Origin of the sequence: Burkholderia sp. NRF60-BP8, from assembly GCF_001522585.2 — a bacterium.
Lineage (GTDB): Bacteria > Pseudomonadota > Gammaproteobacteria > Burkholderiales > Burkholderiaceae > Burkholderia.
On the sequence record NZ_CP013372.1, the window covers coordinates 1,885,989 to 2,001,331 of the forward strand.

Genomic DNA, 115,343 nt, shown 5'->3' on the forward strand with positions numbered 1-115,343 from the left:
GCAACCGCACGAGCGCATACGCGGCCGGAAACGCGAGCGCCAGCGCGAGCAGCGTCGTGCCGAAGCCGACCAGCAGCGAATTGGCGAGCGGCGCGCCGATGCCGTTGGACCATACCGACGAAAAATGCTCGACCGTCGGCGCGGCCGGCCAGATCCGCAGCGGATGATCGAGGCGTTCAAGCGTCGGCATGAAGGCGGCACCTGCCATCCACAGGCACGGCAGCAGCAACAGCGCGAGTGCGACGATGCGCAGCGCCCAGGGCACCGCGCAACCGAATGCGGCGCCCGTTCGCGCGCGAGATATGCCCGCCGATCGCGTCGTCATGCGCGCCGCTTGCGAACCGTCTGCCATACGTACCCCGAGACCAGCAGCGCGGACGCCGCGAGCATCAGCACCGACGCGGCACTCGCCGGCCCGACGTTGAAGAAGCGGAAGCCCGTGTCGTAGATATAGGTCGACAGCGTCTGCGTCGCGTTGCCGGGGCCGCCGCCCGTCAGTGCATAGACCTTGTCGAACAGCTTGAACGTGTCGATCGAGCGCAGCAGCAGCGCAAGGCCGATCTGCGGCGCCGCGAGCGGCAGCGTGATGTCGCGCAGGCACTGCCACTCGCTCGCGCCGTCGGTGCGTGCGGCTTCGTACAGTTCCTGCGGGATCGACTGCAGCCCGGCCAGCACGATCAGGAACGCCATCGGCGTCCACTGCCACACGTCGACGAGCGCGAGCGACCACAGCGCGAGGTGCGGATCGGACAGCCAGCGCACGCCGTCGACGCCGAACGCCGCGAGCAGCGCGTTGAGGAAACCGTCGAAGTTCAGCCAGTTGCGCCAGATCGCCGAGCACACGAGCGTGGACAGCATCATCGGCAGGATCGCGAGCGGCAGCGCGATACGCCGCCCCGGAAACGCGCGCACGAACAGCAGCGCGAGACCGAAGCCCAGCGCGACTTCGGCGAGCGACGCGACGAGCGTGAAGCGCAGCGTGTTGCCGAAGCCGGCCGCAAACGCATCGTCGCCGAGCACCGCGCGATAATTCGCGAGCCCCGCGAACGCGCGGCGGCCGGCCGCGTAATCGACCCGGCAGAACGAGTCGATCAGCACCTGCGCGACCGGATACAGCGCGAGCGCGGCGAGCACCAGCAGCGCCGGCCCGAGCAGCGCGACGAACGGCAGGCTGCGGCCGAACGCTCTCATGTGGAACACCCGGCCAACGGATCGACGGGCGCGCTCACTTGCCGGACGCGGCCGTCGCCTGCGCGATCTTCTGCTGCGCCTGGCGCAGCGCGGCATCGGGCGCGGCCTGCCCCGTCAACGCGAGCTGCAACTGATCGCCGAGAATGCTCTCGACCTGCTGCCAGTCCTTCACGCGCGGCCGCGCGCGGCCCGCCTCGAGCGCCTTCAGTTGATCGGGATACCAGCGGTACTGACGCACCAGCGCCGGATCGTTGAAGACGCTGCGGCGAGTCGGCGGAATGCCGATGCCGGCGAGGCGCGTCTGCGTATCGCGCGCGCTCAGGTAAGCGAGGAAGTCCTGCGCCAGCTTCGCGTGCGGCGCGTCCTTCGGAATGCCCATCTGCCAGATGCCGAGCATCGGCGCCGGGCCTGCGGTCTGCCCCGGCGGCGGCTGCAGCGCGATCTGCCCGACCACGCGCGACTGCTTCGGATCGTCGAGCGCCGACACCCACGCCGGCCATACCTCGATCGACTGCGCGGCCGTGCCGCGCTGCAATGCGTCGCGCACTTCGGCCGCCCCGTACACGTCGACGTCCTTCGGTGCGAACGCCTTCAGCGCGAGGAACGTCTTCAGTGCAGCCTGCGCTTCGCGCGAATCGATCGTCACGTTGCCGGCATGGTCGAACACGTCGCCGCCGTACGCCCACAGGATCGGCAGGAACCCCGTGACGACCGGATTGCCCTTCGTGCCGCGGAACACGACGCCCGAGACGCTCTTGTCCGCGCCGCCGACGGTCTGCGCGATCTTCAGCACGTCGTCCCAGTTGCGCGGCGGCTGCAGCTTGTACTTCGCGAGCAGATCCTTGCGGTACGCGAACATCTCGACGTTGCCGACGATCGGCAGCGCGTACAGCGCGCCGGCCGCATTGCGGCCGAGCGCGACGGCGGACGGCACGAGATCGGCGTCCGCGAGCGACGCGGGCAGCGGCTTCAGCCAGCCGTTGCCGATGAATTCGGGCGCCCACGTGTCGTCCATCATCACGAGATCGTAAGCGCCCGTGCCTTCGCGCATCGACAGCTTGAGCTTCTGGTACAGGTTCGCGTTCGGCAGCTTGAGCAGTTCGATCTCGGTGCCCGGATGCAGCTTGTTGAAACCGGCGACGGCGTCGGTCAGCCCTTTGCCGTAGATGTCGTCGCGGCCTGCGATGACGAGATCGGCGGCCACGGCGTGCATGGCGGCGAAGGACAGCGCAAGGGCGGCGGACAGCGCGCGCAGGCGGCTCGGCAAGGTCATGAGGTCTCTCTCGTTCGGCGTGGTGGCGGGACGGCCAGGCGTTGCACACGTGTGCAACGCGGGGGACGCGGCTGGCCGCCTGATGCGAACGCCATTGTTCACGCCGATCGTTAAGAATTTGTGGCATGCGGCGAATGCCGATGCGCGGCATGTGCCGTCGTACCGCTCGCGCCGGCCGTATCGATCGCGCCGCGACGCGACGGAGGTCGGGGGGCGGCCCGGCGCGCCATGCTCGCCCGGCCGCCCGCCTCATGCCCGCGGCCGCACCCGCCGCCGTCAGAAGTTCACGCGAATCCCGGCCAGCACCGCCAGCTGCCGGCTCGAATTGCTGTTCGCGAGCACCGGAATCTGCGCATAGTTCGCCGCGTTGCCGTTCGCGTCGGTGCCGAGCCCCGTGCCGCTCGCGATCTGCCCGATCGCGACCGCATACAGCGCCGTGCGCTTCGACAGGCTGTAGTTCGTGCCGAGATTGATCTGATGGAACCGCGTCGTGCCGCGCCCGTCCGTATGCGCGGCGTTGAAGAGGTACGCGACGCCGCCTTGCAGCGCCGGCGTGAACATGTACGTGACGTTCAGCTCGCCGACGTCGAACGTGAACGCCTGCGTGCGCGGCTGCGCGGCGCTCGAGAAATAGCGGCTGTCGCCCAGGCGCGTATGCGTGTAGGTCAGCGCGAGCGTCGCCGCGCCGAACGTGACCGACCCGCCCGCGCCGAATGCGCGCATCGAGCCGGCATCCTGCAGCAGGCAATACATCGCGCCCGCGTTGCTGCACGCGAAATCGCCGATATAGCCGCTCGCGCCGCCGAGCGCCGCGTCGAGCGGCTGATGCAGGTCGAGGTAGCCGACCGAGAACGCCACCGGCGCACGCGTGTACGTCGCGGCCACCGCATAGCCGCGCTTCGCGGAAAAATCGCCGGCCTGCCCACCGAAGCTGAACGTGCCGCCGAACGTGAGCCCGTTGAAATCGGCGCTGGTGAATTTCACCGCGTTGTTGAAGTTGAAGGCGGCATTCAGGTTGTCGACGTCGCCGAGATGCGAGCCGTACGGCGTCGCCCAGTTGTTGCTCGACACGTACGCGCCGAGCATGTCGGTGTACGAGTCGTATTGCCGGCCGAGGCCGAGCGTGCCGATCCCGTCCTGGCGCAGCCCGACCCATGCCTGCCGGCTGAATGCGGTGCCGCCCTGCAGCGCCTGCCCGCTCGCCGACAGGAACTGCTGCTCGAGCGTAAATACCGCATCGAGGCCGCCGCCGAGCGGCTCGGCGCCCTGGAAGCCGAAGCGGGACGGCACGAGATTGCCGCCGCCCATCTGCCATGCATGGCCGCCGCCCGTGCTGCCGTCGGCGCGCGTGAACTGCTGGTTGGTCGAATAGATGATGCCGGTGTCCACGGTGCCGTACAGCGTCACGCTCCCCGAAGTCTGCGCGTGCGCGTGCACGCAACCCAGCATGACCGCGGCCGCGGTCAGTCGTCGTCCGTTCTTCATGTCCCGCCCCTCCATGTTCATCGGTTCGCAGTGCAAATCGATGGCGTTGTCGATATGGGTGGCAGGACTTTATCCAGCGAAAATTCTGGACCCCTATCCCAAATCAGCAAACGGTGACGAGGACGGGCGACGCACGACGGCGCCGTCGCGGCAGGAGAACGTCATTCGGGGCGCAAGGTTTGCGACGGCAGCTCGCCGAACAGGTCGCGATACTCGCGCGCGAAATAGCCGAGATGCGTGAAGCCCCAGCTCGCGGCGGCTTCGCCGACGCCGAGCTGCTGCACCGGCGTCGTGCGCAGCAGGCGACGCACCGCGTTCAGCCGGATCGTGCGCAGGTAGCCGACCGGCGTGACGTCGGCCACGCGTTGAAAGCTCGTTTGCAGTGTGCGGCGGCTGCAGCGCAGCGCGCGGCACAGCTCGAGCACGGTGACGGGTTCTTCGGGCCGCTCGCGCAGATGCTTCTCGCAGCGGCTCACGATATCGCTGTAGGTGGCGTGCGTGATGTCGCGGCGCTCGACGCCGATGCCCTGTTCGAGCGCATCGAGGAACATGCCGAGCATCGCGTCGCGAAACATCTTGCGGGTGGCCGCGTATTCGAGGCAGCCCGGGTTGCGCTGGGCATCGTCGATCAGCGCCGACAACCGCATGCCGAGCGCGACGCCCTGCGCATCGGACAGCCGTGTCACGTGCCGCAGCCTGCGCGCGGCGGCCGCGCCGAATTCGGCTTCGCACAGCTCGTCGACCATGTCGGACGCGGCGCTGATCCCGACGAGCCCCATCCCTTCCGGCGTGTGGAATTCGAAATCCTCGCCGGCGCGCAGCGCGAGCAGCGCATAGCCGTCGACCGGCTGCCCCTGGAACGTACCCGCGAGCGGCACGGACAGCGGCACCGCGAGCGACGTGCGCCCGAGCGGCGCGAGCCCCGTTTGCGCGACCCGCCGGTTGGTCGTCTCGCGGAAGAAGTGGAAATCGTCGTACAGCACCTGCGTGACGGTGCCCTTGAAGCGGCCCGGCGTCATCTGACGATAGACCTGATGCCAGCCCGCGATCGCGAGCCCGTGATCGTGCACGTCTTCGTGCGAGCGTGACTGGAACAGCATCGGCGTCTCCGGTAAAACCCTCGGGTGCTGGACGCGGCCGCCGGGTTCGCGCGGCACGCATCGCCACAGCTTACCCTCGCAAAATCCTGCGTAGTGCGGTTTCGAACGCGAGACAGGCCGCCGACAGCGCGGCGGCCTGCTCGTCGATCAGCCTGACATAGCGGCGAAACGACGGCATCCGGTTCACGACCTCGCTGCCGCCGAACGGCATGATCGCGAGCATCCAGCGGCCATCGCGCGCGTCGATCGCGCAGTCGGTCAGGTGCAGCGGCCGCAGCGCGTCGGCCAGCGCCGGCTCGGCGATCAATGCGGCCAGCGCGTCGACGAAGCGCGGGTCGCATCCGGGCGCGGGCGCCGCCTCGATGCCGGTGCGACGCAGCCAGCCGGTCTGTCGCACGCGCGCGCTGCCCCGCGCGGCCGGGCCGTCGGCGGCTGCCGTCACCTTCACGCCGACCGTATGCATCAGGAACTGGCGCTCGACGCACTCGTCGATGCTCACGCGCACGCCGTTCGACAGCCGCGCCGTGACGCCACCGACGCCGCCGTCGGCATCGCGCACGGCCCGCAGATCGGCGAGCACGCGCGCGGCGATCGCGCCGGGGCGGTGACCGGGCGGCGACGCATCGGGCGCCGCGCGCCACCGGGCGAGCACGGCCTTCACGGCGCGACGTGCTCGTTGCGCAGCACGTCCTCGACCGGCACCGGCTTGAACGGATGCCGGCGCTGCACGACGAGCGTCCAGAACAGCGCGTACAGCGCGGTGAGCCCGAGCATCGCGCCGAACGGCACGTAGATGTCGCGCGGGTTCATGCCGGGCGGCGTGATGTACCAGATCGCGAGCACGATACCGACGCTCGACACGATCTGCGGCAGCGGGAACAGCGGCGAACGGTACGGCCGCGGCAGGTCCGGGCGGCGGATACGCAGCATCACGACCGACGCGGTGACGAGCAGGTACGCGGTGCCCCACGCGCAGGTCGCGGCGAGCACCAGATGCAGGATGCTGTCGAGATTGCCGTTGATCAGCCACGCATGGAAGATCGGCACGATCGCCGACGCGACGATGCCGACCACGGGCGTCTTGAAACGCGGATGCAGGTACGCGAAGCAGCGCGGCAGCGCGCCGTCGATCGCCATCCCGTACAGGATGCGCGGCAGCCCGGCCATCAGCGTGTTGATCGTCGCGGCGCCCGCGCACAGGAACGCGATGCCGAACCACACGCGGCCGAACGGCCCGAGCACCTGCAGCGCGAACGCGGGAATCGCACCCGGCGTGTCGAGCAGGTGCGTGAGGCCGTCGGGGCTCACCGGCACGTTCGCGACCTGGCGGCGGATCGCCGCGCCGTACAGGAACATGCAGATCGCGACGCCGACGAGGCCGAGCGCCATCGCGCGCGGGATCGTGCGGCCCGGCGCCTTCATTTCCGGCGCGAGCGGCGTGACGAACTCGCAGCCGACGAACATGAACATCGCCATCCCGACCAGCGACAGCACGGTCGGGATCGACGTGCCGACTTCCGAGCCGCCGAACCAGCCGTCGAGATGCACGGCCGGCGCGGCCGCGAGCCCGAGGATCCCGAAGATCATCAGCGACAGCCACATGCCTGCCGTCAGCACGATCTCGAGCTTGCTGAACACCTTGATGCCGACGATGTTGGTGATCGCGAACGTGATCACGAGGCCGACGCCGACGAGCCATGAACTGTTGTGCTTCTCGAACGCGGCGTTCAGCGATTCGAAGTTTACGAGCGCCATGATGCCGCTCAGGATCGTCTCCGCCGTGCCGGCGAACACGTGCACGAGGAAATACGCGGAAATCGTGCCGGTGATCGCCCAGAAGCGGCCGAGCCCGCACGACAGGTAATCGTAAACCGAGCCGGCCGTCGGCAGCATCGCGGCGGCTTCGGAGAACGTGGTCGCCTGCGCCTGCATCATCACGAACGCGACGATCATCGCGACGGCGAACGCCCAGCCGCCCATCCCGAAGCCCGACGTCGCGGTGAGGATCACCGGGCTCGCCATGATGAGGCCGGCGGCGCTCGCCAGCGCGGTCGGGAAACCGACCGCACCGGCCTTCAATGCGGCGCCGCCGCCCGCTTCAGCCGGCGAGCCGGCGGGCGTATCGCCCGCGGCGCCGGTCATTCCCGACCATCCCGACATCGTTGTCTCCTTCGTAGGTGGGCCCGAACCGGCGCTTCGTCGGCGGCCGGGGCCGGATGCTCTGCGGTTGGCCCCGGGCGGTGCTTCAGCACGACGAGACCCGGGCCCTGTCGATCACAGCGTGATCCGATGTCGAAAAAATACGCAGGCAAAATAATCCGGTCATAGCGCAAATCGGCAAACCCGCGATGGCGTTTACCCTCCGCCGCGGGTTTGCCGCCATGCGGTCACGCCGTCATGCGAACGGTACGGCCTCGAAGCCGGCCGCGAGCGCATCGACGATCCGGTCGAGCTGTTCGCGCTGGATCACGAGCGGCGGCGACAGGATGATCTTCGTGCCGACCGGACGCACCAGCACGCCGTTCTCGCGCGCGACTTCCGCGACCGCGTTCGCATAGCCCGACAGCGGATCGATCGGCTCGCGCGTGTCCTTGTTCGCGACGAGATCGAGCGCGAGCATCAGCCCCTTGCCGCGCGCCTCGCCGACCGCCGCGAAGCGCTCCGCGAACGGCTGCAGCGCTTCGAGCAGATACGCGCCCTGCTTCGCCGCGTTCGCCGGCAGGTCTTCCTTCACGACGATGTCGAGGCTCGCGATCGCGGCCGCGCATGCGACCGGGTGGCCGGCGTACGTGTAGCCGTGCATGATCGCTCCCCCGAAATCGGCATTCGCGGCGAACGCGTCCTCGATCCGCGCGTTCACGACCGTCGCGCCGAGCGGCACGTAGCCCGACGAAATCCCCTTCGCGAGACACATGATGTCCGGGCGCACGCCCCAGCCGCGGCTGCCGAACAGGCTGCCGCTGCGGCCGAAGCCCGTCACGACTTCGTCGGCGATCAGCAGCACGCCGTAGCGGTCGCACACCTCGCGCACCAGCGGCCAGTAATTGGCCGGCGGCACGATCACGCCGCCCGCGCCCTGGATCGGCTCCGCGATGAACGCGGCGACGGTGTCCGGGCTCTGGAACTGGATCTCGCGCTCGAGCATTTCCGCGCAGATCCGGCCGAGTTCGTCCGGGTCCTGCGTGAACGGGTTGCGGTACGGCCACGGCGTCTCGACGTGGAAGCAGCCGGGCAGGTTCGGTTCGTAGTTGCGGCGGAACACCGTGTTGCCGTTCACCGACGCGCCGCCGAAATGCGTGCCGTGATAACCCTGCTTCAGCGAAATGAACTTCGTGCGATCGGCCTGGCCGCGCACCTTCCAGTACTGGCGGGCGATCTTCAGCGCGGTCTCGATCGAATCGGAGCCGCCCGAGCTGTACAGCACGCGGCGCATCCCTTCCGGTTCGAGCATGTCGATCAGCTTCTTCGACAGCTCCTCGGCCCGCGGATGCGAAATGCCGTCGAACAGCTGGAAGTATTCGAGCTCGTCGAGCTGACGCACGATCGCGTCCTTCACTTCCTGGCGGTTGTGGCCGACGTTCACGTTCCACAGGCCCGCGACGCCGTCGACGAGCTTGCGCCCCTCCTCGTCGAACACGTAGCAGCCGTCGCCGCGCACGATACGGATCGGCTTGCGCTGTTTCATTTCGTTCGGGTGCAGCATCGGATGCCAGAACTTCGCTTCGTTGTAGCTCATTGCAGTCTCCATGGTCGGATCGGTTGAATCGGTTCGTTCGGGTTCGAGCGCCGCGCGTTCAGTGCGCGATGCAGACGGATTTGGTTTCGGTGAAGCCTTCGATCGCGTACTGACCGAATTCGCGGCCGATGCCCGATTGCTTGTAGCCGCCGAACGGCATCGACGGATCGAGCGGGATATGGCAGTTCACCCACACGGTGCCGGCCTCGATCCGCGGCACCAGGTTCATCACGCGTGTCAGGTCGTTGCTCCAGATGCTCGCGGCGAGGCCGTACGGCGACGCGTTCGCGAGGCGCACCGCGTCGGCCGCGTCGTCGAACGGCACGACGACGATCACCGGGCCGAAGACCTCGTCGCGCACGATCGCGCTGTCCGGATGCGGATCGGCGATCACGGCCGGCTTCACGTAATAGCCGGGCAGATCGTCGGCCGGCGTGCCGCCCGCGAGGAACGTGAGACCCGCGCGGCGCGCGCCTTCGATGTGCTCGACGACCTTGTCGCGATGGTGCGCGGAGACCAGCGGGTTGATCTGCGCGGTGATGTCGAGGCCCGCGCCGAGCTTCATCGACCGCGCGACGCCCGCGAGGCCCTCCGCGAGCGGCGCGAACTTGCTGCGATGCACGTAGATGCGCGACGCGGCCGCGCATACCTGCCCCTGGTTGAAGAATGCGCCGGCGGCCACCCCGTCGAGCGCCTGCGCGACGTCGACGTCGTCGAGCATCACGATCGGGTTCTTGCCGCCGAGTTCGAGCGAGAAGCGCGTCATGTTCTGCACGGCCGCCGCGCCGACCAGCTTGCCGGTCGCGGTCGACCCGGTGAACGAGATCTTCGCGATCGACGGATGGCTCGCGAGCGCCGCGCCGCAGACGCGCCCGCCCGTGACGACATTGAACACACCGGGCGGCACGCCGGCGTCGAGCGCGAGCTCGGCCAGGCGCAGCGCGGTGAGCGGCGTTTCCGGCGACGGCTTCAGCACGATCGTGCAGCCGGCCGCGAGCGCGGGAATCAGCTTCCACACCGCGATCATCAGCGGGAAATTCCACGGCACGATCGCGGCGACCACGCCCACGGGCTCCTTGCGCGTATAGGCCGTATAGCGCGCGCCGGGCGGGAACGGGATCGACACGTCGAGCGTCTGGCCGGTGATCTTGGTCGCCCAGCCGGCCATGTAGCGCACGTATTCGACGCTCGCGCCGACCTCGATCGCGCGCGACACGTGAATCGACTTGCCCTGGTTCAGCGTTTCGAGCTGCGCGAGCGTTTCGGCATCGGCTTCGATCAGGTCCGCGAGTTTCAGCAGGATGCGTTCGCGGTCTGCCGGCCGCAGCCCGCTCCACACGCGCGCGTCGAATGCGTGTTTCGCGCTCGCGACCGCGCGGTCGACGTCGTGCGCGTCCGCATCGGCGACGGTCGCGAGCCGCTCGCCCGTGGCCGGGTCGTACACGTCGAGCCGCGCGGCCGCGTGCGCGGGCTGCATTGCACCGTCGATGAAGAGGCCGAAATCGCGCGCGACGAAAATGCGCACGGTGTCGCTGACGGCGACGAAGTTCGTGTTGCTCATGGGCGTCTCGTTGATGGTCGTGGCTGGACCGCGTGCCGGTGCGGCACGCGGGCGTCGGACCACTGTATCGACGGGGAATCGCGCCCGGTGAGCGCAAATTGGCAGCGCGTGGGACGCCGGGAAGGCGGGTTCGAACCCCGCGGTGACGCACGGGCGGAGCGAGGCGGTGACCCGGCTCGATATCGCCGCGGCAGGCCTGCCGCGTGCGGAGCGATTACAGGAACAACGCCCCGACCAGCTCCGTGCGGTTCGATACGCCGAGCTTGCGGTACATGCGCATCAGGTGTGTCTTGATCGTCGGTTGCCCGAGCGCGAGATCGCGCGCGATCTCCTTGTTCGAGCGGCCGTCGCGCACGAGCCGCGCGATCTGCTCCTCGCGGTAGGTCAGGCGTTCTTCGCAGCCGATCCGATGGATGCCGCGCCGCGCGCGCAGCAGCGGGCTCAGCGCGGCTTCGGCGACCGGCTGCAGCCGCGCGAGCGCATCGATCTCGCCCGGTGCGAACCGGCCGGCGCTGCCGTTGCCGTTCGAGTCGCCGATGCCGAAGCGCAGCAACGAGAACGCGCCGACCGTCCGGCCCGCGTCGCGCAGCCAGATCTCGACGACGTCGGCCACGTCGTGGCGCCGCAGAAAACGGGTCCAGTACGCGGACGCATCACGTCGCTCGTCGGGCAGTTGGGACGCGAGCGTGACGACCGCGCATTCGCCCGCCGCGCAGCGCGACGGATGGAGCGGATCGAGCATCCGGTAGCGGGCGACGTAGGTGCGATGCATCGATTCCGGCATCCCGAACAGCTCGAAATCGGCCGGCTCGCCGCTCTGGTCGAGCCGGTAGAACACGATCGCCGACGGGCTCGCGAACGCGTCGAACGCCTCCACGCACGCGCGCAGCGCGCGTTGCCAGTCGGCGGGAGCGTGGTCGGCGGGAACGGACAAGACGGGCATGGGGAATCGGCCGGCGGGCGGATGCATCGAATCTCGAAGTCCGGCCCAGCCTACCGGCGCCGAAAAGTGCCGGTGAGCACAAATCGGCAAATCGTCCCGGCCCCGGCCGCGGCGGCCGGTTCTACCGGGACGATATCGGCGCGCGACGGGGCACGCGCGTCGTTTCAGCGTGCGTTCGCGGCGAACGTGTCGCAGGCGCTCACCTCGCCCGACTCCATCCCGCGCCGCAGCCAGTACACGCGCTGCTCGCTGGTGCCGTGCGTGAAGCTTTCGGGCACGACGTAGCCCTGCCCTTGCTGCTGCAGCCGGTCGTCGCCGATCGCCGCGGCGGCCTTCAGCCCCTGCTCGAAATCGCCCGGCTCCATCAGCCGCTGGTTCGCGCGCTGCGCGTTGTTCGCCCACACGCCGGCAAAGCAGTCGGCCTGCAGCTCCATGCGCACCGACAGCGCATTCGCGCGCGCCTGGCTCGACCGCCGGCGCGCGGCGTCGACCTTGTCGGCGATGCCGAGCAGGTTCTGCACGTGATGACCGACTTCGTGCGCGATCACATAGGCCTGCGCGAAATCGCCGCCCGCGCCGAAACGCTTGCGCAGCTCGTCGTAGAAGCCGAGATCGATATACACGTTGCGGTCGCCGGGGCAATAGAACGGCCCCATCGCGGTCTGGCCGGTGCCGCACGCGGTCGGCGTCGAGTTCGTGAACATCACGAGCTTCGGCGGTTCGTACTGCGCGTGCAGCTGCGTGTTGAACACATCCGTCCACGTGCGTTCGATATTGCCGAGCACCTTGCGCGTGAACACCGCGCCGGGATCGTTGGCCGGCGCGCCCTGGCGCTGGGTCGGCGCGGGCTGCGCCTGCTGCTGGCGGCCCTGCAGCGCCGACGCGCCTTCGAGCACGACGCGCGGGTCGATGCCGAAGAAATACGATGCGGCGAGCGCGACCACGATCGTGCCGATGCCGATCGTCGCGCGTCCGCCGCCGAATCCGCCGGCGCCGCGTCGATCCTCGACGTTGACGCTTTCTCTTTCGTCGTCCAGCCTCATTGCCGGCCCCTCCCTGTTCTTTTGTCGATGGTCCGGCCGCGCGAACGCGCAACCGGGCGATACGCCGTGGCGACACGAGCCGTCGGCGGACGCGCTGCCTGCGCATCGGACGCCCGCTCGCGCCGATCCCGCCTGCCGCCCGATTCGTACGACGGAATCGGCAGGCCGACGCGCCGCGCGCCGTTGCGTGCATCCGCCCGCGCTATTTTGCCGGGCTTTCGCGACTTATCTCAAAAATGTGGAGGATAGAACGATTCGACGGCAAACATCGTCAGCCTTTGCAAAATGCGCGACGGCCGCCGCGCCCAGCCAGACGGACGACCGGACGGCCGGCATTCATCCTTTCGGCGGATACCGGTGTGCGCCCGCGCCGCATAAAGTGGCCGGAACGCCCCCTTTTCCGGAGAACGACATGACGCACCCGCCCCCCCGTACGATCGCGATCACCGGCGCAGGCACCGGCATCGGCGCCGCGTGCGCGCGCCGCTTCGCCCGTCGCGGCGACCGCGTCGTGCTGATCGGGCGCCGCCACGCGCCGCTCGACGCGCTGGCTGCCGAAACGGGCGGCCTCGCGCTAGCGGGCGACGCCGCCGGCACCGCCGACTGGGCCGGCTTCCTGCCGCGCATCGCGGAACGCTTCGGCCGCGTCGATGCGCTCGTCGCATGCGCGGGCGGCCACGGCATCGGCCGCGCGGACGAAACCGACGACGCGCAGTGGTGCGACGCGATGCGCGCGAACCTCGACACAGCATTCGTCAGCGCGCGCGCGTGCCTGCCCGACCTGATCGCGCAGCGCGGCAATATCGTGCTGGTCGCGTCGATCGCGGCGCTCGCGGCCGGGCCCGGCGTATGCGGCTACACGGTCGGCAAGCACGCGCTGCTCGGGCTGGCGCGATCGCTCGCACGCGACTACGGCCCGTACGGCGTGCGGGCGAACGCCGTCTGCCCCGGCTGGGTCCGCACGCCGATGGCCGATGCGGAAATGGCGCCGCTGATGGCCGCGCACGGCGATTCGCTCGACGCTGCGTATGCCCGCGTCAGCGCCGACGTGCCGCTGCGGCGCGCGGCCGACGCCGACGAGATCGCGGCCGTCTGCGCCTTCCTGGCGTCGCCGGACGCATCGTTCGTGACCGGCGCGACGCTCGTCGCGGACGGCGGCGCGACGAGCGTCGACGTGCCGACGCTCGCGTTCGACCGGCTTTGACGCCACCGGAAGGCGTCGCACGCGCCGGCCCGCACCCGAATCCATTAACATCGTCCCGATCCGCCGCCTGGCGCGGCACCGCCACACCGTTCGGAATGCGATGAACATCCGGTTTCTGGAAACCTTCGTCTGGCTCGCGAAGCTGGAAAACTTCCGGCTCACGGCCGAGAAACTGCACACGACGCAGGCCGCCGTGTCGAGCCGCATCGCATCGCTCGAGGAGGCGTTCGACGTGCGCCTGTTCGACCGCAACACGCGCTCGGCCACGCTCACGCCCGCGGGCCGGCGCATGCTGGCCTACGCGGAGCGGATCGTGCGGCTCGACGGCGAAATGCGGCGCGACATCGACGCGGCGAGCGATGCGGGCCTGATCCGGATCGGCGTGATCGAATCGATCGTGCACAGCTGGTTCCCCGCGCTGATGGCGCAGCTGCGCGAGCGCTATCCGCGCCTCGACGTCGAGATCACGAGCGACACGACGTTGCACCTGGTCCGCCTGCTCAGCACCGACGGCGTCGACCTGATTCTGCAGACCGACCCGGTGCCGGGGCCGGACTTCACGAACCTGCCGCTGTGCGAATTCCCGGTGCGCTGGGCCGCGAGCCCGCGCCTCGGGCTCGGCGGCCAGCCGCTCGACGTCGCGCGTCTGGCCGGGTTTCCGATCATCAGCTTCTCGCGCCACTCGGGGCCGCACGCGACGATCGAGCGGCTGTTCGCAGCCGTCGAACGGCCGGCCAGCATCAACTGCATCACGTCGGTCGCCGCGATGATCCGCCTCGTCGCGGACGGCTTCGGCGTGGCCGCGCTGCCGCCCGCGATCATCGGGCGCGAACTGCACGAAGGCACGCTCGAACTGCTCGACGTCGAGCCCGAGTTCCCGGCGCTACCGCTCGTCGCGACGTACCGCAGCCAGGGGCTGCCGGTCGCCGCGCGCATCGCGGAACTCGCGAGCGAAGTCGCGCGCCCGACGGCGGCCGCCGCGAACCTCGCGAAGCCGGCCGCCTCCGATCGCGTCGACGCAGCGCCCACGCGCAACGCAACCGGGACGACGACGAGCACGTCGGCGAAAACGAAGCGCACGGCGAAGGCCGCCTCGCCTGCCATACCTGCCGCGAAACGCCGCCCGCGCCGCTCATAAGAAAACCTGTTCACCGCGAATTTGTTTTCTTGTTGGACGGGCGCGGCCCGTCTTCGGGACACTGGGGTTCCCGACACCACCGTCACGAGGCACCCCGCGATGACCCGCCTTTCCCTTCCGCACGGCCAGCTTTGCGTCTGGACGGATATCGACCCCGCGCACGAAGCCGATTTCAACGCGTGGTACGACCGCGAGCACATGCAGGAGCGTGTCGCGATTCCCGGCTTCACGCATGCGCGGCGGTTTCGCGCGACCGACGGCGGCCCGCGCCGATACCTCGCGCTGTACGTGACCGACGCGCTCGACGTGTTCCGCGGCGACGCATACCGGCGCGCGTTCACGCAGCAGACCGCGTGGTCGCTGGCGAACTTCGAGCGCATGACGGGCACGCAGCGGCGCGTCGGCGAGCTGACGATCGAGGCCGGCGACGGCGAAGGCGCGCATCTCGCGCTGTTCGTGCTGCCGCCGGACCGCATCGACGTGCCGCACCTGCGCGCGCGCTTCGACGCCGCGCTGCACGAACCGGGCATCCATGCCGCACGCCTCTTCCGCACGTCGCCGGACCTGTCCGCGCCGATCGGCGCCGCGTCGGCCGCCCGTCCGGCCGCCGATGCGCTCGTGCTGATCGAAGGCAGCGACGCGGCGGCCACGCGTCGCGTGGCTGCAACGCTCGCCGGGCACGACGACGTGCGCACCTTCGACCTGCTGTGGCGCGCCGCCGCGCCGCTGCCTGCGCGACGACGCGACACCGCAGCCGACCCGGCCGCCGCTGCCGCCCTGCCTGCCTGAACGCTCGACGCCGACGCCCACGCCGGCCCCGCGCTTCATCCCGTCATCCGTCACGACCTGCCCGATACCATGAGCACTCTCGTCCAGCCCGCCGCCCACGCGCCCCGCCGTGTCCGCAACAGCCGACTCGCGACCGCGAGCATGATCGGCACGTCGCTCGAGTGGTACGACTTCACGATCTACAACACGCTCGCCGCGCTCGTTTTCAACCATCTGTTCTTTCCGTCGGTCGATCCGCTGGCCGGCACGATCCTCGCGTTCTCGACCTATGCGGTCGGCTACGTGTCGCGCCCGCTCGGCGGCTTCGTGTTCGGCAACCTCGGCGACCGCATCGGCCGCCGCGCGGTGCTGATGCTCACGCTCGTGCTGATGGGCGTGACGACCGCGCTGATGGGCGCGCTGCCGACCTATGCGCAGGCCGGCATCCTGAGCCCGATCCTGCTCGTCGCGCTGCGTTTCGTGCAGGGCGTCGCGCTCGGCGGCGAATGGGCCGGCGCGGTGCTGCTGTCGGTCGAGCACGGCGACCAGAAACGGCGCGGGCTGTCCGCGTCGTGGACACAGATCGGCCCGTCGTTCGGCACGCTGCTCGGCACCGGCTGCATCGCGCTGGTCACACTGTCCACCACGTCCGACGCGTTCCTGTCGTGGGGCTGGCGCCTGCCGTTCGCGGCCAGCGCGCTGCTCGTCGTGTTCGGCTTCTGGCTGCGGCGCGGCGTCGACGAAACGCCGCAGTTCGAGCAGCTCGCCGAATCGCACGCGACCGCCGACGTGCCCGTCGCCGACGTGCTGAAGTACCACTGGAAGCGCCTGCTGATCGCGGGCGGCTCGCGGATCGGCTCGGACGTGCTGTATGCGCTGATCGTCGTGTTCACGCTGACCTACGTGACGACCGTGCTGCACCTGTCGCGCCCCGTGGCGCTGACGGCCGTGATGATCGGCACGGCCTGCAACGCGCTCTCGGTGCCGTTCTTCGGCGCATTGTCGGACCGTTTCGGCCGTCGGCCCGTGTATCTCGCCGGCGCGCTTGCCGGCATCGTCTGGGCGTTCGCGTTCTTCGCGCTGCTCGATTCGGCGCGCCCCGCGGCGATCGTCGCGGCCGTCGCGATCGGCCTCGTGATCCATGCGGTGATGTACGGCCCGCAAGGCGCGTTCGTGACCGAACAGTTCCCGACGCGCGTGCGCTATGCGGGCGCGTCGCTCGCGTACACGCTCGCCGGCATCGTCGGCGGCGGCTTCGCGCCGCTCGTGATCGCCGCGCTGTTCCGGCAGACGGGCACGACGACGGCCGTGTCGCTGTACGTCACCGCCGCGCTCGTCGTCACGTCGATCGCACTCGTCGCCGCGCGCGAGACCGCGCACCGGCCGCTCGAGGATTGAACGCAGCCGCTCCCCGATTCACTCCTTCGCACTTCAAACGGATAGCCGCATGCCAACCCTGTCGTTCAACGTGATTTCCCCGCAACGCACGCCGGCCGCCGTCGCCGCCGACGTCGAACGCGTCGTGATCGCCGGCTGGGCCGGACGCGACCCGGCCGCGATCCGCGCGCACATCGACGAACTCGCGGCGCTCGGCGTCGCACCGCCGTCGACCACGCCGTGCTTCTATCGCGTGTCGTCCGCGCTGCTCACGCAGGCGCCGTCGATCGGCGTGCTCGGCGCACGCTCGGGCGGCGAAATCGAATGCGTGCTGGTCGACAGCCCGGCCGGCACGCTGGTCACGGTCGGCTCCGATCACACGGATCGCGAAGTCGAAGCGTACGGCGTCGCCGTGTCGAAGCAGGTGTGCGCGAAGCCGCTCGGCCGCGACGCGTGGCGTTATGCGGATGTCGCCGATCACTGGGATACGCTCGAGATGCGTTCGTGGCTGATTGCGCGCGATGGCGAACGGGTGGCGTACCAGCACGGCGCGGTCAGCGGCCTGCTCGCGCCCGACGCGCTGTGGCAGCGGTTCGACGATCGCCGCACGATGCCCGCACGCTGCGCGATGTACGGGGGCACGGTCGCCGTGCACGGCGCGATCGCGGCGATGGACGACGGCGATGCATTCGAGATGGAGTTGCACGATCCGGTGCTCCGACGCAGCTTGCGACACCGGTATGCGGTCGAGGTGTTGCCGGTCGTCGCGTAACGGCGAGCGGAAAGCGCATGGAACACGGGCACGACGGCTTTCAGCCGTCGCGCCCGTTCCTACCTGTACGACTCGAAGCAGTGGTAGTCCGGGAAGTTGAACTGCGAGTTGTCGCAGTACAGCACACCGGCCAGGTTCGCACACCCGCTCAGTGTGAACACGATTGCCCCCGCAACCGACATTTTCCATCCGAAATACCGCATCGCGCCCCCGTTTCCGCCCGATCTGTGTCGATCGACATGATGCGCATCGGACGCACGCGGGTATGTGGAGAATTGTGGTCCCGGGCGTTCTCGGGTTCGCCGTGACGCGTTGCCGTGCACGGGCGCAGCCCGGGCTGCCCGCCCGTGCTCACCCGAGACACCCGAGCCCCGCCAGCGTCGCCTCCACCGCGGTATCGAGCGGCGTCACCGGCTCGCGGCCGAGCACCGCGGTCACGCGCGCGTTGTCCATCCGGATCGGTTCGCGCCACAGGTAACGCATCTCGAGCAATTCGCGCAGCGTCGTGACGAACGGCGCGGCTGCCCACACGAGCCACCACGGGAAATCGCGCAGCGCCGGCCGCATGCCGTGCCGCTGCGCGACGCGTTGCACGGCCAGCGCCATCTGCATGCCGTCTTCGTCCCAATGCCCGCCCAGATGAAATCGCGCGAACGGCTCCAGCGTCTCGCGCCGCTCGATCAACTCGACCATCACGCGGGCCACGTCGGGCACATACGCCCACTGATGGCCGACGCCGCGGCTCGGCACGCGGACGGTCGCGACGGGCCGCCCCGGCTTGACCAACCCCTGGGAAAACCAGCTGTTGCCGAGCTGCGGCCCGAAGAAATCGCCGGCGCGCACGACGATTGCCCGCACGCCGTGCGCGCTGGCGTCCTGCAGCCGCCGCTCCAGCTCGACGCGGATCGCGCCCTTGCGGGTCGCCGGATGCTGCGGCGCATCTTCCCGCAGCACCGGAAACGCATCGGCGCCGAAGTTGTAGACCGTGCCCGGCAGCACGACGGTTGCCTGCGCGGCCCGGGCCGCCGCGATCGTGTTGTCGACCATCGGCAACACCTGCGTAGCCCAGTTCCGGTATCCGGGCGGGTTCACCGCATGCACGATCACGCTGCAGCCGCGTGCGGCGCGCACCACCGCATCGCGATCCAGCGCGTCGCCGCGCACCCACGCGATGCCGTCGCGCGCCACGACCTCGGCATCGAGCCCGCGCTTGAGCGCACGCACCTGCCAGCCCGCATCGCGCAACTGCCGCGCGACTTCCCCGCCGATTCCGCCGCTCGCGCCGAGCACGAGTGCCAGCCGTTGCGTCCCGCCTGCGTTCTTCGCCATTGCCGCTCCCCTTGAATGGAACCATCACGACACGCATTCTGGCGCGCCGCCGGCTATCAAGGAATTGCCTAACCCAACAGATCGGCTATACATTTATGCATGACTACCGATCTGAACTGGGAACGCTACCGCACCTTCCTTGCGGTGCTGACGGAAGGCTCGCTGTCCGGCGCGGCGCGCGCGCTCGGCATCACGCAGCCGACGGCCGGCCGCCATGTCGCGGCGCTCGAAGCGGCGTTCGGCCAGACGTTGTTCACGCGCTCGCCGTCGGGCCTGCTGCCGACCGAGGCCGCGCTCGCGCTGCGCGGCCATGCGGAGGCGCTGCGCAGCGCGGCGGCCGCGTTCGAGCGTGCGGCGGCCAGCCACGGCGCGGGCGTGCGCGGCATCGTGCGGATCTCGGCCAGCGACGTGATCGCCGTCGAGGTGCTGCCGCCGATGCTCGCGCAATTGCGACGCGACCATCCGGGGCTCGTGATCGAGCTGGTGCCGACCGACCGCATCCAGGACGTGCTGAAGCGCGAGGCCGATATCGCGGTCCGGATGGCGCCGCCCGCGCAGGACGCGCTCGTCGCGCGGCGCGTCGGCGAAATCGAGGTCGGGCTGTACGCGCGCGACGATTACCTGGCGCACCACGGCGCGCCCGCGACGATCGACGCGCTCGCGCATCACGCGCTGATCGGCTTCGATACGGTCACGCCGTTCATTCGTTCCGCGGGGCGCGCAATGCCGATGTGGAAGCGCGACGCGTTCGCGCTGCGCACCGACAGCAATCTCGCGCAGCTCGCGATGATCCGTGCCGGCTACGGGATCGGCTTCTGCCAGACGGCGCTCGCGAAACGCGACGCGCGGCTCGTGCGCGTGCTGCCGGGCGGGCCCGCGATGCGGCTGGAAACCTGGGTCGTGATGCACGAAGACCTGCGGACGAGCCCGCGCTGCCGGGCCGTGTTCGATGCACTGGCCAATGGGTTGCGTGCGTATGCGTCCGCGGCCGATGAAGTCGCCGAGTAGAAAGCGGCGTGCGTGAATCGCGCGAGCCGCGTCATTCGTGGGTTTTCCCGGCGAACAGGATGTCGGCGATGCGCCGCCACGGGTTCTCGGGCATGTCGTAGCAGCCCAGCCCCTCTTCCGACGCCTCGGCCCAGTCGATCATCGCCTCCAGGTATTCGCCGATCGAACGGTTTTCCCAGCCGAGCGCCGCATGGGCATACGGCGACAGCGGCGCATCGGCCTCGAGCTGCCGCTCCGTGCGCCAGTCATGGCCGAGCACCCGCAGGAAGTGGACCAGCGAGCGCTCGTCGACCACGCGCTCCAGCGCATGCTGCAGCTTCGCGGCCATCTGGTTCTTCAGTTCGTCGTCGTTCATGCCCGTAGCCCCCTGGCGCGCCCGTCGGTGACGCGCCGCCGCGCGATGCGCGGCATGGTGTTACATCAGCAGCTGACGCGACAGCACCTCGCGCGCCTGGGTGACGGTCTCGCGCTCGCCCGGCAACGGCGGCGTCAGCGAAAACACCGCGTCGGGCAAAGGCGGCAGCCGGTATTTCGTGCCGAGCCGCATCAGGCCGTCGCCGATCGCCGACGCGCACAGGCAGCCGACCCCGAGCCCCGCCGCGAGCATCGACTGCAAGCCCGCGACACCCGACGCGCTGTGCACGAGCACGTACGGCGTGTGTCGTTCGTCGAGCGAACGCACGGCGACCTGATGCATCATGCAGTCGTCCGGCAGCAGCACCAGCGGCAGCGGTTCGGGCAACTGTTCGGCGAGCGCGGGCGATGCGACCCACGACAGCGGTTCGCGCCGCAGCACCCAACGCGTGTCGGCCGACGCCGGCCGGAACGGCCCGCTCGACATGTTCATCACGACGCCGAGGTCGATCTGCCCGCGCGCGTGCGCCGCTTCGATATCCGCGCTCTTCATCGCGCTCACGTGCAGGCTCAACTGCGGGTAGCACTCGCGCAGCCGCGCCAGCATGCCCGCCACTTCATTCGTGCGGTAATAGTCGGTGATCGCGACACGCAGTTCGCCCTTGATCGCCTGCCCGCGCAACTCGTCGAACGCGGCCTCGTTCAACGCGACGATGCGTCGCGCGTGCTGCAGCAGCCGCGAGCCGGCCGGCGTCGGCTCGACGCCGCGCTTGCTGCGCACGAACAACGGCACGCCGGCGCGCGATTCGAGCTTGCGCACCTGCTCGCTGACCGTCGATTGCGACAGGTGCAGCAGCGGCGCGGCGGCGGTCAGGCTGCCGGCATCCGCGACCGCCGCGAAAGTGCGTAACTGATCCAGATCGAAACCGCGCATCGTCATTCCTTATCCATCGATTAACCAGATGGATGCTACCACTCTTTCCCGCTTTTCCGAACCATGACCGATGCTCAGAATAATGGGGCAATGGCCTGCCTGGGTCCCTCATCCATCGGGCCCTCATTTTTTCGGATTCTGCTTCCATGACCAACAACACCCTTGCCCCCTGCGCGCCGGCCGGCGCGGCTGCCGCGACGCTGCGCAGCCACCACGGCTGGGCGCTCGTGGTCCTGCTGGTCGGCGCCATTCTGCCGCCGCTCGACTACTTCATCGTGAACCTCGCGCTCCCGGCCATTCGCGACGGCATCGGCGCACGTCAGGCCGAGTTGCAACTCGTCGTGTCGGCCTATGCGTGCGCGAACGCGGTCGTCCAGATCACCGGCGGGCGCCTCGGCGACCTTTACGGACGCAAACGCATGTTCATGATCGGCATGGCCGGCTTCGTGCTCGCGTCGACGCTGTGCGGGCTCGCCGGCAACGGCACGGTGCTCGTCGGCGGCCGCGTGCTGCAGGGCCTGTTCGCCGCGATCCTCGCGCCGCAGGTGCTCGCGACGATCCGCAGCGTGTTCAGCCCGCAGGAGCAGGTGCGCGTGATGGGCTTCTACGGGTTCGCGTTCGGCCTCGCGGCCGTGATCGGCCAGCTCGGCGGCGGTGCACTGATCAGCCTGCATCCGTTCGGGCTCGGCTGGCGTGCGATCTTCCTCGTCAATCTGCCGATCGGCATCCTGGCGCTGATCGGCAGTTGGCGCTTCATCCCGGAAAACCGCGCGCCGCGCGGCCAGCGCATCGACGTGCCGGGCACGGTGCTGATGTCGCTGTTCCTGCTGATGCTCGTGTACCCGCTCACGCACGGCCGCGAAGCCGGCTGGCCGCTGTGGATGATCGCGTGCGGCGTCGGCGCGCTGCCGATGCTGGGCGCGCTGCTGACGGTCGAAGCGCGCCGGCTCGCGCGCGGCCACGATCCGCTGCTCGACGTGCGTCTGTTCCGCAACCCGGTCGTCGCGCTCGGGCTGCTGCTCGCGTTCCTGTTCTACATGCTGAGCGCGTTCTTCCTGAGCTACGGGATCTATCTGCAGGGCTGCCTGAACTGGTCGCCGCTCGCGTCCGGGTTCGCGATCCTGCCGCTCGGGCTCGGCTTCCTCGCGAGCCCGCTGCTGATGCCGCGCCTCGTCGCCCGCTTCGGCGGCTATCGTGTGCTCACGCTCGGCTTCGCGATGCTCGCGGCCGGCGTCGCGAGCGCCGCCGCGCTCGCCCGCGACGGCGCGCCGGGCCCCGGCTTCTATGCGGGCATCGCGGCGATCGGCATCGGGCAAGGGCTCGTGCTGCCGTCGGTCGTGCGGATCGTGCTCGCGGAAGTCGATGCGGCCCGCGCGGGTGTCGCGTCGGGGATGGTCAGCGCGATGCTGCAGATCGGCGCAGCGGTCGGCGCCGCGACGATCGGCGGCGTGTTCTTCGCGCGGCTCGGCGTGCATCCGGCCGCGCTCGATTACGTGCAGGGGTTCAGGACGTCGATGTTCACGCTGACGGTCGTGTTGCTGGTCTGCATTGCGCTGTCGATGGCGCTCGGGCCGCTGCATCGGCGGCTGCATGCGGATGCGTGACCGCTGACACGCGACGGAATCCGTACCGTCGAGGCGCGTAAAACGAACGCGGCGCATGCGCGGCGCGGCGATGCGCCGGCCTCCGGCTCATCGGTGAGGCTCGCGTTGCGCCTGCCGCGCCTCCCATTCGGCCAGCTCGACGCGATAGCGCGCGAGCGCCTCGTCGTACAGGTCGAAGACGCACGGCGAGCAGCCGCTGTTGCAGCAGTCTTCCAGTTCGGGTTGGATAGGCGGGGTCGGACGGGGATCGTCGACGGACGGATCTCCGGAAGCTTGGTTCGGCAAACGCTCGACAACATCCGCGACGTGCTGGCCGCACTGGGCGGGCAGATGCGCGACGTGATCTCGCTCGTCCATTACGCCACCGACATCGATACGTTCATGCAGACCGGCGACATCCGCGGGACCTACTTCGCCGAACCTTATCCGGTGACGACGACCGTCCAGGTCGAGCGTCTCTACCATCCTGACCTGCTGATCGAGATCGCGGCCATCGCCGAGATTCTGCTCGCGCGGTTTCGTCGTCCCGAGACGGCCGCGTGAAAGACGCCGGCCCCACATGAAGTCGCGCGCCGGTCGCGGCATTTCCAACCGGCGCGCGCTTGCGCGGAACCCGCTCGCTTATTTCGCCGGCGCGCCCGGCTTCACCGCCCCAGGCTTGTCGGCCAGCGGCTGCCACGCGGCGCCGAGCGAATACCAGTCGACGCGGCGCGTGAGCGTCATGATGCCGGCGAGAATCGCGAACAGCAGCAGCGAACCGAGTATCAGCGCATTGTCCTCCGACAGCAGCAGCCCGTAGAGCGCCGCGTACAACATCGCGAGCAGCGCGGCGAACGTCGCGCCGCGCCTCACGCTGTGCAGCACGAACGACAGGTAGAAGCCGAGCAGCCCGATGCATGCGCCGCTCGCCGCGAGATACGCATAGCCGAACGCAATGTGCTCGGACAAGCTCAGCAGCAGCAGGAAGAACAGCGCGAGCGACAGGCCGACCAGCGTGTACTGGATCGGGTGAATGCGCAGCCGCTTCACGAGCTCGTACATGAAGAAGCTCGCGAACGTGAGCATCACGAACAGCGCGCCGTACTTCGTCGCGCGCTCGGCCTGCAGATAGACGTTCACGGGTTCGATCACCGATACCGACGCCATCTCGATCCCGCCGTCGCCGTTGCCGGACGCCACCTGCTCGCGCGCCTTCGTGTTGAACGACGTCACGTGCCAGTTACTGACGAAGCCGCGCGCATCGATCGTGCGCTCCGCCGGCAGGAATTCGCCGCCGAAGCTCGGATGCGGCCACGTCGATTTCAGCGAAAAGTCGTTCTGGTCGCCCACCGGCGCGAACGCGACCGATTCGGCGCCCGCTAGCGGCAGGCCGATGCTGAACGGCACGACCGTCGCCCCGGCGTTTGCGTCCGCCAGCGCCGTGAGATCGACGTTCGCATGCACGCCCTGGCGCAGGCCGTCGAGCCGCGTGCCCTGCTCCACGTCGATCCGCTTGCCGCCGACGCGCAGATCGGGCTGCGCCTTCAGCCCGCGAAGGTCGCCAATGCCGAGCGCGACATAGGCGTCGTCGACCTTGAAGCTCACGTGGCCGTCGGTTTGCGGCAGCTTCTTCAGGTCCGGCAGCGGCAGCGTGCCCGTCATCCGGCTGTCGAGCCCGTACACGAGCGCCTTGTGAATGCCGCGATAGCGCACGCTGACCGACAGCGTGCCGTCGACGTTCAGCGTCTTCGGGAACACGAGCAGCCGTTTCTCCTCGCTTTTCAGGGTGGTTTTCGCCTTACCGCCGGCGCGCACGTCTTCGCTCACGCGCGTGACTTCCGTGTAATGGACGACGAGCACCGGCCCCGTCACCGTCTGCGGCCCCGCATAGCTCGCCCAGATACTCTGCAGCGCGCTTTGCCGATAGTCGGCGCGTTCCCGCACGATGCTCTGGACCATCTGCAGCGGGATCAGGATCGCCAGCGCGAGAAGCGCGGTAATCATGGACTTGAACAACAGGACTCGATTCATTGCTGGCATGTACCGGAGTGGAAGGTACGGCCAGCATGAGCGGCCCCGGTGAAGCGCGATTGAAGCCGGCGTGAAGCGAATGTGTGGCGGGTGTGAAGCGCGCGGTCAGCCCGCCGACGGCAACGTGAGCGTCGCGCACGCGCCGCCTTCCGCGCGGTTCGCGAGCGCGACCTGGCCACGGTGAAGCATCGCGACTTCGCGGACGAAGCACAGCCCCAGGCCCGTGCTGCGATCCTGCCCGTCCGGGCGCGGCAGCGAATAGAAACGTTCGAACACGCGCGACAGCGCATAGTCGGGCACGCCCGGACCGTCGTCCGCGACGCGCACGACCGCGACGTGCGCTCGGCCCGCCGGCTGCCGCTCGAGCGCGATCCGGATCGTGCTGCCTTGCGGCGCGAAATCCAGCGCGTTGTCGAGCAGGTTGCCGAGCGCCTGCCGCAGCAGGAACGGATCGCCGTCGACGACCGCCGCACCGCCCCCGTCGGCCGTATCGTTCGCATCGATGCGCAGGCTCACGCCGCGCTGCCGCGCGCGCGGCTCGATATCGTCGACGAGCTGCTCGAGCACCGGTTGCAGCGCGACCGGCTCGTGCACCGACAGGCGCTGCTTCTGCTCGACCTCGGCCAGCGCGAGCAGCTTGCGGATCATCTGTTCGAGGCGGCCGGCCTGACGGCGGATGTTCTCGGTGAAACGCCTGCGGTTCGCGACCGGCATGTCCTCCTGCAACAGCTCGGCCGCGCCGCTGATCGCGGCCAGCGGGCTTTTCATCTCGTGCGTGAGCGTGTGGATGTAGGTTTCGACGTACTGCCGGTCTTCCAGCCGCTGATGCATGCTTTCCACCGCGCGTCCGAGCTCGGCCAGCTCGTTCGCGCCCTGCAGCGGCATCGACGCGCGCTCGCCGGCCGCGATCGCCCGCGCATAGCGCTGCAGGCGCCGCAACCCGAGCACCAGCCACCACGTGCACGCGGCGCCGATCAGGATCGCGCCGCCCATCAGCAACGCGCCGTACAGCATGATCTTGCGCTGGCTGCGCGCGATGAACGGCGCGACCGTCTGGTTCGGCTTCGCGATCGTCAGCACGCCGATGATCTCGTTGCCGCGCCGGATCGGCGCCGCCACGTGCATCACGGTGCTGCTGTCGTCGTTCGGATCGCTGCGCGTGCTGCGCGCGCCGTATTCGCCGCGCAGCGTCCGGTACACGTCGTTCCAGCGCGAATAGTCCTGCCCGACCGCGCGGCCGGCCGAGTCGTAGCGCACGATGCCGTGTGCGTCGGTAATGTAGAGACGGTAGCCGATCGCGTTCTTCTGGATGCCCCACACGTTCGCGCTGACCGGGCGCTCGTGCAGTTTCCCGAGCTGCCGTGCGAACGCACCGTCGGCGATATGGCCGTTCGCCATGTCGTCGGCGGCCAGTGTCGCCAGCACCTGCGCGGTATCGACGAGCGTGTCCTCCATCGCTTCGCGCACGCCGGGCTTCACCTCCTGCACGAACACGCGCAGCGTGATCAGCGCGGCCAGGCCGACGATCAGGAAAAAGCCGAAGAAGATGCGCAGGCCGATATGCATGGGCGGTGCCGGTCGTTACGGTTGCAGCGAATAACCCATCCCGCGATGCGTGCGGATCGGGTCGCGCTCGGGATCGATCGCACGCAGCTTCGCGCGCAGCGTCTTGACGTGCGTGTCGACCGTGCGGTCGGTCGAATCGAGCGCCTCGTGCCACACGAGATCCATCAATTGTTCGCGCGAATAGATGCGCCCCGGATGCCGGACCAGCAGCGCCAGCAGCCCGAATTCGTAGCGCGTGAGGTCCAGCGCGTGGCCAAGCCACGACACGCGCGCACCGTCGGCGTCGAGCGCGAAGCCGGTGGCGACCGGTGCAGACACATGCGCCGATGCGGATACGGATGCAGATGCGGGCGCCGGTTCCGGCGTGGCCGCCCGGTGGAAGCGGCGCAGGATCACGCGCACCCGCGCGGCCAGCTCGCGCGGCGAAAACGGCTTGACGACGTAATCGTCGGCACCGATCTCGAGCCCGACGATCCGGTCGATCTCGTCGTGCCGCGCGGTCAGGAAAATCACCGGAATATCGGTGAACGTGCGCAGCCGCCGGCATACCTCGAAGCCGCTGAGGTCCGGCAGACCGACGTCGAGCACCACGAGATCGACACGCGTGTCGCGCAGGCGGTCGAGCGCCGCCTGCCCGAGCGTGCAGTGAACGGTCTGCATGCCGTCGGTGCCGAGGGCGTAGACGATCGTGTCCGCGATCGCCTGTTCGTCTTCGACGATCAGAATGGTGGGCTGAGTCATGGTCTCGGGGTCGGGTCGCGCAATCCGGTGCGACATTGTACGCACGGCCGGCGTTGGCGAGCCCCCTCCCCCGCGCGCTACGCGACGCGCCCGCTCACCGGAATCGACGCACCGGTGATCGCCTGCGCATCGTCCGACAGCAGGAATCCGATCGTCGCCGCGAGCTGTTCGGGTCGCACCCAGCGCGAGAAGTCGGCGTCGGGCATGTCCTTGCGGTTCGGCGGCGTGTCGATGATGCTCGGCAGCAGCGCGTTCACGGTCACGCCGCGATCGAGCAGTTCCGCCGCCAGCGCCTCGGTGAGCCGCGCGACACCCGCCTTCGCGGCCGCATACGCGCCCATCCCCACGCCGGCCTTGAATGCCGCGCCCGCGCCGATGTTGACGATGCGGCCGGCCCGGCTCGCCGCCAGGTACGGCAGCGCGGCCTTCGACGCGTTCAGCGCCGTCTTCACGTTCAGTTCGTACATGCGGTCCCACGTGGCGGCGTCGCCGTCGGCGATCGTCTGCCACGTGAATGCACCGGCGATGTTCAGCAGCGCGTCGACGCGGCCGAATTCGCGGTTGACCGTTTCGAGCGCCTGCACGGCGGCCTGCGGATCGACGAGATCGATGCCGCCGATGCGCAGCGCATCGGCCGGCACGCCGGGCAGCGCCTGCGCCGCCGGGGCCGCGCCGCGGCCGATCAGCGCGACGCGTGCGCCGCGCTCGCCGAGCCACGCGGCCGTCGCGATGCCCAGATGACCGAAGCCGCCGGTGATCGCGACTGCCTTGCCTTTCAGGTCGTGTTCCATCGATGTGTTCTCCCGGATCGAGGGTGATTGGATCAAATGCCGACAGCGTAGCGCCGTTCACGCGTTCGTGCGCCCGGCGACGAGGGTGCAGCGATACGGTTGGGCCGTCGTTTCGCCGTGATTATCGGGCACCGGCCGGCTGCGGCATCGCGAGACGGATCGCAAGCCCGTGCATCGCCGGCGAAACCCGACAAGCGCGCAGTCGGACGGCCGGGCATAATGCGCGATGCCCGCCACGCGCGGCGCGCGGCACGACAGCCGGGCCGGCCTGCCCGACGGCCCGTGTCGCCGCCGGCTCTCGCATCCCGAACCTCAACCCGTCAATCCCATGCAAGTACTCGTCATCGGAACCGGCAAGCTCGCCCACGAGCTGCTCGGCTCGCACCAGCTCGACCCGGCCACCTGTCGCGTGATGCCGTGGTCGGACAGCACGCGGACCGACGCCCGGTCGATCGTCGTCCATGCCGGCTCCGGCCGCGAACTCGCCGTGGCGATCGCGTTCTGCCAGGCCACGGCGTCGCCGCTCGTCGAGTTGTCGACCGGCTCCGACCTCGAAACCGGGACGTACGGCTTTCCGGTCGTGCTGTGTCCGAACACGAACATCCTGATGCTCAAGTTCATGAGCATGCTGGAAACCAGCGGCCACCTGTTTCGCGACTGCGCAATCAGCGTGACCGAGTCGCATCAGGCCGGCAAGACGTCCGTCCCCGGCACGGCCGTCGGCATCGCCCAGGCACTTGGCGTGCAGCCGGCCGCCATCCGCTCCGTGCGCGACCCGGCCGTGCAGCGCAGCGAATTCGGCATCCCCGACGATCAGCTCGGCCGCCATGCGGTTCACCGGATACGCATCGACGACGGCACATGCAGCCTGCAGTTCGAATCGCGCGTATCCGGTGCGACGCCCTATGCGGACGGCGTATCGCGCATCGTCGAGGCCGTCCGGCAGCACGAGCTCGAGCAACGTCGCTATTCGATCGTCGAATTCATCCGCAACGGCTGGCTGTAGTCGCGGCGGAGGCAGCGGCAGGCACGGCCCCGCATCGCGCGGGCCGCACGCCGACGCCGGCGCGGCCTCGCCGCAACCGCCGCCTCGCCGGCCCACCGCTACCCGTCCCCCAGCACCGCCCCGCTCTCCGGCAAGGTCGCCCCGCCGTCGACGACGATCGTTTGCCCGGTGATGTACGAAGCGTCGGCCGATGCGAGAAACAGCATCGCATTCGCGATGTCCTCGGGCTCGCCCATCCGTGCCAGCGGAATGTCGCGCGCGATTTGCGCCGCGACCGACGCGTCGCCGAGATTGCCGGCCGCCGGCGTGCGGATCATTCCCGGTTCGACGCCGTTGACCGTCACGTTGCGGCGCGCCAGCTCCAGCGCCGCCGCCCGAATGAAGCCGTTCACGCCGGCCTTCGACGCCGCGTAATGCGCAAGCCCCGGATAGGCGACGCGCGGCCCCGTCACCGACGACGTGACGAGCAGCCGCCCGGCCCCTGCGCGCTCGAACGCCGGCAACGCGGCCTGCGCGAGCCAGAACAGCGCCGACAGGTTGACCGACAGCGTGCGCTCGAGCGTCGGTTCGTCGATCCGTGCGAACGGCGTCAACGGAAAATACGCGGCATTGTGGACGACGACATCGAGCCGGCCGCCATCGCGCTCGACCGCCGCCACGAGCGCAGCCAGTTCATCCCGGCGCGCGGCATCGACCCGATACGCGCGTGCCGTGCCGCCCGTACCGGCCAGCGCGTCGGCCTGCGCGGCTGCCGCGTCGCCGTTCAGGTCGGCGAGCGCGACGAACGCGTCGGATTCCGCGAAGCGGCGGGCGATCGCCGCGCCGATCCCTTGTGCGGCGCCCGTGACGAGCACGACACGCCCGCTGAAATCTGCACGCACGCGGCCGCTGCCCGGCACGGCAGTCATCGCTGCCCCTCGCCGCCGAGCGGGTGCACGGTTTCGTTCAGCACCTGCGCGTAAGCGCCGATCGGGAAATTCGACAGCGTGCCGAAATCGCCGCCCTGATAGCCGAAGATCTTGCCGTCGGTCTTGCGCTGCGCGAGATCGATCAGCACGACGCCGAGCGTCGGCACCACCTTTTCGCGCCACACGAACAGATACAGCTCGTCCGCGATCCTGAAGTAATGACAGCGGTCGACGTCGGCCAGCCCGCGTTCGACGCCCTGCAGGCACTGCCACGCGTAGAAATTCTCGTTCAGATAGATGTGCTCGTAGCATTCGGTCGGGCTGTAGCGGTACATCGTCCGCTTGCCGATCAGCTCGCGCGTGGGCGCATGCAGCGGCCCCGGCCGAGCGTGGCCGCCGAGCGTGCCGTGCCGGAATTGCGCATCGACGGCCGTCAACGGCAGCCCGCGCGCGACGCGCGTGAACGCATCGATGCGCGTGTCGGCTTCCGTCGGCAGGGTCCCGACGACCGCCGTCCACACGCCGGTGTCGAGATCGATCACGAGACTCACCGATGTCGCGCGAGCGGTGGCATCGATGTAGTCGACGAAGTACAGGCCGTCGCGCAGCCGCGTCACGCGGCACGGCGCGCGGCCGCCCGTATCGGTCGCCGGATCGCGCCACTGCAGCGCGCCCGGCTCGAACGTATGGACGCGCCACACGCCCGCTGCGTCGCCGAGCGCCAGCGTCCGCCCGACGAGCGCGTCGACGGGTGCGAGGACGTTCGCTTCCGGCGCGAAGCCGTCCGCCAGTGCGCCCACCTGAATGAATACCGGATCCTGTCGTTCCACCTGCCGTCTCCCGCGCAGCTTCAGGCCCGGCGGGCCGTGTACGCTGCTCATGCGCACATGGTGCGGGCGGCGTGCGCCGCGCGGTATCCGCCAAAAGGATGAAGGGCGCGCGGCGCCGGAACGCGCTAGAGTGCACGTGATCCGCGCCGCGACCGGCGCGAGGAGCGCACATGCACCGTGTCATCCATTACCGACGCAGCGATGAAGGCATCGAGGCAATCAGCCTCGAATCCGATCGCGCGTTTCCGCGCCACGCGCACGACGAATTCGGGGTCGGCGTGATCGTCAGCGGTGCGCACCGGTCGTGGAGCAGCCGCGGGCAAGTCGACGCGCTGGCCGGCGACGCGATCATGGTCAACCCCGGCGAGATGCACGACGGCTCGCCGCTCGAGGCCGGCGCCGGCCGGCGCTGGCGGATGCTGTACCTCGCCCCCGCGCTGGTCGAGGGCGTCGCGGCGGAAGAAGGCCTCGGCGGCGTCGAGCTTGCGCACCCGGCCGTGCGCGACGCGCGGCTCGCCGCCGCGGTCGGCCGGCTGCATGCGCGCATCGTCGCAGGCGAAACCCAGCCGCTGGCCCGCGACGAAGCGCTCGTGATGCTCGTCGCCGGTTTGCTCGCCCGGCATGCCAACCGCACGCTGCCGGCGGCGGGCGTCGCGCCGGCGGTCCGCGTCGCCCGCGAGCGGCTCGACGCAGCGCCGGGCGCGCCCGTGTCGCTCGCCGAGCTGGCCGACCTGAGCGGCGTCAGCCGCTTCCAGTTGCTGCGCGGCTTCGCGCGCGAGCTCGGCATCACGCCGCATGCCTATCTGGTTCAGCAGCGCACGCGGCTCGCACGTGCGCTGCTGGCCGGCGGCCTGCCGATCGCCGATGCCGCGGCCGAGGCCGGCTTTGCGGATCAGAGCCACCTGACGCGCGCGTTCGCGCGCCAGTTCGGGATCACGCCGGGGCGGTTCACACAGGCGGGCTGAGTCGCGCTGTCGTCCGCGCAGTTCGAGGCCGTCGAGCGCCCTGCATTCGCAGGCGATTGCCGCCTCGACGGCGGCCGCGACCGATTGCGTCCGTCCATGTCGACGGCGCACCGCATTCGACGCCTCCCCTTGCTGCAATTTCGTTCAAGACGCGCGCTAGCCGGTGCGCGACGATGCGGCACATGAAGACACGACTGATCGGCTATCTCTATCTCGCCGCCGCGATGGCAGGCGTCGGCAGCACCGTCATCGCGAGCCGTCTCGCGGCCGGCGGCCTGCCGCCGTTCACGGCCACCGCGCTGCGCTTCCTGATCGCGACCCCGCTGCTGCTCGCGCTGATGCACGCGCAGCGCATGCGCTGGCCGCGCATTTGCGCACGCGACGCCGTGCTGCTCGTGATCCAGGCCGCGGCGGGCGGCGTCGGCTACACGGTGCTGCTGATCAGCGGCACGAAGCTGTCGTCGCCGCTCGATGCGGGCGTGATGCTCGGCACGCTGCCGGCGATGTCGACGCTGATCGCGGCCGTCGTGCTGCGCGAGCGGCAGACGCCGCGCGACTGGCTGGCCGCCGCGCTCGCCACGGCCGGCGTGCTGTTCGTCACGTTCGCGCCGGGCCACGCGATGCCGTCGCTCCAGACGCTTGCCGGCGATGCGCTGGTGCTGGCGGCCGTCGCATGCGAAGCGGTCTTCATCCTGCTCAACCGGCGGCTCGCCGCGCCGTTGCCGCCGCTCGCGCTTTCCACCGCGATGTCGGGCCTCGGCTTCGTGCTCGCACTCGTGCCGGCCGCGTTCGAATGGCATGCGCTGACGAGCGGCTGGACCGTCGGCGCGGTGTCGGCGATCGCGTACTACGCGTTGATTCCGACCGTGCTCGGCTACCTGTGCTGGTATGCGGGCTCGGCGCGCACGAGCGGCACCGAAGCGGCCCTCTTCACGGCGGTCGCGCCGGTTTCGGCCGTGCTGTTCGCGGTCGTCCTGTTCGGCGAAACGCTGACCGGCACGCGCGTCGCGGGCATCGCGCTCGTCGTCGCCGGCATGCTCGTCGGCGCGACGCGACGGCGCGAGCGGCCCGTCGAAGAATCACGCACGACGCTCGCCGCGCGGACCGCCACCGACTGACTCGCGTTCATCGCGCCCGCGGAAACGGCGGCGGCCCTCCCGTCGCGTCGCCGGTCGATCCCGCCTTCGCGCGACACGGCCGGCGCCTGTAGGAATGTGTCCGCGCACCGCAAAACCGTTGCGCGCGACTGCGCAAGATGCAATATTCGCGTGGCCGGGCCCTTTGACAACCATCGAACGACAATCCCCACGCAATGAACAGGAAGGAAGCCAAAACAAGAATCGCGGTGCTGCTATCCGCGGGAACGAGGAAGGCCGACGCGCTGGCCGAACTGTCCGGACAGGGGCTCAAGGATCGCGTGCTCGCGCAGTTGATCGCGTCGCGCCCGGATCCCGAACGCTGCCGCAAGAACAAGGTGCACATCCGGATCCTGATCGGCCTCGGCGTCGCCCAGTTGGTCATCAGCCTGATGCTTGCGTACTACTTCTTCGCGTCCGGCGCCGGCGGCGTCCTCGTCACCGTCTTCCTTGCGTTGACCGTCCCGCTGTCGCTGCTGTTCATCTGGGGCTTCGCGACCCATCGTGTCGGTGCGTATCACGCGTTCATCCTGCTGTCGCTGCTGCAGATGCCGAAGACCGTCGCCGATCTCGGGCGCGATCCGTCGTCCGCGCTGCCGAGCCTCGCGATCACGGCCGTGCTCGTCGGTTACGTGTGGTTCGTCCGCAACCGGTTGTTCCCCGACTACGGCTGGTTCACGCCGCGCAAGGTCGAAGGCCGCTACGCGTTCGTGGAACGCGCCTGACGCCACGACGTCGCGTCGGGCGCAAAAAAAGGCGCCAGGCCTTCCCGCCATCGCGGAAAGGCCCGGCGCCTTCTGCATTCCGGAACCGATCGGCTTACTTCGCCTTTTCGGCCGAATCGCTGATCGCCTGGCCACCCTTCGAAATATCCTGGCCCATGCCTGCGACCGTGTTGCAACCGGCGAGCGCGGCGGTCACCACCAGCAGCATTGCAGCAATCGTACGCGTCATTCTCATTCTCCTTCGAATCAACAAGCCCGACCGGGCGAATCGTTTGTGGCGTGGCGCCCGGCACGCTGCCGGACACGGGGCCTGACCTGATTATACGGAGGCGCGCGCCAATACGGCCCCGCGCGCTCGCAGATTTTTCTTGACTTCATCGCGCCACCCACTAATATACGCATCGCGTATATTTTCCGCCCAGGAGCCGCCGATGACCGTCCCCCAGCAAGCCTTCCTCCGCGACGCGATGCGCCGCCTCAACATGACCCGCGAGGCATTCGCGAATCGCATCGGCGTCAGCCGACGTGCGCTGGATACCTGGCTGCTTCCGGACGATTCGCAGGAATCGCGCGGCATGCCGGAGATCGTCGAGCGCTTCGTGTCGGAAATCGTCGAACGCTCGGCGCCGGACGGCGAAAACTATACGCAAAGCGTAGACAAACAAGGGCTCGCGAAGCAATTCCTGTTCGAAGGCAAGCCGCAATTGATCTCGGTCGACCAGTTCTCGCGGGATTCGGTCGAGGCGCTGTTCCGCGTGGCCGACGTCATGCAGCCGATCGCGCGACGCCACAAGATTTCGCGGGTGCTCGAAGGCGCCGTGCTCGGCAACCTGTTCTTCGAAGCCAGCACGCGCACGCGCGTGTCGTTCGGCGCGGCCTTCTGCCGGCTCGGCGGCTCGGTGTGCGACACGACGGGCTTCACGTTCTCGTCGATGGCCAAGGGTGAATCGATCTACGACACGAGCCGCGTAATGGCCGGCTACGTCGACGCGCTCGTGATCCGTCATCCGGAAAAAGGCTCGGTGGCCGAATTCGCACGCGCGACCAACCTGCCGGTGATCAACGGCGGCGACGGCCCCGGCGAGCACCCGAGCCAGGCGCTGCTCGACCTCTATACGATCCAGCGCGAGTTTTCGCGGCTCGGCAAGATCGTCGACGGCGCGCACATCGCGCTGGTCGGCGACCTGAAGTACGGCCGCACCGTGCACTCGCTCGTCAAGCTGCTCGCGCTGTACCGCGGGCTGAAGTTCACGCTCGTGTCGCCGCCGACGCTCGAGATGCCGGCGTACATCGTCGACCAGATCGCGACGAATGGCCATGTGGTCGAGCAGACGAACGACCTCGCGGCCGGGCTGCGCGGCGCGGACGTCGTCTACGCGACGCGGATCCAGAAGGAGCGCTTCACCGACGAGTCGTTCGAAGGCTACACGCCGGATTTCCAGATCAACCAGGCGCTCGTCGACTCGGTATGCAAGCCCGACACGCTGATCATGCATCCGTTGCCGCGCGACAGCCGGCCCGGCGCGAACGACCTGTCGGTCGACCTGAACCGCGACCCGCGTCTCGCGATCTTCCGGCAGACCGACAACGGCATTCCGGTGCGGATGGCGATTTTCGCGGTATTGCTCGGCGTCGAGAACCTCGTCCAGCATTCGATGCGCGACGCGACGTGGCGCCCGCCGGCGTACCTCGGGCCGGAGGATGCGGTGTTTCACGGCATCGACTGACGCCGCACCGGCGTGTCGCGCCCGCCTGCCATTGGCTGGCGCAGCGGGCACGCTCGCTCGGTTCGAAACGCGCCGCATTGCACGGCGCGTTTTTCGTTTCGGCGCGGTTGACGGAGGCTGGCAACCGGAAGCTACCGCGCCCACGGATCGATCGCTCTAAGCCCCACCGTCTCGAACGGCGCACCTCGCGAGTGGCCGCGATCACGCCGTTCGCCCCGGCCGATCGGCCATTTCCGCCGACCAGCCGCCGCCACCCCTCCGCAACATTCGTCAACGATTCCCTTACAAACGATAACAAGAACGCTTCTCATTCAACCAAAAATTACATAGAATGCCGCCTGAAAACAAATCGTAATAATTCCCGGCGGCATGCACATTTCCGCAGCGTCCCGGGGCCACACCGCGAGGTCGAAGCGCACCATGAAGTCCCGTCCCGACGAGCTGAAGCTCGGTAAATTCACCACCCTGTGCAGCGTGCTCGCCGCGAGCCCCGCGTTCGCCGACGGCACGCCGCCCGCGGCGCCCGCCAGCACCGAAGGCCACCTCGCGCCGATCGAGATCCAGGGCAAGACCGAGCACAGCTACAAGGCCGACTTTTCCGCTTCCGCGAAATTCACCGCGCCGCTCGTCGACACGCCGAAATCCGTCACCGTGATCCCGCAGGAACTGATCCAGAGCAGCGGCGCGGCAACGCTGACCGAAGCGCTGCGCACGGTGCCCGGCATCACGTTCGGCGCCGGCGAAGGCGGCAATCCGCTCGGCGACCGTCCGTTCATCCGCGGCTACGACACGCAGGGCAGCATGTTCGTCGACGGCATGCGCGATACGGGCGCCACCACGCGCGAGATCTTCAACACCGAGCGCGTCGAGATCACCAAGGGTTCCGACGGCGCCTACGGCGGCCGCGGCGGCGCCGGCGGCAGCATCAACCTGATCACGAAGGCCCCGCATCTGGGCACGACGGCCGCCGCGAGCGCGGGCCTCGGCACCGACCGCTATCGCCGCTTCACCGCCGACGGCAACTGGCAGTTCGCCGATCACGCCGCGTTCCGCCTGAACCTGATGAGCCACAACAACGACGTCGCCGGCCGCGATGCCGTCAACAACGAGCGCTGGGGCGTCGCGCCGTCGATCGCGTTCGGCCTCGGCACGCCGACGCGCGTGACCGCGAGCTACTACCACCTGCAGACGGACGACATGCCCGACGGCGGCATCCCGTACTTCTACACGACGTCGAACAAGCCCGCGAACGTCGGCACGATCTATCCGGCGCCCGTCGATCGCCACAACTTCTACGGCCTGATCGACCGCGACTTCCGCAAGACCACGTCGGACATCAGCACGATCAAGATCGAGCACGACATCACGCCGAACCTCACGGTGCGCAACACCACGCGCTACACGGAATCGACGCAGGACTACATCTGGACGCAGCCGGACGACAGCCAGGGCAACGTGGTGAACGGCAAGGTCTGGCGCCGCAACAACAACCGCGACAGCTCGATCAACAGCCTCGCGAACCTGACCGAGCTGTTCGGCGAATTCCGTACGGGCCCGTTCAAGCACAGCTTCACGACCGGTATCGAGCTGACGCGCGAATGGGGCAAGCGCGATTCGTACACGGTCGCGACCGACAAGGGCACGATCTGCCAGAAAGGCATCGGCGCGCCGTCGGGCTACAACTGCACGAGCCTCTGGTCGCCGAACCCGAACGATCCGTGGGCCGGTTCGATCACGCGCAACAACGACTACGCGCATGCGCGCACGACGACGAAGTCGATCTACGGCTTCGACACGATCGAGCTCACGCCGCGCTGGCAGGTGAACGCCGGCGTACGCGTCGACGACTACTCGACCCGCTTCACCGATACCGCGGCCAACGGCGGCAAGACCTATACGCGCGACGACACGCTGTTCAACTGGCAGGCCGGCCTCGTGTTCAAGCCCGCGCAGAACGGCAGCATCTACGCGTCGTATGCGACGTCGTCGACGCCCGCCGGCATGCTGCTCGGCGAAGGCAGCGAAACGCAGTCGCTCACGCCGGGCCGCGGCGGCGTCGGGCCCAACGCCGACCAGATGGCGCCCGAGAAGAACCGCAGTATCGAGCTCGGCACGAAGTGGAACGTGCTGAACGACAAGCTGTCGCTGACGGCCGCGCTGTTCCAGATCGATACGACGAACGCGCGCGTGACGCTGCCGAACAATCAGTACGCGATGGTCGGCAACAAGCGCGTGCAGGGTCTCGAGCTCGGCCTCGCCGGCCAGATCACGAAGCAATGGCAGGTGTTCGGCGGCTACACGTACATGAAGAGCGAACTGCGCGACAACGGCAAGGACGCCGCGAACAACGGCAACCGCTTCCCGAACACGCCGAAGCACAGCCTCACGATGTGGTCGAACTACGACGTCACGCCGAAGTTCACGGTCGGCGGCGGCGCGTTCTACATGTCGGAAGTGTTCGGCGATCCCGCGAACCTGCGCGCCGTGCCGTCGTACTGGCGCTTCGACGCGATGGCGCAGTACCGGATCAACAAGAAGCTCGACCTGCAGCTGAACGTGAACAACCTGTTCAACCGCACCTACTTCGATCAGGCGTATCCGGCGCACTATGCGTCGATCGCCCCGGGCCGCTCGGCGTTCGTCACGCTGAACGCGCGCTACTGATCGATGGAAGCCGTATCGCTGAAGGCGCTCGCGTCGGTATCGCCGCGCGCGTTCGCCGACATCCTGGCCGGGCCGCCCGAGCGCGCCGCCGCGTGGGTCGCGGCGGCGGCCGACCACGGCATCGTCGACGCGCAGGCCGTCTACGGGCAGTACCTGCTCGACGGGCACGGCGTCGCACGCGATCCGGCCGCCGCGCTCAACTGGTTCCGGCACGCGGCGCGGGCCGGCCACCCGATGGCGATGAACATGCTCGGGCGCTGCTACGAGTTCGGCTGGGGCACGGCCGCGTGCGCGCCGGTCGCCGTGTACTGGTACCGGCTCGCCGCGCACGCGGGCCTCGACTGGGGCATGTACAACTACGCGACTGCCCTTGCGCTCGGCAACGGCGTCGACGAGAACCGCGCCGACGCGCTCGACTGGTTCCGCCGCGCGGCCGCGCTCGGCCATGCGAAATCGATCAACCTGATCGGCGGCTTCTACGAGGACGGCTGGGTCGTACCCGTCGACACCGACGCCGCGTTCGACCACTATCGCCGCGCCGCCGTTGCTGGCGACTTCCGCGGCCAGTTCAACTATGCGCGGCTGCTCGCGGAGCGCGGGCGCGTCGACGAAGCGCTCGTCTGGCTCGCGCGCGTGCCGGCCACTGCGACACCCGCGTTCATCGCGAAGATGCGCGCGTATCTCGCACAGTCGCCGGTCGACGCTTTTCGCGCGGCGGCCATGCAACTGGCGCCGCCCGCAATGGAAACAGCACCATGATGCTTCATATCCCCGGCGTACTGACCCGAGCGCAAGTCGCGCAATGCCGCGACCTGCTCGATGCCGCCGAATGGGTCGACGGCAACGCGACGTCCGGCGCGCAGTCGGCACTCGCGAAACGCAACCGGCAATTGCCGGAAGGCTCGCCGGCCGCGCGCGCGGTGGGCGACGCGATCCAGGACGCGCTCGCGCGCCATCCGCTGTTCTTTTCGGCGGCGCTGCCGCTCAAGGTGTTTCCGCCGCTGTTCAATCGCTATGAAGGCGGCGAAGCGTTCGGCACGCACGTGGACAACGCGATCCGGCTGCTGCGCGGCACGGATTTCCGCGTGCGCAGCGACCTGTCGGCGACGCTGTTTCTCGAGGATCCCGAAGCGTACGACGGCGGCGAGCTGTGCGTGGAAGACACGTACGGCGTGCATCGCGCGAAGCTGCCGGCGGGCGATCTCGTGCTGTATCCGGCGTCGAGCCTGCATCACGTGACGCCGGTGACGCGGGGCGAGCGCGTCGCGTCGTTCTTCTGGATTCAGAGCATGGTGCGCGACGATGGCGATCGCACACTGCTGTTTCAGCTAGATACGCAGATTCAGGCGCTTTCCGCCGAAAAAGGGGCGAAGGATCCCGTGGTCATTTCGCTCACCGGGATTTATCACAACCTGTTGAGGAAGTGGGCGGAGGCGTAGCGCGAGCCGGTCACGCCCCGGCGCTTGCGCCGCGTCGAAAGGCGGGTCTAAAATGACCATCGTCAAATGACCATGCTCATATCATGATGCCGCACGCTCCCGTATCGAAATCCGAATTCAAGGCTCGCGCACTCGAGTACTTCCGGCTCGTCGAGGCGTCGGGCGAAAGCCTGATCGTCACCGACCACGGCAAACCGACGCTCGAGATCCGGCCGTATCGCTCGCGCGAAACTCAGCCGTTGGACATATTGCGCGGGTCGGTCATGCGCTACGACAATCCTCTCGATCCGATTGCGGAAGATGATTGGGAGGCGTCGCGGTGATCGTGCTGGATACGCATGCATTGGTGTGGTGGGTAGCGGGCGACCCTGCGCTCAGCAGGAAGGCGCGAAGCGCGATCGATCGTGCACGGAGCGAAGGCGCGCTCGCCGCATCCGCCATCTCCGCGTGGGAAATTGCGATGCTGGTTCGCAACGACCGCCTCGCACTGACGATGGATGTCGACGCATGGCTCGCCACCGTCGCGCAGATCGACGGCATGCGCTTCGTGCCGGTCGATGCCGACATCGCCGCGAAATCCACCGACCTGCCCGGCACGTTCCACAAGGATCCGGCCGATCGCATGATCGTCGCGACCGCGCGGCGGCTCGGCGCGCCGCTCGTCACGCGCGACGAAAAAATCCGCGCGTACGCGCACGTCAAGACGCTCTGGTGAGCGTTGCCCGCCCGTGGGTCGAACCGCACCGCACGCTCCGCCGGACTCTGGCATATTGGCGATTCGTCTGACCAAAACGACCGCGGCCGCCCCACTCGATATCGGCGCGTGGCCCGCAACCGTCCTCGCGCCATTGGCCCGCTACCGTGATACTGCTCTCCGATCCCGCCGTCCGGTCGATCGCCCTGCGGGAGTCGCACGAAGGGTTCGTCGATCTCTCGTTCGGCGATCGCCATTGGGCCGTCATGCAGAACGAATCGCATGCAATTTGCGGTCCTGTCGACGAAAGCATGCTCGACGTATCGTCGCGATGACGGTTTTCCCGATCCGACACGCGTGACCCGGTAACATCCTCACTTGCCGATCCCCGCGTGCTCCCGCACAATCGCAGCACCTGCCTCACTCCCTCGCGCCGATGTCCTATGCGTCACTCGCCACCGGCGTCCTGCTCGCCGGCGGCCTTGGTCAACGCTTCGACCCGAGCGGCCTGCACAGCAAGCTGCTCGCTCGGCTTCCCGACGGCACGCCGGTGGCGGTCGCCGCCGCCCGCCGTCTCGCGGCCGCCACCGCCGACGTGATCGCCGTCGTGCGTCCCGGCGCCGAAGAGCTTGCGATCCTGCTGAACAAAGCCGGCTGCCAGGTCATCTATGCACCCGACGCGTTGCGCGGCATGGGCGCGAGCCTCGCGGCCGGCGTCCGCACCACGCCCGACGCGAGCGGCTGGCTCGTCGCGCTCGGCGACATGCCATGGATCGCGGCGTCCACTTACGAAACGGTCACACGCGCGCTCGAGGCCGACCACGCGTCGATCGTCGCGCCCGCGCATCGCGGCGTGCGCGGCCACCCGGTCGGTTTCGCCGCGCACCATTTCGATGCGCTCGCCGCCCTCGACGGCGACACGGGCGCCCGCGCGCTGCTCGCCAGCGCGCCGGTGACACTGCTCGACGTCGACGACCCCGGCATCCTGCGCGACGTCGATACACCGGCGGATTTGCGCTGACGTCGATTGCGCAGGCCGGCAAGATCCCGACCGAACACCGCCAATGAGCGGATTTCGCCGACGATCGACCGCCCGCCGCAAGAATCCCGCTGCAAACCCGCGCCCGATTGGCTATAACGGAGACGAGGCGCGCCCGCCGCGCCGCCGCCGTCACGCACCGCGCGAGTTCTCCATGAGCGATCACACGACCCCGACGCCCGAGCCACCGGCCGACCCGAACCGCGATCCGGAAGACGATCCGTTCTCGTCGCCGCCCGGTCATCACGACAACCCGCAGCAGCCGGACGGACCGCCGAGCAAGGATCCGGTCTAGCCGCGCGCGGCCGCTCCGCGAACGCGCCTTGCGCCTTGCGCCTTGCGCCTTGCGCCTTGCGCCTTGCGCCTTGCGCGACTGCGGTCTAGCGTGCCGTATAGCCGCCGTCGATCGGCAACGATACGCCGCTGATCATCGACGCCGCCTCGCTCAGTAAAAACAGGATCGGCTCGACGACTTCGTCCGGCTCCGCGAACCGGCCGAGCGGGATCGCGGCCAGCATCGGCGCGCGCTTCTCCGGTTCGCTCCATGCGAACTGCGCCATCGGCGTGAGCGTGACGGTGGGGTTCACGCTGTTCACACGAATGCCGTGCGGCCCGAGCTCGATGCACAGCACGCGCGTGATCGCGTCCATCGCCGCCTTCGACGCGCAATAGCTCAGATGCGCGGGCAAGCCGACGAGCGCGGCCTGACTCGACACGTTGACGATGCTGCCCCGTGCGTGCGCCGCGCCGCGTCCGTCGCGCTCGATCATCTTTCGGGCCACGGCCCGCGCGACGAGCGCCGCGCCGCGCGCGTTGACGGCCATCACGCGATCGAAATCCGCGGCGCCGACATCGAGCGCCGGTTCGAGCGACGCGATCCCCGCGCAATTGACGAGGCCGTCGAACGCATCGTACGCGGCGAGCGCGGCATCGATCGCGTGTTCGTCGCCGCCGACGTCCACGCGCAACGTCTCGCACGCAATCTCGCCGGCGAGCGTGTCGAGCGCGGCCATGTCGCGCCCGGCCGCGACGACGCGCGCGCCGGCGTGCGCCAGCGCGACCGCGCATGCGCGGCCGATTCCGCTCGATGCGCCCGTGACGAGCACCGTTGACCCGCCGAAATCGAATCGTGTGTTCATGATGGTGTGCCCAGCCTGTGCATGATCGGCTTGAGTGCCGGATACAGCGCCGTGTACAGCGAAAAACGCGCGTCGTACGTTTTCGCGCGGTCGGCATCGGGCCGTGCGCGCTCGACGAGCGTGACCCAGCCGCCTTGCGCGTCGTCGCGCGACACGAGCCCCGCGCCGACCCCCGCGAGCAGCGCAGCGCCCATCGCGGCTTCGACGTCCTGCTCGATCGTCCACACCGGGAAGCCCGTCACGTCCGCGATGATCTGCATCCACAGCGCCGAATGCGCGGCGCCGCCGACGACGATCAATCGATCGTCCAGCGTCACCGCGCCGCGGCGGCCGGCCTCGATGTTGTGGCGCAACGCGAATGCGACGCCTTCGAGCACCGCACGATAAAGATGCGCACGCGTATGCGCGAGACTCAGCCCGACGAACGCGCCGCTCGCCTTCGCATCCCACACCGGGCTGCGCTCGCCCATCAAATACGGCAGGAACAGCACGCCGTCGGCGCCGGCCGGCACACGCTCGGCCGCCTCCTCGAGCAGCGCGTGCGGATCGCCGTGCGGCAGCAGGCGCGCCGCATCGATTTCCGCGTGGCAGAACTGGTCGCGAAACCATGCGACCGACGCGCCGGCCGCGATCGCGCCGCCGAACACGTACAGGTCGCGCTGCCCGTCGAATACGTGCGGCATGCTGACGAGGCCGTGCCGCGCATCGACGTGCCGGTTCACGTAGCCCCAGCACATGCTGGTGCCGATCATCGCGACGTGCTGCCCGGCACGCGTCGCGCCGGCCGCGAAGGTCGCCACCGCCGCGTCGACGCCGCCCGCGACGACGGGCGTGCCGGCCGGCAGCCCGAGTTGCGCGGTCCATTGCGACAGCAGGCCGCCGACGATGTCCGTCGAATCGACCAGCCGTTCGGGCATCATCGTCGCCGGAATGCCGAGCATGTCGAGCGCGTCGTCGGACCACTCGCGGCGCGCGACGTCGTACACGCCGCCGATATTGCCGGCCGAACTGTGGTCGACCGCCACTTCGCCGGTCAGCAAGTAGATCACGTACGCGTTCGGCGGCAGGAAATAGCGCACGTTCGCCCATACGTCCGGCCGCTGGTCGCGCAGCCACAGCATCTTGGTGAACCCGTAGTAGCTGTCGACGCCATTGCCGGTGATCACGCGCAGCCGCTCGACGTTCACGTGCTCGTCGACCCAGTCGACTTCCGCGGTCGCGCGCCGGTCCATCCAGATCAGGCACGGATGCAGCGGCCGCATGTCGATGTCGACCGGGATGCCCGAGCCGCCGTACAGGCTGCTCACGCACACCGCACGGATCGCATCGGCCGGCACGCCCTGCACGCGCGCGTCGCTCACGCAGCCCGCGATGCAGTCGAGCACCGCGTCGAACCACACCTGCGGCCACTGCTCGGCCCACAGCGGGCGCGGCGTATCGGGCTGGTAGCCGGCCGAGCGCCGCGCGACGATCGTGCCGTGCCGGTCGACCAGCAGCGCCTTGGTGCTCTGCGTGCCGATGTCGACGCCTATGACGTATTCCATGATGTCTCCGGTGAGGCGCACGCCGGCCGTCAGCGGGCCGGCTTCAGCAGCACCTTGATCGATTCGGGCGATTTCGCGATGCGGATCGCGTCGTCCCAGTCCTCCAGCGCGAAACCGTGCGTGACGATGCCCTTCGACGTGACGAGCCCGCGCGCGAGCAGGTCGATCGCGACCGGATAGCAGTATGGCCCGAGATGCGCGCCGCGCACGTCGAGCTCCTTGCGATCGCCGATGATCGACCAGTCGACGGTCGCATCCTCGCCGAACACGCTGAATTCGACGAAGCGGCCGAGCTTGCGGATCAGGTCGAGCCCCTGGTTCACGCCGACCGGCGCGCCGGTCGTCTCGATGTAGACGTCGCACCCGTAGCCGTCGGTGAGCGCGCGGACGATCTCGCGCGCATCGTCGCGCCGCGGGTTGATCGTCACGTCGGCGCCGTACTGACGCGCGAGTTCGAGCCGTTCGTCGATCAGGTCGATCACGACGAGTTTCTTCGGCGTCTTCAGGTGCGCGACCTGCGTCATCATCAGCCCGAGCGGGCCCGCGCCAGCGATCACGACGACGTCGTCGAGCTGGACGTCGCCGCGATTCACCGTATGGATCGCGCACGACAGCGGCTCGATGATCGCCGCATCCTCGAGCGATACGCCAAGCGGGATCTTGTGGACGATGGCGGTCGGCGGAATGCGCATGTACTCGGCCATTCCGCCGTCGGCGACTTCGCGCTGGAAGCCGAAGATGTTGTGCACCTCGCACATCCAGTACTGGCCCGACTTGCAATAGCGGCACTTGCCGCACGGCACGATCTGCTCGGCGATCACGCGATCGCCGATCGCCACGCCGAAATGCTCGGCCGCGCCGTCGCCGAGCGCTTCGACATTGCCGAAGAATTCGTGGCCGGGGATCACCGGCGCCTTCACCCACGGGCTCGGTCCGCCCCAGAACATCTTGGCGCCGGTATAGCACTTGCAGTCGCTCGCGCAGATGCCGCATGCGGCGATGCGGATCACGAGCTCGTTCGTACCGGGGCGCGGCTTCGCGACCTGTTCGACGCGATAGTCCTCGGGGCCGTGGCAGACGACCGCGGTCATGCGCGGCTGGGCTTCGGGTGTCGTCATGAGTTGTCTCTTTTCCAATTGATTCGGATGACCGATGGATCGATCTTTACCGCGATCGCTCGCGGCTGATGTAGATCGCGAGCAGGATGATTCCGCCCTTGATCACGTTCTGCACGTACGGGTTCACGCCGATCATGTTGAGCCCGTTGTTGAGCACGCCGAGCAGCAGCGCTCCGACGAGCGTGCCGAGGATCGCGCCGCGCCCGCCGGAGATCGACGTGCCGCCCATCACGACGGCCGCGATCGCATCGAGCTCGAAGCCCACGCCGGCGTTCGGCTGCCCGCTCATCAGGCGCCCGGTCAGCACGATCGCGGCGAGCGCCGACGTGACGCCGGCCAGCGTGTAGACGATCAGTTTCACGCGCGCGACCCGCACGCCGGTGAGCCGCGTCGCCTGCTCGTTGCCGCCGATCGCGTACACGTAGCGGCCGAACGGCATCCGGTCAAGCAACAGCCACGCGATCGCATAGATCGCCAGCATGATCAGCACCGGCGCCTGGATGCCGAGTACCTTGCCGCTGCCGAAGAACGCGACCCAGTCGGGCAGCCCGTCGATCGGATAGCCGCCCGTGTAGATCAGCGCGAGGCCGCGCGCGATGCCCATCGTCGCGAGCGTGACGATGATCGGCGGCATCCCCGCGAACGCGACGAACACGCCGTTCAGGAAACCGAAGCCCAGGCCGACCGCGATGCCGATCCCCAGCGCGGCGGCCGCGTTGACGCCCGCGACCATCAGCCCGGCCGCGAGCGTGCCCGACAGCGCCATCACCGAGCCGACCGACAGGTCGATGCCGCCCGTCAGGATCACGCAGGTCATGCCGACCGCGATGATCGCGTTGATCGAGACCTGGCGCAGCACGTTTTCGAGGTTCGCGGCGGACAGGAAGCTCGGGCTCGCGATCATCATCGCGATGCACACGACGACGAGGCCCACGAGCGGATAGAACAGCGTCGAACGGCGCAACTGCGCCCACATCGCGCGGGGCGGCGGCGCATCGGCGGCCGTGGCCGCGAGCGTCGTGGAATGCGTGGAAGAGGAATCAGGCAGGTTCATGGGTCGCTCCTCGCGTGCCGGCCGTGGCATAGGTCATGACCGTGTCGGGATCGATCTCGTCGCCGGCGAGCGTCGCCTCGATGCGGCCCTGCCGGAACACGGCGACGCGATCGCACATGCCGACGATTTCCGGCAGTTCGGACGAGATCATGATGATGGCGTAGCCGCGCGCGGTGAGTTCGCGCATCAGCCCGTAGATTTCGGCTTTCGCGCCGACGTCGATGCCGCGCGTCGGCTCGTCGAAGATCAGCACCGACGTGTGATGGTTCAGCCAGCGCGCGATCACGACCTTCTGCTGATTGCCGCCGGACAGCGTCGCGACCTCGGTATGGATCGACGGCGCCTTCACGCCGACGCGACGCATTACGTCGTGCGTGGTGCGCGCCTCGCCGCGCCGGTCGATCAGCCAGCGCATCGACCAGTACTTGCCGAGGTTGTTCAGCGAGATGTTGTCGCGGATCGAGAACGACGTGACGAGCCCTTCCGTCTTGCGGCTTTCCGGCAGGAGGCCGATGCCCGCGCGCAGTGCGTCGGCCGGATCGGCGAGCTTCGCCGCCGCGCCGCGTACGCGCAGTTCCTTGCGATGCGCGCGCGTCGCGCCGATCACCGCGAGCGCGGTTTCCGTGCGGCCCGAGCCGACCAGCCCCGCGAAGCCGAGGATCTCGCCGGCGCGAAGCGCGAAGCTGTTCACCGGACCGTCGCGCTCGATCTGCAGCGCATGAACCTCCAGCACGACCGGCGCGTCGGCCGGCAGCGTCGGCTTCGGCGGAAAGCTGCTTTCGATCCGGCGGCCGACCATCATCCGCACCAGTTGCTCGACGTCGGTGCGCGCGACATCGGTCGTCGCGACGTACTGGCCGTCGCGCAGCACCGTGATGCGGTCGCACACCGCGAAAATTTCGTCGAGGTGATGCGAGATGAAGATCATCGCGACGCCCTGCCGCTTCAGCTCGCGCATGATCGCGAACAGGTGCTCGGCCTCGGCCGGCGTGAGCGTCGCGGTCGGTTCGTCGAGGATCAGGATGCGCGCGTCGAGCGACAGCGCCTTGCCGATCTCGACGAACTGCTGCTGCGCAACCGACAGCGCGCGGATCGGCGCATCGAGATCGATCGCCACGCCGAGCCGCGCGAAGATGGCTCCCGCCGCCGCGCGCATCCGCTTGCGGTCGCGGGCGCCCCAGCGGTTGCGCAGCTCGCGGCCGAGGAACAGGTTGTCGACGGCATCAAGGTGCGGAATCAGGCTGAATTCCTGGAACACGATGCCGACGCCGGCCGCGACCGCGTCGCGATAGTCCGCGAAATGGCGCGCGGCGCCGTCGATCTCGATCGTGCCGGCATCCGGCTGGTGGATGCCGCACAGGATCTTCATCAGCGTCGATTTTCCCGCACCGTTCTCGCCGAGCAGCGCATGGATCTCGCCGCGCGCGATCTCCAGATCGATGTCGGACAGCGCCTTCACGCCGGGAAAGCTTTTCGTGATGTGGCTGAGCCTGAGTATCGTATCCATCGGCTTCTCCGTACGAAGGGCGTCGGCCACGCCGCCGCCCTTCGCGTCGCGTCGCACGTCGTTCACCAGCTGAAACCCTTCGCGTTGCCGCGATCGACGACCTTCACGTCGACGGGGATCGCCTTCGGCACCGTCGCGCCCCACTTGCGCGCGATCGCGATGCCGAGCGCGATGCGCACCTGGTCGGCCGGGAACTGCGCGGTCGTCTCGACGAACTTCGAGTTCGGCTTCTGGATCGCGGCGATCGCCTCGGGCGCGCCGTCGACGCTCGTCAGCTTGATGTCCTTGCCGGCCCCCTCGATCGCGGCGAGCGCACCCATCGAGCCGCCGTCGTTCACGCTGAAGATGCCCTTCAGGTTCGGATGCGCGGAAATCATGTTTTCGGTGACCGACAACGCGGTCGCGCGCTCCTGCTTGCCGTTCTGCGTGTCGACGAGTTTCACGTTCGGGAATTTCGCGAGCCCGGCCTTGCAGCCGCGCACGCGTTCGAGAATCGGCACGACCGGGATGCCGTCGAGGATCGCGACCTCGCCGCTGCCGCCGATCGCCTTCGCGAGGTATTCGCACGACATCACGCCCGCGTCGTAATTCTTCGAGCCGACGAACGAATCGACCGGGCCGTTCGCGTTCGCGTCGACGGCCACGACCACCGCGCCCGCCTTCTTCGCTTGCGTGATCGCCGACTGGATGCCGGTCGAATCGGTCGGGTTCACGAGCAGGATGTCGATCTTCTTCTGCAGCATGTCCTCGACGTCGCTCACCTGCTTGCTGACGTCGTGATGCGCGTCGGTGACGACGACCTGCGCGCCGATCGACGCGGCCGCGTCGTTCAGCGCCTTCTGCATCGTCACGAAATACGGGTTGTTCAGTTCCTGAAACGTCATGCCGATCCGCAGCGGCGCGGCGTGCGCGGCGGCGGGCAGCAGGGCCGCGACGGCGAGCGCGGCAACGGCCGCCAGGTGGGCGGCGCGACGGGAGGATGAGGCGGGCGATGCGTGCGTCATGACGGTGTCTCCTGAATTGTGTGCGGCTTTTTCGTGGGTGAATGCGCCCCTCGCGACGTGAGCGACGCGATCGGCTGGGTAAAACGACGGAGCAAACTCGGGCGGGCGGCGGCCCGGCGATCATCCGGGCTGCGGCGCGAGTTCGGGTGCGCCGGGCGTCAGCACGCGCGGCGGCAGCGGGTTACCGGTGGGCGCCGCATGCAGCGCCAGCTCGCGGCTGCGCGCGTTCAGCCGTTGTAACGCGCGGAATTCGGACGGCGCCATCCCCTTCACCGCGCGGAACTGGCGGTTGAAGTTCGACACGTTGTTGAAGCCGGCCTGGAAACAGACGTCGGTGATGCTCGCGTCGTTGGCAAGCAGCATCTGGCATGCGGATTCGATCCGCAGACGATTCACGTACTGGACGAACGGCATGCCCGTGTGACGATGGAACGCGCGTGAGAACGCGCTGACGCTCTGCCCAGTCAGTTGCGCGAGATCGGATTCGCGCAGCTCGGATGCGAGGTTCTTGCCGATATACGACAGCGCGTGACTGAGCCGCGTCGGCGTGACGTCGGCCTGATCGTATGCGGGGCTCGCGAGCAGCGTGCGCTCGGCCGCACCGCACAGCCGCTCGAGGATCGTCATGAACAGCGCGATGCGGTGCATGCCGCGCGCGGTCAGCAACGCGTCGAACAGCGGGGCGATCGCGGCGCTCGTCGCCGCGTCGAAGCCGACCCCACGCCGCGCATCGTCGAGCAGCGTCTGCGCGTCGCGACATTCGGGAAACGCGTCCATGCAGCGGCGCACGAACGAAGGATCGAACTGGATCACGAGATTGCGCCGCTCGACGGTTTCGCCTTCGGCCATGTCGCTGACCCAGTTGTGCGGCAGGTTCGGGCCGAGCAGCACGAGATGGCCGGGGCCGAACGAGCCGATGTGATCGCCGACGAAATACTTGCCGTGCGTCGCGACGATCAAGTGCAGCTCGAATTCGGGATGGAAGTGCCAGCGGATCGTGCGATACGGATAGCCGTGCGACCAGACCTTGAACGACTCGTCGCGTCGCACTTCGACCACTTCGAGATCGGGGTGCATCATGTTGGCGTCTCCATTCCCATGTATCGCTGGCCGGCCTGTTCGGCTCGTTCGCGCGTCCGCCGGCGGTTTCGCGCGGCGGTGCGGACCGGTCGCATGGGAAGCAATGTAGGTCGATCGAGCGCGCGGCTCCACCAACTTTACGCCTGATTTCCGATACTTTTTTGCACGATCCGGCCGGAAACGGCGCCGGACGGCAAATTTGTTGCGGCGCGCAACGGCGCGGCGGCCGGCCGCACCGGCTTACGTCGCCGCGTGCTCGCGCGCCGTGCGCGCCTCGTACGTCTTCAGGTGGTTGTACGCGATCCGCAGCAGCGACAACGCATCGGCCGCCTGCGGGTCGCGCCGCGCGAGCAGGTCGCCGATCACGTGATCGGCTTCGACGCGCGCATGATTCTCGACGTCGCGCAGCATCGACGCGGTCAGCGGCGACGGTGTCAGCACCATCCGCTGCATCCGCTCGCTGGCCGACGAGTCGGGCCGGTGGCCGTTGTGTTCGGCGATCGCGCTGCATTCGGCGAGCATCGTTTCGAGCAGGCGGCGGCCGTCCGGCGCCGCGAGAATGTCGCCGATCGAGCCGCGAAACAGCGACGTGCTCGCGGCGAGCGTCGCGAGGAACACCCACTTCTCCCACATCCGCGCGGCGATATCGTCGCTGAGCGTCGCGTCGAAGCCCGCGCCGCCGAGCACGTCGGCCACCGCGCGCACGCGCGGCGATTCGCCGCCGGCAAGCTCGCCGAACGTCACGCCGTGCGTGTCGTTCAGGTGCACGATGCGCTGCTCGCGATCAAGCGTCGCCGCGATCACGCACAGCCCGCCGAGCACCTGCGCGGCGCCGAAGCGCTCGCGCAGCACGTCGAGGTGACGCATCCCGTTGAGCATCGGCAGGATCAGCGTCTGCGGGCCGACGAACGGTGCAAACGATGCAATCGCGTCGTCGAGGCTGTACGCCTTGCAGCTCAGCAGCACGAGGTCGAACGGCGCGACGCCGGCGCCCGCGTCGCCCGCGCGCACGGTCTGCACGTTCGCGAGCGTCAGGTCGCCGCGCGGGCTGCGGATCAGCAGCCCGTCGCGTGCAAGCGCAGCCGCGCGACCGTCGCGCACCAGGAACGTCACGTCGCGCCCCGCCGCGGCCAGCCGGCCGCCGAAGTACCCGCCGACCGCGCCGGCTCCTACTACCAGAATCCGCATCGTTGCCTCCTTTCGGTTTTGTTTGGTGTCGCACCGCGGCCCGTGCGGGCGCGGCGCATACGCCATTGCCCGACAGTATAGCGGCCACTTTTATGCATATGCATAGATGCCCGCGCCCGCGTCGCGGGCATCGGGAAACGATCTGCTTCTAAGGGATTTCCCGTCTACGGCGACGCGCCTCGTGCGCCGTCAAGACACTTACCCCGTCACGCCGTCCCGGCGAGCTTCCTCGACTGACCGACCTCATACCATGCGCAATCTTTCCCTGAATCAGAAACTCGCCTCGATGATCGTCATCCTGTGGCTCGGCCTGCTCGTGATCGCCGGGCTCGGCGCATGGCAGACCCGCGCGTCGATGATCGCCGACCGCCGCGACCAGCTTGCGTCGCTGGTCGCACAGGCCGCGAGCGTGACCGACCATTACTACAAGCTGTCGCAGCAGAACGCGATGCCGGAAGCCGACGCGAAGCAGAAGGCGCTCGAGGCGATCGCCGCGATGCGCTACGGCGCCGACGGCTATATCTCGGTCAACGATTCGAAGCCGGTGCTCGTGATGCATCCGATCAAGGCCGAGCTCAACGGCAAGGACGTGTCGAATTTCACCGATCCGAACGGCAAGCACTTGTTCGTCGAGATCGTGAAGGCCGGCAACGCGGAAGGCGGCAAGGGCTTCGTCGAATATCTGTGGCCGAAACCGGGTGCGGACAAGCCGCAGGAGAAAACCAGCGCCGTGCAGCGCTTCGCGCCGTGGGACTGGTATCTGGTGACCGGCATGTACATGAACGACGTGCGCTCGGCGGTGCTCGCGAGCATCGGCCGCTGGCTCGCGATGACGGCCGTGCTCGGCGCGATCGCGACGGCCGTGATGGTGTTGGTGCTGAAAAGCGTGCGCGCGAGCCTCGGCGGCGAGCTCGAAGCGGCGCTCGACGCCGCTCGGCGCATCGCGCAGGGCGACCTGACTGCCCGCGTGAGCGTGAAGCACGACGATCGCGGCAGCCTGCTGCATGCGTTGCACACGATGCAGGGCGGGCTGATCGACATGGTGTCGCGCGTCCGGGCGGGCACCGAGAACATCAACGTCGGCGCGAGCGAGATCGCATCCGGCAACACGGACCTGTCGCAGCGCACCGAGCAACAGGCGGCGGCGCTCGTGCAAACCGCGTCGAGCATGGACGAAATGACCGCGAACGTGAAGCAGAACGCGGACAGCGCCGAGCAGGCCGCGTCGCTCGCGGGCCAGGCCGCGCAGGTCGCGACGCGCGGCAGCGCGGTGGTCGACGACGTCGTGCGCACGATGAACGAGATCACCGACCGCTCGCACAAGATCGGCGACATCATCGGCGTGATCGACGGGATCGCGTTCCAGACCAACATCCTCGCGCTGAACGCGGCCGTCGAAGCGGCGCGCGCGGGCGAACAGGGCCGCGGCTTCGCGGTGGTCGCGGCCGAAGTGCGCTCGCTCGCGCAACGCTCGGCAACGGCGGCCAAGGAGATCAAGTCGCTGATCGTGTCGTCGAACGAGACGGTCCAGCACGGCGCGACGCTCGTCACGCATGCGGGCGAGACGATGGCCGAGATCGTGCAGTCGGTGCGGCGCGTGAACGAGATCCTCGACGAAATCAGCCACGCCTCGCGCGAGCAGAGCGCCGGGATCGAGCAGGTCAACCGCGCGGTGGGCGAGATGGATCAGGTCACGCAGCAGAACGCGGCACTCGTCGAACAGGCCGCGGCGGCCGCGCATTCGCTGCGCGATCAGGCCGAGGCGCTGCGCGACGCGGTGACGCGATTCGCGCTGCCGGCCTGACGGCGCACCGCCCCGCCCTCACGCCGCGCTGCCCGCCCGCAGCGCGGCCTCGCCGCTACCGAGCCCCAGCCCCGCCGCGCGCTGGATCAGCTCGACGTCGTTGCTCGCGCCGAGCTTCTTCATCGCGCTGATCTTCTGCGCGCTGACCGTCTGCTTGCCCTTGCTCAGGCGCTGCGCGATCGTCTTGATCGGCACGCCCGACAGATACAGGCGAATCACCTCGATTTCGCGCGCCGACAGCTTCACGGGCGTGTCGCCGCGCGTGCCGAGCGCATCGAGCGCGCGACGCACGGACGGCGACAGGTAGGTCGCGCCGCTGTAGCTCGAATGAATCGCCGTGACGATATGGCCGACCTCGTCGAGCTTGCTGACGACGCTCACGCCGCCGATCGCGAAGATCGACCGGAAGATCAGCGGGTTCTCGTTCGCGACCAGCACGACGATCCCGACGTTCGGCCGCGTGCGGCGCAGCCAGTCGAACAGCGCGAGGCCATCCATCTGCTCGTCGCCGCGAATCGCATAGTCGACCAGCACGACGTCGCAATCGACGCCGCCGAGCGATGCGACCAGTTCGGCCGCGCTCCGGTAGACCGCGGCGAGCTCGATCGCGCAGGCGCCGCCTGCGATCTGCTCGATACCGGCCAGCGTCAATGGCCAGTCGTATGCGAAGACGATGCGAACATTGAATTTCCTCATGCGGAGTTCCTGGTGGTTCACCGGCCGCGCCACGCGGAACGCGCGCACCCGGTTGAGCGTTGAAGGACATTCAGGCGATTTTTAGCCTGGATGTCGATTCTATGAACGTATGCCCGCGCGCGATATCGGACGGCGTACGAATTGGCTGCCGAAGGCGTAATACGGGTTTGATATTTGCGCCGGTTCAACGCCCGGCGGCCGGCGCACGACCGTCGCGGCATCGGCCCGATGGCCAGCCTGGCGCGCCGCACGGCCGGCCAGCAGGTAAAATTGCGCGTTTGCATGCCACCCCGGCGCGCCGGCGGCGAGCGACGCGCCGATGCCGGCCGCGCGCCGCCGCCCCGACACCGGCTTGCCCGACCTCCCCGCTTTCCTCATGACCGATTCCGACCTGCAATCCGACGACACCTCCATCCACGAAGACGGCCTCTGGCGCGACAACGGCTGGACGGCCCGCATCATCAAGAACGAAGACGACGACGGCTGGGCCGTCGAGATGGTCAAGGACGGCGAGGCCGAGCCCGCGCTCGTCGGGCCGTGGACCATGGGCCGCGACAAGAAGAACCCGAAGCCGATGGACGCGAATGCGTTCCGCACGCTCGTGAAGACCGCGACCGAAGTGCTGATGCGGCACGAACAGCAGCGGCGCGCGATGCTGCACAAGGAAGTGACGGTGCAGGACGAAGGCGGACAGGATGTGTCGGTGACGCTCGACATCGTGCCGGACGAGTTCGAGCCGTATGCGCAGCTCAAGGCGTTCGATCCGTATGGCGAGCTGCTGGCCGAAGCGAAGGTGTCGGCCGGGTTCAAGCTCAACAAGGCCAGCGCCGAGCGCTGGGCCGCATCGGGCTTCGAGCGGCCGGCCTGACGGCGCGATCAGGCGCCGGCGCCCCGCTCCGCGCGCGCGAGCCGGCGGGCGGCCAGCTTGCGCCGCACGAGCGCCTCGAACTGCGGCGTCGCTTCCTCGGGATCGCGCGCGGCCAGGCCCTGCAGGTTGCGCGCGAGCTGGATCGGCGTCAGCACGATGCCCCACGGCAGCCCCCACCAGCCGAGCGTGGCCGACGCGAGCAATGCGATCGCCTGCTTGCGGCGGCCGCAGCGGCGGCAGCACACGTGGCGCCGCGTGGCCCAGCGCGTGACGAACACGAGCGAGACGACGCGATGCGACGCGTGGACGTCGACCGGCTGCCCTTCGCGCAGGCAGACCGGACAGGGCCCGTAGCGCCAGTCGTCGACGTACTGCCGGACCTTCGCGTCGGGCACGCGTTCGGCCTCGACGACGACCGGATGCGCCTGTGCGCACACCGAACCGCAATAGCGGCGGCCGTCGATCGACCGCCCGCCGACCAGGAACGTCCTGCCGCACTGACTGCACTCTGCCACGATGACCTCGGATGAGCGTGATGCGCCGCGTGCCGGAACGCGCGCACGTCGATGCACGCGTTCCGGCCGGGCCGTTTCATGTTTTAACGGCCGCCGCCGCGCGGTCTTGAGCGCACGCGCGCAGCGGCGCGTCAGCCATGCAGCCCGTGCGCGGTCATCAGGCGGTACAGCGTCGCACGGGAGATGCCCAGCTCCGCCGCGACGTCCGCATGCTGGTGGCGGTGACGCAGCAGCGTTGCCTCGATCGCGTGCCGCTCGGCCTGCCGGCGCGCCTGCGCGAGCGTCGGCGGCCGCAGCGACGTGTACGGACGCAGCTCGAGATCGGCGGCCGAGATCAGCGGGCCGTTCGTCATCACGACCGCGAAGCGGATCCGGTTGATCAGCTCGCGCACGTTGCCGGGCCACGAATAGTTGTGGATCGCCTCGATCGCGCACGGCGTGAAGCCGCGAATCCGGTACGCGCCGTCGCCGCGATAGCGCCGCAGCACGTCATCGGCGAGCAGCATGATGTCGCGGCCGCGCATGCGCAGCGGCGGCTCGTCGATACGCAGCACGCACAGTCGGTAGTAGAGGTCGGCGCGGAATCGCCCGGCCCGCATCGCGGCTTCGAGATCGACGTGGGTCGCCGACACGATCCGCACGTCGACCGGAATCGACGCATGCCCGCCGAGCCGCTCGATTGTGCCCTCCTGCAGGAACCGCAGCAGGCTCGCCTGGCTCTCGAACGGCATGTCGCCGATTTCGTCGAGAAACAGCGTGCCGCCGTGCGCGGCCTCGATGCGGCCGATCTTGCGCTGGTGCGCGCCGGTGAATGCGCCGCGCTCGTGCCCGAACAGTTCGGCCTGCACCAGCATCGTCGGGATGGCCGCGCAGTTCACGGCGACGAACGGTGCGTCGGCACGCGACGACTGCCGATGGATCGCCGCCGCCGTCAGCTCCTTGCCGGTGCCGGACTCGCCGGCGATGAACACGGTCGCGTCGGTGTGCGCGACCTTGCGGATCGTCGCGAACAGCCGGCGCATCGCGTCGCACGCGCCGATCATCGCGCCGCCGGGCGGCGGCGCCTCCGCGGCCGGGCCGCCGTCCGCGAGCTCGAGCATCCCGTATGCGTGGCCGACGAGATAGCCGATCGTCGTGTAGGCCGTCGCATGGCGCACGTAGTCGAAGCAGCAACGGCGGATCAGGCGCGCGATCGTGATGTTGCGCAGTCGCTCGCCGTCGGCGAGCGCGACCCAGCCGACGCGCGGGTCACGCAGCAGCGCCTCGAACGACGCGACGTCCGGCGACGCGAAACTGCCGAAATCGACGATACCCGCATGCGGACGGTTCGCCTTGGCGAGATTCTGCGCGTCCGCCACGGTTTTGGCGCACCACACCTCCCAGCCGCGCGACGCGAGCGAATCGACGAGCGCGGCATCGTGTTGCCGCGACAGGTAGACGAGCGGCCGCGACGGCGCGACGGGACTGCGCCGGACCGCGACGAACGGCGGCGTGCTCGCCTGCCGTTCGTCGTCGTGCGGGCCCGGCATGCCGAGCTGACAGCAATGGTTCACGATTGCCTCGCCGCATAAGGTTGTGTATCGAAGCGGCCGTTGCCGATCGCGCGTGGCGGGGCCCGTGGTCCCGCGGCGCGGCGCCGCTCCGTCCTCGAATCGACGCCGCGCTATCGACAGAACACGACGCGCTGCGTGTAGATCTGCGGCTCGACGGCGGGCTTCGCCGCGCCGTTGAGATCGTCGCGATAGGCGCGGTAGGTCTTCCCGTTCACCGTCACGTCCGCCGCGCGGGCCGTCTCGATCCTGGCGAGCCCGCTGTACCGCCATTCGTTCACCCGGTCGGCCGCCGCGACGCTCGACTCGCCCGCGATCTTCTGCGTGATCGCGCTGCCGTCGCTCCATGGTTGCGTCTGCATCGCCTCGGTGTGCTGCGTCGCGTCGACCGTCTTGCCGGTCGACTTCGGCCCGCTCTGCGCATCGAACGGCGCACCGCGACCGTATACCGGCGCTTGCCACGACGGCGCATGGCCCGCTTCCGGCATCATGTAGATCATCTGCGGGTCGCCGATCATCACCATCGGCGCGCATGCGGTGTTGTCGGGACGGCCGAGCGTCGACAGCGCCTGCTGGACGCTCGCGGCGTTCGCGAGGGTCTGCTCGTTCAGGATGACGAAGACCGCGGGATTCTGGAAAAGCGACTGCGCAGCGGCTTGCACGCTGGCCAGCAACAAAGCGACCAAAAAGATCCTCATGATTGCGGCCTCCTCGCATCCTCGTCACGCAAAAAGAGGTGTTGACCTCGGGGAGGGGAACAACACCCGTCAAACCGGAAAAAACCGTCGGGCATCGGGCCGAACGCCTGCCGTGCGACCCGCGCTCCGGTCGCACGGCAAACCGGCCCGCATGCTCACGACGAGGTACTCGTCGAGATGACGGCCGGCGCCGGCGCGACCGGTGCAGCCGGTGCCGCCTGCTGGTCGACCGTGGCCGGCGACAACGCTTGCGCCGGATCGGTCAGCGTCGGCACGTCGGCAGGCGGCGCAGTCGTTGCGGCTGCATCCGGCACCTTCGCGTCCGCTGCGGGCATGTCGGCGGGCGCTGCCGCGACGGCAGGCAGCGCGGCCTCCGGTGCAGGCGCTTCGGCGGCTGCCTGCGGCGCCGGCTCGGCAGCCTTCGCATCGGCAGCCGGCGCCACGGCGACGGTTGCCGCCGGCATCGGTTCGGCAACCGGCTCGCCTGCGGCCTGCACCGGGTCGGTCGCGGCCGGCATCGGCTCCGGTGCGTTGGCGGCGACGGGCTGGGCAGGCTCGGGCATCTTGTCCGCGACGGCCGGCACAGGTTCGGACGCCTTGTCGGCCACTGCCGGCACCGGCTCGGGTGCCTTGTCGGCCACTGCCGGGGCAGGCTCGGGCGCTTTGTCGGCGACCGGCTGCGCGGGCTCCGGCGTCTTCGTCTCGGCGACCGGCGCGACAGGCGCCGGCGAAGCCTTGTCCGCCACGGCCGGTGCGGCGATGACGGCCGCTGCCGGCACGGTGGCCATGACGGCAGCCGGTACGATCGACGCTGCGGGTGCGGTGGCGGCGACGGCAGGCGCGGCAGTCGCCGCGGCAGCCGGAACTGCGGCGGCAACAGCCGGCGCTGCAACTGCCGGAGCGGCGGCGACAGCCGGCGTCGCAATTGCCGGAGCGGTGGCGACAGGCGCCATCGTCGGCACAGGAACCGGCACCGAAACCGGCGCAGCGCGCACCGACGTCGTCTCGATCGGGCGCGTCGGCGCGGACGCCGGCGCGGCCGAGCCGAGCGGCGGCAGGCCCATCCGGTCGCGCACGATCGGATCGCGATACTTGATGTCGTCCGCGACGGTCGCTTCGACGCTGGGCGCCACGTTCGAACGCGCGAGCGGCGCGGTCGTGCCCGGGCACAGATGCCCGGTCGCCTCCACCGCGCGCCGGTTCGCATCGCTCTGGCACAACAGCGCGAGCGCCACGTCGGTCAGGCCCATCGCACGGAATTCGCGCGCATCGAGACGCCGCACGCAGGCCTGGTCGACCAGCGTCGTGCCGCCCGTCGCGCCGAACCCCGGGAACGACACGCCGACGCTCACCGAACCCATGCAGGTATCGGACAGCGTGGTCGTGAGGCCGGGCGCCTGGATCGACGGGTTCGTCTTGATCGTCTGCGTGCCCGAGTAATTGACGTTTTCCGAGGTCTGGGTGTTGTACGGGTTGGTGCCGGGCGCGCCGGACGACTGCAACGAGTTCACGCTCTGCGGCGTCACATTGCCGCCGGCCGTGCTGGCCGGCATCGTCACGTTGACGTTCACGCTCGAATTGCCGCTGCCGCGCACCCCGCTGGAGCTGGTGGCATTCCCCCCACGCGAACTCGTCGTATTCGTGTTCATGCTCGAGCCGCCGCCCTGGCTGATCGCCGTCGACGAGGTCGACGATTGCGCGCTCGACGTCGAATCGGCGGTTTGCGCGTGGGCGCCGATCGTGGTCATCGCGAACATCGCCGCACATGCCACCTTGATCCTGTTGCTGTTCATTTCACTCTCCGGACGAGGTTTGACCTCCCACCCAGGCAACCGTACTAATTCCCCTGAATGCCTTCAGTTTTCGCTGCTCCCCCGAACTGCTTCCAGCCGCTGCCCAGCTGGGACCACGATCCGGCCGACATGCCCTGCCATTGCTGGGCGTCCGGTCCGCCGATGGCGCTGCCCGACGAAAGCGTTTGTTGTTCTGACGGTTTGGTTGTCTGAGAAAGGTTGTTTGACGTCTGCATATTCGATTGCCCACCATCGGCAGCACGGTCAGCGCCATACGCCGTCAGAGACGCGAGCATCAGAGCGGCGGCAATCAGGTTCTGCTTCATGCCAACTCCTTACGTGACAACGATGCGGAAAAGAGACCAGCGTCGCTGGGAAACTGGTCCCCCCACACCTGACTAATGACTGCTCCCGGTCGCGCTCGAGTCACCCTGGCTTCCGCCCGACGCGGACGGCGAACCGGCCGGACCGGTACTCCACACGCTCGACGAGTTGAAGTGATTCGAGCCCGCGATCGCGCCCGACCCGCCACTGCCCGTCCACCCCGCGGCACCCGCGTTGGCAGTGCCGTGATCGTTCGCGCCCGTGGCCGTGTAGTGGTTCGCGCCGAGTACGATCGTGGCGGTCACCCCTCCCGACAGCGCATTCGCGTTCTCGTTCGTGCTGCCGTTTCCGGCGAACGAGCCCGCGGCGCCGATCCCGCCGCCTGCCGCGAACGCGCCCCCGTTCGTGCCCGAACCGCTGGCCGTCGAAGTCGAGTTGTGAAACGCGGACGCCGTGCCGGCGGAGCCGGCGGGTGTCACGGTACTTCCTGCATTCGCGCCGGCCGTCGAGGTCGAATTGCTGGTATAGCTGCCGGAGCCGACCAGCACCGAACCGGAAACACCCGCCGCAACGGACTGCGTCTGGTTGGTCGTGGACGATCCGGCCGCCAACGCAGCGGACGAAATGACGGTGAGCGCTGTCGCTAACATGACTTTGGCTTTCATAGCAATTCCTTGCTGTGAGGAAGTTCGACGGTGGCGGAGCCGGGCCTGCCCTGGCGGGACAAAGCCCGGCATCCGTACCGCCAGCCAATGACGAACGCTACGCGTCGCGGCTTAGTGGTGATACGTCCAGCCGGTCGAGCCCGCGTTCGCGCCGCTGCTGCCGCCTGCTTGTGCGCCGCCGAAGCCGAAGCCGCCGACCGTCGACGTTTGCGTATGGTTCGTGTACGAGATCGAACCGCTGCTGCCGCCACCGGCCGTTGCGCCGGCTGCGCCGAGTGCCGAGCCGGAATCGGTTGCGGTGAAGTGGCCGAACCCGGCGACCCCGGCCATCGTCTGGCCACCGCTCGACGAGTTGCTGCTCGAGATCGTGCCGCTCGCTGCAAACGCTGCACCCGAAACCGCCAGAACTGCTGCTGCAATCAGAAGCTTCTTCATGGTCGACTCCATAACGGCGTGGAGAGAATGAGCATGGAAGATCGCACGCCATCGACCTTCCCGCCTCGAACAATCCTCAAAAAATAAGGATTGCTATCGAATAAAGAAATTATTTCAGGCTCGTAAATTGGCTTTTTATTTTTTTGGCCAGCCGAAGTCTAGTTTTATGTTTATAAGTTGTCCAAAATTTATGAGTAGGTGTTTTCTATCATTTTTATGAACATTGGAATTCACTCCAAACACCATTCATTAAATTTACCGGAATGACGCACACATCTTTCCGGCTCGCGGTTTTCAATACCCCGTCCCAAACGGATACCGGCACCGGCACCCGTTTCCGGAATTGAAAACTGGCGAATGTATCGACTACCGCAAAACGCAGCGCCCGCTCGACACGCGCCCTTCAGCCGGGCGACGACGGACTTGCATTGCAGCCAGACGACATGTCTGCTCCCTGAGCTGACGAAGAAAGGCCTTCCGGATAACCCGGCCGACGCGCGTTCGATCTAGCCCAGCCGGCGCCGGCACTGGCCCGGCGCGATCGAAACGGCTCTACACGGTTGAAGAGGAATCGGCGCGACGCTGTCCGGCACGAACAGCGCGCCCCACCCGGAAACGCCGAATGAAGTCGAGCATCGCTGTCGCCAGGTTGTCGCGCGAAACGACAAGCGCTCCAGCACGCGATGCGCGCGGAGGGCGGGCAATCGGCAAGGCGCCACCGACGACGCTGGCACTGCGTCGCAAGCGCTACCCCCATCGATCCGACTACCCCTATGGTGCGCGAGAAACGCGCGGATCAAGCCACTGCTTATAGTGTTCATCGCCGCTTCCCCGACTGGCTCGTGACGAACTGGCCGCCCCCACATCGTTGTTGCATCGTGTCGACCGCTCGCCGGTGCGTCCACTCTCGCAAACGGCATGCCATGCGATATTCCACTGCGCATTGCGCGGGGCTCGAGGCCGCCAGCCCCGCCCATTTCGCCAGGAACGGCATTTTTCGTTTCACGAATGTATCGCGATAACGATCCCCGCACGGCGGCGATCATTGAACACGACGACGCAATGCCTTGATTTGACGGACGAATCGGGCAAACCGGGGCGCGCCGGACGTCCCCGCCGACGGTTGTTTCAAACTTGAGAGCCGTCTCTCGACGCAGGGCCCGTGGTTCGCGCGTTTCCGCTGACAAACCGCGTGTTGCGGCAGGCCGGCAACCGTCCGTTACCTCGGAGCGAAAGGGGTTCCGGCCGCTCGATGCCCCGCGCCGCCCGGCCGCCGATACGGCCGGAACACGGGTTTCCCCCGAAATACGAAATGAATTTGATTCATCCGTGAAAATAGCCACACGATCGTGCGGGGGAAAAACCTTGCCATCCGGCACGCTGCGGGCGTAACAATTAAAACAAATGTAAACACGAGATCCGGACAAAAAACGCGCCCGTCGCTTTTTCATTTCGATTCGACCAGCCATTTCATGAATCCCCGACGATCGATTCATCGAAGAAACGTTTTCGAGAATTTATCCGGCTTTTCTCATCACTGAAACATGACGACCCAAAACAGCATGCACATCGTCAATCTCGTAAAAACCTGATTGGGCGCGCGTTTCGTCGCATCGAACCGTATCGATCCCACGATCGCCGCGGGTGCTTCCCTGTCCCCACGATTCACGCACGAAACACCGATGCGTGCACCGAACGGTCATGACCCGGCCGCGCCCGCATGCAGCGGGACTTCGCCGTTCATGGCATGCCGGTTGCCCGATGTCCGGCTTTCGACGAGCAGCCCGTCACGGCGCACGAAATACAGGCGGCGGCCCTCTTGAACCGGCATGTCGTGGAAAAGGCGATGAAGGTCGCCACCGGTCGATACTTGCGTCGTTCAAGCATCAACGGGGGTGTCGGCGAAACCGGAGCGCCCGTCGCGACGCTTCGTCGACATCGCCGGAGCGTTCGCATGAAAGCACGCGTCACACGAGCAGCCGGCCATATCGGCAGCCATCCGTTCAAGGCGCTCGCGAAAACCGAACACGAGCCGTGTCGCATACGACGATCGCTCGCCCGGCCATTGCGACGCGGGCCGCGGCGGGCCGCGCGTCGCGGCCGATATCCTCGACCGCAACGCGCCGTCATCGCGACATGACGATCGACGACCGGCCGGCTGCCCGTCAGCCGAGCAGTTCTTTCTTGCGCAGATGCACGACGTCGCGCATCGGCGGCGCGCCGAACAGCCGGCTGTATTCGCGGCTGAACTGCGACGCGCTTTCGTAGCCGACCACGGCCGCCACCGACCCGACGTCGCCGCCCTGCCGCAGCAACAGCCGTCGCGCCTCGTGCAGCCGCAACTGCTTCTGGTACTGCAGCGGGCTCAGCGTCGTCACGTGCTTGAAATGATGGTGCAGCGACGACACGCTCATGTTGACCGCCTGCGCGAGCGACTCGACGCGCATCGGCTCCGCGAAGTGATCGCGGATCCATTCGATCGCACGCGCGATCCGGTGCGTCTGGCTGCCGGCGATCGCCATGTGCCGCAGCCGCGTGCCCTGCCCGCTCGTCATCAGCCGGTACAGCACTTCCTTCTCGATCAGCGGCGCGACGACCGCGATGTCGGCCGGCGTATCGAGCAGCCGCAGCAGCCGCAACGCCGCATCGAGCAGCGGCGGCGTCAGCTCCGCGAGCGCGATCCCTTCGCCTTCCGGGCCCGCGTCGGGCTCGGGCAGCCGCATCTCGGCCGCCAACTCGACGATGCGCTGCGGATCGAGCGTCAGCGACAGGCACAGGTACGGTTCTTCCGCCGACGCACGCGTCACGCGCGAGAGGATCGGCAAGTCGATCGACGTAATCAGGCAATTGTGAGCGTCGTATTCGTACGCGTGGCCGGCCACGATCACGCGCTTCGCGCCCTGCGCGGCGATCACCAGCGCGGCGCGCGACACGCCGCAACCGAGATCGACCGGCCGCGTGTGCCGATGCAGCATCAGGCCCGGCACGGCCGTCGAGTGCGAGCCGTCCGCCGGCGCGAAACGGCCGATCAGCGACGCCAGCTCGCGCCGCCCGGATTCGCGCGACGCCACGATATCGGTCATGTCCATGACGCATCCTCGAATGATTTCCCGTGTCGCGCGAGCATAGCGAAACGGCTCGCGGCGCGCAGGGGATTTGCAGGATTGTTCAATAAATTTGCAGGATTGGGTAGACGCAAAAACCGGCGGCTCGCGCACACTCGCGCTAATCCGGCCTACGCCGGGTTTTCCCCACGGAGACAACCCAAAATGCCTACCTCGTTTGTCCTGAACGGCAAGAACGTCACGCTCGACGCCGATCCGTCGATGCCCGTCCTCTGGGCGATTCGCGAACACGCGGGACTGATCGGCACGAAATTCGGCTGCGGCATGGCGCAGTGCGGCGCGTGCACGGTGCATCTCGAAGGCCAGGCCGTCCGCTCGTGCGTGCTGCCGCTCGCCGGCATCGCGGGCAAGCACGTCACGACGATCGAAGGCCTGCAGAGCAAGCCCGCGCAGGCCGTGCAGGCCGCGTGGGTCAAGCTGCAGGTGCCGCAATGCGGCTATTGCCAGTCCGGCCAGATCATGTCGGCCACCGCCTTGCTCGAACAGAATCCGAAGCCGACCGACGCGGACATCGACGCCGCGATGAACGGCAACCTCTGCCGCTGTGCGACCTACGCCCGCATCCGGGCCGCGATCCACGACGCCGCCGCGACGCTGGGAGCCTGACCATGACGATCGAACTCGACCACACCGATTCGGTGCGCCCGTCGCGCCGCACGTTCCTGAAGGCCGCCGGGGCAGCCGCCGCCGTCAGCCTGACCATCGGCTTCGACTGGGCCGGCCTCGGCCGCCGCGCGCTCGCCGCGACCGCGCCGGCCGGCGATTTCGCGCCGAACGCATTCCTGCGCATCACGCCCGACGGCGCCGTCACGGTGATCGCGAAGCACGTCGAAATGGGCCAGGGCGCGTATACGGGCATCGCGACGATCGTCGCCGAGGAGCTCGACGCCGACTGGTCGAGCGTGCGCGTCGAAAGCGCGCCGGCCGATGCGAAGCGCTATGCGAACCTCGCGTTCGGCACGATGCAGGGCACGGGCGGCAGTTCGGCCATGTCGAACTCGTGGCAGCAACTGCGCGAAGCGGGCGGCAAGGCGCGCGCGATGCTCGTGTCGGCCGCGGCGGCCCGCTGGAAGGTGCCGGCCGCCGAGCTGACCACCGCCGACGGCGTCGTCACGCACGCGAAAAGCGGCAGGACGGCCGCGTACGGCACGCTCGTCGCCGATGCGTCGAAGCTGCCCGTGCCCGACAAGGTCGCGCTGAAGCAGCCGGCCGATTTCAAGCTGATCGGGCACCGGATTCCGCGCGTCGACGCGTCGTCGAAATCGAACGGCACCGCGCACTTCACGCTCGACACGACGTTTCCCGGCATGCGCGTCGCGCTGCTGCAGCGGCCGCCGCGCTTCGGCGCGACGGTGAAATCGTTCGACGCGACGGCCGCGAAGGCCGTGCCGGGCGTCGTATCGGTCGTGCAGGTGCCGGGCGGCGTCGCGGTCGTCGCGACCGGCTTCTGGGCCGCGAAACAGGGCCGCGATGCGCTGAAGATCGAATGGGACGAAACGAAGGCGGAGAAGCGCGGCTCGGACGAGCTGATGCGCGAATACCGGCAACTCGCCGAGAAGCCGGGCACGTCGGCGCGCAAGGACGGCGATGCCGATGCGGCGATCGCCGGCGCGGCGCGCAAGATCGGCGCGACGTACGAATTCCCGTATCTCGCGCATGCGCCGATGGAGCCGCTCGACGCGGTCGTCAAGCTGACGGCGGACAGCTGCGAGATCTGGGCCGGCGACCAGTTCCAGACGGTCGACCAGGGCAACGCGGCCAGGACGGCCGGGCTGAAACCCGAACAGGTGCGGATTCACACGCTGTATGCGGGCGGCAGCTTCGGCCGGCGTGCGAATGCGTGGTCGGACTACGTGGTCGAGGCCGTGTCGATCGCGAAGGCGCTCGGCGCGGACGGCAAGCCCGTCAAGCTGCAATGGACGCGCGAGGACGACATCCAGGGCGGCTTCTACCGGCCGATGTACTTCCACAAGCTCGACGCGGGCCTGACCGCGGACGGCCGGCTGGTGGGCTGGCGCCATCGGATCGTCGGCCAGTCGATCCTCGCCGGCACGCCGTTCGAGGCGTTCATGGTCAAGAACGGCGTCGACGCGACGTCGGTCGAGGGCGCGGCGAACCTGCCCTACGCGGTGCCGAACGTGTCGGTCGAACTCACCACGACCCAGGTCGGCCTGCCGGTGCTGTGGTGGCGCGTGGTCGGCAGCTCGCACACGGCCTATGCGGTCGAGGCATTCATCGACGAAGCCGCGCATGCGGCCGGCAAGGATCCGTATGCGTTCCGCCGCGACCTGCTCGCGAAGGAGCCGCGCATGCGCGCGGTGCTGGACCTGGCCGCGCAGAAGGCCGGCTGGGATCCGGCCAAGCCGCTGCCGAAGGGTCGCGGGCGCGGGATCGCGGTGGCCGAGGCGTTCAAGAGCTATGTCGCGCAGGTGGCCGAGGTATCGGTCGACGCGGACGGCAAGGTGAAGGTCGAGCGCGTGGTGTGCGCGGTCGACTGCGGGATCGCGATCAATCCCGACATCGTCGCCGCGCAGATGGAGGGCGGCATCGGTTTCGGGCTCGGCGCGGCGATGCACAGCGCGATCACGCTGAAGGACGGCCAGGTCGAGCAGCGCAACTTCGACGGCTACCACGTGCTGCGGATGGCGGAGATGCCGAAGGTCGAAGTGCATATCGTGCCGTCGGCGGAAGCGCCGACCGGCGTCGGCGAGCCGGGCGTCGCGCCGGTCGGGCCGGCTGTGGCGAACGCGATCTTCGCGGCGACCGGCAAGCGGCATTACGTGCTGCCGTTCGATTCGGCGGATAGCGCGAAGGCCTGATACGCGGGAACGCCGGCTGCCGGGCGACGCATGCCCGGGGGCCGGCGTTTTTCAATGCATCGCGAGCCCCCCCCGCTTATCCGGGCCAAAGTCCGCATGACATGGAGCGGCCCGGCGTCGCTCACGCTTGGTCGACTTCAGGCCAAAGCCTCGGAAACAGAATTCGTGGCACGCAATTGCGGCACGAGCGCAGTGGCCAGCGGGGTATCGCCGATGGCAAGTAACCGCCGCGAAGAATCGACCCGCTCGGCGGCCTGCTCGAGCTGCGGATCGAGTACGCGATCTTCGGGAAACAACGGTTCGAAGGTAGCGACGGTCGTCATGCTTTCTCGTACGGTTCCATGTAGGGTTCGATGTCGGCAGTTATAGTCACTTATGTCACTGATTTATATTGAATTTTCATTGTCGTATGTAGGGTTCCATGTCGGGTTTCCGGGGCCCGCCGCCCACCTCGGTCGAGCGCGTGGCGCCGGCGTCTCCCTCACGTTACGTCGGACGTAACGCCCGTAACGTCGCGACGCGATGCTACGTAACAATCCTTCAGCGCCGTTCCGCCCCTTTCATCGATCGCCCAGCGGCTTCCCGTTAAAAATTCTTTTAAATTCAAGGCTGCCGCGCCGTCCGCGCCGCGACCGCCCGTTATTACCGTCTGACGATCCGCCCCTGGCCCGGAAGTTGCAGCACAAAGCCCGCAAACACTCCTTTACGGACATGCGAGGGCCACCATGGATTGCAAATACCTGTACATCGACAATATAAAAATCAACTTCGTGCGCCGCACGATCGAAATCGACAACAAGGTCGTGGACGTGACGCCGCGCGAATTCGACGTCGTCGAATTCCTGCTCGACAACATGAACAAGATCGTGCCGCGGCAGGCAATCCAGGAGGCCGTGTGGGGCCGCGAGCTCGGCGTGTCGTCGCGCACGCTCGACACCCATATCTCGCGGATCCGTTCGAAGCTGCAGCTCGAACACGACAAGAATCTGCGGATCATCCCGATCTACGCGGTCGGCTATCGCCTGGTGCTGTTCGGTGCGGCGATGACGCACGTCGAACGTCACGACGCGACGCCGATGCAGCGCACGGCGCCGCAACCGTCGATGGCCGCCGACTACGCTTGACGCGTCATCCGCGCGCCGCTCGATCGCGGCACGCCGGCAACGCTTCCCCCACCGCGCCGCGCGGATTCGCAGCCCCTCGCGACCGGCCGGCCGGACGCGGCCTGCACGCCGCCCGGCCCGCCAGCCGGTCGCACCCCAACCGCCGCCTCCGGGCGGCGGTTGCTTTTGAGCGCCCGCCGCGGCGCCGCCCGCTTCATCGCGCTCCACCGCCGTCCGCCGTCGTTCGTCGCGCTTCGTAGCGCCCCGCTCGCGCCGTCTTCGCGCGACGGTCGCGACTACGGATTCCGGCGCGGCACGCGACCATCGCCGTCCCTACAATCGACGCAGCAGCCGCGCGCCCCTCCGCGCCGCCGGCCCCAGAACAATCCGTCGAACCAACGCCGAATCCGCCCCGATCCCGCCGTGCCTGCGCTGTTCCTGACGAATGCCGACGCCGGCGACGCCGCGAACCGGGCCATGCCCGCCGCTTCCCCGCCGCCCGCCGCCGCGCCGGCCGCGGTCGCGCTCGACGCGTCGCCCTATCTGCCGCGCCTGTCCGCCGCCGCCGCGCGCGGGCTGTCGCATGCGTACTGTGCGACCGGCGCCGTCCCGGTCACGCTCGGCGAGCATGCGTACGAGGTGCGCTGGCGCGTCGACGCCGAGCCGGCCGCCGATGCGCACGCGTACCGGTTCGTCGTCGGCCCGGCGGCCGGCACGCTGTGGATCGACCCGGTCGCGGAAACCGAATGGCTCGGCGATGCAGCCGACCCGGCGGTCCCGGCCGTGATCCGCGCGGCGCTGCTCGCCGACCTGTGCGCGCCGCTCGCGGCGGTGCTGCAGGCCGCGACGCGGCAACGCGTGGAACTGCTGCCGCCGCCGGACGGCGCCCCGGCCTCGCACGCATCGCCGGCCGCGCTGCGGTTCGAGCTGCGGCGCGCCGACGCCGCGTGGCGCTGCCACGGCGCGCTGCTGTTCGACGCGCCGGATGCGCTGGCCGTGTTCTTCGCGGCCGCGCCGGCCGCGCTGGCCGACGCGCGCGCAGCCTACGCAACCCTGCCCGTGCCGCTCGTGTTCGAGATCGGCCGTACCGAGCTGACGACGGCCGAGCTGGCCGATGTCGTCGGCGGCGACATCATCGCGATCGAGCGCTGGCAGGCGCACGAGCAGAACCTGCTGTGCGTCGCGCGTCTGCCGGCCGCGCCGGCGTGGGAGATCACCGGACGGCCGTCGGGCAACCGGCTGACCGTCGAACGAATCAGGGAGATGCCTTTGGAACCGACCCGCACCGACTCGCCGCCGACGACGCACGACGCGCCGGCCGCCGACGCGCCGCGCTCGCTCGACGGCCTCGCCGTCGACCTGCGCTTCGAGCTGCCGCCCACGTCGATGCCGCTCGGCGAGCTGAGCGCGCTGCAGCCGGGCGCCGTGATCGAGCTGCAGCAAGGGATCAACCAGAGCGTGATCCATCTCGTCGCGAACGGGATGCTGATCGGCACCGGCCATCTGATCGCGGTCGGCCAGAAGCTCGGCGTGCGCGTCGTCACGCTGACGCAACCCGCGCCGCGCGAGCGCTGAACGATGGGCAATCTGCCGAATCCGGTCGCGCTGATCGCGGTGATCGCCGCGCTCGGCATCGCGCCGTTCGCGGCGCTGATGGTGACGAGCTACACGAAGCTGGTGGTCGTGCTCGGCCTGCTGCGCTCCGCGCTCGGGATCCAGCAGGTGCCGCCGAACCTCGTGCTGAACGGCATCGCGCTGATCCTGTCGCTGTTCATCATGGCGCCCGTCGGGATGTCGATCCGCGACGCGCTGCAGGCGCGCCACTTCGATGCGTCGGGGCAATTGTCGACCTCGGACATCGGCGCGCTCGCCGATGCGGCGCTGCCGCCGATCAAGGACTTCCTGGTATCGCATACGCGGCAGCGCGACCGCGAATTCTTCGTGCGCACCGCGACGTCGGTCTGGCCGAAGAACCGCGCGGACGGCATCAAGGACGACGACCTGCTCGTGCTGGTGCCGAGCTTCACGCTCGCCGAGCTGACGAAGGCGTTCCAGATCGGCTTCGTGATCTACATCGTGTTCATCGTCGTGGATCTGCTGGTCGCGAACATCCTGCTGGCGCTCGGGATGCAGATGATCTCGCCGACGACGATCTCGGTGCCGTTCAAGCTGCTGCTGTTCGTCGCGCTCGACGGCTGGTCGCTGCTCGTGCACGGGCTCGTGCTGTCGTACCGCGTCGCGGGGGCGGGATGAACGCGCGCCGCCTGCAAACCGCCGCCGCCTGCCTGTGCGCGCTGGCCATGCTCGCGCTCGCGTGCCTGCCGGCGCGCGTCGCGCAGGCGGCCGGCGGCGGCGCCGGTTTCGCGCAACTGGCGCGCGCCTGCGCGCCGAACGTCGATCCCGCGACGCTCGCCGCGCTCGTGCGCACCGAGTCGGGTTTCAATCCGTACGCGATCGGCGTGGTCGGCGGGCACCTGACGCGCCAGCCCACGTCGCTCGACGAGGCGCGCGCGACCGCGCGCGAACTGTCGTCGCGCGGCTTCAGCTACAGCGTGGGCCTCGCGCAGGTGAACGAACGCAATTTCGCGAAATACGGGCTCGACGAAGCGACGATGTTCGAGCCGTGCCGCAACCTGCAGGCCGGCGGCGCGATCCTGACCGAATGCTTCGCGCGCTCGTCGGGCGCCGGCCACGCCACGCAGGCCGCGTTGCGCGCGGCGCTGTCGTGCTACTACAGCGGCAACTTCACGACCGGCTTCTCGAGCGGCTACGTGAGCCGCGTCGTCGCGAGCGCGCAGCGCAATGCGCGCGAAGGCGGCATCGAGCCGATTCCCGTCGTGACCGACACGCCGCCGCCGGCGCGCCAGCGGCGCATGGCCGCGGCCGCCGCGACGCCGCCCGAACGCGCGCGCCGCCTGCCGTCGGCCGCCGCATCCGCAGATGCGCCGTCGTGCCATGCGCGCCCGGTTCTGATGATGTGCCGCGGGCTGCCGGCGAACCAGGCGAAGCGGCTCTGCGTGCGGTGTCTCGATCAGTGACGACCTGCGGCGCTGGCCGCCGTGCGCTGATCGAACGCCGCGCCGTGCGCGCCTCGTAGCACGCGTTGCGCACGCCTCCCGACCGCGCCGCCACGCTACGAAACAGCGGCATGCCAGCCGCGAGGCGTCTCCTTACACTTGAAAGCTGACGGCGCGACGTACCGTGCGCCGGGTGCTCCGCGCATCGCGCGGCTCAACGGAGACGAGCATGCTGTTGATCGACGGACTGGGACTGGGCGTCAACTGGCAGCGCTTCCTGTCGGAAACGCTGAATCCTGTCGTTGCTCCTCCTCCTCCGCCGCCGCCACCGAAACAGGACGATCCGGCAGCCGGCCCGGCGAACCCGGTCACCGCCCCGCCGATTCCCGTCAATGCGTCGTTGGCCACCGACCCGTCGAAGCCGACCAACGCGGAGATCGCCGACGCGACGTCGCTGATGCAGCGCATGGCCGCGCAATACACGGCGCCGCCGCCCGACATCACCGTCGAGAACAAGACGACGCAAGCGGTGCGGCAGGCCATCCAGGACGCGCAGACGAAATACGACGACGCGTCTAAATCGCTGCAGGGCGCGCAGAACGTGCTGCACGTGGTCAACCGCGATCCCGAATCGACGCCGGAGGCCCGCAAGGCCGCGCAGGCCGATTATGCGAAAGCGCGCACGGCGGCCGACACCGCCCAGCGCGAGCTGAACGTGACGACCGACGCCGGCTACACGATCCTGTATCGCGAACAGGCCGACGCCGACAAGCCGTCCGGCATCCAGATCGACGACGACGGCAAGGTGACGAACCCGGGCGACGCGCAGAACGCGGCCAACGACAAGCTCAAGGCGCTGCAGGCCGCGTTTCCCGACCACGCGAACGACCCGAACTGGATACCGAAGCCGGGCGACTGCAAGAACGCGGAGCAGTCGAAGCGCTACGACGACTGGAAAAACGCCGACGCGCAAGCGGCTGCCGGTACCGCGAAATACTTTTCCGATCTGTCGAACGCGTACCTCGCCCGTACGCAGCTCCGATCGTATCTCGTCGATCCCGACTACAAGGCGGCACTCGACGCCGGGATCGGCCGGCTGAACAGGGCGTTGGCGGATCAGGATCTGCAGGTGAACCTGCCGGAGGCGCCCGAATCGCCGGAAGCCGCGCAAAAGGACGTCACGGCCGCGGCAAAATCGGCGAACCTCACGAACGCGGCGCTCGCCGCGGCCAACGACGCCATCGCACTCGCGCAGGCACAGCAGAAATTCGACGTGGTCGCCGGCAAGCAGGGGACGGTGATCGTCGCGCCGAACTCGGCTTCGGACGCGAACGCCGCGCTCAAGCGCGCGCAGACGGCCGCGAACACGAGCGGCGGCTATCTGCAGATGCTGGCCGCGCAGCAACGGGTCGACGGCGCACAGGACGGCTGTGCGCTCGCCCAGCAGGCGTCCGACAAGTGGCACAAGGACAACCCGCGGCCGCCGCATCTGCCGCCCGTCGACGCGAAGGTCGATCTCGATCTCACCGCCGCGTACGCGAAGCTCTACAAGGCGAAACAGCAGGCGAGCATCGCGCACGACGGCTTCGTCGCCGCGTACGGTGCGACGCTCGCACAGCAGTACGACGATCAGGCGTCGAAGATCAGCGCGCAGGTGAAGGCGCAGCAGCCGCTGCTGAAGCCGTTTTTCCAGCAACCGCCGCAACTGACGTCGACCGCCGCACCGCCGGCGCCCTTTTCGTCGCTGTCGACGGCCGCGGGTGCCGCGCCGGGCGCGAGCCCGTCGCTGCCCACGGCCTTCGCGGCGCCCGTACCGACCGGCAGGCATGCCGCATCGTCAGCGCCGATCCTGTCGCTGACCGACCCGTCGCGATCGACGATGCCGCTGCCGGCTGCGGCGAACGGCCCGACGCAGATCGACGCCACACGCCTGCAGGTGGTCGCCGGCGCGCTGAGGATGGCCAGCAACCGGCTGTCGGACGACGTCAATTCGCGTGCAGCCGACGTCGCACTGAGCAACGCGCAGGACGACGTCGATCAGGCAAAGCGTGCACTCGCCGCCAAGCAGAAGCAGTACGACGAATGGGCCGCCGCCAACCCGCCGCCGTTGCGGCTGCGCACGTTGCCGGACGGCGACGTGATGCCGGCGCCGTCGTATCGCCCGAACCCGTACCAATCCGAGCTGAACGACGCGCGGGACGCCGTCACGAAGGCGGAGAACGCCCTTCCGCAACTGCAGTTGCTGCGCGACACGTCGCGCCAGCAGGTTCTGCTCGACCGGTTCGACGCGGGCCTCGAGGAGCGGCTGCGCTATGTCGACGAGAAATCCGACGCGGCCGACGACTACAAGAAGGCGATGCATGACTTCTACGAAGCGCATCGCACCGAAATGTCGAATTCGATGCTCGACGCGGCCAGCCTGAGCACCGGGAACGGCGGCACGATCGCGTTCGGCTCGCTCGGCGAGAATCGGCAGCGCAACCTGATCGGCATCGCGCTCGGGCAACAGCCGGACGTGCCGGCCGATGCTTCGTCGCCATCCGTCTCGGCTGCCGAGGATTCGACTGCGCGCTTCGTCGACAAGGACAAGCTGTCGGTCATCGACGCCGTGCGCGACAAGCTGCTGTCGGTCGGCGGCGGCAAGGACACGCAGATCAGCGTGCTGCCGATGGTGTATGCCGCGAAGGAAACCGGGACGACGACGAGCGCGCTGTTCAAGGTAACGGGCAAGGACGGCAAAACGCACTACATCGACGAATCGGCCGGCAACTACGACAGCATCGACGATTATCTCGACAGCAATCAGCTGTCGTCGGACGGCACCGTCGACATCCTGACCGGCCACGACGAGAACGGCGCGCCGCAGCTCGTGTCGAAGGCCGCGCACAACGACAGTACGTTCGACTCCGTGCTGAATTTCTTCACGGGCACCGGCGTCAACATGGGGATGCTGCTCGGCGGGATGGCGCTCGAGGTGATCGGCACGGCGCTCGACGGCACGGTGATCGGCGCGGCGATCGGCGTGCCGCTGAACATCATCGGCGCGGGGATGACCTACACGGCGATCGGTTCCGCGATGACGAAGGCGGGCCTCGATCTCGCCAACCGTGTCCAGCACGACCAGAGCATCAGCCCATTCGACGCCGGCGCCCGCGCCGACTACATCAATCTCGTGCCGATGGCCGCCGGTGGCGCCGCGAAACTCGCGGGCACGAAGCTGTTCGAGCGCGCGGTCACGACGAAGGTCGCGTCGGTCATCGCCAAGGGTGCGGAACGGACGGCGTTCGCGACCGGTGTCGCCGGCGCCGGCGAGGCGTTCGTCGAATCCGGCGTCGACCTGTGGCAAGGCAATACGAAGGCGGCCGGCGAAGCGTTCGAATCCGGCGTCATCAATACCGCGCTGATGAGCGCGGGGGCGGCGAAGCAACGCGCGGTCACGGGCATCCGCACCCGCACCGGACGACCGATCGCCGCGCACACGACGGATGGCAACGTCGTCAAGATCGACGACCGGACGATCGGGCAAATCCTGAACAAGGACGGCGCCGCGTCGCTGTCGGCCGACCGCACACGTGCGACGCTCGACGGCGAGGCCGTGAAGGTCGCACCCGACGGCGTACTGATGTTCGGCGACAAAGTGCTGACCTACGAAGACCAGCCGATCCGCGTGCTCGACAAGACGTCGGCCAAGCGGTTGCCGCCCGGCAAGTCGGTGGTGCTCGGCCAGGACGGCACGCTGTCCGTCGTGTCGGCTTCACCGAAGGCCTGGACTCACGGCACGCGGGTCGACAGCGTCACGGACACCGGCGAACGCCTGACGTTCGGCCCGGACGGCGCCATCGGCACGACGTCGAACATCGTCGCGAAATCGCGGCTCGACAGGCTGGACGAGGTCATCGATCAGGGCAAGGACCTGCACCGCCAGTTGCGCGACGCCGCGGCAAGGGAGGCACGCCGCGTCCAGCAGGCCGCCGCCGAAGGTGAAAGCGCGAATGCGGCCCACGATGCCCACAGTACGCAGCGCACGAGCGAGGCGCGCGCGCAGGCCGACCGGCAGCACGACGACATCGACGCGGACCGCACGACGGCCACCCGTGGCGCCGCTGCACGCGCCGCCGAGAGCGACGAACCGGCCGGCGCCGGCACGCGCACGAAGCCGGACGGCACGCCGCCGCGCGTCGATGTACGGGTCGTCGACCTGACGGACGCAGCGCCCGCCACGCGGCCGGCGACGTCCGACCCGGCCGGCATCGCGGTGCCGCGCGGGCCGAGCGTCGAGCCGATGCAGGTCGGCGAGCGCACGGTCTATCTCGTGCGAAATGGCGCGAGCCGCGATCCGGGCACGCCCGCCCCGAGTCCGCAGGCACTCGACGAGCCCGTGATCGTCGTCGCCGGCGAGCACGACGCGGCACTTGCGCCCGAGCTGGCGAACCGCTGGCAGAAACCCGTCTATGCGGCCGCGCCCGACGCATTCGGCGCCGATGGCCAGTTGCGCGCCGATGCGCGGGTGCTGCGTTTCGACCCGGAACCGGAAGCGGTGGCGATGGAAAACGGCCCTTCCGGAGCCGCCGTGACTGAAGAAGCATCGCCGGCGCCGTCGCGCCCCGCGGCGCCCGACGAAACGCTGATCGTGCTCGCGGGCAAGCGCGGCCCGAACGAGCCGGCGATGCCGCGCGCGGTCGCCACGCCCGAACCCGTCACCGCGCACGACGGCATATTCAGCGCGCCGAACCGCGTGCTCGTGGTGGTCAAACCGGACCACCCCGCCGTTGCCGAAGCAGCGGCCCGACCCGCAGCGGAGCGCGGGACGTCCGCCGCATCCCGCGGCGACGAGACGAGCGCCGAAGCCACCGGCGGCAAGACCGCCCGCACGCATGCCGGTGACGAACGCCCGCCCGTGCCGACCGACGATCCGGCCCGCGCCGCGCCCGCGGAAACGCCCGGCACCGCGACACCCGATTACGCCACCCCGCATCCCGGCTGGATCACGCGGATGCAGATGCGGCTGGGCGGCGCGCCGCTGCCGGAAGCCGTACAGGCGCTTGCGATGCAGTCGGGCACGCTCGCGACGCAGTTGCGCATGCTGCAGGACGCCGGCTGGCGCGTGACGATCGGCAAACGCGGCCGCGGCAGCCACGTCGATACGCGCAAGCGCCGCGTGACGATCGACGGCGGCCTCCGCGATGCCGGCAGCATCACGTACGTGCTCGCGCGCGAATCGCGCAAGGCCGTCGAAGCGATGGCCGGCGTGCTGGACCACGACTCCGGGCAGCGCGGCGGCTTCACGCGCAAGGCGCTCGAGGCCGAGGCGCGCGCGCAGATCAGCGCGTTCGAGGCCCGCTACGAAATCAGGCTGGCCAGCGGCACCGACATTGCCGCGCACCTCGCTCACCCGGACGCAATCGCGCGCGAAGGCGCGAACTGGCGCGGGCGGTCGCACGACTACGCAGGCACGGTCGACCGACTGGCGAGCACGCTGGGCGACGTGCACACGTCGGGGGCGGACGGCGCGACCTATCGCGCGTTCTACAACGACGCGTGGTCGCGCCAGAAGGGGCGCGGCGGCATGCCGCGCCGGATGCCCGCGCCGCGGATGGACGAAACCGGCACCGCATCGCGCGGCGTCGCCCGCTTCGATGCGCGCGTCGCCTGGAGTCGCGCGCATGCCGAAATCGCGTCGCCGTACCGCGCGGGCGAGCGCCCCGATGCCGCCGAGCTGGCCGCCGCGCGCACGCGTCATTTCACGATCGACCCCGGGCGCCGCGTGGTCGTGCTGCACGCCGACACGCGCGCGGACGGCACTCTGCTCGTCGACGGCCGGCCGGTCAGCGCGCACGAATACCTGCTCGAGATGGCGCCGCCGTTCGTGGTGCAGGAAGGCTATGCGATCGTGCTCGCCGCGAAGCACGACGGCGCCGCGCATGCGGCGCGGCTCGCGAACCTGTGGCAACGGCCCGTGTATGCCGCGCCCGCGGAAGCGGTTGGCGCGCACGGCGCGCTGCTCGATACCGGCACGTTCCATCGCCTCGATCCGGCGCCTGCCGCGCCGCACGATCTCGGCCCGCTGAACGCCGACCCGCTCGGCGTCTATGCGCACGGCGACCGCAACGCGCGTGTCGACGTCGCGCACGAAGCCGGCGAACTGCTCGGCGCCGGCGGCGAAAAAACCGTATTCGCGCTCGGCGACGACGCCGCGCTCGGTATCTACGATCGCCACGCCCACACGGAATCCGGTCACGTGCGTGCGGCGGTCGACGAACGGCTCGCACTCGACGATCTGCGTTCGTACGGACTACAGACGGTCACGATGAGCGGCCCGTTCTCGGTGCTCGGCCGCGTCGGCGTACTGTATCGCCCGCTCGGCGTCCTGCATACGCACACGATGGCCGCGACCGGCGCGCTGCCGAGCGTCGTCACGCGGGCCGCACTGGAACACATCCGGAAGATTCGCGCGGTCGTCGAACGCGAACGCCTCGCGTTCGACCTTCAGGGCATCTTTACGCGCAACGGCGACTTCCTGCTGAGCGATCCCGGCCCGGTCTCGCGCGACCCGATCGAACACCTGCGCACGCTCGAGAAACTCACCGAACTCGAACGGCTGCTCACGCACGGCCTCGAACAAGGCGACATCGCGATCGCGCGCCCGGTCATCGCCGACACGCTGCCGCCCGACGCGTTCGTTCAGAAGCCGTCCATCATCACGCGGATCCGGATGCGGTTCGGCGGCGCGCCGCTGTCGAAGGAAGCGCTCGCGCTCGTCGACCGCTCGACGCTGCTGAGCGGACAGCTCGCTCAGGCGCAGGCCGCCGGCTGGAAGGTCGTGGTCGGCCGGCCCGGGCGCGGCAGCCGGATCGATACGGACCGGCAGCGCATCGTGCTCGACGGCCGGATGCGCCACACCGGTACGCTCGTGTACGCGCTCGCGCACGAAGCGCAGCATGCGGTCGATGCGATCGCCGGACGCCTGCTGCTCGACGGCGCACCCGGCGACACGCTGGTCGATCGTGCGCTGATGGCCGAAGCGCGTGCGCAAGCGAACGCGTTCGCGGTACGCCGTGCACTCATCGACGACATGGGCATCGACATCTCGAAGGATGTCCTCCTGCCCGACGCGATCGCGCGCGAAGCCGACCGCGTGATGCCCGGCGACGAAGCCGGCCTGCGCCGGCTCGCGGACGCGTTCGGCGACGCCGAGCCGTCGGTGCCCGGCTACGCGACCTACCGCGACTACTACGCGAGCCAGATCGCGCACATGCAGGCCGGCGGCGTGCCGCGCGAAATGGCCGCGCCAGCCTCGCCGGCGCCTCGGCCGGCACGCGGGCTCGCCGCCCGTAAGGCCGCCAAGCGCGAACAGCGCGCGCTCGATCTGCTCGCGTCGCACGGCAAGCGCGACCTGTTGCGCGTCGACGGCGACCAGCTCGACAGCATCGACGCGATGAAGGCAGCATTCGGCACCGACGCGCACGTGCTGATCGCGCTGCGCACCGACCGCCCCGCCGACCGGCGCGACGCGATCCATCCGCAGCCCGAATTCATCGCGAGCTTCCGGACCAACGCACAGGGCAAGTTCGTCGACAAGAACGCGGCATCGGCCGATATCGATCCGCACCTGTTGCAGGACGCGTTTCTCTCACTGAAGGACAAAGGCGCCGCGAGCCGCGGGAATTACGATTACTACGTGTCGCCCGTCACGCTCGCCGAGTTGCACAAGTTTGGCGGCGCCGCGCGCGTCGACGCGTATTTCGGCGAACGCCGCGCATGGGATGTCGAGCCGTCGGACACGGGCGTCGACGCGGAGGTCGTCGCAAACGTGCACGAGCTCGACAGCGCGCCGCGCTTCATGCGGCCGAAACCGGCGGCGCGACACGATCCCGGTGCGGGGGCGACGGTCTATGCGGTCGAACGCAAGACCGGCAAGGTGCTCGGCTACGCGACGCGCGATGGCGCAGGAAAATGGACGTACGTCGAAAAGACGTCGCTCGGCGATGCCACGATCGAATCGCGCGAGCTCGCCGCCGCGTTCCGGCGCCGCTGCTGGGCGTTGCCCGACGGTCGCCGCGGCGTGCAGTTCGTCGTCGCGAAGGTCGCGCACGACGTCGTCGAAAGCTATGGCGGCTTCGCGCCGGCCAAGATGCGCCGCCCGATCGGCAAGCCGAAGGCGCCGCTGTCGAAGCCGGACGTGTCCGTGCAGCGCGCGCTCGGGAACATGCATCCGTCGCTGCGGCGCCAGAACCGCGCGGCAGCCGAGGCGGACCTGCCCGACATCCTCCCGACGACGGCGGACGGCGCGCTCGACTTCAACGCGCACCACGCCGACGAGCTGAAACGCGCGCTCGAGATGGGCAAGATTCCCGACGGGCACTACGTGTACGTGTACGACCACGAAGGCACGGTCACCGATGTGCTGACCGGGTCGCTGACCGGCCTCATCGCGGTCGAGAACGGCACGGTGCGCTGGTACGACGACGTCGGCCAGTTCCGCGACCCGGACAATCCCGGCCTGCCGCTGGAGCGGGCGACGATCGGCCGCGGGCCGTATGGCGGCAATCAGCATTTCCTGCTTTCCAGGCTCGCCCCCGACGTATTCGAGCCGCGCGCGGCCGCGCTCAAGGCGGCCGCGCTGCAAGCCGCGCAGCCGGCCGCAGCGGCGGCGCCCCCGCCCGCCGCGAGCCAACGCGGCACCGGCACGCAAGCGGGCAAACGCGGCAAGGCCGGCCGAAAAGGTCGCAAAGGCAAGCAGGCCGCGCGCGGCACCCAGCGAACGCAGCCGGCCGCCGCCGCGCCGGCCACGCCGCCCGCCGCGCCGCCCCCGAAACCGATCGCGCTCAAGCCGTTCCAGCCTGCGTACGTATCGGGCGCGATCGTCGAATCGGTCACGCGCTACGGCAACGCGAAGATCGCCGATTTCGCGTCGACGCTCGAGCGCCTCACCGAATGGGGCAAGCGCGACGTGGGGCGCAAGGAAGGCAACGGCCTCACGTTCACCGACGCGCCGAAGGCCATCCTCGCCGATGCCGTACTGGCGAAGAAGATCTTCGGGACGCTGCACATGTGGCGCGAGGCATCGAGCCTGCACCCGCACGGCGCTTTCACCCGCGTCCCCGCCCGGCACAACCTGTTCATGCGGGGCGCGCACTGGATCGGCGCGGCGCGCAGCACGGACAGAAAGCTGATCAGGCAATACGTGAAGCTGGCCACGCAGGCCAAGCTGACCGATCTCGCCGACCGCTTCGTCCCGATGTCGCGCTCGTTCTCGCTGCGCGACGATCCCGAGCAGATGAAGCGCTACATCAAGCGGTATGGCGGCGCGCTGCCGGCCGTCGCGCTGCAGGTCGACCCGTATTCGCTCGCCGCCGCGATGGGCGCGCTGCAGGATCCGGGGTTCATCCAGCGCGCCAAACGCTTCGGCGATCCGTCCGGCGCGCGCTACGACGACGATACGGCGACGCTCACGCGCACGGACGCCAACGGCACGCAGCACACGCTCGAACTCGACGATCTCGCCCACTTGCACAAGTGGCTCACGGCGGCCTCGGAATACGGCTTCCTGCTGCGCATCGAAGCCGCACCGTCGCGGCCCCGCGTGTCGCTGGAAGACGGCCATGCGATGGCCGGCACGAACAACGGCTACGCGGAAATGCGGCGCATCGGCGAGGCGCTCGAAACATGGGCGGCGCAGAACGGCGGCAAGCCGTCGCCGCTCGTGCTGCTGACCTTCCACGGTTCGGACGCCGTGCTCGAGCCGGTGCCGGGCGAAGGCCACGTCGCGTTGCTCGACGCGATCCTGAGCCGCAAGCAGCTCGACTGGGTGCATGTCGGCCTGTCATGGGGCACGCACGGCGACGACTTCATCGCGAATGCGGACCTGACACGCGCGCTGGCGGCGAAGATCGCCGACTACGGAAAAAACGCCCCTGAAAAATTCGCGAGACTGCATGGCGGCGATGCGCTGACGCGTGTGTTCGAACCGGTCGGCATGCAGGATTTCGCGAACCAGCAGCGATTCCTGTTCTCGGAAATCGAGCGCATCGCGAAAAAGACGCACAAGATGTCCGACGCCGAGATCGTGGCATTACGCGACGCGCTGTACGAAGGCAACACGTCGACACTGCTGAATCAGGCTCGCCGGGCGACGAACGAGACGTCACAAGCGCAATGGAACAGCAAGGCGCCCCACAACCGGCTCGCCAGGCTCGCCCACGAGGCCGGCAGGAAATGGCTCGACAGCCATGGCGGCGGCGTGGCCGGGCGACCGTCGCTCGCATCGGTATCGGCGGCCGACAGCCGCGTGTACTGGAACGACGTCACCGGCCAGAAAGCGCTGCAGTACGACGCGTCGCTGCCGATCGGCGACGCTCGCAAGGCCATCGCGCAGCCCGATATGCCGAGCGCCACGATGGACGAGGCCAGCGCACGGATCAACGCGCTGCGCGTGCACCGATTGTCGAAAGCCCGCTCGGACCTGCGGAACGCATGGCTCGCGGGCGGGGCCGTCGTCGGCCTGTCGACCGGAATCGGCCTCGGGTTCCATCAGCTCGATACGACCGGGCTGGGCAATGCGTCGTCGTCGCTTCTGCTGGTGTCGCGCGTCGGACGCGTGTTCCAGGTCATGCACCAAGGTGCCATCCGCAGCCTGCAGTCGGGCGACCCGAGGGCGGCGGTGGCAGCCATCACGAGCCTCGGCGCGACGCTCGAGCGCCAGTTCAACTCCACGACGCACGACTACGGTCCGCATCGACTCGCTCAACTGAAGTCCGCGGTACGCCATGCGCAGGCGAAGGCGGCGCAATACGTCGAGCAATACCAGCAGGGGACGATGAGCTTCGACGACGCGAAGACGAACATCACCGCGCTCGCCGAGGACGTGCTCACGCAAATGCAGGGGTTCGTCGGCGGCACGTCGCTGCAGCAACTGCACGCGGGCAATCCACGCAGCGGGCTGGGCATCACGGCGCGCGCGGGCATGACGGTCGCGTCGGTTGCGACGGTCGCGACCGGCATCCTCAAGACCTTCTATCCCACGCACCCGCTCACGGGTTTCGACGTCACGCTGGGCTGGACGGCCATTGCCAGCGGCGTGATCGGCACAGCCTACGCCGGTACGTCGCTCCTGATGGTGTCGCGACGCGTGAACGCGGACAAACGCAGCCGCGTCGTGCGCCTGCTCGATTCGGCGGGCGACTTCGCGTCGGTCGCGCTCGGCGGACTCTCCACCGTGTCCCAATGGCAGCAGGGCGAGCACAGTGTCGCCATCGCGACCGGCACCATGACCTCGTTGCTACTCGCCGGCCGGCTCAATACGCACTTCCCGAACGCGACGCCTTTCGTCAAGCGGATCCCGACTGCGGTGGTCATGATCCCGGTCGCCGCATTCGGCTACAAGTTCGCGGTCGGCATCGCGCCCGTGATCGGCGGGTTCTTCGACTGGCTTTTCGGCGGCGGATCATCGCAGTCGAACGTCGCGCCGGGCGCATCGTCGAGTGCTTCGCCGAGTGCGTCCCCGAGCGCGTCGCCATCGCCGTCGCCGAGCGCCACGCCGAGCGCCACGCCGTCCCAGCCGCAACCGTCGCCGCCTGGCACGCCGTCGAACCCGCCTTCGCCGTCGAACGCCGCGCAGCCCTATATCGTCGTCGACGGCGATTCGCTGTGGGTGATCGCGGACCGGCATCGCCAGTCGCTGCTCGACGCCGCGCACGTGTCGCGTGCCGATCAGCAGGCGATGACGCGCGGCGAGCAGGATGCGCGTGCGCTGAACGAGATCCTGCAGCTCAATCCGTCGGCCGCGCGCGATCCCGCGCACCTGCCGATCGGCACGCCGCTGGTGGTCGGATGAGGGTCGGCCCGCCGCGCACCGCGCGCGGCGGGCGCGAGCCTGCCGTCACCCCGCGCGCTGCGCCTCCAGCCACGCCTGGAACATCAGCACCGTCCACAACGGGTGCTGCCAGTTCATCCGGCCCGTCTGGTGCTGGCGCCACAGCCGCTCGACCGCCGCCGCATCGAAGAAGCCTTCGTCGCGCAAGCGCGACGGATGCAGCAGCGCCTCGGCCCAGTCGCGCAGCGCGCCGCGCAGCCAGTGGTCGACGGGCGCGCAGAAGCCCTGCTTCGGCCGGTCGATCAGCGCGGACGGCACGTACCGGTCGAGCAGCCGGCGCAGCAGCGCCTTCGGCTGCCCCTCCGGCAAGCGCACCGATGCCGGCACGCGCCATGCGAATTCGACGACGTGATGGTCGAGGAACGGCATGCGCGTCTCGAGGCTCACGGCCATCGCGGCCCGATCGACCTTCGCGAGAATGTCGGTCGGCAGGTACGTGAGCGTGTCGATCGCCATCGCCTGCTCGGCGAAGCTCAGGTGCGCCGGCCACGCGGACACCGTGTCGAGCGGCGTCGGCGGCTCCTGCCCCGCCAACGCGATACGCTCGGGATGATGCACCGACGACATCAGCAGCCGGTACAGCCCGATGCGGCTCTCCGCCGTCATCACATGGCCGAGCTTGTGCAGGCGATCGCCGATGCGCGACGACGATTCGCGCGTCTCCACGCCGCCGCCCCACGCGCCCTGCGCGACGGCCGCGAGCTGGTCCGCGTGATCGGGCCGCAGCGCATGCAACGCGGCGGCGATCCGCGCGCGCACGACGGCCGGCACGCGATGCAGCTTGCGCCACAGGCGCGGCGTGAGGAAGTAGCGCGTATAGCCGCCGAACAGCTCGTCGCCGCCGTCGCCGGACAGGCTCACCGTCACGTGCCGGCGCGTCAGCTCGGAGACGAGAAAGGTCGGGATCTGCGACGCATCGGAGAACGGCTCGTCGTAGATCGACGGCAGCTTCGGCACGACGGCGAGCGCATGGTCGGCCGTCACGTAAAGCTCGGTATGGCGCGTGCCGAGATGGCGCGCGACGGCCTTCGCGTATCCGGCTTCGTCGTAGCCGGCCTCGTGAAAGCCGATCGTAAACGTGTCGACCGGCGTCGCCGATTGCGCCTGCATCAGCGCGACGATCGTCGACGAATCGATGCCGCCCGACAGGAACGCGCCGAGCGGCACGTCCGCTTCCATCTGCCGCGCGACGGCCTGGCGCAGGACCGTGTCGAGCTCGCCGACGGCTTCGTCGGGGCTGCCCTCGAACGGCTGCGCGCGGCCCGCCTCGATCGTCTGTTCGAGCGTCCAGTACGCCCGCACGCGCGGCGTGTCGCGCGCATGCTCGAACTGGATGTACGTGCCGGGCGGCAGCTTGCGGATGCCGCGATAGATCGTGTAAGGCGCGGGCACGCTCGACTGGCGCAGGTACAGGCACAGCGCGTCGCGGTCGACCGCGCCGTCGAAGCCCGGATAGCCGCGCAACGCCTTCAGCTCGGACGCGAACACGAGCGCGTCGCCGACCCGGCCGTAGTAGAGCGGCTTCTCGCCGATCCGGTCGCGCGCGAGCGTCAGCACCCGCGACGCGCGATTCCACAGCGCGAACGCGAACATGCCGGTCGCGCGGCGCAACGTGGCCTCGACGCCCCACGCGACGATCGCCGCGATCAGCACCTCGCTGTCGGAGTGGCCGCGCCACGCCGGTGCGCGCCCCGCGCGTTCGAGCTCCGCGCGCAGTTCGCGATGGTTGTAGATTTCGCCGTTGAAGACGAGGACGTAGCGGCCGCACGCGGAAGCCATCGGCTGCCGGCCGTGCACCGACAGGTCGACGATCGCGAGCCGCCGGTGGCCGAGCGCGATGCCGGCTTCCGGGTCGACCCAGATCCCCTGCCCGTCCGGCCCGCGATGCGCGAGGCTCGCCGTCATTCGCGCGAGCGTGCCGCGCGCTGTCTCCTCATCGAAGGCGACGCTATTCAGAAAGCCGTCGATTCCGCACATTGATTTGTCTGCCCCTGTTGACCTGTTCCGTCACGCGCGGCCCAACCTCGCGGCCGGCCGTCGGGCATGACGGTCGAGCCATATTACGAAGAAATAAATCAGCAATAATTCACCAGTGAATGTTGGCAGGGTGCGGAAAAAAATAGACGTCAAGCGCCGTGTGCGCATGGCGGCGCGACGGGGCCATATCGAATCGGCCAGTCGCCCGCAGCCGGTCGCCCGCAGCCGGTCGCCCGCAGCCGGTCGCCCGGTGACACCGGCAAATCGAAAAAAGGGCCGCATTCCGACGGCGATACCGCCCCCGCGTCAACCCGCGCCGGTCGCCCATTTCAGCAACTGCGCGACCTCGCGGAAATGCTGCGGCTGGATCGTGCCGTTCTCGGGCGTCGTCTCGTACAGCGCCTGCGCGAGCCCGACGTTCGCGAGCGTCGGGCGTAGCGCGTCGCGGGCCAGCCGCACGATCCGCTCGGCCGCGTCGCCCTCGCCGCGCGCGAGCACCCACGGCAGCGAGCCGATCCCGCCGTAGTAGAGCGCGACGGCGACACGCGGCGAATAGACGACCACCGACGCATAGCCGATCCGGTCGGGCAGCGACGCGAACTGCACTTCGCGCGCGAGCTGGCGGCGCTTCGCCTGGATGTGCGGATCGCCTTCGTCCTCCTTGTGCTCGCGCCGCACTTCGTCGATCGACATCTTCATCTTCTGGTTGAACTCGTGCCGCTGGTGCACGATGTCGATCAGCGCCATCACGATGTAGATCAGCGCCGCCCAGCCGAACAGCAGCATCAGCAGCTTCACGATCAGCGCGAGGATCGAGACCGGCCGCGTGAAGCCCGACTGCACGGACGGGTCGAGCGATTCGACGATCAGCCAGCCGAGCGTCGCGACGAGCAGCACCGTCTTCAGCAGCATCTTCGCGAGGTTGACGAGGTTGCGCAGCGACCACAGGTTCTTCATCCCCTCGGCCGGATTGAGCCGCGACAACTGCGGCACGAGGCGGCTCCACGCCATCACGCCGCCCACCTGCACGAAGCCCGCGAGCAATCCGGCCAGCAGGCCGGCGGCGACGATCTGCGCGGACAGCGTCGCCCAGTCGCGCGCGGCGCCGTCGATCAGCACCGCGAGCCGCGCGGACGGATCGGCCGCGCCAACCGCGTCGAACACGAGCCGGAACAGCGCCTGCAGTCGCGCGAACAGCGAACCGATGCCCACCGCGAGCGCCACGCACACGCCGACGAAGAACGCGGACGACACCGTTTCCGCGCTCTTCGGCACGTCGCCTTTCTCGCGCGCTTCGCGCAAGCGTTTCGCGGTCGGCTTCTGATCCTTTTCGGCCATGTCGGCTCCGGCGCGCTCAGCCGCCGCCGTGCGCGGCGAACAGCGCGCGCAGCAACGCCATCAATCCGCTGTCGGGGCTCAGCAGCGAATGCAGCGACGCGTACACCACCGGCAGGAACAGGATCATCATCAGCACCGCGAGCGCGCTCTTCAGCGGCTGCGAGAACACGAAGACGTTGAGCTGCGGCACCGCGCGGCCGACCAGGCCGATGCCGAGCTCGACGAGCACCAGCACGATCGTGACCGGCGCGGCGAGCTTCACCATCCATTCGAAGATCGTGTCGGTCTGCCGCACGATGAAGGTCTGCAGCATCGACGAGAAATCGGGGCCGAGCGAGCCGATCGGCCACCATGCGTACGACTGCGCGAACAGTTGCACGAGCACCTGCAGCCCGCCCGCCGTGACGAACAGCGCGATTGCGACGAAATTCAGGAATCCCGATGTCGGGCCGCCCTCGTGCCCGCCCATCGGATCGAAGAAGGCGGCGCTGCCGCTGCCGGTCTGGAAGTCGATCAGGTAGCCGACGCCCTGGATCGCGAACAGCACCGCGCTGAACGCGCCCGCGAGCAGCATGCCGACCATCGCTTCCTTCGCGACGAGCACGCACCACATCAGGAACGGCAGCGCGGCCACCTGCGCGGCATCGATCGTCGGCGCGACGAACGCGGCGATCACGACCGCGATCCCGTTGCGCACGAGGCCCGTGACGATCTGCTCGTTGAACACCGGCACGACGAACATGATCGGCAGCAGGCGCGGCATCACGTAGAGCAGCGGCCGCAGCATGCCGGCGACGTCGTTGAAGCCCGCGGCCTGGTCTAGCATCGGCGCTCCGCGACGGCGGGCGGGGCGGGATCGTCGGATGCGGCGCCGGCGTTGGCTTCGGCGTCGGCGGCGAGATCGGCGCCCGTTTCCGTTTCGGTCATTGCCGCATCGAACGCGGCGGCGGCCTGCGGCGGCGTGGACGCATGACCGGGCGCATCGCCCGCGCCGGCCACCCAGGTGCAGCCCGTCGCGAAGCGCCGCACCGCGTAGCCGTCCGCGACTTCGTCGGCGGCGCGCTCGACCCGCGCGGCGCGCGCGTGCAGCGCCTTCTCGCCGGCTTTCTCCAGCTTGTCCTCGGCGGCCTTCGCCTTGCGCGCGGCGCGCTGCAGGTCGGCGAGCGTCGCCTCGTGACCGCGATGCACGTGCGCGGCCTCGCTCACCGACGCGTTCGCGGTGCCGATATGGCGGTCGAACGTGCGCGTATCGGCCGCCGCGTTCTGCAATGCACGCGCCTCGCGCACGTCGTCGGCGAGCCGCGCCTGGATCGCCGCCTTCGCCGCGACCTGCTGCGCGAGCTGCGCCTGCGCGGCCGCCAGCGCACGCCGGCTCTGCGCGGCGATGCCCTGCTGGCGCGCGGCGGCGACGCGCGCGATCTGGCTGCGCATCTCGCGCACGCGCTTGAGGCGGGCGAGCGTCGCGAGCACGAGGCGGTCGTCGGCTTCAGACATGATCGTTCGCCAGCTTCGTCAGTTTCGCGAGCAGCGCGTCGAAGCGCACATCCTCGTCCGACGCCTGCGCGCAGAACGCGCCGATCGCGTCGCGCGCGCGCAGCGCGAGATCGCCGAGCCGGTCGCTGCCTTCGCGATACTCGCCGATCTGCACGAGCAGCTCGATTTCCTGGTATTTCGCGATCAGCTCGCGCACGCGCGCGGCCGCATGCTGGTGCGCGCGGCTCGCGACGAGCGGCATCACGCGCGACAGGCTCGCGAGCACGTCGATCGCCGGATAGCGGTTCGCGAGCGCGATCTTGCGCGACAGCACGATATGGCCGTCGAGGATCGAGCGCACTTCCTCGGCGATCGGGTCCGATTCCTCGTCGCCTTCGACGAGCACCGTATAGAGCGCGGTGATCGACCCGTGCGCGCCCTGCCCCGCGCGTTCGAGCAGGCGCGGCAGCACCGCGAACGTCGACGGCGGAAAGCTGCGCCGCGTCGGCGGCTCGCCGCTCGCGAGACCGACCTCGCGCTGCGCGCGTGCGAAACGCGTCAGCGAATCGACCAGCAGCAGCACGCGCTTGCCCGCATCGCGGAAGTGCTCGGCGATCGCGGTCGCGACCAGCGCGGATTTCACGCGCTCCATCGCCGGGCGATCCGACGTCGACACGACGACGATCGACCGCGCGCGCACCTCGGGCGACAGGCTGTGCTCGATGAATTCACGCACCTCGCGGCCGCGTTCGCCGACCAGTGCGATCACGTTCACGTCGGCCTGCGCGCCGCGCGCGATCATCCCGAGCAGCGTGCTCTTGCCCACGCCCGACGGCGCGAAGATGCCGACGCGCTGCCCGATGCCGAGCGTCATCAGGCCGTCGATCACGCGCACGCCGGTCGGAAACGGCGTGTCGATCATCTTGCGCGCGAGCGGGTTCGGCGGGTCCTGCTGCGTCGACACCCATGCGGCGCCCGTCACCGGCCCGCGATCGTCGAGCGGCCGGCCGAGCCCGTCGAGCACGCGGCCGAACAGCCCCTCGCCCACCGGAAATACGTGCTCGCGCCCGGACGGCACGACGGTCGTCTCCGGCGACAGCCCCGCGACGTCGCCGAGCGGCGTCAGCAGCGTCGTCTGCCGCGAGAAGCCGACCACCTCCGCGAGCAGCGTCGGCTGGTTCGGCGTGCGCAGCTCGCAGATTTCGCCGAGCCGCGCGCGAATGCCCGTCGCATTCAATATCTGTCCGACCGCGTGGTTGACGCGGCCCTGCACCGACACCGGCGAGAAAAACGCGAGCCCCGCGTCGAGCTCGCCGACGAGGCGGCCGCGATCGAACGGCACGCCGTCGTCGTCGCCGCTGCCGAACGGCTGCGTATCGTCGAGCGGCGCGTTCATCGCGCGGCGCCCTTCAGCGCGTCGCGGCGGATCGCCTGACGCAACGCGTCGATCTGCAGGTCGAGGCTCGCGTCGATGCGCCCGGACGGCGTCTCGACCGTGCATGCGTGGCGTTCGAGCTGCGCGTCCTCGACGATGCGGATCTTCTGCCGGTTCGACTGCCCCGCGAACGCGCCGCCGAGCGCGTCGCGCATCTCCTCCGTGCGGCCGGGCGCGACGCGCACGATCAGGAACGCCTCGTCGCGCACGAGCGGCGCGATCCGCGCGAGCGCGGCCTCGTACAGCTTCTGCGTGCTCATCTCGCCGACGATCGCGCGCACGGCCTTCACGACGATATCGGCCATCGCGTCCTTCATCGTCTCCATCGTGCGCGTGGCGGCGAGCGCCTGCGTGTACGCCTGCGCGGCCTGCTCGCGCTGCGCGCGGCGCATGCCTTCGTCGTAGCCGGCCGCCTGGCGCTTGTCGAATTCGCGCTGCGCGTCGGCGACGATGCGCGCCGCCTCTTCATGCGCGGTCGCGATCACCGCCGACGCGTCGAGCAACGCCGCGTATTCGCGCTCCTTGAGCACCTTGCGCTCCGACAGCAGCTGCAGGTTGTCGCTCGTGATCAGAAAAGCCAGTCCCATGACGCGAGCCTCTCGGGAATCAGAAACAGGAACATCAGTTCGCCGAACTGGTCGCGCTGCGCGCGGTTCAGCCAGTACGGCGCTTCGTCGTCGATCGCGCGGTTGAATTTCAGGCGCACGCGCCGCGCCACCGCGTCGCCGGCCACGCCGATGAAATCCGCGAGCAGCCGGCCGCCGCGCGCGCGGATCACGGCCGGCAGCGCGGCGGGATCGGCGCGCCACGGTTCGAGCGTTTCGGCGAGCGCGCCGAATTCCGGCGCGCGTTCGAGCGCGAGTTCGAGCGCATCGCCGCCGAGCCGCGCCGCGACTTCCGCGCGGATGCGCCGCCCGGCCAGCGCGTCGCGCAGCCATGCGCGGTGCAGCAGCAACCCCGCATACGCGGCCAGTTGCTCGAGCGCCGCGCCCGGCAGCAGCGCGAGCCGCGCGCACGGATTCGCCACGGCGAAGTCGTGCCGGTCGGCCACGCCGTGGACGTCGAGCAGATGGCGCGCCAGCAGCTTGCGGCCGGCCGCGCCGAACGCGTCCGGGGAACGGTAGCGCGCGGGCCACTCGGCCGGCACGCGCGTCACGTGCAGATAGCGGTCGGGCCGAAGGTTGAAGTTGCAGACCAGCGCATGAAACGCGGCAGCGCGCGCGGCGGGCGGCGGCGCAAGCGGCTGCAGCCACGGCAGCAGCGACGCCTCGGCCGCATCGCCCGGCGCCAGCGCGTGCGGATCGCTCATGCGCCGTCGCGCGCGCCGTCCGGCGTACGCAGCCCGCCGCCTGCCTGCTGCGCGGCCGCGCCGCCCCCGTTCGCGCCGCGCGGCGCGCCGAGCAGGCCCGCGAGCCGCGCGCCGAACATCCCGCGCCGGGCCGCCGACAGCGCGATCACCGCGCAGGTCAGCAGGATCAGCGCGAACACGAGCCAGCCGAGCGGCGAGCGCAATCGCAGGATGTCCGACACCGCGCTGCCGATTCCGTCCACGCGCGTCGCGCGTGCGGCGGCCGGCTGCAGGAACAGCGACACGTTGTCGTACTGCAGCCCCTCGATGCTGTGCGCGACGAGATCCTTGACCATCGGCGCCATCGCGCGCAGGTCGACGCCCTGCCGATACCGGATGTACACCGCGGCCGACGACGGCTTGATCTTGTCCGCGAGCGGATCGTTCTCCGGAATCACGACCTGCACGCGCGCGACCACCACGCCCTCGATGTCCTGCAGCGTGCGCGACAGATCCTGCGACACGCCGTACAGGTAGCGCACGCGCTCCTCGGCCGGCGTCGATACGAGGCCCTGCTTCTGGAACAGCTCGCCGAGGCTCGCATAGCTCGGCTTCGGCAACCCGTTCGCCTGCAACACCGTGAGCGCCGCCTGCATGTCGCCGTCCGCGACGCTCACGAGCCACGCGTTGCGGTCCGACGTGTCGCGCGCATCGTTGTCCTTCGACGCGCTGATGCCCGCGTCGCCGAGCACCGCGACCATCTGGTTCGCGTCGCGCTCCGACAGGCCCGAGTACAGTTCCTTCTGGCACCCGGCCAACAGCACGAGCAGCCCCGCGAGCAGCGCGCGCGCCACCCGGCTGCGCCACGCATGCGTGCGCGGCGTCGAATCGATCGTCGTCATCGTTTGTCCGCTTCAGGGCGCGTGAGGCCGCTTGCGGCCCGCACGAGCGCCATCACTCCTGCGTCTTCAGCACCGTATGCGTGAAGCCGTTCGCCGCCTGCGCAACCGACAGGCTCAACTGGTATTCCGAAATCGTGGTGGTTGCCGTCCACTGGAAATCCATCGCCTTCACCATCGTCATCAGCGGGTCGCTGCGGCTGTCCGCCATCGACGTCAGCATCTCGCTGCGGTGCTTGTCGATGTTCGCGTACCGCGCGTCGAGATCGTTGCCGTACGTGCGCAACCGCTCGACGAGCGACGACTGGTTCGCCTGCGCGGGCGTCATCTGCACGGCCGGCGCCGCATCCGCCGGCGCGCGCGACATCGCGACGCCCGACGAAGACGGCGGAGCGGCCGGCGACGCGCCCGGCTGCATCAGTGCATCGAACTGGCGCACCTGCGCCGGATCGGACGTCGCGCCCGTTTGCTGCGCGGCACTCGCGAGCGCGGCTGCGCCCGGCGGCGCCGCGCCTACGCCTGTTACCGACATGATCGTGTCCTCCTTGACCGGCAGAGCCGGAAACGGGCCGGCCGGCACGCACCCACGCCGCACCGGGCGCCCGTCGCGGGCGGCCCCGGCATCCGGCGTCGCGCGGCACGGCCGGCGACCGGCGTCACGCGCGGCCGGCGGAACTCAGGTGTTGCGCAACCTGGGCATTCGCCGTCCCCTCCTGCGCGGTCACTGCGTTGCTGGTTTCGAACGTCGCAGTCGATTGCTGAACCTGGAAGTTGATCTTCGTCAGTTCGAGCTGCGTCTTGGTCAGGTCGTCGGCCTGTTGCTGGACCTGCTTCGTGTCGGTGGCGCTACCTGCGGCGGCAGTCATGTTTCGCTCCTTTACGTCAAGTTCACTTGCGTTGCCGGCGGCAGCCCCATGCCCCGCCGATGACGTGACGCGCCGCCTGCCGGCGACGTGTCGCGTAATGCGCGCACCGCGAAACGCGTTGCGCCTGATCCGTCGCGGCGCTAATGCGCCGCCTCCTTCGTCGATGCAGTCGATGCACCGGCCGCGGGCGAGCCCGGCAACAGCGTCGGCCCCGGCACCGGCTGCGCGACGCCCGCCGCCGCGCCGCTCGCGAGCGGCGGGACGGGCGGCGCCGGCGCCTGCTCGGGCGCGCTCGCCGACGCACCGCCGAGCGGCATCGTGATGCGCTGGCCGTTGCGTTCGAACACCACGGCGTCCGGCCCGATCGACACGACGGTCGCGCCCTCCTTCAGCCGCGCGCCTTCGAAATAGCGGCTGCCGTCGATCGTCTCGATGTAGCGCTGGTCGCCGTCGCCGGCGAACACGGTCGTGATCTCCGGAATGCCGGCCGTGCCGCCGAGCGTCGTCGCCGTACGCGGCGCGGCCGCATCGGCATCGCGCACGTGATCGACCACCTCGAGCGCCGGGCGGGCGTCCTTCATGTAGTTGCGGATGCGCGGCTCGATCTGCGCACGCGCGGCCGTGCCCGTCAGCTCGATCCGCCCGCGCCCGAGATACGTGACCGTCAGCGCCGTGTCGCTGAAATAGGTCTGCGCGGTCGCGACGAGATCGCTGACCACGTAGATGTTGCCCAGCGCCGCGTTGTCGACGCCCGCGACGATCTGCGCGACGCGCTCGCGCGCGGCCGGGTCGCTCACGTAGCCCGACACGATCACGCCGTCGTCGCGCGGCGCGACGGCCAGCTCCGGATACGCGTGCAGCAACTGCTGCAGCCGGTGCGTGCGCGCGAGCACCGATTCGTGCTGCCACGGCAGCCGCCCCGACCACGCGACGAAGCCGTAGCCGAGCGCGCCGAGCAGCACGCCCAGCCACAGCGCGACCAGCGCGATCACGAGCCGCCGGCTGCCGAGGCGGCGCAGCCCGCCCGTGAGCCAGCCGAGCCACGCGGCCTCGCGCGCGGCGTCCGGCGCATCGGTTTCGTCGGGCACCGCGACGCTCGCCTGCGCATGCCGCGCGATGCCGAGCCGGATCGAGCCGACCGTCACGACGTCGTTCGGCGTCAACGAGCGGCGCCCGCTGCCCAGCGGCTCGTCGTTGAACAGCACCGGCGCGCCGGTGTCGCCGCCATGGTTCTGCACCGTCACCGCGAGCGCGCCGACCTGCAGGCACACCTGTTTCGCGCCGATCTCGCGATCGGGCAGGATCACTTCGCAATCGGCCGCCGTGCCGACCCAGTTCGCGCCGCGCGCGAGCGACATCGTGCGGCCGTACATCGGCCCGCTCAGGAAGCACAGGTTCCACGGCGACGCGAGCGCGGCCGAACCGGCCCCTGCGCCTCCCGCGCCGCCGGGCAATGCGCCTTCGCCGTGCGGATCAATGATGCTCGTCGACATGCGTGACCACTCCTGCGGTCGTCGCCGGCTGCGCCGCCGCATCCGGCGGCGGCGGCAACGCGGGCGGACCGAACTTCGTGCCGGGCAGCGGCCTCGGCGTCAGCGGGACGGCGATGTCGTTGTCCGGCGGGCGATACATCGACATCCCTTCCTGGTTCGCCGGACCGTCGACGCCGGGGTTCACGGGCGCGCCGTCGGGTGCATACATCGACGCGGTCGTCACCACGCGCGGCGTCAGCAGATAGAACCGCTCCATGTGGTTGCCCGACTTGTCGGTGTACTTGAACAGGTTGCCGATCAGCGGGATGTCGGACAGCCAGGGCACGCCGCTCTTGTTCAGCCGCACCTCGTCGTCGTTGAAACCGGCGATCAGGAGGCTCTTGCCTTCGTCGATCATCGTCTTGGTGACGATGTTGCGCTGCTGGATCACCGGCACGTTCGACACCGCCTGTCCCGGCACGATATTGCCGTCCTGGATGTCGATCGACATCATCACGCTCTGCGGATTGCCCGAGACGGCCGCCGCATTGCGGATCGCCTCGTCGACGATCATCGGCGTCACCTTGATGCTCGTGCCGGTCGTCACGCTGTACAGCGACGAATCCTGGTAGCCCGGCACCTGCACGTAGAACTGCGTGAGGTTCTCGAGGATCGCCTCGGTGTTGTCGAGCGCGAGCACCTTCGGCTTCGAACGCAGCTGCGCCTGGCCCTTCTGCGCGAGCGCGTTCACGCGCGTGAGCAGGTAATTGCGCAGCGACCCGCCGATCGATGCGGTCAGCGCGATGCCGGTCGGCATGAAGGTGCCGGTCGACCCGGTTTCGGACGCGCCGACGCCGAACGTGAGCGGCGGATTGCCGGCGCCGTTGTACTGCGTGTTGCCGTTCAGCGGGTTCGCGCCGTTGCCGATCTGCACGTCGCCGTGCGTCGTGTGCAGGCGCCAGTCGATCCCGAGGCTGTCGAGCGAATCCTCGTTGATGTCGATGATCGTCACGTTGATCTCGACGATGCGCGGCCGCTCGTCGAGCTGGCCGATCAGCGACTGGTAGCGGTACATGTTCTCGGGCAGGTCGCGCACGATCACCGCGTTGATCGCCGGATCGGCGACGATCTGCGGCAGCGTGTCGCCGCCGTTGTTCGAGAACGGCGAGAATCCGCCGCCCAGGCTGCCGTCCGCACCGCCGTAACCGCCCTGCCGCGGGCCGCCGGAAATATCGGGGAAATCGAGCCGCGGCACCGCGATCGTCAGCCCCGAGCCGAGCTTCACCTGCCGCGCAGCCTGCCCGAGCGGCGTGCTCGACGGCGCCGCGGTCGTGCCGCCGCCCTTGCCGAACAGCTTGCGCAGGATCGTCGCGACGCCCGGCACCGTCACTTCCTTGCCCGAGCGGTTGATCGTGAAGTCCGACGCCCAGCCGTATTTCAGCCGGAACGCGCGGATGTCCGCATGCGCGCCGTTCGCCGACGGATCGCCGACCGAGCCGACCGCCTGTCGCACCAGCTCGACATAGCGGCGCGGGCCGGCCACGTACACGCTGTTCGCACGGTCGTTGATCACCAGCGTGTAGCGCTTGTCCGGAATCTGCATCGCCTGCAGCGCGCGGCCGATTTCGCCGGATGCGTTCGGCGGAATCGGGATCATCTGCGTCTGCGACTGGTCGGCCGGATCGACGTACAGGAACGAGCCGTCGTAGTACCACGTGAGCCCGTAGGTCGAGCAGATCGTGTCGAGCGTCTGCTGCGGCGTGCCGGAGAAGCGGCCGCTGATCACGCCGTCGACCTTCGGGTCGACCACCGCCGTCACCCCCTGCGACGACGCGAGCTCGCGGATGAAGTCGCCGATCTTCTTGCCGTTCGCGACGATCGTGAACGGCTTGTTGCGCCAGCGCAGGTCCGCGGCGCGCGCATGCTGCGCGGGCGCCATGCACAGCGACGCCGTGAGCAGCGCGGTCGCGCACACGGCGAGCGCGGCCCGTTGCAGGCTGCGCGGTTGAAACCGGATCGAGGCGACGCGTCGACGCATCAAAGGACTCCTGTGGAAGAAACGAACATGCGTTCCAGCGCCTGCTGCGCGAAGCGCAGCACTTCGCCGCCGAGCCAGCCCGACAGCAGCACGAGCGCGACCATCACGGCGATCAGCCGCACCGCGATGCCGATATTGGCGTCCTGCACCTGCGTGACGGCCTGCAGGATCGCGACGACGAGGCCCGTGACGGTCGCGATCAGCACGATCGGCAGCGACAGCAGCAGCACCAGCATCAGCGCCTGGCGCGTCAGGTCGAGGATCGTCGAGCTCGTCATTGCACGGCTCCCGGCGCGCGCACGTCGGCGCCCGCGCCGACCGTGCCGTCGTCCGGCGGGTTCTTCACCCAGCCGACCGTGTGCAACTGCACGTCCTCCTCGACTTCCTGGTACGACAGCACCGCGAGTTCGGGCAGCACCGGCTGCAGGATCGTCTTCACGTAGCGGCGCGCACCCAGCGCGACCATCACCGCGAGCCGCGCGGCGCCCGGCGCGTTGCCGTGGCCGCCGGAGCCGGCCGCCTGCGCGGCCTGCACGATCGCGCGCACCTGCTCGCCGATGTCCTGCTTGACCGCGCTCGACAGCGCGAGGAAATTGCCCTGCTTGGTGCGCATCACCGCGCTCTCGATCCGTTCCTGCAGGTTCTGCTCGAACAGCACGACCCGCAACTGGCGCGCCGTGCCCGCGTGACGATCGGTGATCATCCGGCGCAGGTCGACGCGCACGAGTTCGACCAGCGCGATCACGTCGTCGGGCTCGTTCGGCGCCCACGTGATCAGGCTCTCGAAAATCACGCGCAAATTGCGGATCGGCACCTGCTCGGCGAGCAGCCGGCGCAGCACTTCGGTCACGCGCTGCAGCGGCACGAGCCGCGTCAGTTCGCCCACGAGTTCCGGATGATCGCGGCGCACCAGATGCACGAGCGCCTGCGTCTCCTGGATGCCGAGCAATTCGTCCGCATGCTGGCGCACGATCTGCTCGACGTGCGCGGCCAGCGCGCCCTCGCTCGACAGCCATTTGCCTTCAGGCATCGCACCGTCCGGCTTGATCCACAGCGCGGTCGCGAACGGGCCGAACGCCTCGGCCGGCTGGCGCTCCGCGCGCTCGGGCAGCGGCGCGACGCCGTCCCACAGCAGCCAGCCCGGCTTCAGCACGCCGTGCGCGACGAGCACGTCCTGCAGGTAGATCCGGTACGTGCCGGCCGGCGCGCCCTCGTCGTCGTTCAGCGTGATGCGCGGAAACACCGTGCCGATATCCGCGTCGACGCGTGCCTTCGCGCTCGACAGCGCCGCCTGCAGTTGCGCGAGATTCAGGCCCGTGCGCAGGTCGTCGGACAGCGACACCGCGATCAGCGACGTGACGCCCGCCGCATGCGACACCTTCGCGGGCTGGCCGTCGTCGGCCGCGCCGACGCGCCCCGCCACATGAATCAGGTTGAAGCTCGGCGCGGACGTCTTGCGCTTGAGCTGCGAGAACGCGAAGGCGCCGAGGCCGAGCGCGATCAGCGCGAACGACCATTTCGGAAAGCCGGGCACGACGAGAAAACCGGTCAGCACGAACGCGGCGATCAGCAGCGCACGCGGGTGCGCGCCCAATTGCTCGCCGAGCTGTTCGCCGAGCTGGCGCTGGCGCGCATCGCGCGTCGCGACGCGCGTCGTCACGATGCCGGCCGCGATCGACACGAGCAGCGACGGAATCTGCGACGCCATCCCGTCGCCGACCGTCAGGATCGCGTAACGCTGCAGCGCCTCGCCGATGTCCATCCCGTGCATCAGCGTGCCGACCGCGATCCCCGCGACGATGTTGATGAACGCGATCACGAGGCCCGCGATCGCGTCGCCCTTCACGAACTTCATCGCGCCGTCCATCGCGCCGTGCATCTGCGATTCCTGCTCCAGCTTCTCGCGGCGCTCGCGCGCTTCGTCGGCGCTGATGATGCCCGCGCGCAGGTCGGCGTCGATGCTCATCTGCTTGCCCGGCATCGCGTCGAGCGAGAAACGCGCGCCGACTTCGGCCACTCGCTCCGACCCTTTCGCGATCACGATGAACTGCACGACCGCGATCACGAGGAACACCACGCCGCCCACCACCACGTTGTTGCCGACCACCAGCCGCCCGAATGCGTCGATCACGTGGCCGGCGTTCGCATGCAGCAGGATCAGCTTGCACGACGCGATGTTCAGCGCGAGCCGGAACAGCGTCGTAAACAGCAGCAGCGCGGGAAACGACGAGAAGCTGACCGCGGACGGCACGTAGGTCGACACCGTCAGCAACACGACGCTCGCGGCGAGATTCAGCGAGATCATCCCGTCGAGCGCGGCCTGCGGCAGCGGCAGGATGAACAGCGCGACGACCGCGACGATGAAGGTCGCGAGAAAGAGGTCGGCGCGCGGCGACGCGCCCCCGAGGCGCCGTCCGGACACGCCGCGGCCGGCGGAAAACCACCGCTGCCAGTCGCGGGAGAGCGCCTTCGGTTCAGCCATCGTGCCGTTGTCCTGTCGTTGTCGCCGGCTGGCACGGGCAACCCTTCCCCGTGCTGCGCGGACCGTTGAATGGGACGAGTGTAGCGACGGGAAACGGCGGAAAAAGAAGCGCGCCTCGTAGCGCGAAAGCGCGTTTTCCTCAGACGATCGAATCGGACTACGAAACCCGGCGGCCCGTTCGGGCACGTGCCGCCGGAACCGCTTCCATCGCGTGCCGGAGGCCGGCGCGCGCCTGCGACGGACGTCGGATCAGGACGGCAGCCGCCGTGCGGCGAGGTACGCGAGCTGCGCGCGGTTCTGCACGTTGAAGAGCTTTTCCAGCGAGCGAATGTGGTGCCCGACCTTGTGCAGCGACGTACGCAGCGCGCTCGCGATCTCCTGGTCGGACAGCCCGTGCACGAGCCGGTCGAGCACCTGCTGCTGCTCGTCGCCGAGCGCGAAGCCGCGCATGCGCGCGACACGCGCCTCGAGGAACGGCAGCGCGACGCGATGCACGGCGAGACTCACCGACAGCGCGCCGCCGATCACGCGATCGTCGATCCAGTCGGTGCCGTGCGTTTCCGACGTCACGTTCACCGCGACGCGCAGGTCGAGGCGCGGCGCCGACAGGCCGAAGATCACGCCGCTGTTCATCGCATGCGCGCGCAGATGGCCGGCGAGCGCGAGCACCTTGCGGTCGCCGCTGCCCTGCGCGGCCGCCTCGATCTCGTCGAGCCGCCACGCGACCGGGAAGCCGCTCTGCCGCACCTGTGCGAAGCGCGGATCGCTTTCGTACAGCATCCCTTCGATGAACGGCTGCATGAACGTCGCCGGCGCGAGGTCGCGCAGCAGATGCGCGCGCAGAATGCGCCGCCCGATCATTTCGTACGCGCCGTAACCGAGCGTACTGAATCCGATTTGCCGCAATCGCGCATGGCATTGTGCGAAATCGAATGACGGAAGGTCGCTTTTACCGGACGTTATTTGAATACCGGTAAAAACGTCACGTTCGATTGCATGATATTCGTTCGAATAAGCGGCAGCGGCCGCTATATCGGCTTGTGAGAACCACTCGACGCGTGGTGCGCCGTCAGCATATGTCATGAGGAGCCCGCCCTTTCCCAATATGTGAAACTGCGCCCCGTCACGATCTGGTCTTTTCTTTATGATTTTCTGGTCGTCGCCATATGCGTGCGAATATGAACCTTTCGCCGCCATTCGTATTACGGCATATTACGCACACACCGGCATTTTTGTACAATGCCCCCGCGTTTCGTCAGGGATGACGATCGGCGCATATCACAACGATGCTCGGTCGCACCGCCGCGAATGCCGTACACGATACGGCCGCCGCCAGGCGAGGCGCGTCGATTCCGAGGGATGGCTCATGTCCGATATTGCATTGCATGAAGAAGCGGTCGCCCCAACCACCTTGTCCCGCTCGCCGCGCGGATCGAACGCAGGCGCGGACGCGCTGCGCGAGCGCACCGTGCAGGTCGTCTGGTGCGACGACGTGAAACGCGGCGACGTCGCGCAGCCGCACGCGCCGAAGCTCGGCGTCGCCGACACGCTCGCGCACGCGCAGAGCACGGCCGAGCGCAACCGCATCGTCGCGAGCCTGCTGCATCTGACGGGCTTCTCGACGTTCGCGTACTTCGCGCTCGAATTCGCGCGCGAGCGCGTCGAAAGTCTTTACCTGCACGAAGCGTTCACGCCGGCCACCTATCGCGGCGACTACGTCCGGCACAACCATCACGACGTCGATCCGCGCACGCTCGGCGCGCGCGTGTGCAACATGCCGATCGTGTGGGACCTGCAGCAATTGCGCCGCGAACACCGCGAGCGCGACGACGCGCCGTGCGTGAGCCCGGCCGCGCTCGACGGCTTCCTGCAGACGATGCAGGACGACGGGATGTGCAGCGGCATCATGTATTCGATGGCCGTGCCGGGCACGCGGCTGCACGCGTTCATGAGCTTCACCGCGCCGCGCCGCACGCGCGAATGGATCACGCCGGCGACGATCGAGCAGGCGCTGTCGATCGGGCTGTCGGTACACAAGTTCGCGTCGCCGCAACTGATCTCGACGTCGCGCGAGCGCGCGGTCAACGGGCTCACGCCGTTCGAGCAGGAGTTGCTGCTCGGCATCGCCGAAGGCGCGTCCGACAAGGAAATCGGCCGGCGCCTCGACACCAGCGCGCACAACGTCGACTATCACCTGCGCAAGCTGCGCAAGCGCTTCGGCGTCGCGAACCGGATCCAGCTCACGTACCTGACGTCGAAGCTCGAGCTGATCTGAGCACGGGCGCGGCGCGCGCGCCGCTTCCCGAAACCGGGCGCGCAAACGCGCATGCCGGCCTCGCGGGCCGGCATGCATGGGTTGCGACGCGGCGCCGGGCTCGGCGCCGCGTCCTGTCGGACGGGCTGCATTACTTCAGCAACGTCATCTGAACGACCTTCACGATCACGAGACCGACCGCGATCACCAGATAGCCGCGCAGCACGGCCATCCAGATCCGCGTCGCGAGCGTCATGTTCTGCGGCTCGAGCGTGTCGAGCGGCGGCATGCGCCACGTGTCGCGCAGCGAACGATCGACGGCCGGCTCGACGACGCGCTTGTGGCGGCGAATCAGCACCGTCGCGAGATAACCGGCGATGGCGAGCACGGTGCCGCCCACCAGCACGTCGACGATCGCTTCCCCGCTGATGTCCGGATACATCACCGACGCGGTCAGGATGGTCGACAGCAGCACCAGCACCCAGATCACCGCGCCCGTGAACACGTTGAGCTTCGTCGAGTTGACCCAGGGCCCCAGCACCTGGCGGTCGTTGCACAACACCAGCAGGAACACCGTCGCGCTCGGCAGCAACACGCCGGCCAGCGTCTGCACGGCTTCGGTCAGCAGCCCGAGTGGGCTGCCCGGGATCAGCACGAGCGTCGCCGCGGCCGCGACGATGCCGAAATAGACGAGATAGAAGCCCTTCGCGTCGGTCACGCCGCGGTGCAGCGAGTGGCGGATCTTGAACACGTCGCCGATCGCGTACGCGGTCGACAGCGACACGGCAGCCGCGCCGATGATGCACGCGTCGAGCAAGGCGACCGCGAACAGCGTCGCGCTCGTGCGGCCCGCATACTTCTCGAGGCCCGCGATGACGCCGCCCGCGTCGGTGAAGTTGCCGGCTTCCGGATGGCCGCCGAACAACGCCGAGCTGAAGCCGATCATCGCGACCGCGCCCACCAGCACGAACGCGATGCCGATCCACAAGTCGGCCTTTTCGTATTTCATGAAGCGCGGCGTGATGCGCTTGTCGATCACGTAGCTCTGCTGGAAGAACAATTGCCATGGCGCGACCGTCGTGCCGACGATGCCGATCACGAGCAGCATCACGTCGGACAGCTTCGCGTGCGCGGGCCAGTTCGGCACGAAGAAATCGCGCGTCATCTGCGCGACGGGCGGGTGGATCGAGACGAGCACCGGCACGAGCAGCAGGCTCAGCACGCACAGCCCGATCGCGAACCGCTCGAAGCGCCGGAAATCGCCGGTACTGACCGCGGCCATCGTCAGCGCGGCGGCGACACACACGCCGGCCACCTTCGGCAATCCGAAGAAATCCAGCACGAACGTGATGCCGATGAACTCGGTGACGATGGTCAGCGCATTGAGCAGGAACAGGTCGATCACGCTGAACGCGCCCCAGAACTTGCCGAAGCGCTCGAAGATCAGGCGCGCATGGCCGACGCCCGTGACCGCGCCGAGGCGCAGCACCATTTCCTGGTTCACGTACAGCACGGGCACGAGCAGCAGCAGCGTCCACAGCAGCGTCGTGCCGTAGTTCTGGCCGGCCTGCGTATAGGTGCCGAATGCACCGGCGTCGTTGTCGCCGACCATCACGATCAGGCCCGGGCCGATGATCGCGAGCAGCGTGCGCAGGCGCGCCCACCACGTGCCGCGCGCGCCGGTGTCGTGGTGCGCGATCGTGCCGAGCGCACCGCGGATGTCGCCCAGATGGGCTTCGTCGAGCACGGCGCTGCGATCGACCGCGATCGGTGGAGAGACGTTGGAGGGCGTGGACATGATCTATTCCGTACGGCTAAGGGTTGTTCGATGAGCGTGTGACCTTGGCATGCACACGCGGCGCCGGCCCGCGGGCGGCCGCACGTGCGCATGCCGAGGCGCGCTCGGCGTTTCTTCTCAGTGGATCAACGATTTCAGCCGGTTCAGCAGGCGGGCGAACACCCGCGGACGGGCATCGAGCGTCAGCATCGCGTCGTAGTGGTGGCGCGATTCCGTGACATGCGGAAAGTTCGACAGCAGAAGGCCGAAGTTCATGGTCTGGCTCCGTGCGGCGACGGCAGGCGTGCCGGCCGCGTCGTGGGCGCGGGGCCAGTCCGGGGCCTGAACGACGTGTCAGGCTAGTCGGCCGGATTGCCCCCGCGACCCGGGTTCGAAAGGGGCTGCGTATGCAACGGGCATAAGGGACAACTGTCACTGTCGTTCATGGCGGCTCCTGTGCGATGTTCCGGAGAACACGGTTGACCGCCGCCCGGCTTGCAGGCCGGCATTCGCGCGCCCGGAGAACGGATGCGCGAACGCGGCCGCCTGCCGGGCGGCGGTGAAACCGGCCAACGCATGCGAAAACGCATCACGCTAACCGGCGCGAATCAGGGTGCACGTAGGGAGTGACTGCGGAATACTGCTGCGCGCACCGTTTGCCCGGGAGACAAACGGCGGCTTCGATGAGGCGCGGACGTCGGTCGCTCAGGCGGAAATTTCGTTCGAAGATCGACTACTGCAGGCGTCCAAGGCGGCGGCCCCAAGAGTGAAGATGGCGGATTCTATGGACCGCCCGAAAGTGAAGTCAACCCCTCGAAACCCCATTTCTCGAAATAAATTTCCCGCCCGCCGCGACTGAAAGATTTCGCCTCGAAATAACGTTCCGAAACCTTTCAGCGCCGTCATGAGGCGGCCACGCGGCGATGCGTGCGAGCAACGGCCCGGCGCCCCGCCGCGCATCCTTTTCGCCATCGGCGGGCGGCCGCGTGGCGCCCCCGCTGCGCTGCGACGCGCACACCACACAGCGCATCTTTGATGCGTTTTTTACTTGCGCCGCAGCAAAAGTCGCGACTACAATCCGCCCCAATTCATCACGGGAGTCCCACCGTGGACACATGCTCTAGTTGTAGTTCGATGCCGGTCCAGACCGGCCAAGCCATCGCGAGATAGCAGCCAGACGCATGTCTTTTGCCGCTAGCTCGCACTCGCCGGGTTAGCGCGCCTCTACCCGTGCCGGCCATCGCCGGTTCGTCAGTCGCACGCTCCGCCATGTTCCATCCTCCGATCGCAGGCCGCGTCACGCACCCGCGCTCGATCACGTCGTCCGGCGTTCGCCGGACGGAACGGAGGCAGCGTCATGTTCTTTCAATCGTTCGCGCTCAGACTCAAGCGCATCGCGCACGTCACGTGCAACCGCTCGTTTTCCGGCCGCTCGCCGCTCGCCCGGGCATTCGGCCGCTGGCGTGGCCTGGCGCTCGCCCATGCGCCGGCGGCGCCGCGCCCGCTCGACTGCCTGCTGATCGCCGCGCTGCTGTGCTCGGTCGCGCCCCGCGTCGGCTTCGCGCAGGTGTGGCGCGTCGGCGGCTGGCTGCCGTAAGCCCCTTCTCCGCGCGGGCCGTGTCGTCATGCGCCCCGCGTCCCGCTCCCGTTTCCTCAGCTTAACGAATCGAACTGCCAACGGAACCCAAATGAAGAACCTGCTCTCGTCCGTCCCGCGCAAGCGTCGCGCCGATGCGCTCGCCACGCTGCTGCTGTCGCTCGCCGCCACCTCCGCGTTCGCACAAGCATCGTCCGCCGCCGAACCGGCGGCCGGCGCGAGCGATGCCGCCGCCCCCGCGCAACAGGCTGCTGATACCGCCGCGCCCGCGCCCACGGGCCTCTGGGAACGCTCGAACCTGCTCGGCAACATGGGCGGTCTGCGCGACGTGCTCGACGAGCACGGCGTCACGCTGAGCCTGCAGGAAACCAGCGAGTACCTGTACAACACGTCGGGCGGCACGGGTCGCGGCGGCGCGTACCAGGGGCTCACGCAATTCGGTTTCAACGTCGATACCGGCAAGGCGATCGGCCTGCCGGGCGGCACGTTCAACGTGTCGGGGCTGCAGATCCACGGCACCAACCTCACGCAGCGCTACCTGCAGACGTTGCAGACCGCGACCGGCATCGAGGCCAATTCGACCACCCGCCTGTGGGAACTCTGGTACCAGCAGTCGCTGCTCGACGGCAAGGTCGACGTGAAAGTCGGCCAGCAGAGCGTCGACCAGGAATTCATGGTGAGCCAGAACGCGGCGACGTTCATGAACGCGACCTTCGGCTGGCCCGTGCTGCCGTCCACCGACCTGCCGTCCGGCGGCCCCGCGTATCCGCTGTCGTCGCTCGGCGTGCGGCTGCGCGTGAAGCCGGCCGACGCGTGGACCGCGATGGTCGGCGTGTTCGACGGCAACCCGGCCGGCCGCGCCGACGGCGATGCGCAGGTGCTGAACGCGCATGGCACCAACTTCAACCTGCGCAGCGGCGCGTTCGTGATCGGCGAAGTGCAGTACGCGCTGAACGCGCCGCCGGCCGATCCGAAGGCCCCGCAGCCTGCCGGCCTGCCCGGCACGTACAAACTCGGCTTCTGGTATCACTCGCAGCACGCGAACGATCCGCGCTACGGCACCGACGGGTTGTCGCTCGCCGATCCGGCAAGCAACGGCACCCCCGCCACGCATCGCGGCAACTACGGCTTTTATGCGGTCGCGGATCAGATGGTGTGGCGGCCGTCCGCCGACAGCCCGCGCTCGGTCGGCGTGTTCGCGCGCGTGATGGGCTCGCCGGGCGATCGCAATGTCGTCGATTTCGCCGCCAACGCCGGCGTGACGCTGAAGGCGCCGTTCGCCGGACGCGACAACGACGTCGCCGGCATCGCGATCGGCTACGCGAAGATCGGCTCGCATGCGCGCGGCCTCGACGGCGACACCGGCGCATACACGACGCCCGGCTATCCGGTGCGCCGCGCGGAGACGGTCGTCGAAGCGACCTACCAGTACCAGGTCGCGCCATGGTGGCAGGTGCAGGCCGACCTGCAGCACTTCTTCCGCCCGGGCGGCGGCATCCCGAACCCGAACGCGGCCGGCGCGCGCATCGGCGACGAAACCGTGGTCGGCGTGCGCACGACGATCACGTTCTGACGCCCGCCGCATGAACACACGGGCCGGACGGCCGCTTGCGCGACGGTCCGGCCCGTGCGGGTGCTTGCCGTGCGGGTGGGCACGCGGCCCGCCCCGCGGCTTACTCGCGGTGCATTACTCGCCGTACAGCCCCAGCAGCTTCAGCGTGACGCCGTTGGTCCAGCCGAAGCCGTCCTGCAACGGATATTCGCCGCCCCCGCCGCCGCCCGTGCCGGTGCCCTCGACCACGTATTTCTCGACGAGCTTGCCTTCGGTCGCGTACACGTGCTTCACGTCGGACAGGAAACGCGTGCCGATGTCCTTCGCGAGCGCCGGATCGCCGTAACGGCGCAGCCCGTCGATCGCGATCCACTGCAGCGGCGCCCAGCCATTCGGCGCATCCCACTGCTGGCCCGTGTTCTCGGTCGTCGTCGCGAGGCCGCCCGGCTGCAGCAGCGTCTTGCGCACTTCGCGCGCGGTCGCCTTCGCGCGCTCCGGCCACGCGACGCCCGCGAACAGCGGATACAGCGCGGCGGCCGTCACACCGTCGCGCGGCTTGCGCAATTGCCAGTCATAGTCGCCGTAATAGCCGCGACGGTTCCACAGGTAGTGATTGATCGCGGCCGCACGCCGCGCCGCGCGCCCCGAAAAATCGGCCACGCAGGCGATATCGCGCGTGATCGCGCAGCCCTTCACGATCGTCGTCTCGAGATGGAACATCAGGCTGTTCAGGTCGACCGGCACGATCGAGGTCGTGCGGATCGTCGCGAGCGTCTTGCCGTCGCCGAACCAGCGCGAGCTGTAGTCCCAGCCGCTTTCGGCGCCCGCGCGCAGGTCGCGGTACACCTCGTTCGCCGGGCGGGACGGCACCGATTTCGCGGTGGTCACGTCCTCGAGATACGACTCGTCGCGCGGCGTGTCGCTCGCATCCCAGTAGCGGTTCAGCACGGCGCCGTCGGGCATCGCGACCACGTTGCGCGCCGCCTGCCCGCGCGGCGTCGTGGTTTCGCCCTGCATCCAGTACGCATGTTCCTTGCGCAGCGCCGGCAGGTATTTCTGGTAGACCTTGTCGCCTTCGGCCTGCGCGGCGAGCGTGACCATGTACGCGAAGAACGGCGGCTGCGAGCGACTCGCGTAGTACGTGCGGTTGCCGTTCGGGATGTGCCCGATCGTATCGATCAGGTATGCGAAGTTGTCGAGCATGTCGTCGACGAGATCCTCGCGCCCCGACACCTGCAGCCCGAGCATCGTGAAATAGGTATCCCAGTAGTAGCCTTCGCGGAAGCGGCCACCCGGCACGACGTACGGCTTCGGCATCGGAATCAGCGAACTGTACGGGGGCGCCGTGACGCTCGTGCGCGTGAGCTGCGGCCACAGCCAGTCGATATGCTGGCGCAGCGTCTGATTCGGCGGCGGCGTCACGCCGCCTTCCGGGGGCGGCGTGAAATGCTGGTCGACGAACGCCTTCAGCGAGAAGCCCGGCTGCGATTTCTGTTGCTGATACAACTGCACGATCGTCGCGGGATCGGTATCGGGCGTGGCGTCGACGAAGGTCTTCTGGTCGGGATAGAGCTGCGCGGTCTGCACCGCGACGAACAGGTCGCCGTAGAGCTGGCTCGGCGGCGGCAGCAGCGTGCCCGACGCGGGAGCGGCTGCGGCTGCGGTGGCGGCAGGCGTCGCGGACTGGCTGGCCGCTTGCGCGGCGGCCTGGTTCGCACTGTCGGCCTGCGCGGCGCAACCGGCGACGGCGAGATAGGCGATGGCCAGTGCGGCGGCCCAGCGCAGACGCGGCGCGGGCGGTGACTGGCGCGACGGGAAGCGAGATGCAAGCGGTGCGGCACGACGTGACGTCATGGCGTGTCCCCTCCTTTCGATGTTGAGTGGATCGGCACGAGGTCTCGTTCGCGCGCGCGTTCGTCTCGATGGCCTTCGATCGATACGCGTCATGTTGTGAGGCGAATGCGTGCGACTGTCGCACGAAACATGCATGTCAAGCAAGTTTCGATTCGCGCGATTCCCGGAGATAGCCGCGCACCGCCCGCCACGCACGCGCTTCGAGCGCATCCGCATCGGTCTCGCCGCGCGCGCCCGCCGCATCGACGATGCCTTTCACGATCGCGAGCAGATCGTGCGCGACGACGTCGGGCGCGGCGACGCGCGGCGCATCCCGCAACCCGAGCGCATGCAGCAACGTCGCGTGGATGCGGTCCGCGATGCGCGCGGTGCGCGCGCCGAGCGGCAACCGCGCCTCCTCGAAATCGATCAGCCGCGCGAGCGCCGGCCGGCGCATCTGGTGCGCGACGGCCCCGCGCACCAGCGTGCGCAGCACGTCGTCGCAGGACGACAGCGCGGCCGCCCGGTCGACGTCGTCGAGCAGATGCGCGCTCTCGCGCTCGACGAGCGCAGCGGTCAGCGCGTCGCGGTTCGGGAAATACTGGTAGAGCGAGCCGATGCTCACGCCGGCCAGCGCGGCGACCGCATTCGTCGTGTAACCGTCGAAGCCGTCGCGCTCGAGAATGCGAGCGGCGGCCTCGACGATCGCATCGACGGTGGCCACCGAGCGGCGCTGGCGCGGCGCCTTGCGCGGCGAAAGCGGAATGCGCGACGACGATTCGGACATGGCGGAAGGCGAGTGAATATGAGCAAGCGCTCACATTTTAGGAACGCACTGCCACGCCGTCAAAAGGAATCGCGCCAGCCGGCCAACGTCGATGCGCTCGTCGCATTCGAGCTCGAATGCGCGTTCGACGCGCCGTGCGAAACACCGTTCGGCGATCGCTGCATCGATCTCCAGCCCGGCATCGAAAACACATCCACGCCCGGCTGCGGCGACGCTGCGTTGTCCACGCCGCGCCGCGCATGCGGCATGCGCCGGCAACGCATCGCTCGCCCATGCGCAGTCGTCCTTTGTCCGCCATCCTCCGGAAAAGACGACTGTTGCAACATGCGGAACAACTGTTGTCGCACGTGACGCAGCGGTCACATTGTGGGCATAATGACACCTTTACCGCGCGCCCAGCCCATGTCGCCCGTCTTTCTAGCACCGCTCATCGTTGCCTGTGCGTTGTTCATGGAAAGCGTCGACGCGAACATCATCGTCACCGCACTGCCTGCGATGGCGAGGGACTTCGGGCACAACCCCGTCACGCTGAACATCGCGATCACGGCCTACGTGGTCGGTCTCGGCGTGTTCATTCCGATCTGCGGCTGGCTCGCCGACCGCTTCAGCGCGCGCGCCGTGTTCCGCACCGCGATCGGCATCTTCGTCGTCGGCTCGCTGATGTGCGCGGCGTCCAACTCCCTCGGCGTGCTCACGTTCGCACGCTTCATACAGGGCGTCGGCGGCGCGATGATGGTGCCGGTCGGCCGCATCATCATCTTCCGCGCGGTGCCGCGCTCCGATCTCGTGCGCGCGATGAACTACCTCGCGATTCCCGCGCTGTTCGGGCCCACGGTCGGGCCGCTCGTCGGCGGCTTCATCACGACCTACCTGCACTGGCGGATGATCTTCTTCATCAACGTGCCGATCGGTCTCTACGGGATCTACCTCGCGAGCAAGCACATCGCGAACACGCACGAGCCCGACCCGGGCCCGCTCGACTGGTTCGGCTTCCTGCTGTCCGCGAGCGGCGCCGCGCTGCTGCTGATGGGCCTCACGCTGATCGACGGTTCGCTCACGTCGCGCTCGAACGCCCTCGTCATGTGCGCGGCCGGCGCCGCGATGCTCGCGTTGTACGTGCCGTACGCGCGCCGCAAGGAGCGCCCGGTGCTCGACCTCAGTTTCCTGAAGATCCCGACGTATCACGCGAGCGTCGTGGGCGGCTCGCTGTTCCGCATCGGGCTCGGCGCGGTGCCGTTCCTGCTGCCGCTCGCGCTGCAGGAAGGGCTCGGCATGAGCGCGTTCCACTCGGGGCTGATCACGTGCGCGTCCGCGCTCGGCGGCGCGGTGAGCCGCTCGACGGCCACGCATACGCTGCGCCGCTTCGGTTTTCGCACGGTGCTGATCTACAACGCGGCATTCGCGGGCCTGGCGATCGCCGCGTACGGCGTGTTCCATCCCGGCATGGCGACCTGGGCGATCTGGCTGATCGTGCTCGTCGGCGGCATCTTCCCCGCGCTGCAGTTCACGAGCCTGAATTCGATGATCTACGCGGACATCTCGCCGCGCGACGCAGGCCGCGCGACGAGCCTCGGCAGCGTCGTGCAGCAGATGTCGCTCGGCCTCGGCGTGACGGTGGCCGGCCTCGTGCTGCACGTGTCGCACTGGCTCCAGGGCCATCGGGCGATGGTGTGGTCGGATTTCTGGCCCGCGTTCCTGGTGGTCGGGCTGTGCTCGTTCGCGTCGATTCCGATCACGCGGCGGCTGCCGCCCGGCGCCGGCGACGAAGTCGCGCGCGGCAAGCGGCAATAGGTGGCAATAGGCGGCATTAAGCGGCGGCCGATGCGGCCAATGACCTGTCGCGCGGCAACGGACGACGAACCGGAAAAACAAAAAAAATCAGCGGACATCCACACGGGGCCGGTGCACAGCCGCATGGATGTCCGCTCAGGGCTCCGGGTCTCCCGATGGGGGTTGGGAATCCCGGATTCGCTTCCTGCGTGCCATGGACATATGTGCGTCGGAAGCGGAATCGTTGCGCGCACTTGTCGCCGCGCCATGAACTGCACTATAGGGAAACTTGCAAAACGTATCTGTCAACCATTGTCAGACGCGTTGCGGCCGCGCATCGCACGCGCGCGCCGCTTTCGCGCTAAAGTGGTTCCCGATCGCCACCCTCGACCGTCCTCCCGATGCTCACGCTCTCGCCCGCCGCCGCCCGCGCACTGCATCTCGCCGCCCAGGGCCTGCTCACGCCGCCGCGCCGCAAGGCGACCAAGTCCGACGTGCTCGACGCGATCCGCCGGATGGCGCAGTTGCAGATCGACACCATCCACGTCGTCGCGCGCAGCCCGTATCTCGTGCTGTTCAGCCGTCTCGGCGATTTCTCGCCGCAGTGGCTCGACGAACATCTTGCCGAGGCGCGCCTGTTCGAATACTGGTCGCACGAAGCGTGTTTCCTGCCGATCGAGCAGTTCGGGCTGATGCGTTACAAGATGCTCGATCCGTCGGGGATGGGCTGGAAATATGCGGCCGAATGGCATGAGCAGAATCGTCCGGAGATCGAACGGCTGCTTGCGCGGATTCGCGAAGCAGGCCCCGTACGGTCGGCCGATTTCGCGCGCGAGGACGGCGCGAAGGGCAACGGCTGGTGGGATCGCAAGCCCGAGAAGCGTCACCTGGAAGTGCTGTTCACGACGGGCGAGCTGATGGTGTCGGAGCGCCGCAATTTCCAGCGCGTGTACGACGTGCGCGAACGCGTGCTGCCCGACTGGGACGATGCGCGCGACCTGCCGCCGCGCGATGCCGTGCTGCCCGCGCTGCTCGACTACACGTGTCGCGCGCTCGGCGTCGTGCGCGCGGACTGGGTGGCCGACTACTATCGGCTGCCGCGCCGTTCGTACCGCGCGGAGCTGGAGCGGCTCGCCGACGCCGGCGACCTGATTCCGGTGCAGATCGACGGCTGGAAGGAACCGGCCTACGTGCATCGCTCGCTCGACGCGCTGCTGCCGGCGGCCGCTGCCGACACGCTGCGCTCGACGGTCACGACGCTGCTGTCGCCGTTCGACCCGGTCGTGTGGGACCGGCGGCGCGCGTCGACGCTGTTCGGTTTCGACTACACGATCGAGTGCTATACGCCCGCGCACAAGCGGCGCTACGGCTATTTCTGCCTGCCCGTACTGCATCGCGGCCGGCTGGTCGGCCGCGTCGATGCGAAAGCGCATCGCGCGCTCGGCACGTTCGAACTGAAGGCCGTGCACGTCGAGCCGGGCGTGCGGTTCGGCACCGGGCTCGCGGCCGACGTCGCGAAGGCCGTGAAGAAACTCGCGGCGTGGCACGGCACGCCGGAGGTGACGGTCAGGCATGCACCGCCGGAGCTGATGAAGGCGCTCGCCGATACGTAACGCGCGTACGCTCGCTCACGCAAGCGGCCCACCTTGCGGCGCACGCGCCGCCGGCCGAGGATCAGTCGCGCAGCTTGCGAAAACGCGGTGTGCCGTCTTCGAGGTTGCCGTTGAACATCGCTTCCGGCCGCACCCACAGCCCGCGCGCATGCGGCCACAGATGCTCGTAGACGACCACCGATTCCTCGGTTTCGGAGTGGCGCGCAACGCCGATGTAGCGGTACAGGCCGCCCTTGTAGTGGCGGTGCGTCGCGAGCTGTTCGGCTTCCTGTTCGGTCATGATGGCTTCTCTTCGGCAAAAACGGAAAGCGCGTATTGTATGCGCTGCGCCGCGCGTCAGCGTTTCGTGTAGAGGTCGGGCCGGCGGATCTCCATCAGCCGCTCGGGGTTCGCGGACGGACCGAAACCGACCGGCCGATAGAGTTCGTGCGCATCGGTCGTGACGAGCATGATGCGGCGCAGCCGCTGCACCATCTCCTGCGCGAATATATGGTCGATCAGTGCGCGGCCGTAGCCGTTGCCGCGTTCGGCCGGCAGCACGAACACGTCGCACAGATACGCGAACGTCGCGTGATCGGTGACGAGCCGCGCAAACCCGACGAGCCGGTCGCCGACATACGCGCCGAAACACAGCGAGCCCTCGATCGCCCGCTCGACCACGTCGCGCGGAATGCCCTGCGACCAATAGGCGTCGCGATGCAGGAAGTCGAAGATCGCGTCGACATCGAGTTCGCGCTTGTCGGTGGAAAATCTCAGCGTGGCGGAAGTGGCAGCGGGCACGTCTGTTCTCCAGTTCGAGGGGCAGAAGGCGGAGCGTCGACGATACCGCGCCGTGGGGTGCGGAACAAGGGGCACCAGGGTCTGCCGTAGATGAACAGCCGCACTGCCCATCCTCGATTCGGCGACAATGGCATCCGCCGATAAACCGAGACGCCGCCTCATGACCTACCGCCTCATCGCCTTCGACTTCGACGGCACGCTCGCCGATTCGCTCGACAGTTTTCTCGCGGCGCTGTCGGAAGCGTCGCGCCTGCACGGCTTTCGCGACGCCACGCCCGAACTGCGCCCGGCGCTGCGCGGCATGTCGGCGCGCGACATCGTCCGCGCGCTCGACGTGCCGATGTGGAAAGTGCCGCGCGTGACGATCGACATGCGCCGCCTGATGCGGCCGCGCATCGCGCACGTGCGGCTGTTTCAGGGCGTCGACGAAACGTTCGACGCGCTCGCCGCGCGCGGCATCCGCATCGCGATCGCCACGTCGAATACCGAGGAGATCGTGCGGGACCGGCTCGGCCCGCGCGCCGGCGCGCGCGTCGACCATTTCGCCTGTGGCATTCCGCTGTTCGGCAAGGCGCGCCGTCTGCGCGCGCTCGTTCGCGAGGCCGGCGTGCGCGCCGACGAAGTGCTGTACGTCGGCGACGAAATCCGCGACGCAGACGCGGCACGGCACGCACGTATCGCCTTTCAGGGTGTCGCGTGGGGCTACACGGCGCCCGACGCGTTGCAGGCACATTGCGCGACGCCGTTGCTGCCGCGCCTCGATGCGCTGCTCGATCGCGTGTAACGCTTCACGCACGCCACGCACTCGCGCCCCCCTCGCCCGATGCGCGGCCATCACGACGGTCACGGCCGCGACGCCATCACACCGACGAAATACAGATGACACGCACGTGCATCTCATCCATTGCATGCGCCACGCGCACGCAAAAATTGCCGCCGACGCATGCGCATCAGGTACGCACTACCGGGCTGCACGCGTGCCCATCGATTCGTCTTACCAACCGTTACACAAGCCACAGCACGGTTGCACCTGCTACCCGACCGCTCTCCTAGAATCGGTCGGGCCGGATTCGACCGGCGCCGCGGCAGAGCGGCGGTCGAATCCGGCCCGGGCGCGCCCGGTCTCTCGCACAGCGACGGATCGCACGATCCGTTTTTCAACCAGAGCCCCGATCGAAAGGAGGTCCCATGAACCGCTTTCCCCACATTTCGCGCCTCGCCTTGTCTGCCGCCGGCCTGCTTCTCGTCGCCGTGACGGCGACCGCGCAAACCGCGCAACCGGCGCCCGCCGCGTCCGCTGCGCCTGCCGCGACCGCCACGCGCATTCACGAAGCCGACCAAGCCTTCATCACGGACGGCACGAAGACCGTGTCGACCCAGCACGACGCGGCACGCATCGCCGATTCGCGCACGTCGGACAGCCAGGTCAAGGCGTTCGCGCAACGCGTGTCGACCGACGATGCAAAGATCATCCAGGCGATGCGCGCGGCGAGCCCGCGCGGCGTCGACGTGCCGGCCAACGACCCGGACACGACCGTGCTGAACAGCATCAAGAGCCTGCGCGGCGCCGAGTTCGACAAGGCCTATATCGAACAGGTCGCGCTCGCCGGCCAGCAGAAGGCGATCTCGGCGTTCCAGGCCGAAATCGCGTCGGGTCGCGACACCAAGCTAAAGGAAGTCGCCCGCCAGTCGCTGCCGATCCTGCAGGCGCACTACGCGGACGCGCAGAAGCTCGCGCAGCGTCATCACCTCGCATCGGCGCAGTAACGCGATGCAGCGCCGCGCATCGTGCGCGGCGCACCGTTTCCCCCGCCGTCGCGCTGCCGCCTCCCCTGCCGGCGGCGCGACGCACGTCGATCGTCGCGCGTCCCGCGTCACCGGTTACGTCGCCAGCTTCGCCTCGAGTCGCGCACGCACTTCCGGCCATTCGTCGTCGATGATGCTGAAGCGCACCGAGTTGCGCTTGCGGCCATCCGGCATGATCCGTTCGTGGCGCACGATGCCCTCCTGTTTCGCACCGAGCCGTAGGATCGCCGCGCGCGATTTCTCGTTCAGCTCGTCCGTCGTGAACTGCACGCGCACGCAGTGCAGCGTGTCGAACGCATAAGCCAGCAGCAACCACTTCGCTTCGGTATTCGCGCGCGTACGCTGCGCCGATTCGCTCAGCCACGTGTGACCGATCTCGAGCTTGCGATTCTTGCGATCGATTTTCCAGAAGCGCGTACTGCCGATTGCACGGCCCGACGCGCGATCGACGATCACGAACGGCATCACGGTGCCGGCCGCCCGCCCCTGCAACGCCGTGTCGATGTAGGCGTCGACCGTCTGCGCGCCCGGCACGACCGTGACCGTCAGGTTCCACAATTCGCCGTCTGCCGCGGCGTCCAGCAGCGCCTGCCGGTCGGATACGTCGAGCGGACGGAGGACGACACGTTCGCCGGTGAGGGTCGGTTGCTCGAGGAAAGACGATGCGTCGGTCATGACGGGATTCCGGAAAATGAGGTCGATGGCGGCGAAACGCCCATCATACGGCGGTGCCGCTAGCCGAGGTGGGCGGCCAGCCGGCGGCGGATCGCCTTCGCTTCGCCGCGCAGCGCATCGACGAACGCGTCGACGAGCAGGTTCTTCGGCCGGTGCTCGGGCGCGATCACGCTGACCCGGTACGGAAACGAGCGCGTCAGCGGCCGCACGTGCAGGCCGCGGCCGACGAAATCGAGCGCCGTGAGCGGGTTGACGATCGCGGCCCCGAGCCCTTGCCGCACGAACGCACACACCGACACCGCCGACGGCGTGTCGACCACCGAACGCGGCGCGACGCCGAGCTGCGCGAACGCCTCGTCGATCAGGATGCGGTACGGATCGTTCAGCGACAGGCTCACGAACGGGCGGTCGGCGAGATCCGGCAGGTCGATCGCGTCCTGCGCGAGCAGCGGATGGCCGTCGGGCAACACGCACACCTCGTCGACTTCGAGCAGCGGCGTGAGCACGGTGCCGGCCGGCGCGACGTCGTGCTCGGTCAACCCGAGGTCGTAACGTTGGGCCGTGAGCCATTCCTCGAGCACCGGCGACTCCTGAGTCGCGACCGATACGCTCACGCCCGCATGCGCGTCGTGAAAGCGCCGGCACGCACCGGGCAGGATCGCGTGCGCGAACGCCGGCAACGCGATCACCGACAGTTGCCCGTCGCGAAACTCGCGCAGGCGGGCGGCCGTCGCCGCGACGCGTTCAAGCCCCACATACGCGAGCCGCACGTCGTCGAACAGCGTGAGCGCGGCCATCGTCGGGCGCAGGCGGCCGTGTGCGCGCTCGAACAGCGCAAAGCCGACGACCTGCTCCATCCGCGCCAGCTCGCGGCTGACGGTCGGCTGCGACGTGTACAGCATCTCGGCCGCGCGCGTCGTGCTGCCGGTGACCATCAGCGCACGAAAAACCTCGATATGACGGTGCGTCAGCATGATCGTATATATCAAAAATGAATCGAATATCGATAGATAGGCATTTTACCGTATAGCCAATCAGGCGCATCATCCGGTTGTCCGTTCATTCGATCCGATTCATCCGCCATGTCCCTCGATTCCCGCCAGCTCGCGACGCTCGCGCAGCAATACGGCACCCCGCTGTGGGTGTACGACGCCGACGTCATCCGCGACCGCATCGCCCAACTGCGCCAGTTCGACGTGATCCGCTATGCGCAGAAGGCGAATTCGAACGTCCATATCCTGAAGCTGATGCGCGAGGAAGGCGCGTGTGTCGACGCCGTGTCGCTCGGCGAGATCGAACGCAGCCTCGCGGCCGGTTTCAGCCCGGGCGGCGAGCCGGAAGGCGTCGTGTTCACGGCCGACCTGATCGATCGCCCGACGCTCGCGGCGGTGCTCAAGCATGGCGTGACCGTGAACGCCGGTTCGCTCGACATGCTCGCGCGCATCGGCGAGCATGCGCCCGGCCACCGCGTGTGGCTGCGCGTCAATCCCGGTTTCGGCCACGGCCACAGCAACAAGACCAACACCGGCGGCCCGCAGAGCAAGCACGGCATCTGGATCGACGACGTGCCGCGCGCGATCGAGATCGTGCGCCAGTACGGGCTGAAGCTGGTCGGCATCCACATGCACATCGGTTCGGGCGTCGACTACGGC

At 68.8% G+C, this 115,343-nt stretch carries 100 protein-coding genes and 1 pseudogene (2 of these 101 cut by a window edge); 38 read left to right on the top strand and 63 right to left on the bottom strand.

Translation table 11 applies throughout. The features are described 5' to 3' along the window. The 11 genes from WS54_RS08805 to ypfJ all read right to left on the bottom strand — a co-directional run. Positions 1–325, bottom strand: the 5' end (the start) of a protein-coding gene (locus tag WS54_RS08805; RefSeq protein ID WP_059780586.1) for a carbohydrate ABC transporter permease. Its footprint begins 536 nt before the window's first position; the window shows 325 of its 861 coding nt (coding positions 1–325); its start codon is at positions 323–325; its stop codon lies off the left edge, out of view. Next, positions 322–1,191 (bottom strand): carbohydrate ABC transporter permease, encoded by an 870-nt coding sequence (locus WS54_RS08810; RefSeq protein WP_059780587.1) that lies wholly within the window; start codon positions 1,189–1,191, stop codon positions 322–324. The genes WS54_RS08805 and WS54_RS08810 overlap by 4 nt, the downstream gene beginning before the upstream one ends. 34 nt (positions 1,192–1,225) lie before the next feature. Next, the gene (locus WS54_RS08815; protein WP_059780588.1) at positions 1,226–2,464 is read right to left on the bottom strand and encodes an ABC transporter substrate-binding protein; all 1,239 of its coding nucleotides are present in this window, start codon (positions 2,462–2,464) and stop codon (positions 1,226–1,228) included. Between the two features lie 276 nt (positions 2,465–2,740). Next, a complete protein-coding gene (locus WS54_RS08820; protein ID WP_059780664.1) occupies positions 2,741–3,949 on the bottom strand; it encodes a porin in 1,209 nt (402 codons plus the stop codon). A 161-nt stretch (positions 3,950–4,110) separates the two neighbouring features. Further along, positions 4,111–5,049, bottom strand: a complete 939-nt coding sequence (locus WS54_RS08825) for a helix-turn-helix domain-containing protein (protein ID WP_034204494.1) — start codon at positions 5,047–5,049, stop codon at positions 4,111–4,113. A gap of 70 nt (positions 5,050–5,119) precedes the next feature. Continuing rightward, positions 5,120–5,710 carry a DUF3156 family protein gene (locus tag WS54_RS08830; protein WP_059780589.1) on the bottom strand — a complete coding sequence of 197 codons (591 nt, stop codon included), beginning with the start codon at positions 5,708–5,710 and terminating at the stop codon, positions 5,120–5,122. Then, positions 5,707–7,209, bottom strand: coding sequence for an APC family permease (locus WS54_RS08835; RefSeq protein ID WP_059780590.1), 1,503 nt, complete (start codon positions 7,207–7,209; stop codon positions 5,707–5,709). Before WS54_RS08835 ends, WS54_RS08830 begins: the two co-directional genes overlap by 4 nt. 235 nt (positions 7,210–7,444) lie before the next feature. After that, a complete protein-coding gene (locus WS54_RS08845; protein WP_059502710.1) occupies positions 7,445–8,785 on the bottom strand; it encodes an aspartate aminotransferase family protein in 1,341 nt (446 codons plus the stop codon). A gap of 58 nt (positions 8,786–8,843) precedes the next feature. Continuing rightward, a complete protein-coding gene (locus tag WS54_RS08850; RefSeq protein WP_059780591.1) occupies positions 8,844–10,346 on the bottom strand; it encodes an aldehyde dehydrogenase family protein in 1,503 nt (500 codons plus the stop codon). 214 nt (positions 10,347–10,560) lie between these two features. Continuing rightward, positions 10,561–11,289, bottom strand: a complete 729-nt coding sequence (locus tag WS54_RS08855) for a helix-turn-helix transcriptional regulator (RefSeq protein ID WP_034204489.1) — start codon at positions 11,287–11,289, stop codon at positions 10,561–10,563. A gap of 164 nt (positions 11,290–11,453) precedes the next feature. Continuing rightward, positions 11,454–12,332 carry a KPN_02809 family neutral zinc metallopeptidase gene (ypfJ, locus tag WS54_RS08860; RefSeq protein ID WP_034204488.1) on the bottom strand — a complete coding sequence of 293 codons (879 nt, stop codon included), beginning with the start codon at positions 12,330–12,332 and terminating at the stop codon, positions 11,454–11,456. A 412-nt stretch (positions 12,333–12,744) separates the two neighbouring features. Between ypfJ and WS54_RS08865 the strand changes: the two genes are divergently transcribed. The 5 genes from WS54_RS08865 (at position 12,745) to WS54_RS08885 (ending at position 17,591) form a co-directional block, all read left to right on the top strand. Further along, complete coding sequence (locus WS54_RS08865; RefSeq protein WP_034204487.1) at positions 12,745–13,536, top strand: SDR family NAD(P)-dependent oxidoreductase; 792 nt, start codon at positions 12,745–12,747, stop codon at positions 13,534–13,536. 100 nt (positions 13,537–13,636) lie between these two features. Continuing rightward, positions 13,637–14,674, top strand: a complete 1,038-nt coding sequence (locus WS54_RS08870) for a LysR family transcriptional regulator (protein ID WP_059780592.1) — start codon at positions 13,637–13,639, stop codon at positions 14,672–14,674. A gap of 99 nt (positions 14,675–14,773) precedes the next feature. Further along, positions 14,774–15,463 carry a DUF4286 family protein gene (locus WS54_RS08875; protein WP_059780593.1) on the top strand — a complete coding sequence of 230 codons (690 nt, stop codon included), beginning with the start codon at positions 14,774–14,776 and terminating at the stop codon, positions 15,461–15,463. Positions 15,464–15,604: 141 nt separating this feature from the next. Beyond that, positions 15,605–16,840, top strand: a complete 1,236-nt coding sequence (locus tag WS54_RS08880) for an MFS transporter (RefSeq protein ID WP_442861312.1) — start codon at positions 15,605–15,607, stop codon at positions 16,838–16,840. 49 nt (positions 16,841–16,889) lie between these two features. Continuing rightward, positions 16,890–17,591, top strand: a complete 702-nt coding sequence (locus WS54_RS08885; RefSeq protein WP_059780594.1) for a DUF2848 domain-containing protein — start codon at positions 16,890–16,892, stop codon at positions 17,589–17,591. 351 nt (positions 17,592–17,942) lie between these two features. On the opposite strand, the gene WS54_RS08890 is transcribed toward WS54_RS08885, so the two are convergent. Then, positions 17,943–18,920 carry an NAD-dependent epimerase/dehydratase family protein gene (locus WS54_RS08890; RefSeq protein WP_059780595.1) on the bottom strand — a complete coding sequence of 326 codons (978 nt, stop codon included), beginning with the start codon at positions 18,918–18,920 and terminating at the stop codon, positions 17,943–17,945. Between the two features lie 99 nt (positions 18,921–19,019). Between WS54_RS08890 and WS54_RS08895 the strand changes: the two genes are divergently transcribed. After that, positions 19,020–19,928, top strand: coding sequence for a LysR family transcriptional regulator (locus WS54_RS08895; protein ID WP_059780596.1), 909 nt, complete (start codon positions 19,020–19,022; stop codon positions 19,926–19,928). Between the two features lie 31 nt (positions 19,929–19,959). On the opposite strand, the gene WS54_RS08900 is transcribed toward WS54_RS08895, so the two are convergent. Beyond that, entirely contained in the window at positions 19,960–20,283 is a 324-nt protein-coding gene (locus WS54_RS08900) for a DUF7660 family protein (protein WP_034204480.1), read from the bottom strand. A 60-nt stretch (positions 20,284–20,343) separates the two neighbouring features. Next, entirely contained in the window at positions 20,344–21,216 is an 873-nt protein-coding gene (locus tag WS54_RS08905) for a LysR family transcriptional regulator (RefSeq protein ID WP_059502813.1), read from the bottom strand. 146 nt (positions 21,217–21,362) lie between these two features. Here WS54_RS08905 and WS54_RS08910 point away from each other — a divergent pair, with 146 nt between their 5' ends. Next, positions 21,363–22,820: an MFS transporter gene (locus tag WS54_RS08910; protein WP_059780597.1), complete on the top strand. Its 1,458-nt coding sequence runs from the start codon at positions 21,363–21,365 to the stop codon at positions 22,818–22,820. A gap of 87 nt (positions 22,821–22,907) precedes the next feature. On the opposite strand, the pseudogene WS54_RS34205 reads toward WS54_RS08910, so the two are convergent. Then, positions 22,908–23,006 (bottom strand): annotated as a pseudogene (locus WS54_RS34205) (oxidoreductase-like domain-containing protein); the annotation flags it as partial. Here WS54_RS34205 and WS54_RS08920 point away from each other — a divergent pair. Further along, entirely contained in the window at positions 22,965–23,363 is a 399-nt protein-coding gene (locus WS54_RS08920; protein ID WP_082725047.1) for a RidA family protein, read from the top strand. The pseudogene WS54_RS34205 and the gene WS54_RS08920 sit on opposite strands and share 42 nt — an antisense overlap. A gap of 78 nt (positions 23,364–23,441) precedes the next feature. Here the strand turns inward: WS54_RS08920 and creD are convergent, their stop codons facing one another. The 4 genes from creD to WS54_RS08940 form a co-directional block, all read right to left on the bottom strand. Next, on the bottom strand, positions 23,442–24,830 hold the full coding sequence (creD, locus tag WS54_RS08925; protein WP_059780598.1) for a cell envelope integrity protein CreD: 1,389 nt from the start codon (positions 24,828–24,830) through the stop codon (positions 23,442–23,444). A gap of 105 nt (positions 24,831–24,935) precedes the next feature. Next, positions 24,936–26,396: a two-component system sensor histidine kinase CreC gene (gene creC / locus WS54_RS08930; protein ID WP_059780599.1), complete on the bottom strand. Its 1,461-nt coding sequence runs from the start codon at positions 26,394–26,396 to the stop codon at positions 24,936–24,938. Positions 26,397–26,411: 15 nt separating this feature from the next. After that, positions 26,412–27,137, bottom strand: coding sequence for a two-component system response regulator CreB (gene creB / locus WS54_RS08935; protein WP_059780600.1), 726 nt, complete (start codon positions 27,135–27,137; stop codon positions 26,412–26,414). A gap of 77 nt (positions 27,138–27,214) precedes the next feature. Beyond that, positions 27,215–27,928 (bottom strand): SDR family NAD(P)-dependent oxidoreductase, encoded by a 714-nt coding sequence (locus tag WS54_RS08940; RefSeq protein ID WP_059780601.1) that lies wholly within the window; start codon positions 27,926–27,928, stop codon positions 27,215–27,217. 328 nt (positions 27,929–28,256) lie between these two features. Between WS54_RS08940 and WS54_RS08945 the strand changes: the two genes are divergently transcribed. Next, on the top strand, positions 28,257–28,934 hold the full coding sequence (locus WS54_RS08945; RefSeq protein WP_059780602.1) for a dihydrodipicolinate reductase C-terminal domain-containing protein: 678 nt from the start codon (positions 28,257–28,259) through the stop codon (positions 28,932–28,934). 98 nt (positions 28,935–29,032) lie between these two features. On the opposite strand, the gene WS54_RS08950 is transcribed toward WS54_RS08945, so the two are convergent. Further along, positions 29,033–29,842, bottom strand: a complete 810-nt coding sequence (locus WS54_RS08950; RefSeq protein WP_059780603.1) for an SDR family oxidoreductase — start codon at positions 29,840–29,842, stop codon at positions 29,033–29,035. Next, complete coding sequence (locus WS54_RS08955) at positions 29,839–30,672, bottom strand: molybdenum cofactor biosynthesis F family protein (protein WP_059780665.1); 834 nt, start codon at positions 30,670–30,672, stop codon at positions 29,839–29,841. The genes WS54_RS08950 and WS54_RS08955 overlap by 4 nt, the downstream gene beginning before the upstream one ends. A 170-nt stretch (positions 30,673–30,842) precedes the next feature. Here WS54_RS08955 and WS54_RS08960 point away from each other — a divergent pair, with 170 nt between their 5' ends. The 3 genes from WS54_RS08960 to WS54_RS08970 all read left to right on the top strand — a co-directional run bounded on the left by WS54_RS08960 (position 30,843) and on the right by WS54_RS08970 (position 33,498). After that, entirely contained in the window at positions 30,843–31,637 is a 795-nt protein-coding gene (locus WS54_RS08960; RefSeq protein WP_059780604.1) for an AraC family transcriptional regulator, read from the top strand. 182 nt (positions 31,638–31,819) lie between these two features. After that, the gene (locus WS54_RS08965; protein WP_059780666.1) at positions 31,820–32,755 is read left to right on the top strand and encodes a DMT family transporter; all 936 of its coding nucleotides are present in this window, start codon (positions 31,820–31,822) and stop codon (positions 32,753–32,755) included. Positions 32,756–32,949: 194 nt separating this feature from the next. After that, the gene (locus WS54_RS08970; protein WP_034204472.1) at positions 32,950–33,498 is read left to right on the top strand and encodes a hypothetical protein; all 549 of its coding nucleotides are present in this window, start codon (positions 32,950–32,952) and stop codon (positions 33,496–33,498) included. 94 nt (positions 33,499–33,592) lie between these two features. Here the strand turns inward: WS54_RS08970 and WS54_RS08975 are convergent, their stop codons facing one another. Beyond that, entirely contained in the window at positions 33,593–33,727 is a 135-nt protein-coding gene (locus WS54_RS08975; RefSeq protein WP_034204471.1) for an entericidin A/B family lipoprotein, read from the bottom strand. A 202-nt stretch (positions 33,728–33,929) separates the two neighbouring features. On the opposite strand from WS54_RS08975, the gene WS54_RS08980 reads away from it, so the two are divergent. From WS54_RS08980 to WS54_RS33955, 8 genes are all read left to right on the top strand, one after another. Next, on the top strand, positions 33,930–35,225 hold the full coding sequence (locus WS54_RS08980) for an aspartate carbamoyltransferase (protein WP_059780605.1): 1,296 nt from the start codon (positions 33,930–33,932) through the stop codon (positions 35,223–35,225). A 420-nt stretch (positions 35,226–35,645) separates the two neighbouring features. Continuing rightward, the gene (locus WS54_RS08985) at positions 35,646–37,889 is read left to right on the top strand and encodes a TonB-dependent receptor (protein WP_059780606.1); all 2,244 of its coding nucleotides are present in this window, start codon (positions 35,646–35,648) and stop codon (positions 37,887–37,889) included. 3 nt (positions 37,890–37,892) lie between these two features. Beyond that, complete coding sequence (locus WS54_RS08990) at positions 37,893–38,648, top strand: tetratricopeptide repeat protein (protein ID WP_059780607.1); 756 nt, start codon at positions 37,893–37,895, stop codon at positions 38,646–38,648. Then, positions 38,645–39,328, top strand: a complete 684-nt coding sequence (locus tag WS54_RS08995; protein ID WP_059780608.1) for a Fe2+-dependent dioxygenase — start codon at positions 38,645–38,647, stop codon at positions 39,326–39,328. Before WS54_RS08990 ends, WS54_RS08995 begins: the two co-directional genes overlap by 4 nt. An 83-nt stretch (positions 39,329–39,411) precedes the next feature. Beyond that, the gene (locus tag WS54_RS09000) at positions 39,412–39,651 is read left to right on the top strand and encodes a type II toxin-antitoxin system Phd/YefM family antitoxin (RefSeq protein WP_034204466.1); all 240 of its coding nucleotides are present in this window, start codon (positions 39,412–39,414) and stop codon (positions 39,649–39,651) included. Further along, on the top strand, positions 39,648–40,043 hold the full coding sequence (locus tag WS54_RS09005; RefSeq protein ID WP_034206140.1) for a type II toxin-antitoxin system VapC family toxin: 396 nt from the start codon (positions 39,648–39,650) through the stop codon (positions 40,041–40,043). Before WS54_RS09000 ends, WS54_RS09005 begins: the two co-directional genes overlap by 4 nt. Positions 40,044–40,458: 415 nt before the next feature. Beyond that, complete coding sequence (locus WS54_RS09015; protein ID WP_059780609.1) at positions 40,459–41,043, top strand: nucleotidyltransferase family protein; 585 nt, start codon at positions 40,459–40,461, stop codon at positions 41,041–41,043. A gap of 172 nt (positions 41,044–41,215) precedes the next feature. Then, a complete protein-coding gene (locus WS54_RS33955; protein ID WP_012339712.1) occupies positions 41,216–41,356 on the top strand; it encodes a hypothetical protein in 141 nt (46 codons plus the stop codon). Between the two features lie 85 nt (positions 41,357–41,441). Here WS54_RS33955 and WS54_RS09020 read toward each other — a convergent pair whose 3' ends face one another. The 8 genes from WS54_RS09020 to panE form a co-directional block, all read right to left on the bottom strand. Continuing rightward, entirely contained in the window at positions 41,442–42,200 is a 759-nt protein-coding gene (locus tag WS54_RS09020; protein ID WP_059780611.1) for an SDR family oxidoreductase, read from the bottom strand. Further along, a complete protein-coding gene (locus tag WS54_RS09025) occupies positions 42,197–43,744 on the bottom strand; it encodes an FGGY-family carbohydrate kinase (RefSeq protein ID WP_059780667.1) in 1,548 nt (515 codons plus the stop codon). The genes WS54_RS09020 and WS54_RS09025 overlap by 4 nt, the downstream gene beginning before the upstream one ends. Positions 43,745–43,773: 29 nt before the next feature. Further along, on the bottom strand, positions 43,774–44,862 hold the full coding sequence (locus tag WS54_RS09030) for an alcohol dehydrogenase catalytic domain-containing protein (protein ID WP_059780612.1): 1,089 nt from the start codon (positions 44,860–44,862) through the stop codon (positions 43,774–43,776). Between the two features lie 46 nt (positions 44,863–44,908). After that, positions 44,909–45,916 (bottom strand): ABC transporter permease, encoded by a 1,008-nt coding sequence (locus WS54_RS09035; RefSeq protein WP_059780613.1) that lies wholly within the window; start codon positions 45,914–45,916, stop codon positions 44,909–44,911. Beyond that, complete coding sequence (locus WS54_RS09040) at positions 45,903–47,423, bottom strand: sugar ABC transporter ATP-binding protein (RefSeq protein ID WP_059780668.1); 1,521 nt, start codon at positions 47,421–47,423, stop codon at positions 45,903–45,905. Before WS54_RS09040 ends, WS54_RS09035 begins: the two co-directional genes overlap by 14 nt. 62 nt (positions 47,424–47,485) lie before the next feature. Beyond that, entirely contained in the window at positions 47,486–48,427 is a 942-nt protein-coding gene (locus tag WS54_RS09045) for a substrate-binding domain-containing protein (RefSeq protein WP_059780614.1), read from the bottom strand. Between the two features lie 120 nt (positions 48,428–48,547). After that, positions 48,548–49,507 carry an AraC family transcriptional regulator gene (locus tag WS54_RS09050; protein ID WP_059780615.1) on the bottom strand — a complete coding sequence of 320 codons (960 nt, stop codon included), beginning with the start codon at positions 49,505–49,507 and terminating at the stop codon, positions 48,548–48,550. 240 nt (positions 49,508–49,747) lie between these two features. After that, positions 49,748–50,695, bottom strand: coding sequence for a 2-dehydropantoate 2-reductase (panE, locus tag WS54_RS09055; RefSeq protein WP_059780616.1), 948 nt, complete (start codon positions 50,693–50,695; stop codon positions 49,748–49,750). Between the two features lie 250 nt (positions 50,696–50,945). Here panE and WS54_RS09060 point away from each other — a divergent pair, with 250 nt between their 5' ends. Then, positions 50,946–52,499, top strand: coding sequence for a methyl-accepting chemotaxis protein (locus WS54_RS09060; RefSeq protein WP_059780617.1), 1,554 nt, complete (start codon positions 50,946–50,948; stop codon positions 52,497–52,499). Positions 52,500–52,517: 18 nt separating this feature from the next. Here WS54_RS09060 and WS54_RS09065 read toward each other — a convergent pair whose 3' ends face one another. Beyond that, complete coding sequence (locus WS54_RS09065; RefSeq protein WP_034204453.1) at positions 52,518–53,195, bottom strand: response regulator transcription factor; 678 nt, start codon at positions 53,193–53,195, stop codon at positions 52,518–52,520. Positions 53,196–53,571: 376 nt separating this feature from the next. On the opposite strand from WS54_RS09065, the gene WS54_RS09075 reads away from it, so the two are divergent. Then, on the top strand, positions 53,572–54,063 hold the full coding sequence (locus WS54_RS09075; RefSeq protein WP_059780618.1) for a hypothetical protein: 492 nt from the start codon (positions 53,572–53,574) through the stop codon (positions 54,061–54,063). Between the two features lie 8 nt (positions 54,064–54,071). Here the strand turns inward: WS54_RS09075 and WS54_RS09080 are convergent, their stop codons facing one another. From WS54_RS09080 to WS54_RS09125, 8 genes are all read right to left on the bottom strand, one after another. Then, entirely contained in the window at positions 54,072–54,578 is a 507-nt protein-coding gene (locus WS54_RS09080; RefSeq protein ID WP_059780619.1) for a hypothetical protein, read from the bottom strand. 131 nt (positions 54,579–54,709) lie between these two features. Next, complete coding sequence (locus tag WS54_RS09085; protein ID WP_059780620.1) at positions 54,710–56,107, bottom strand: sigma-54 dependent transcriptional regulator; 1,398 nt, start codon at positions 56,105–56,107, stop codon at positions 54,710–54,712. A 134-nt stretch (positions 56,108–56,241) separates the two neighbouring features. Beyond that, positions 56,242–56,826 carry a hypothetical protein gene (locus tag WS54_RS09090; RefSeq protein ID WP_059780621.1) on the bottom strand — a complete coding sequence of 195 codons (585 nt, stop codon included), beginning with the start codon at positions 56,824–56,826 and terminating at the stop codon, positions 56,242–56,244. 155 nt (positions 56,827–56,981) lie between these two features. Beyond that, positions 56,982–58,619 (bottom strand): hypothetical protein, encoded by a 1,638-nt coding sequence (locus WS54_RS09095; protein WP_059780622.1) that lies wholly within the window; start codon positions 58,617–58,619, stop codon positions 56,982–56,984. 44 nt (positions 58,620–58,663) lie between these two features. After that, a complete protein-coding gene (locus WS54_RS09100; protein ID WP_034204447.1) occupies positions 58,664–58,945 on the bottom strand; it encodes a hypothetical protein in 282 nt (93 codons plus the stop codon). A gap of 72 nt (positions 58,946–59,017) precedes the next feature. Then, on the bottom strand, positions 59,018–59,608 hold the full coding sequence (locus tag WS54_RS09105) for a hypothetical protein (RefSeq protein WP_034204446.1): 591 nt from the start codon (positions 59,606–59,608) through the stop codon (positions 59,018–59,020). A 111-nt stretch (positions 59,609–59,719) separates the two neighbouring features. Continuing rightward, the gene (locus WS54_RS09110) at positions 59,720–60,043 is read right to left on the bottom strand and encodes a hypothetical protein (protein ID WP_034204445.1); all 324 of its coding nucleotides are present in this window, start codon (positions 60,041–60,043) and stop codon (positions 59,720–59,722) included. A gap of 2,165 nt (positions 60,044–62,208) precedes the next feature. Next, positions 62,209–63,132, bottom strand: a complete 924-nt coding sequence (locus WS54_RS09125) for an AraC family transcriptional regulator (RefSeq protein ID WP_034204444.1) — start codon at positions 63,130–63,132, stop codon at positions 62,209–62,211. A gap of 180 nt (positions 63,133–63,312) precedes the next feature. Between WS54_RS09125 and WS54_RS09130 the strand changes: the two genes are divergently transcribed. Both WS54_RS09130 and WS54_RS09135 read left to right on the top strand, forming a co-directional pair. Then, positions 63,313–63,774 carry a (2Fe-2S)-binding protein gene (locus tag WS54_RS09130; protein WP_034204443.1) on the top strand — a complete coding sequence of 154 codons (462 nt, stop codon included), beginning with the start codon at positions 63,313–63,315 and terminating at the stop codon, positions 63,772–63,774. Between the two features lie 2 nt (positions 63,775–63,776). Next, complete coding sequence (locus WS54_RS09135) at positions 63,777–65,987, top strand: xanthine dehydrogenase family protein molybdopterin-binding subunit (RefSeq protein WP_059780623.1); 2,211 nt, start codon at positions 63,777–63,779, stop codon at positions 65,985–65,987. Between the two features lie 137 nt (positions 65,988–66,124). Here the strand turns inward: WS54_RS09135 and WS54_RS09140 are convergent, their stop codons facing one another. After that, positions 66,125–66,310: a hypothetical protein gene (locus WS54_RS09140; RefSeq protein WP_059780624.1), complete on the bottom strand. Its 186-nt coding sequence runs from the start codon at positions 66,308–66,310 to the stop codon at positions 66,125–66,127. A 402-nt stretch (positions 66,311–66,712) separates the two neighbouring features. Between WS54_RS09140 and WS54_RS09145 the strand changes: the two genes are divergently transcribed. The 5 genes from WS54_RS09145 to WS54_RS09165 all read left to right on the top strand — a co-directional run bounded on the left by WS54_RS09145 (position 66,713) and on the right by WS54_RS09165 (position 81,940). After that, positions 66,713–67,111 carry a winged helix-turn-helix domain-containing protein gene (locus WS54_RS09145; RefSeq protein ID WP_059780625.1) on the top strand — a complete coding sequence of 133 codons (399 nt, stop codon included), beginning with the start codon at positions 66,713–66,715 and terminating at the stop codon, positions 67,109–67,111. A 402-nt stretch (positions 67,112–67,513) separates the two neighbouring features. Then, positions 67,514–68,665 (top strand): type III secretion system cytoplasmic ring protein SctQ, encoded by a 1,152-nt coding sequence (gene sctQ, locus WS54_RS09150; protein ID WP_059780626.1) that lies wholly within the window; start codon positions 67,514–67,516, stop codon positions 68,663–68,665. A gap of 3 nt (positions 68,666–68,668) precedes the next feature. Continuing rightward, complete coding sequence (gene sctR, locus WS54_RS09155; RefSeq protein WP_006480865.1) at positions 68,669–69,343, top strand: type III secretion system export apparatus subunit SctR; 675 nt, start codon at positions 68,669–68,671, stop codon at positions 69,341–69,343. After that, positions 69,340–70,128 carry a lytic transglycosylase domain-containing protein gene (locus WS54_RS09160; protein WP_059780627.1) on the top strand — a complete coding sequence of 263 codons (789 nt, stop codon included), beginning with the start codon at positions 69,340–69,342 and terminating at the stop codon, positions 70,126–70,128. Before sctR ends, WS54_RS09160 begins: the two co-directional genes overlap by 4 nt. A 208-nt stretch (positions 70,129–70,336) precedes the next feature. Further along, the gene (locus WS54_RS09165; protein WP_059780628.1) at positions 70,337–81,940 is read left to right on the top strand and encodes an LWXIA domain-containing protein; all 11,604 of its coding nucleotides are present in this window, start codon (positions 70,337–70,339) and stop codon (positions 81,938–81,940) included. A 45-nt stretch (positions 81,941–81,985) separates the two neighbouring features. On the opposite strand, the gene asnB is transcribed toward WS54_RS09165, so the two are convergent. From asnB to WS54_RS09240, 15 genes are all read right to left on the bottom strand, one after another. Further along, positions 81,986–83,956, bottom strand: a complete 1,971-nt coding sequence (asnB, locus tag WS54_RS09170) for an asparagine synthase (glutamine-hydrolyzing) (protein ID WP_059780629.1) — start codon at positions 83,954–83,956, stop codon at positions 81,986–81,988. Between the two features lie 306 nt (positions 83,957–84,262). After that, entirely contained in the window at positions 84,263–85,294 is a 1,032-nt protein-coding gene (locus WS54_RS09175; protein WP_034204434.1) for an EscU/YscU/HrcU family type III secretion system export apparatus switch protein, read from the bottom strand. Between the two features lie 16 nt (positions 85,295–85,310). Further along, entirely contained in the window at positions 85,311–86,120 is an 810-nt protein-coding gene (gene sctT / locus WS54_RS09180) for a type III secretion system export apparatus subunit SctT (protein ID WP_059780630.1), read from the bottom strand. Next, positions 86,114–86,788 carry a hypothetical protein gene (locus WS54_RS09185; RefSeq protein ID WP_059780631.1) on the bottom strand — a complete coding sequence of 225 codons (675 nt, stop codon included), beginning with the start codon at positions 86,786–86,788 and terminating at the stop codon, positions 86,114–86,116. Before WS54_RS09185 ends, sctT begins: the two co-directional genes overlap by 7 nt. Beyond that, a complete protein-coding gene (gene sctN, locus WS54_RS09190; RefSeq protein ID WP_059780632.1) occupies positions 86,781–88,163 on the bottom strand; it encodes a type III secretion system ATPase SctN in 1,383 nt (460 codons plus the stop codon). Before sctN ends, WS54_RS09185 begins: the two co-directional genes overlap by 8 nt. After that, positions 88,160–88,789: a type III secretion system stator protein SctL gene (sctL, locus tag WS54_RS09195; protein ID WP_059502604.1), complete on the bottom strand. Its 630-nt coding sequence runs from the start codon at positions 88,787–88,789 to the stop codon at positions 88,160–88,162. The genes sctN and sctL overlap by 4 nt, the downstream gene beginning before the upstream one ends. Then, a complete protein-coding gene (locus WS54_RS09200) occupies positions 88,771–89,511 on the bottom strand; it encodes a SctK family type III secretion system sorting platform protein (protein WP_059780633.1) in 741 nt (246 codons plus the stop codon). The genes sctL and WS54_RS09200 overlap by 19 nt, the downstream gene beginning before the upstream one ends. Continuing rightward, complete coding sequence (gene sctJ / locus WS54_RS09205; RefSeq protein WP_059780634.1) at positions 89,508–90,392, bottom strand: type III secretion system inner membrane ring lipoprotein SctJ; 885 nt, start codon at positions 90,390–90,392, stop codon at positions 89,508–89,510. The genes WS54_RS09200 and sctJ overlap by 4 nt, the downstream gene beginning before the upstream one ends. 52 nt (positions 90,393–90,444) lie before the next feature. Further along, positions 90,445–90,921: a hypothetical protein gene (locus WS54_RS09210; RefSeq protein ID WP_034204427.1), complete on the bottom strand. Its 477-nt coding sequence runs from the start codon at positions 90,919–90,921 to the stop codon at positions 90,445–90,447. A 124-nt stretch (positions 90,922–91,045) separates the two neighbouring features. Beyond that, on the bottom strand, positions 91,046–91,255 hold the full coding sequence (locus tag WS54_RS09215; RefSeq protein WP_034204426.1) for a hypothetical protein: 210 nt from the start codon (positions 91,253–91,255) through the stop codon (positions 91,046–91,048). Between the two features lie 140 nt (positions 91,256–91,395). Further along, on the bottom strand, positions 91,396–92,748 hold the full coding sequence (gene sctD / locus WS54_RS09220; protein WP_059780635.1) for a type III secretion system inner membrane ring subunit SctD: 1,353 nt from the start codon (positions 92,746–92,748) through the stop codon (positions 91,396–91,398). Next, positions 92,729–94,765 (bottom strand): type III secretion system outer membrane ring subunit SctC, encoded by a 2,037-nt coding sequence (sctC, locus tag WS54_RS09225; protein WP_059780636.1) that lies wholly within the window; start codon positions 94,763–94,765, stop codon positions 92,729–92,731. The genes sctD and sctC overlap by 20 nt, the downstream gene beginning before the upstream one ends. Continuing rightward, positions 94,765–95,043, bottom strand: a complete 279-nt coding sequence (gene sctS, locus WS54_RS09230; protein ID WP_006480854.1) for a type III secretion system export apparatus subunit SctS — start codon at positions 95,041–95,043, stop codon at positions 94,765–94,767. Before sctS ends, sctC begins: the two co-directional genes overlap by 1 nt. Next, positions 95,040–97,247 (bottom strand): type III secretion system export apparatus subunit SctV, encoded by a 2,208-nt coding sequence (gene sctV, locus WS54_RS09235; protein ID WP_059780637.1) that lies wholly within the window; start codon positions 97,245–97,247, stop codon positions 95,040–95,042. Before sctV ends, sctS begins: the two co-directional genes overlap by 4 nt. 249 nt (positions 97,248–97,496) lie before the next feature. Then, the gene (locus WS54_RS09240; protein WP_034204422.1) at positions 97,497–98,330 is read right to left on the bottom strand and encodes a helix-turn-helix transcriptional regulator; all 834 of its coding nucleotides are present in this window, start codon (positions 98,328–98,330) and stop codon (positions 97,497–97,499) included. Between the two features lie 283 nt (positions 98,331–98,613). Here WS54_RS09240 and WS54_RS09245 point away from each other — a divergent pair, with 283 nt between their 5' ends. After that, positions 98,614–99,522, top strand: a complete 909-nt coding sequence (locus WS54_RS09245) for a helix-turn-helix transcriptional regulator (protein WP_059780669.1) — start codon at positions 98,614–98,616, stop codon at positions 99,520–99,522. Between the two features lie 130 nt (positions 99,523–99,652). Here the strand turns inward: WS54_RS09245 and WS54_RS09250 are convergent, their stop codons facing one another. Beyond that, positions 99,653–101,299, bottom strand: a complete 1,647-nt coding sequence (locus tag WS54_RS09250) for an Nramp family divalent metal transporter (RefSeq protein ID WP_059780638.1) — start codon at positions 101,297–101,299, stop codon at positions 99,653–99,655. Between the two features lie 117 nt (positions 101,300–101,416). Next, the gene (locus WS54_RS33960) at positions 101,417–101,554 is read right to left on the bottom strand and encodes a hypothetical protein (protein ID WP_179949024.1); all 138 of its coding nucleotides are present in this window, start codon (positions 101,552–101,554) and stop codon (positions 101,417–101,419) included. Between the two features lie 1,081 nt (positions 101,555–102,635). Between WS54_RS33960 and WS54_RS09255 the strand changes: the two genes are divergently transcribed. Beyond that, entirely contained in the window at positions 102,636–102,875 is a 240-nt protein-coding gene (locus WS54_RS09255) for a hypothetical protein (protein WP_059780639.1), read from the top strand. 91 nt (positions 102,876–102,966) lie between these two features. Next, on the top strand, positions 102,967–104,448 hold the full coding sequence (locus WS54_RS09260; protein ID WP_059780640.1) for a carbohydrate porin: 1,482 nt from the start codon (positions 102,967–102,969) through the stop codon (positions 104,446–104,448). Between the two features lie 114 nt (positions 104,449–104,562). Here WS54_RS09260 and treA read toward each other — a convergent pair whose 3' ends face one another. Both treA and WS54_RS09270 read right to left on the bottom strand, forming a co-directional pair. Beyond that, positions 104,563–106,281, bottom strand: coding sequence for an alpha,alpha-trehalase TreA (gene treA / locus WS54_RS09265; protein WP_059780641.1), 1,719 nt, complete (start codon positions 106,279–106,281; stop codon positions 104,563–104,565). A 136-nt stretch (positions 106,282–106,417) separates the two neighbouring features. Continuing rightward, a complete protein-coding gene (locus tag WS54_RS09270) occupies positions 106,418–107,047 on the bottom strand; it encodes a TetR/AcrR family transcriptional regulator (RefSeq protein ID WP_034204417.1) in 630 nt (209 codons plus the stop codon). Positions 107,048–107,065: 18 nt separating this feature from the next. Between WS54_RS09270 and WS54_RS34210 the strand changes: the two genes are divergently transcribed. From WS54_RS34210 to WS54_RS09285, 3 genes are all read left to right on the top strand, one after another. Beyond that, complete coding sequence (locus WS54_RS34210; RefSeq protein WP_236872711.1) at positions 107,066–107,398, top strand: hypothetical protein; 333 nt, start codon at positions 107,066–107,068, stop codon at positions 107,396–107,398. 51 nt (positions 107,399–107,449) lie between these two features. Continuing rightward, positions 107,450–108,838: an MFS transporter gene (locus WS54_RS09280; RefSeq protein WP_059780643.1), complete on the top strand. Its 1,389-nt coding sequence runs from the start codon at positions 107,450–107,452 to the stop codon at positions 108,836–108,838. 380 nt (positions 108,839–109,218) lie between these two features. Continuing rightward, entirely contained in the window at positions 109,219–110,430 is a 1,212-nt protein-coding gene (locus tag WS54_RS09285) for a winged helix-turn-helix domain-containing protein (RefSeq protein ID WP_059780644.1), read from the top strand. Between the two features lie 61 nt (positions 110,431–110,491). Here WS54_RS09285 and WS54_RS09290 read toward each other — a convergent pair whose 3' ends face one another. Next, positions 110,492–110,710 carry a DUF1653 domain-containing protein gene (locus WS54_RS09290; protein ID WP_006480837.1) on the bottom strand — a complete coding sequence of 73 codons (219 nt, stop codon included), beginning with the start codon at positions 110,708–110,710 and terminating at the stop codon, positions 110,492–110,494. A gap of 56 nt (positions 110,711–110,766) precedes the next feature. Next, the gene (locus tag WS54_RS09295; protein ID WP_034204413.1) at positions 110,767–111,210 is read right to left on the bottom strand and encodes a GNAT family N-acetyltransferase; all 444 of its coding nucleotides are present in this window, start codon (positions 111,208–111,210) and stop codon (positions 110,767–110,769) included. A gap of 160 nt (positions 111,211–111,370) precedes the next feature. Between WS54_RS09295 and WS54_RS09300 the strand changes: the two genes are divergently transcribed. Beyond that, the gene (locus WS54_RS09300) at positions 111,371–111,994 is read left to right on the top strand and encodes an HAD hydrolase-like protein (RefSeq protein WP_059780645.1); all 624 of its coding nucleotides are present in this window, start codon (positions 111,371–111,373) and stop codon (positions 111,992–111,994) included. Between the two features lie 404 nt (positions 111,995–112,398). Beyond that, a complete protein-coding gene (locus tag WS54_RS09305) occupies positions 112,399–112,977 on the top strand; it encodes a DUF4142 domain-containing protein (protein WP_034204411.1) in 579 nt (192 codons plus the stop codon). Positions 112,978–113,091: 114 nt separating this feature from the next. Here WS54_RS09305 and WS54_RS09310 read toward each other — a convergent pair whose 3' ends face one another. After that, positions 113,092–113,691 carry a GNAT family N-acetyltransferase gene (locus WS54_RS09310; protein WP_059780646.1) on the bottom strand — a complete coding sequence of 200 codons (600 nt, stop codon included), beginning with the start codon at positions 113,689–113,691 and terminating at the stop codon, positions 113,092–113,094. A gap of 59 nt (positions 113,692–113,750) precedes the next feature. Beyond that, positions 113,751–114,665: a LysR family transcriptional regulator gene (locus WS54_RS09315; protein WP_034204409.1), complete on the bottom strand. Its 915-nt coding sequence runs from the start codon at positions 114,663–114,665 to the stop codon at positions 113,751–113,753. 108 nt (positions 114,666–114,773) lie between these two features. Between WS54_RS09315 and lysA the strand changes: the two genes are divergently transcribed. Continuing rightward, a protein-coding gene (lysA, locus tag WS54_RS09320; RefSeq protein WP_059780647.1) for a diaminopimelate decarboxylase crosses the window boundary here: on the top strand, positions 114,774–115,343 show its start. The gene runs 669 nt beyond the window's last position; the window shows 570 of its 1,239 coding nt (coding positions 1–570); its start codon is at positions 114,774–114,776; its stop codon lies off the right edge, out of view.

What these genes read in the sequence shown, in the direction of transcription:
- WS54_RS09145 (WP_059780625.1), top strand. Translation starts at nt 66,713, where the DNA reads ATGGATTGCAAATACCTGTACATCGACAATATAAAAATCAACTTCGTG.
- WS54_RS08940 (WP_059780601.1), bottom strand. Translation starts at nt 27,928, where the DNA reads ATGGAACACGACCTGAAAGGCAAGGCAGTCGCGATCACCGGCGGCTTC.
- WS54_RS09310 (WP_059780646.1), bottom strand. Translation starts at nt 113,691, where the DNA reads ATGACCGACGCATCGTCTTTCCTCGAGCAACCGACCCTCACCGGCGAA.
- WS54_RS08905 (WP_059502813.1), bottom strand. Translation starts at nt 21,216, where the DNA reads ATGCGCGGTTTCGATCTGGATCAGTTACGCACTTTCGCGGCGGTCGCG.
- WS54_RS08975 (WP_034204471.1), bottom strand. Translation starts at nt 33,727, where the DNA reads ATGACGCGTACGATTGCTGCAATGCTGCTGGTGGTGACCGCCGCGCTC.
- WS54_RS33960 (WP_179949024.1), bottom strand. Translation starts at nt 101,554, where the DNA reads ATGAACTTCGGCCTTCTGCTGTCGAACTTTCCGCATGTCACGGAATCG.
- treA (WP_059780641.1), bottom strand. Translation starts at nt 106,281, where the DNA reads ATGACGTCACGTCGTGCCGCACCGCTTGCATCTCGCTTCCCGTCGCGC.
- WS54_RS09215 (WP_034204426.1), bottom strand. Translation starts at nt 91,255, where the DNA reads ATGACTGCCGCCGCAGGTAGCGCCACCGACACGAAGCAGGTCCAGCAA.
- WS54_RS09090 (WP_059780621.1), bottom strand. Translation starts at nt 56,826, where the DNA reads ATGAGGATCTTTTTGGTCGCTTTGTTGCTGGCCAGCGTGCAAGCCGCT.
- WS54_RS09210 (WP_034204427.1), bottom strand. Translation starts at nt 90,921, where the DNA reads ATGTCGGTAACAGGCGTAGGCGCGGCGCCGCCGGGCGCAGCCGCGCTC.
- WS54_RS34210 (WP_236872711.1), top strand. Translation starts at nt 107,066, where the DNA reads ATGAGCAAGCGCTCACATTTTAGGAACGCACTGCCACGCCGTCAAAAG.
- WS54_RS09105 (WP_034204446.1), bottom strand. Translation starts at nt 59,608, where the DNA reads ATGAAAGCCAAAGTCATGTTAGCGACAGCGCTCACCGTCATTTCGTCC.
- WS54_RS09125 (WP_034204444.1), bottom strand. Translation starts at nt 63,132, where the DNA reads ATGGACATGACCGATATCGTGGCGTCGCGCGAATCCGGGCGGCGCGAG.
- WS54_RS08980 (WP_059780605.1), top strand. Translation starts at nt 33,930, where the DNA reads ATGACCGTCCCCCAGCAAGCCTTCCTCCGCGACGCGATGCGCCGCCTC.
- WS54_RS09315 (WP_034204409.1), bottom strand. Translation starts at nt 114,665, where the DNA reads ATGCTGACGCACCGTCATATCGAGGTTTTTCGTGCGCTGATGGTCACC.
- panE (WP_059780616.1), bottom strand. Translation starts at nt 50,695, where the DNA reads ATGCGGATTCTGGTAGTAGGAGCCGGCGCGGTCGGCGGGTACTTCGGC.
- WS54_RS09110 (WP_034204445.1), bottom strand. Translation starts at nt 60,043, where the DNA reads ATGAAGAAGCTTCTGATTGCAGCAGCAGTTCTGGCGGTTTCGGGTGCA.
- WS54_RS08875 (WP_059780593.1), top strand. Translation starts at nt 14,774, where the DNA reads ATGACCCGCCTTTCCCTTCCGCACGGCCAGCTTTGCGTCTGGACGGAT.
- WS54_RS09160 (WP_059780627.1), top strand. Translation starts at nt 69,340, where the DNA reads ATGAACGCGCGCCGCCTGCAAACCGCCGCCGCCTGCCTGTGCGCGCTG.
- WS54_RS09040 (WP_059780668.1), bottom strand. Translation starts at nt 47,423, where the DNA reads ATGGATACGATACTCAGGCTCAGCCACATCACGAAAAGCTTTCCCGGC.
- WS54_RS08855 (WP_034204489.1), bottom strand. Translation starts at nt 11,289, where the DNA reads ATGCCCGTCTTGTCCGTTCCCGCCGACCACGCTCCCGCCGACTGGCAA.
- WS54_RS09135 (WP_059780623.1), top strand. Translation starts at nt 63,777, where the DNA reads ATGACGATCGAACTCGACCACACCGATTCGGTGCGCCCGTCGCGCCGC.
- WS54_RS08820 (WP_059780664.1), bottom strand. Translation starts at nt 3,949, where the DNA reads ATGAAGAACGGACGACGACTGACCGCGGCCGCGGTCATGCTGGGTTGC.
- WS54_RS09255 (WP_059780639.1), top strand. Translation starts at nt 102,636, where the DNA reads ATGTTCTTTCAATCGTTCGCGCTCAGACTCAAGCGCATCGCGCACGTC.
- WS54_RS08900 (WP_034204480.1), bottom strand. Translation starts at nt 20,283, where the DNA reads ATGAACGACGACGAACTGAAGAACCAGATGGCCGCGAAGCTGCAGCAT.
- WS54_RS09100 (WP_034204447.1), bottom strand. Translation starts at nt 58,945, where the DNA reads ATGAAGCAGAACCTGATTGCCGCCGCTCTGATGCTCGCGTCTCTGACG.
- WS54_RS09290 (WP_006480837.1), bottom strand. Translation starts at nt 110,710, where the DNA reads ATGACCGAACAGGAAGCCGAACAGCTCGCGACGCACCGCCACTACAAG.
- WS54_RS09015 (WP_059780609.1), top strand. Translation starts at nt 40,459, where the DNA reads ATGTCCTATGCGTCACTCGCCACCGGCGTCCTGCTCGCCGGCGGCCTT.
- WS54_RS09185 (WP_059780631.1), bottom strand. Translation starts at nt 86,788, where the DNA reads ATGTCTGAAGCCGACGACCGCCTCGTGCTCGCGACGCTCGCCCGCCTC.
- WS54_RS09140 (WP_059780624.1), bottom strand. Translation starts at nt 66,310, where the DNA reads ATGACGACCGTCGCTACCTTCGAACCGTTGTTTCCCGAAGATCGCGTA.
- WS54_RS08880 (WP_442861312.1), top strand. Translation starts at nt 15,605, where the DNA reads ATGATCGGCACGTCGCTCGAGTGGTACGACTTCACGATCTACAACACG.
- WS54_RS08810 (WP_059780587.1), bottom strand. Translation starts at nt 1,191, where the DNA reads ATGAGAGCGTTCGGCCGCAGCCTGCCGTTCGTCGCGCTGCTCGGGCCG.
- WS54_RS09260 (WP_059780640.1), top strand. Translation starts at nt 102,967, where the DNA reads ATGAAGAACCTGCTCTCGTCCGTCCCGCGCAAGCGTCGCGCCGATGCG.
- WS54_RS09085 (WP_059780620.1), bottom strand. Translation starts at nt 56,107, where the DNA reads ATGCCGGGCCCGCACGACGACGAACGGCAGGCGAGCACGCCGCCGTTC.
- WS54_RS09035 (WP_059780613.1), bottom strand. Translation starts at nt 45,916, where the DNA reads ATGAACCTGCCTGATTCCTCTTCCACGCATTCCACGACGCTCGCGGCC.
- sctD (WP_059780635.1), bottom strand. Translation starts at nt 92,748, where the DNA reads ATGTCGACGAGCATCATTGATCCGCACGGCGAAGGCGCATTGCCCGGC.
- WS54_RS08850 (WP_059780591.1), bottom strand. Translation starts at nt 10,346, where the DNA reads ATGAGCAACACGAACTTCGTCGCCGTCAGCGACACCGTGCGCATTTTC.
- WS54_RS08960 (WP_059780604.1), top strand. Translation starts at nt 30,843, where the DNA reads ATGCACCGTGTCATCCATTACCGACGCAGCGATGAAGGCATCGAGGCA.
- WS54_RS08995 (WP_059780608.1), top strand. Translation starts at nt 38,645, where the DNA reads ATGATGCTTCATATCCCCGGCGTACTGACCCGAGCGCAAGTCGCGCAA.
- ypfJ (WP_034204488.1), bottom strand. Translation starts at nt 12,332, where the DNA reads ATGAGGCTGGACGACGAAAGAGAAAGCGTCAACGTCGAGGATCGACGC.
- sctL (WP_059502604.1), bottom strand. Translation starts at nt 88,789, where the DNA reads ATGGGACTGGCTTTTCTGATCACGAGCGACAACCTGCAGCTGCTGTCG.
- WS54_RS09200 (WP_059780633.1), bottom strand. Translation starts at nt 89,511, where the DNA reads ATGAGCGATCCGCACGCGCTGGCGCCGGGCGATGCGGCCGAGGCGTCG.
- WS54_RS08990 (WP_059780607.1), top strand. Translation starts at nt 37,893, where the DNA reads ATGGAAGCCGTATCGCTGAAGGCGCTCGCGTCGGTATCGCCGCGCGCG.
- creC (WP_059780599.1), bottom strand. Translation starts at nt 26,396, where the DNA reads ATGCATATCGGCCTGCGCATCTTCTTCGGCTTTTTCCTGATCGTCGGC.
- WS54_RS09305 (WP_034204411.1), top strand. Translation starts at nt 112,399, where the DNA reads ATGAACCGCTTTCCCCACATTTCGCGCCTCGCCTTGTCTGCCGCCGGC.
- WS54_RS09270 (WP_034204417.1), bottom strand. Translation starts at nt 107,047, where the DNA reads ATGTCCGAATCGTCGTCGCGCATTCCGCTTTCGCCGCGCAAGGCGCCG.
- sctC (WP_059780636.1), bottom strand. Translation starts at nt 94,765, where the DNA reads ATGCGTCGACGCGTCGCCTCGATCCGGTTTCAACCGCGCAGCCTGCAA.
- WS54_RS08945 (WP_059780602.1), top strand. Translation starts at nt 28,257, where the DNA reads ATGCAAGTACTCGTCATCGGAACCGGCAAGCTCGCCCACGAGCTGCTC.
- WS54_RS08825 (WP_034204494.1), bottom strand. Translation starts at nt 5,049, where the DNA reads ATGCTGTTCCAGTCACGCTCGCACGAAGACGTGCACGATCACGGGCTC.
- sctS (WP_006480854.1), bottom strand. Translation starts at nt 95,043, where the DNA reads ATGACGAGCTCGACGATCCTCGACCTGACGCGCCAGGCGCTGATGCTG.
- WS54_RS09045 (WP_059780614.1), bottom strand. Translation starts at nt 48,427, where the DNA reads ATGACGCACGCATCGCCCGCCTCATCCTCCCGTCGCGCCGCCCACCTG.
- creD (WP_059780598.1), bottom strand. Translation starts at nt 24,830, where the DNA reads ATGAATCGAGTCCTGTTGTTCAAGTCCATGATTACCGCGCTTCTCGCG.
- WS54_RS08865 (WP_034204487.1), top strand. Translation starts at nt 12,745, where the DNA reads ATGACGCACCCGCCCCCCCGTACGATCGCGATCACCGGCGCAGGCACC.
- sctT (WP_059780630.1), bottom strand. Translation starts at nt 86,120, where the DNA reads ATGCTAGACCAGGCCGCGGGCTTCAACGACGTCGCCGGCATGCTGCGG.
- WS54_RS08965 (WP_059780666.1), top strand. Translation starts at nt 31,820, where the DNA reads ATGAAGACACGACTGATCGGCTATCTCTATCTCGCCGCCGCGATGGCA.
- sctN (WP_059780632.1), bottom strand. Translation starts at nt 88,163, where the DNA reads ATGAACGCGCCGCTCGACGATACGCAGCCGTTCGGCAGCGGCGACGAC.
- WS54_RS09065 (WP_034204453.1), bottom strand. Translation starts at nt 53,195, where the DNA reads ATGAGGAAATTCAATGTTCGCATCGTCTTCGCATACGACTGGCCATTG.
- WS54_RS09240 (WP_034204422.1), bottom strand. Translation starts at nt 98,330, where the DNA reads ATGACATATGCTGACGGCGCACCACGCGTCGAGTGGTTCTCACAAGCC.
- WS54_RS09245 (WP_059780669.1), top strand. Translation starts at nt 98,614, where the DNA reads ATGTCCGATATTGCATTGCATGAAGAAGCGGTCGCCCCAACCACCTTG.
- WS54_RS09300 (WP_059780645.1), top strand. Translation starts at nt 111,371, where the DNA reads ATGACCTACCGCCTCATCGCCTTCGACTTCGACGGCACGCTCGCCGAT.
- WS54_RS08870 (WP_059780592.1), top strand. Translation starts at nt 13,637, where the DNA reads ATGAACATCCGGTTTCTGGAAACCTTCGTCTGGCTCGCGAAGCTGGAA.
- WS54_RS09020 (WP_059780611.1), bottom strand. Translation starts at nt 42,200, where the DNA reads ATGAACACACGATTCGATTTCGGCGGGTCAACGGTGCTCGTCACGGGC.
- sctR (WP_006480865.1), top strand. Translation starts at nt 68,669, where the DNA reads ATGGGCAATCTGCCGAATCCGGTCGCGCTGATCGCGGTGATCGCCGCG.
- WS54_RS08835 (WP_059780590.1), bottom strand. Translation starts at nt 7,209, where the DNA reads ATGTCGGGATGGTCGGGAATGACCGGCGCCGCGGGCGATACGCCCGCC.
- WS54_RS09095 (WP_059780622.1), bottom strand. Translation starts at nt 58,619, where the DNA reads ATGAACAGCAACAGGATCAAGGTGGCATGTGCGGCGATGTTCGCGATG.
- WS54_RS08845 (WP_059502710.1), bottom strand. Translation starts at nt 8,785, where the DNA reads ATGAGCTACAACGAAGCGAAGTTCTGGCATCCGATGCTGCACCCGAAC.
- WS54_RS08895 (WP_059780596.1), top strand. Translation starts at nt 19,020, where the DNA reads ATGACTACCGATCTGAACTGGGAACGCTACCGCACCTTCCTTGCGGTG.
- WS54_RS09030 (WP_059780612.1), bottom strand. Translation starts at nt 44,862, where the DNA reads ATGACGACACCCGAAGCCCAGCCGCGCATGACCGCGGTCGTCTGCCAC.
- WS54_RS09060 (WP_059780617.1), top strand. Translation starts at nt 50,946, where the DNA reads ATGCGCAATCTTTCCCTGAATCAGAAACTCGCCTCGATGATCGTCATC.
- asnB (WP_059780629.1), bottom strand. Translation starts at nt 83,956, where the DNA reads ATGTGCGGAATCGACGGCTTTCTGAATAGCGTCGCCTTCGATGAGGAG.
- WS54_RS09280 (WP_059780643.1), top strand. Translation starts at nt 107,450, where the DNA reads ATGTCGCCCGTCTTTCTAGCACCGCTCATCGTTGCCTGTGCGTTGTTC.
- WS54_RS33955 (WP_012339712.1), top strand. Translation starts at nt 41,216, where the DNA reads ATGAGCGATCACACGACCCCGACGCCCGAGCCACCGGCCGACCCGAAC.
- WS54_RS09175 (WP_034204434.1), bottom strand. Translation starts at nt 85,294, where the DNA reads ATGGCCGAAAAGGATCAGAAGCCGACCGCGAAACGCTTGCGCGAAGCG.
- WS54_RS09250 (WP_059780638.1), bottom strand. Translation starts at nt 101,299, where the DNA reads ATGTCCACGCCCTCCAACGTCTCTCCACCGATCGCGGTCGATCGCAGC.
- WS54_RS08885 (WP_059780594.1), top strand. Translation starts at nt 16,890, where the DNA reads ATGCCAACCCTGTCGTTCAACGTGATTTCCCCGCAACGCACGCCGGCC.
- WS54_RS08815 (WP_059780588.1), bottom strand. Translation starts at nt 2,464, where the DNA reads ATGACCTTGCCGAGCCGCCTGCGCGCGCTGTCCGCCGCCCTTGCGCTG.
- WS54_RS08910 (WP_059780597.1), top strand. Translation starts at nt 21,363, where the DNA reads ATGACCAACAACACCCTTGCCCCCTGCGCGCCGGCCGGCGCGGCTGCC.
- sctJ (WP_059780634.1), bottom strand. Translation starts at nt 90,392, where the DNA reads ATGACGACGATCGATTCGACGCCGCGCACGCATGCGTGGCGCAGCCGG.
- WS54_RS08950 (WP_059780603.1), bottom strand. Translation starts at nt 29,842, where the DNA reads ATGACTGCCGTGCCGGGCAGCGGCCGCGTGCGTGCAGATTTCAGCGGG.
- WS54_RS09000 (WP_034204466.1), top strand. Translation starts at nt 39,412, where the DNA reads ATGATGCCGCACGCTCCCGTATCGAAATCCGAATTCAAGGCTCGCGCA.
- WS54_RS08970 (WP_034204472.1), top strand. Translation starts at nt 32,950, where the DNA reads ATGAACAGGAAGGAAGCCAAAACAAGAATCGCGGTGCTGCTATCCGCG.
- WS54_RS09025 (WP_059780667.1), bottom strand. Translation starts at nt 43,744, where the DNA reads ATGGAATACGTCATAGGCGTCGACATCGGCACGCAGAGCACCAAGGCG.
- WS54_RS08890 (WP_059780595.1), bottom strand. Translation starts at nt 18,920, where the DNA reads ATGGCGAAGAACGCAGGCGGGACGCAACGGCTGGCACTCGTGCTCGGC.
- WS54_RS09165 (WP_059780628.1), top strand. Translation starts at nt 70,337, where the DNA reads ATGCTGTTGATCGACGGACTGGGACTGGGCGTCAACTGGCAGCGCTTC.
- WS54_RS09075 (WP_059780618.1), top strand. Translation starts at nt 53,572, where the DNA reads ATGACCGATTCCGACCTGCAATCCGACGACACCTCCATCCACGAAGAC.
- WS54_RS09285 (WP_059780644.1), top strand. Translation starts at nt 109,219, where the DNA reads ATGCTCACGCTCTCGCCCGCCGCCGCCCGCGCACTGCATCTCGCCGCC.
- sctV (WP_059780637.1), bottom strand. Translation starts at nt 97,247, where the DNA reads ATGGCTGAACCGAAGGCGCTCTCCCGCGACTGGCAGCGGTGGTTTTCC.
- creB (WP_059780600.1), bottom strand. Translation starts at nt 27,137, where the DNA reads ATGACTCAGCCCACCATTCTGATCGTCGAAGACGAACAGGCGATCGCG.
- WS54_RS09050 (WP_059780615.1), bottom strand. Translation starts at nt 49,507, where the DNA reads ATGATGCACCCCGATCTCGAAGTGGTCGAAGTGCGACGCGACGAGTCG.
- WS54_RS09130 (WP_034204443.1), top strand. Translation starts at nt 63,313, where the DNA reads ATGCCTACCTCGTTTGTCCTGAACGGCAAGAACGTCACGCTCGACGCC.
- WS54_RS08985 (WP_059780606.1), top strand. Translation starts at nt 35,646, where the DNA reads ATGAAGTCCCGTCCCGACGAGCTGAAGCTCGGTAAATTCACCACCCTG.